The organism is Jiangella endophytica, from assembly GCF_003427025.1.
Taxonomy (GTDB): Bacteria; Actinomycetota; Actinomycetes; order Jiangellales; family Jiangellaceae; genus Jiangella; species Jiangella endophytica.
In genome coordinates, this window is sequence record NZ_QVAI01000011.1 from 1 (window position 1) to 111670 (window position 111670).

Annotated in this window: 115 protein-coding genes and 3 pseudogenes (1 of these 118 cut by a window edge); 48 read left to right on the plus strand and 70 right to left on the minus strand. The window is 73.4% G+C overall.

The window, feature by feature from the left end; translation table 11 throughout:
* Positions 1–12 precede the first annotated feature (12 nt).
* The 11 genes from DZA62_RS21015 to DZA62_RS21065 all read left to right on the plus strand — a co-directional run bounded on the left by DZA62_RS21015 (position 13) and on the right by DZA62_RS21065 (position 12468).
* A complete protein-coding gene (locus tag DZA62_RS21015) occupies positions 13–1632 on the plus strand; it encodes an ABC transporter substrate-binding protein (RefSeq protein ID WP_116950905.1) in 1620 nt (539 codons plus the stop codon).
* A gap of 3 nt (positions 1633–1635) precedes the next feature.
* Positions 1636–2592 carry an ABC transporter permease gene (locus DZA62_RS21020; protein WP_116950906.1) on the plus strand — a complete coding sequence of 319 codons (957 nt, stop codon included), beginning with the start codon at positions 1636–1638 and terminating at the stop codon, positions 2590–2592.
* Entirely contained in the window at positions 2589–3488 is a 900-nt protein-coding gene (locus DZA62_RS21025; protein ID WP_198664031.1) for an ABC transporter permease, read from the plus strand. The genes DZA62_RS21020 and DZA62_RS21025 overlap by 4 nt, the downstream gene beginning before the upstream one ends.
* Positions 3482–5101 carry a dipeptide ABC transporter ATP-binding protein gene (locus DZA62_RS21030; protein WP_116950907.1) on the plus strand — a complete coding sequence of 540 codons (1620 nt, stop codon included), beginning with the start codon at positions 3482–3484 and terminating at the stop codon, positions 5099–5101. The genes DZA62_RS21025 and DZA62_RS21030 overlap by 7 nt, the downstream gene beginning before the upstream one ends.
* Positions 5098–6246, plus strand: a complete 1149-nt coding sequence (locus tag DZA62_RS21035; protein ID WP_116950908.1) for an MsnO8 family LLM class oxidoreductase — start codon at positions 5098–5100, stop codon at positions 6244–6246. Before DZA62_RS21030 ends, DZA62_RS21035 begins: the two co-directional genes overlap by 4 nt.
* Positions 6243–7376 carry an LLM class flavin-dependent oxidoreductase gene (locus tag DZA62_RS21040; protein ID WP_116950909.1) on the plus strand — a complete coding sequence of 378 codons (1134 nt, stop codon included), beginning with the start codon at positions 6243–6245 and terminating at the stop codon, positions 7374–7376. Before DZA62_RS21035 ends, DZA62_RS21040 begins: the two co-directional genes overlap by 4 nt.
* A gap of 23 nt (positions 7377–7399) precedes the next feature.
* The gene (locus tag DZA62_RS21045) at positions 7400–8710 is read left to right on the plus strand and encodes an LLM class flavin-dependent oxidoreductase (RefSeq protein WP_116951125.1); all 1311 of its coding nucleotides are present in this window, start codon (positions 7400–7402) and stop codon (positions 8708–8710) included.
* Between the two features lie 14 nt (positions 8711–8724).
* Entirely contained in the window at positions 8725–9507 is a 783-nt protein-coding gene (locus DZA62_RS21050; RefSeq protein WP_116950910.1) for a DUF1684 domain-containing protein, read from the plus strand.
* Positions 9504–10556, plus strand: a complete 1053-nt coding sequence (locus DZA62_RS21055) for an LLM class flavin-dependent oxidoreductase (protein ID WP_116950911.1) — start codon at positions 9504–9506, stop codon at positions 10554–10556. Before DZA62_RS21050 ends, DZA62_RS21055 begins: the two co-directional genes overlap by 4 nt.
* Before the next feature lie 88 nt (positions 10557–10644).
* Entirely contained in the window at positions 10645–11217 is a 573-nt protein-coding gene (locus DZA62_RS21060; protein ID WP_157987806.1) for a hypothetical protein, read from the plus strand.
* Positions 11218–11688: 471 nt separating this feature from the next.
* Positions 11689–12468 (plus strand): GNAT family N-acetyltransferase, encoded by a 780-nt coding sequence (locus DZA62_RS21065; protein ID WP_198664032.1) that lies wholly within the window; start codon positions 11689–11691, stop codon positions 12466–12468.
* Between the two features lie 36 nt (positions 12469–12504).
* On the opposite strand, the gene DZA62_RS21070 is transcribed toward DZA62_RS21065, so the two are convergent.
* Entirely contained in the window at positions 12505–12780 is a 276-nt protein-coding gene (locus DZA62_RS21070) for a hypothetical protein (protein WP_157987807.1), read from the minus strand.
* 446 nt (positions 12781–13226) lie between these two features.
* On the opposite strand from DZA62_RS21070, the gene DZA62_RS21075 reads away from it, so the two are divergent.
* The 5 genes from DZA62_RS21075 (at position 13227) to DZA62_RS21095 (ending at position 17535) form a co-directional block, all read left to right on the plus strand.
* Positions 13227–13640, plus strand: coding sequence for a phage holin family protein (locus DZA62_RS21075; protein ID WP_116950914.1), 414 nt, complete (start codon positions 13227–13229; stop codon positions 13638–13640).
* 188 nt (positions 13641–13828) lie between these two features.
* The gene (locus DZA62_RS21080) at positions 13829–14110 is read left to right on the plus strand and encodes a hypothetical protein (RefSeq protein WP_116950915.1); all 282 of its coding nucleotides are present in this window, start codon (positions 13829–13831) and stop codon (positions 14108–14110) included.
* Positions 14111–14161: 51 nt separating this feature from the next.
* A complete protein-coding gene (locus tag DZA62_RS21085) occupies positions 14162–14647 on the plus strand; it encodes a DUF1269 domain-containing protein (protein ID WP_116950916.1) in 486 nt (161 codons plus the stop codon).
* A 54-nt stretch (positions 14648–14701) separates the two neighbouring features.
* Positions 14702–16630, plus strand: a complete 1929-nt coding sequence (locus DZA62_RS21090; protein ID WP_116950917.1) for a DUF7544 domain-containing protein — start codon at positions 14702–14704, stop codon at positions 16628–16630.
* The gene (locus DZA62_RS21095; RefSeq protein WP_116950918.1) at positions 16627–17535 is read left to right on the plus strand and encodes a hypothetical protein; all 909 of its coding nucleotides are present in this window, start codon (positions 16627–16629) and stop codon (positions 17533–17535) included. The genes DZA62_RS21090 and DZA62_RS21095 overlap by 4 nt, the downstream gene beginning before the upstream one ends.
* Positions 17536–17556: 21 nt before the next feature.
* Here the strand turns inward: DZA62_RS21095 and tcuA are convergent, their stop codons facing one another.
* From tcuA to DZA62_RS35845, 16 genes are all read right to left on the minus strand, one after another.
* Positions 17557–19032, minus strand: coding sequence for an FAD-dependent tricarballylate dehydrogenase TcuA (tcuA, locus tag DZA62_RS21100; protein WP_116951127.1), 1476 nt, complete (start codon positions 19030–19032; stop codon positions 17557–17559).
* 56 nt (positions 19033–19088) lie between these two features.
* Positions 19089–20507, minus strand: a complete 1419-nt coding sequence (locus tag DZA62_RS21105; protein WP_116950919.1) for an aldehyde dehydrogenase family protein — start codon at positions 20505–20507, stop codon at positions 19089–19091.
* Between the two features lie 14 nt (positions 20508–20521).
* Positions 20522–22096 carry a thiamine pyrophosphate-binding protein gene (locus tag DZA62_RS21110; protein ID WP_198664034.1) on the minus strand — a complete coding sequence of 525 codons (1575 nt, stop codon included), beginning with the start codon at positions 22094–22096 and terminating at the stop codon, positions 20522–20524.
* A 36-nt stretch (positions 22097–22132) separates the two neighbouring features.
* Positions 22133–23122, minus strand: coding sequence for a TIGR03557 family F420-dependent LLM class oxidoreductase (locus DZA62_RS21115; protein WP_116950921.1), 990 nt, complete (start codon positions 23120–23122; stop codon positions 22133–22135).
* 12 nt (positions 23123–23134) lie between these two features.
* Entirely contained in the window at positions 23135–23557 is a 423-nt protein-coding gene (locus tag DZA62_RS21120) for a DUF3830 family protein (protein WP_116950922.1), read from the minus strand.
* A 2-nt stretch (positions 23558–23559) separates the two neighbouring features.
* Positions 23560–23970, minus strand: a complete 411-nt coding sequence (locus DZA62_RS21125) for a DUF3830 family protein (RefSeq protein ID WP_157987808.1) — start codon at positions 23968–23970, stop codon at positions 23560–23562.
* Entirely contained in the window at positions 23967–24395 is a 429-nt protein-coding gene (locus tag DZA62_RS21130; protein WP_157987809.1) for a DUF3830 family protein, read from the minus strand. Before DZA62_RS21130 ends, DZA62_RS21125 begins: the two co-directional genes overlap by 4 nt.
* A gap of 39 nt (positions 24396–24434) precedes the next feature.
* Positions 24435–25418 carry an LLM class flavin-dependent oxidoreductase gene (locus DZA62_RS21135; protein WP_116950924.1) on the minus strand — a complete coding sequence of 328 codons (984 nt, stop codon included), beginning with the start codon at positions 25416–25418 and terminating at the stop codon, positions 24435–24437.
* A gap of 94 nt (positions 25419–25512) precedes the next feature.
* Entirely contained in the window at positions 25513–26184 is a 672-nt protein-coding gene (locus DZA62_RS21140) for a GntR family transcriptional regulator (protein WP_157987810.1), read from the minus strand.
* 122 nt (positions 26185–26306) lie between these two features.
* Entirely contained in the window at positions 26307–27911 is a 1605-nt protein-coding gene (locus DZA62_RS21145) for an ABC transporter substrate-binding protein (RefSeq protein ID WP_116950926.1), read from the minus strand.
* Positions 27908–28957, minus strand: coding sequence for an ABC transporter ATP-binding protein (locus DZA62_RS21150; protein WP_116950927.1), 1050 nt, complete (start codon positions 28955–28957; stop codon positions 27908–27910). The genes DZA62_RS21145 and DZA62_RS21150 overlap by 4 nt, the downstream gene beginning before the upstream one ends.
* Positions 28954–29931: an ABC transporter ATP-binding protein gene (locus DZA62_RS21155; RefSeq protein WP_116950928.1), complete on the minus strand. Its 978-nt coding sequence runs from the start codon at positions 29929–29931 to the stop codon at positions 28954–28956. The genes DZA62_RS21150 and DZA62_RS21155 overlap by 4 nt, the downstream gene beginning before the upstream one ends.
* A gap of 26 nt (positions 29932–29957) precedes the next feature.
* Positions 29958–30881 carry an ABC transporter permease gene (locus DZA62_RS21160; protein WP_116950929.1) on the minus strand — a complete coding sequence of 308 codons (924 nt, stop codon included), beginning with the start codon at positions 30879–30881 and terminating at the stop codon, positions 29958–29960.
* Positions 30878–31864 carry an ABC transporter permease gene (locus DZA62_RS21165; protein WP_157987811.1) on the minus strand — a complete coding sequence of 329 codons (987 nt, stop codon included), beginning with the start codon at positions 31862–31864 and terminating at the stop codon, positions 30878–30880. Before DZA62_RS21165 ends, DZA62_RS21160 begins: the two co-directional genes overlap by 4 nt.
* A gap of 118 nt (positions 31865–31982) precedes the next feature.
* Complete coding sequence (locus DZA62_RS21170) at positions 31983–32795, minus strand: DUF1932 domain-containing protein (protein ID WP_198664035.1); 813 nt, start codon at positions 32793–32795, stop codon at positions 31983–31985.
* A 369-nt stretch (positions 32796–33164) separates the two neighbouring features.
* Positions 33165–33416, minus strand: coding sequence for a hypothetical protein (locus DZA62_RS35845; RefSeq protein WP_157987812.1), 252 nt, complete (start codon positions 33414–33416; stop codon positions 33165–33167).
* On the opposite strand from DZA62_RS35845, the gene DZA62_RS37425 reads away from it, so the two are divergent.
* Positions 33322–33702 (plus strand): helix-turn-helix domain-containing protein, encoded by a 381-nt coding sequence (locus DZA62_RS37425; protein WP_332871890.1) that lies wholly within the window; start codon positions 33322–33324, stop codon positions 33700–33702. The two genes, DZA62_RS35845 and DZA62_RS37425, sit on opposite strands and share 95 nt — an antisense overlap.
* Positions 33703–33716: 14 nt before the next feature.
* Here DZA62_RS37425 and DZA62_RS21180 read toward each other — a convergent pair whose 3' ends face one another.
* From DZA62_RS21180 to DZA62_RS21190, 3 genes are all read right to left on the minus strand, one after another.
* A complete protein-coding gene (locus DZA62_RS21180; RefSeq protein WP_116950933.1) occupies positions 33717–34916 on the minus strand; it encodes a beta-1,3-glucanase family protein in 1200 nt (399 codons plus the stop codon).
* A 138-nt stretch (positions 34917–35054) separates the two neighbouring features.
* Positions 35055–35774 carry an ABC transporter permease gene (locus DZA62_RS21185; RefSeq protein ID WP_116950934.1) on the minus strand — a complete coding sequence of 240 codons (720 nt, stop codon included), beginning with the start codon at positions 35772–35774 and terminating at the stop codon, positions 35055–35057.
* Positions 35775–35812: 38 nt separating this feature from the next.
* Complete coding sequence (locus tag DZA62_RS21190) at positions 35813–36697, minus strand: ABC transporter ATP-binding protein (RefSeq protein WP_116950935.1); 885 nt, start codon at positions 36695–36697, stop codon at positions 35813–35815.
* 133 nt (positions 36698–36830) lie between these two features.
* On the opposite strand from DZA62_RS21190, the gene DZA62_RS21195 reads away from it, so the two are divergent.
* Positions 36831–37955, plus strand: coding sequence for a sensor histidine kinase (locus DZA62_RS21195; RefSeq protein ID WP_116950936.1), 1125 nt, complete (start codon positions 36831–36833; stop codon positions 37953–37955).
* Positions 37952–38554 carry a response regulator transcription factor gene (locus DZA62_RS21200; protein ID WP_116950937.1) on the plus strand — a complete coding sequence of 201 codons (603 nt, stop codon included), beginning with the start codon at positions 37952–37954 and terminating at the stop codon, positions 38552–38554. The genes DZA62_RS21195 and DZA62_RS21200 overlap by 4 nt, the downstream gene beginning before the upstream one ends.
* Positions 38555–38559: 5 nt before the next feature.
* On the opposite strand, the gene aroQ is transcribed toward DZA62_RS21200, so the two are convergent.
* Genes aroQ through DZA62_RS21235 form a run of 7 tightly spaced genes read right to left on the minus strand, consistent with a single transcriptional unit; the run spans position 38560 to position 45576 of the window.
* Positions 38560–39036 (minus strand): type II 3-dehydroquinate dehydratase, encoded by a 477-nt coding sequence (gene aroQ, locus DZA62_RS21205; protein ID WP_116950938.1) that lies wholly within the window; start codon positions 39034–39036, stop codon positions 38560–38562.
* The gene (locus tag DZA62_RS21210) at positions 39033–40868 is read right to left on the minus strand and encodes a bifunctional sugar phosphate isomerase/epimerase/4-hydroxyphenylpyruvate dioxygenase family protein (RefSeq protein WP_116950939.1); all 1836 of its coding nucleotides are present in this window, start codon (positions 40866–40868) and stop codon (positions 39033–39035) included. Before DZA62_RS21210 ends, aroQ begins: the two co-directional genes overlap by 4 nt.
* Before the next feature lie 2 nt (positions 40869–40870).
* Positions 40871–41881, minus strand: a complete 1011-nt coding sequence (locus DZA62_RS21215; RefSeq protein ID WP_116950940.1) for a phosphotriesterase family protein — start codon at positions 41879–41881, stop codon at positions 40871–40873.
* A complete protein-coding gene (locus DZA62_RS21220) occupies positions 41878–42906 on the minus strand; it encodes a DctP family TRAP transporter solute-binding subunit (RefSeq protein WP_116950941.1) in 1029 nt (342 codons plus the stop codon). The genes DZA62_RS21215 and DZA62_RS21220 overlap by 4 nt, the downstream gene beginning before the upstream one ends.
* A gap of 2 nt (positions 42907–42908) precedes the next feature.
* Positions 42909–43820 (minus strand): shikimate dehydrogenase, encoded by a 912-nt coding sequence (locus tag DZA62_RS21225; protein WP_116950942.1) that lies wholly within the window; start codon positions 43818–43820, stop codon positions 42909–42911.
* Entirely contained in the window at positions 43817–45091 is a 1275-nt protein-coding gene (locus tag DZA62_RS21230) for a TRAP transporter large permease (RefSeq protein WP_116950943.1), read from the minus strand. The genes DZA62_RS21225 and DZA62_RS21230 overlap by 4 nt, the downstream gene beginning before the upstream one ends.
* Entirely contained in the window at positions 45088–45576 is a 489-nt protein-coding gene (locus tag DZA62_RS21235; protein ID WP_157987814.1) for a TRAP transporter small permease, read from the minus strand. Before DZA62_RS21235 ends, DZA62_RS21230 begins: the two co-directional genes overlap by 4 nt.
* Before the next feature lie 162 nt (positions 45577–45738).
* Here DZA62_RS21235 and DZA62_RS21240 point away from each other — a divergent pair, with 162 nt between their 5' ends.
* Positions 45739–46728: a LacI family DNA-binding transcriptional regulator gene (locus tag DZA62_RS21240; RefSeq protein WP_116950945.1), complete on the plus strand. Its 990-nt coding sequence runs from the start codon at positions 45739–45741 to the stop codon at positions 46726–46728.
* Between the two features lie 44 nt (positions 46729–46772).
* Here the strand turns inward: DZA62_RS21240 and DZA62_RS21245 are convergent, their stop codons facing one another.
* Positions 46773–47675 (minus strand): LysR substrate-binding domain-containing protein, encoded by a 903-nt coding sequence (locus DZA62_RS21245; protein WP_116950946.1) that lies wholly within the window; start codon positions 47673–47675, stop codon positions 46773–46775.
* Positions 47676–47787: 112 nt separating this feature from the next.
* Here DZA62_RS21245 and DZA62_RS21250 point away from each other — a divergent pair, with 112 nt between their 5' ends.
* The 4 genes from DZA62_RS21250 (at position 47788) to DZA62_RS21265 (ending at position 52573) form a co-directional block, all read left to right on the plus strand.
* Positions 47788–49008, plus strand: a complete 1221-nt coding sequence (locus DZA62_RS21250) for an acetyl-CoA C-acetyltransferase (RefSeq protein WP_198664036.1) — start codon at positions 47788–47790, stop codon at positions 49006–49008.
* Entirely contained in the window at positions 49005–49808 is an 804-nt protein-coding gene (locus DZA62_RS21255) for a CoA transferase subunit A (protein WP_116950948.1), read from the plus strand. Before DZA62_RS21250 ends, DZA62_RS21255 begins: the two co-directional genes overlap by 4 nt.
* Positions 49792–50421, plus strand: a complete 630-nt coding sequence (locus tag DZA62_RS21260; protein WP_116950949.1) for a 3-oxoacid CoA-transferase subunit B — start codon at positions 49792–49794, stop codon at positions 50419–50421. Before DZA62_RS21255 ends, DZA62_RS21260 begins: the two co-directional genes overlap by 17 nt.
* A 220-nt stretch (positions 50422–50641) precedes the next feature.
* Complete coding sequence (locus tag DZA62_RS21265) at positions 50642–52573, plus strand: PHB depolymerase family esterase (RefSeq protein WP_116950950.1); 1932 nt, start codon at positions 50642–50644, stop codon at positions 52571–52573.
* 51 nt (positions 52574–52624) lie between these two features.
* Here the strand turns inward: DZA62_RS21265 and pcaC are convergent, their stop codons facing one another.
* From pcaC to pcaH, 5 genes are read right to left on the minus strand one after another with little or no spacing between them, the layout of a single operon-like run.
* On the minus strand, positions 52625–53011 hold the full coding sequence (pcaC, locus tag DZA62_RS21270) for a 4-carboxymuconolactone decarboxylase (protein ID WP_116950951.1): 387 nt from the start codon (positions 53009–53011) through the stop codon (positions 52625–52627).
* On the minus strand, positions 53008–53784 hold the full coding sequence (locus DZA62_RS21275; protein ID WP_116950952.1) for an alpha/beta fold hydrolase: 777 nt from the start codon (positions 53782–53784) through the stop codon (positions 53008–53010). Before DZA62_RS21275 ends, pcaC begins: the two co-directional genes overlap by 4 nt.
* The gene (locus tag DZA62_RS21280; protein WP_116950953.1) at positions 53774–54976 is read right to left on the minus strand and encodes a lyase family protein; all 1203 of its coding nucleotides are present in this window, start codon (positions 54974–54976) and stop codon (positions 53774–53776) included. Before DZA62_RS21280 ends, DZA62_RS21275 begins: the two co-directional genes overlap by 11 nt.
* A 1-nt stretch (position 54977) precedes the next feature.
* Entirely contained in the window at positions 54978–55544 is a 567-nt protein-coding gene (gene pcaG / locus DZA62_RS21285; protein ID WP_116950954.1) for a protocatechuate 3,4-dioxygenase subunit alpha, read from the minus strand.
* Positions 55537–56304: a protocatechuate 3,4-dioxygenase subunit beta gene (pcaH, locus tag DZA62_RS21290; RefSeq protein ID WP_198664037.1), complete on the minus strand. Its 768-nt coding sequence runs from the start codon at positions 56302–56304 to the stop codon at positions 55537–55539. The genes pcaG and pcaH overlap by 8 nt, the downstream gene beginning before the upstream one ends.
* 68 nt (positions 56305–56372) lie before the next feature.
* On the opposite strand from pcaH, the gene DZA62_RS21295 reads away from it, so the two are divergent.
* Both DZA62_RS21295 and DZA62_RS21300 read left to right on the plus strand, forming a co-directional pair.
* Positions 56373–57140 carry an IclR family transcriptional regulator gene (locus DZA62_RS21295; protein WP_116950955.1) on the plus strand — a complete coding sequence of 256 codons (768 nt, stop codon included), beginning with the start codon at positions 56373–56375 and terminating at the stop codon, positions 57138–57140.
* Entirely contained in the window at positions 57137–58123 is a 987-nt protein-coding gene (locus DZA62_RS21300; RefSeq protein ID WP_116950956.1) for a hypothetical protein, read from the plus strand. Before DZA62_RS21295 ends, DZA62_RS21300 begins: the two co-directional genes overlap by 4 nt.
* 13 nt (positions 58124–58136) lie before the next feature.
* On the opposite strand, the gene DZA62_RS21305 is transcribed toward DZA62_RS21300, so the two are convergent.
* Positions 58137–60746 carry an HtaA domain-containing protein gene (locus DZA62_RS21305; RefSeq protein WP_157987815.1) on the minus strand — a complete coding sequence of 870 codons (2610 nt, stop codon included), beginning with the start codon at positions 60744–60746 and terminating at the stop codon, positions 58137–58139.
* A 72-nt stretch (positions 60747–60818) separates the two neighbouring features.
* Complete coding sequence (locus DZA62_RS21310; RefSeq protein ID WP_116950958.1) at positions 60819–61307, minus strand: neocarzinostatin apoprotein domain-containing protein; 489 nt, start codon at positions 61305–61307, stop codon at positions 60819–60821.
* Between the two features lie 171 nt (positions 61308–61478).
* Between DZA62_RS21310 and DZA62_RS37645 the strand changes: the two are divergent.
* From DZA62_RS37645 to DZA62_RS21325, 3 genes and pseudogenes are all read left to right on the plus strand, one after another.
* Positions 61479–61577 (plus strand): annotated as a pseudogene (locus DZA62_RS37645) (ABC transporter ATP-binding protein); the annotation flags it as partial.
* A 38-nt stretch (positions 61578–61615) separates the two neighbouring features.
* Positions 61616–62458: a siderophore-interacting protein gene (locus tag DZA62_RS21320; protein ID WP_116950959.1), complete on the plus strand. Its 843-nt coding sequence runs from the start codon at positions 61616–61618 to the stop codon at positions 62456–62458.
* Between the two features lie 130 nt (positions 62459–62588).
* Positions 62589–63338, plus strand: a complete 750-nt coding sequence (locus tag DZA62_RS21325) for an SGNH/GDSL hydrolase family protein (RefSeq protein WP_116950960.1) — start codon at positions 62589–62591, stop codon at positions 63336–63338.
* Positions 63339–63343: 5 nt separating this feature from the next.
* Here DZA62_RS21325 and DZA62_RS21330 read toward each other — a convergent pair whose 3' ends face one another.
* From DZA62_RS21330 to metX, 3 genes are read right to left on the minus strand one after another with little or no spacing between them, the layout of a single operon-like run.
* Positions 63344–63826 carry a CoA-binding protein gene (locus DZA62_RS21330; RefSeq protein WP_116950961.1) on the minus strand — a complete coding sequence of 161 codons (483 nt, stop codon included), beginning with the start codon at positions 63824–63826 and terminating at the stop codon, positions 63344–63346.
* Positions 63823–65127 carry an O-acetylhomoserine aminocarboxypropyltransferase/cysteine synthase family protein gene (locus tag DZA62_RS21335; protein WP_116950962.1) on the minus strand — a complete coding sequence of 435 codons (1305 nt, stop codon included), beginning with the start codon at positions 65125–65127 and terminating at the stop codon, positions 63823–63825. Before DZA62_RS21335 ends, DZA62_RS21330 begins: the two co-directional genes overlap by 4 nt.
* The gene (gene metX / locus DZA62_RS21340; RefSeq protein ID WP_116950963.1) at positions 65124–66335 is read right to left on the minus strand and encodes a homoserine O-acetyltransferase MetX; all 1212 of its coding nucleotides are present in this window, start codon (positions 66333–66335) and stop codon (positions 65124–65126) included. The genes DZA62_RS21335 and metX overlap by 4 nt, the downstream gene beginning before the upstream one ends.
* An 81-nt stretch (positions 66336–66416) precedes the next feature.
* Between metX and DZA62_RS21345 the strand changes: the two genes are divergently transcribed.
* Together DZA62_RS21345 and DZA62_RS21350 are read left to right on the plus strand one after the other, a co-directional pair.
* Complete coding sequence (locus DZA62_RS21345; RefSeq protein ID WP_116950964.1) at positions 66417–66965, plus strand: OsmC family protein; 549 nt, start codon at positions 66417–66419, stop codon at positions 66963–66965.
* Positions 66966–66976: 11 nt separating this feature from the next.
* Positions 66977–68206 carry an NAD(P)-binding domain-containing protein gene (locus tag DZA62_RS21350; RefSeq protein WP_116951130.1) on the plus strand — a complete coding sequence of 410 codons (1230 nt, stop codon included), beginning with the start codon at positions 66977–66979 and terminating at the stop codon, positions 68204–68206.
* A 27-nt stretch (positions 68207–68233) separates the two neighbouring features.
* Here DZA62_RS21350 and DZA62_RS21355 read toward each other — a convergent pair whose 3' ends face one another.
* A complete protein-coding gene (locus tag DZA62_RS21355; RefSeq protein ID WP_116950965.1) occupies positions 68234–68995 on the minus strand; it encodes a class I SAM-dependent methyltransferase in 762 nt (253 codons plus the stop codon).
* Positions 68996–69056: 61 nt separating this feature from the next.
* Here DZA62_RS21355 and DZA62_RS21360 point away from each other — a divergent pair, with 61 nt between their 5' ends.
* From DZA62_RS21360 to DZA62_RS21370, 3 genes are all read left to right on the plus strand, one after another.
* The gene (locus tag DZA62_RS21360; protein WP_116950966.1) at positions 69057–69797 is read left to right on the plus strand and encodes a GTP pyrophosphokinase; all 741 of its coding nucleotides are present in this window, start codon (positions 69057–69059) and stop codon (positions 69795–69797) included.
* Positions 69798–69909: 112 nt separating this feature from the next.
* Complete coding sequence (locus DZA62_RS21365; RefSeq protein WP_116950967.1) at positions 69910–70407, plus strand: flavodoxin family protein; 498 nt, start codon at positions 69910–69912, stop codon at positions 70405–70407.
* Positions 70408–70571: 164 nt separating this feature from the next.
* The gene (locus DZA62_RS21370; RefSeq protein ID WP_116950968.1) at positions 70572–71120 is read left to right on the plus strand and encodes an AAA family ATPase; all 549 of its coding nucleotides are present in this window, start codon (positions 70572–70574) and stop codon (positions 71118–71120) included.
* A gap of 176 nt (positions 71121–71296) precedes the next feature.
* Here DZA62_RS21370 and DZA62_RS21375 read toward each other — a convergent pair whose 3' ends face one another.
* The 13 genes from DZA62_RS21375 to DZA62_RS21440 all read right to left on the minus strand — a co-directional run bounded on the left by DZA62_RS21375 (position 71297) and on the right by DZA62_RS21440 (position 85824).
* On the minus strand, positions 71297–71548 hold the full coding sequence (locus DZA62_RS21375) for a hypothetical protein (RefSeq protein ID WP_116950969.1): 252 nt from the start codon (positions 71546–71548) through the stop codon (positions 71297–71299).
* Positions 71548–72780 (minus strand): zinc metalloprotease, encoded by a 1233-nt coding sequence (locus tag DZA62_RS21380; RefSeq protein WP_116950970.1) that lies wholly within the window; start codon positions 72778–72780, stop codon positions 71548–71550. Before DZA62_RS21380 ends, DZA62_RS21375 begins: the two co-directional genes overlap by 1 nt.
* Complete coding sequence (locus DZA62_RS21385) at positions 72777–73802, minus strand: thiopeptide-type bacteriocin biosynthesis protein (protein WP_116950971.1); 1026 nt, start codon at positions 73800–73802, stop codon at positions 72777–72779. Before DZA62_RS21385 ends, DZA62_RS21380 begins: the two co-directional genes overlap by 4 nt.
* Positions 73792–76599: a lantibiotic dehydratase gene (locus DZA62_RS21390; protein ID WP_116950972.1), complete on the minus strand. Its 2808-nt coding sequence runs from the start codon at positions 76597–76599 to the stop codon at positions 73792–73794. The genes DZA62_RS21385 and DZA62_RS21390 overlap by 11 nt, the downstream gene beginning before the upstream one ends.
* Entirely contained in the window at positions 76596–78152 is a 1557-nt protein-coding gene (locus DZA62_RS21395; RefSeq protein WP_116950973.1) for a SagB family peptide dehydrogenase, read from the minus strand. Before DZA62_RS21395 ends, DZA62_RS21390 begins: the two co-directional genes overlap by 4 nt.
* A gap of 13 nt (positions 78153–78165) precedes the next feature.
* Positions 78166–80085, minus strand: a complete 1920-nt coding sequence (locus DZA62_RS21400; protein ID WP_232827567.1) for a TOMM precursor leader peptide-binding protein — start codon at positions 80083–80085, stop codon at positions 78166–78168.
* Positions 80086–80198: 113 nt separating this feature from the next.
* Positions 80199–80384 carry a hypothetical protein gene (locus DZA62_RS21405; RefSeq protein ID WP_116950975.1) on the minus strand — a complete coding sequence of 62 codons (186 nt, stop codon included), beginning with the start codon at positions 80382–80384 and terminating at the stop codon, positions 80199–80201.
* Between the two features lie 90 nt (positions 80385–80474).
* On the minus strand, positions 80475–80660 hold the full coding sequence (locus tag DZA62_RS21410) for a hypothetical protein (protein WP_116950976.1): 186 nt from the start codon (positions 80658–80660) through the stop codon (positions 80475–80477).
* A 35-nt stretch (positions 80661–80695) separates the two neighbouring features.
* Positions 80696–80824: a hypothetical protein gene (locus tag DZA62_RS37285; protein WP_269813912.1), complete on the minus strand. Its 129-nt coding sequence runs from the start codon at positions 80822–80824 to the stop codon at positions 80696–80698.
* A 340-nt stretch (positions 80825–81164) separates the two neighbouring features.
* The gene (locus DZA62_RS21425; RefSeq protein WP_157987816.1) at positions 81165–83201 is read right to left on the minus strand and encodes a hypothetical protein; all 2037 of its coding nucleotides are present in this window, start codon (positions 83199–83201) and stop codon (positions 81165–81167) included.
* 53 nt (positions 83202–83254) lie between these two features.
* Positions 83255–84094, minus strand: coding sequence for an ABC transporter permease subunit (locus DZA62_RS21430; protein ID WP_116950979.1), 840 nt, complete (start codon positions 84092–84094; stop codon positions 83255–83257).
* Positions 84091–85074, minus strand: coding sequence for an ABC transporter ATP-binding protein (locus DZA62_RS21435; RefSeq protein ID WP_116950980.1), 984 nt, complete (start codon positions 85072–85074; stop codon positions 84091–84093). The genes DZA62_RS21430 and DZA62_RS21435 overlap by 4 nt, the downstream gene beginning before the upstream one ends.
* 402 nt (positions 85075–85476) lie before the next feature.
* Positions 85477–85824, minus strand: a complete 348-nt coding sequence (locus DZA62_RS21440; protein ID WP_116950981.1) for a MerR family transcriptional regulator — start codon at positions 85822–85824, stop codon at positions 85477–85479.
* Positions 85825–85878: 54 nt separating this feature from the next.
* Here DZA62_RS21440 and DZA62_RS21445 point away from each other — a divergent pair, with 54 nt between their 5' ends.
* From DZA62_RS21445 to DZA62_RS21455, 3 genes are all read left to right on the plus strand, one after another.
* Positions 85879–86604, plus strand: coding sequence for an SDR family oxidoreductase (locus DZA62_RS21445; RefSeq protein ID WP_116950982.1), 726 nt, complete (start codon positions 85879–85881; stop codon positions 86602–86604).
* Between the two features lie 228 nt (positions 86605–86832).
* Positions 86833–87243: a DUF7144 family membrane protein gene (locus tag DZA62_RS21450; RefSeq protein WP_116950983.1), complete on the plus strand. Its 411-nt coding sequence runs from the start codon at positions 86833–86835 to the stop codon at positions 87241–87243.
* A gap of 188 nt (positions 87244–87431) precedes the next feature.
* Positions 87432–88607, plus strand: coding sequence for an MFS transporter (locus DZA62_RS21455; RefSeq protein WP_116950984.1), 1176 nt, complete (start codon positions 87432–87434; stop codon positions 88605–88607).
* A 3-nt stretch (positions 88608–88610) separates the two neighbouring features.
* Here the strand turns inward: DZA62_RS21455 and DZA62_RS21460 are convergent, their stop codons facing one another.
* The 7 genes from DZA62_RS21460 to DZA62_RS21490 are packed head-to-tail and all read right to left on the minus strand — an operon-like array spanning position 88611 to position 93733.
* Positions 88611–89597 (minus strand): ABC transporter substrate-binding protein, encoded by a 987-nt coding sequence (locus tag DZA62_RS21460; protein WP_116950985.1) that lies wholly within the window; start codon positions 89595–89597, stop codon positions 88611–88613.
* Complete coding sequence (locus DZA62_RS21465; protein ID WP_116950986.1) at positions 89594–90385, minus strand: ABC transporter ATP-binding protein; 792 nt, start codon at positions 90383–90385, stop codon at positions 89594–89596. Before DZA62_RS21465 ends, DZA62_RS21460 begins: the two co-directional genes overlap by 4 nt.
* Before the next feature lies 1 nt (position 90386).
* Positions 90387–91457 (minus strand): FecCD family ABC transporter permease, encoded by a 1071-nt coding sequence (locus tag DZA62_RS21470; protein WP_232827558.1) that lies wholly within the window; start codon positions 91455–91457, stop codon positions 90387–90389.
* Entirely contained in the window at positions 91454–92029 is a 576-nt protein-coding gene (locus tag DZA62_RS21475; protein ID WP_116950987.1) for a hypothetical protein, read from the minus strand. Before DZA62_RS21475 ends, DZA62_RS21470 begins: the two co-directional genes overlap by 4 nt.
* Before the next feature lie 8 nt (positions 92030–92037).
* A complete protein-coding gene (rpsN, locus tag DZA62_RS21480; protein ID WP_116950988.1) occupies positions 92038–92343 on the minus strand; it encodes a 30S ribosomal protein S14 in 306 nt (101 codons plus the stop codon).
* Positions 92344–92580 (minus strand): 50S ribosomal protein L28, encoded by a 237-nt coding sequence (gene rpmB, locus DZA62_RS21485; RefSeq protein ID WP_116950989.1) that lies wholly within the window; start codon positions 92578–92580, stop codon positions 92344–92346. It lies immediately after the preceding gene.
* Positions 92581–92611: 31 nt separating this feature from the next.
* Entirely contained in the window at positions 92612–93733 is a 1122-nt protein-coding gene (locus tag DZA62_RS21490) for a CobW family GTP-binding protein (protein WP_116950990.1), read from the minus strand.
* Positions 93734–93919: 186 nt separating this feature from the next.
* On the opposite strand from DZA62_RS21490, the pseudogene DZA62_RS37650 reads away from it, so the two are divergent.
* Positions 93920–94105: pseudogene (locus DZA62_RS37650) on the plus strand (GNAT family N-acetyltransferase); the annotation flags it as partial.
* Positions 94106–94128: 23 nt separating this feature from the next.
* On the opposite strand, the gene DZA62_RS21500 reads toward DZA62_RS37650, so the two are convergent.
* Together DZA62_RS21500 and DZA62_RS21505 are read right to left on the minus strand one after the other, a co-directional pair.
* Positions 94129–94500, minus strand: coding sequence for a hypothetical protein (locus DZA62_RS21500; protein ID WP_157987817.1), 372 nt, complete (start codon positions 94498–94500; stop codon positions 94129–94131).
* Between the two features lie 117 nt (positions 94501–94617).
* Positions 94618–95172 (minus strand): dihydrofolate reductase family protein, encoded by a 555-nt coding sequence (locus DZA62_RS21505; protein ID WP_116950992.1) that lies wholly within the window; start codon positions 95170–95172, stop codon positions 94618–94620.
* A 147-nt stretch (positions 95173–95319) separates the two neighbouring features.
* Here DZA62_RS21505 and DZA62_RS21510 point away from each other — a divergent pair, with 147 nt between their 5' ends.
* From DZA62_RS21510 to DZA62_RS21520, 3 genes are read left to right on the plus strand one after another with little or no spacing between them, the layout of a single operon-like run.
* Complete coding sequence (locus DZA62_RS21510; RefSeq protein WP_116950993.1) at positions 95320–96135, plus strand: endo alpha-1,4 polygalactosaminidase; 816 nt, start codon at positions 95320–95322, stop codon at positions 96133–96135.
* 53 nt (positions 96136–96188) lie between these two features.
* A complete protein-coding gene (locus DZA62_RS21515) occupies positions 96189–97409 on the plus strand; it encodes a mandelate racemase/muconate lactonizing enzyme family protein (protein WP_116950994.1) in 1221 nt (406 codons plus the stop codon).
* A gap of 1 nt (position 97410) precedes the next feature.
* Positions 97411–98424, plus strand: coding sequence for a D-2-hydroxyacid dehydrogenase (locus DZA62_RS21520; RefSeq protein ID WP_116950995.1), 1014 nt, complete (start codon positions 97411–97413; stop codon positions 98422–98424).
* On the opposite strand, the gene DZA62_RS21525 is transcribed toward DZA62_RS21520, so the two are convergent.
* Together DZA62_RS21525 and DZA62_RS21530 are read right to left on the minus strand one after the other, a co-directional pair.
* A complete protein-coding gene (locus tag DZA62_RS21525) occupies positions 98393–99457 on the minus strand; it encodes a zinc-dependent alcohol dehydrogenase (RefSeq protein WP_116950996.1) in 1065 nt (354 codons plus the stop codon). The genes DZA62_RS21520 and DZA62_RS21525 overlap by 32 nt on opposite strands.
* Positions 99454–100257 carry an IclR family transcriptional regulator gene (locus DZA62_RS21530; RefSeq protein ID WP_116950997.1) on the minus strand — a complete coding sequence of 268 codons (804 nt, stop codon included), beginning with the start codon at positions 100255–100257 and terminating at the stop codon, positions 99454–99456. Before DZA62_RS21530 ends, DZA62_RS21525 begins: the two co-directional genes overlap by 4 nt.
* Positions 100258–100433: 176 nt before the next feature.
* On the opposite strand from DZA62_RS21530, the pseudogene DZA62_RS37655 reads away from it, so the two are divergent.
* Positions 100434–100722 (plus strand): annotated as a pseudogene (locus tag DZA62_RS37655) (SDR family NAD(P)-dependent oxidoreductase); the annotation flags it as partial.
* A 20-nt stretch (positions 100723–100742) separates the two neighbouring features.
* Here DZA62_RS37655 and DZA62_RS21540 read toward each other — a convergent pair.
* The 5 genes from DZA62_RS21540 to DZA62_RS21555 all read right to left on the minus strand — a co-directional run bounded on the left by DZA62_RS21540 (position 100743) and on the right by DZA62_RS21555 (position 105347).
* Complete coding sequence (locus tag DZA62_RS21540) at positions 100743–101066, minus strand: DUF3817 domain-containing protein (RefSeq protein ID WP_116950998.1); 324 nt, start codon at positions 101064–101066, stop codon at positions 100743–100745.
* Between the two features lie 9 nt (positions 101067–101075).
* On the minus strand, positions 101076–102281 hold the full coding sequence (locus DZA62_RS21545; RefSeq protein WP_198664039.1) for a PrsW family intramembrane metalloprotease: 1206 nt from the start codon (positions 102279–102281) through the stop codon (positions 101076–101078).
* The gene (locus DZA62_RS36445; RefSeq protein ID WP_198664040.1) at positions 102278–102904 is read right to left on the minus strand and encodes a hypothetical protein; all 627 of its coding nucleotides are present in this window, start codon (positions 102902–102904) and stop codon (positions 102278–102280) included. The genes DZA62_RS21545 and DZA62_RS36445 overlap by 4 nt, the downstream gene beginning before the upstream one ends.
* Positions 102905–103012: 108 nt before the next feature.
* Positions 103013–104335, minus strand: coding sequence for a PQQ-dependent sugar dehydrogenase (locus tag DZA62_RS21550; protein ID WP_116951000.1), 1323 nt, complete (start codon positions 104333–104335; stop codon positions 103013–103015).
* An 82-nt stretch (positions 104336–104417) separates the two neighbouring features.
* Positions 104418–105347 (minus strand): GntR family transcriptional regulator, encoded by a 930-nt coding sequence (locus tag DZA62_RS21555; RefSeq protein ID WP_116951001.1) that lies wholly within the window; start codon positions 105345–105347, stop codon positions 104418–104420.
* A gap of 95 nt (positions 105348–105442) precedes the next feature.
* Between DZA62_RS21555 and DZA62_RS21560 the strand changes: the two genes are divergently transcribed.
* From DZA62_RS21560 to DZA62_RS21585, 6 genes are all read left to right on the plus strand, one after another.
* Positions 105443–106090, plus strand: coding sequence for a GNAT family N-acetyltransferase (locus DZA62_RS21560; RefSeq protein ID WP_116951002.1), 648 nt, complete (start codon positions 105443–105445; stop codon positions 106088–106090).
* Positions 106087–106977, plus strand: a complete 891-nt coding sequence (locus tag DZA62_RS21565; RefSeq protein ID WP_116951003.1) for an alpha/beta fold hydrolase — start codon at positions 106087–106089, stop codon at positions 106975–106977. The genes DZA62_RS21560 and DZA62_RS21565 overlap by 4 nt, the downstream gene beginning before the upstream one ends.
* Before the next feature lie 7 nt (positions 106978–106984).
* Positions 106985–107980 carry a Dyp-type peroxidase gene (locus tag DZA62_RS21570; protein ID WP_116951004.1) on the plus strand — a complete coding sequence of 332 codons (996 nt, stop codon included), beginning with the start codon at positions 106985–106987 and terminating at the stop codon, positions 107978–107980.
* Complete coding sequence (locus DZA62_RS21575; protein WP_116951005.1) at positions 107977–108777, plus strand: family 1 encapsulin nanocompartment shell protein; 801 nt, start codon at positions 107977–107979, stop codon at positions 108775–108777. Before DZA62_RS21570 ends, DZA62_RS21575 begins: the two co-directional genes overlap by 4 nt.
* Positions 108778–108790: 13 nt before the next feature.
* Positions 108791–108991 (plus strand): hypothetical protein, encoded by a 201-nt coding sequence (locus DZA62_RS21580; RefSeq protein ID WP_116951006.1) that lies wholly within the window; start codon positions 108791–108793, stop codon positions 108989–108991.
* 122 nt (positions 108992–109113) lie between these two features.
* A complete protein-coding gene (locus DZA62_RS21585; RefSeq protein WP_157987818.1) occupies positions 109114–110619 on the plus strand; it encodes a multicopper oxidase family protein in 1506 nt (501 codons plus the stop codon).
* Between the two features lie 30 nt (positions 110620–110649).
* Here DZA62_RS21585 and DZA62_RS21590 read toward each other — a convergent pair whose 3' ends face one another.
* Both DZA62_RS21590 and DZA62_RS21595 read right to left on the minus strand, forming a co-directional pair.
* Entirely contained in the window at positions 110650–111498 is an 849-nt protein-coding gene (locus tag DZA62_RS21590) for a metallophosphoesterase family protein (protein ID WP_157987819.1), read from the minus strand.
* 56 nt (positions 111499–111554) lie between these two features.
* Positions 111555–111670, minus strand: partial view of a winged helix-turn-helix transcriptional regulator gene (locus DZA62_RS21595; RefSeq protein ID WP_116951009.1) — the 3' portion only. The gene runs 382 nt beyond the window's last position; 116 of the gene's 498 nt are visible here — the last part of the coding sequence; the start codon falls outside the window, past its right edge; its stop codon occupies positions 111555–111557.

Below are 111670 nucleotides of genomic sequence, written 5' to 3' on the forward strand. Positions count from 1 at the left end.
GCGGGAGCTCTCATGAGACCGTTTCCCACCCGCACTCTGGCCGCCGCCGTCACGATCCTGCTGCTGAGCGCATGCGGCGGCACGGACGGCGGTGAGGTCACCGACCCGGCGGGCGCCGGCGACACGACGCCGCGATCCGGCGGCACGCTGCGCTACGCGCTCTCGTCAGCGCCGGTCTGCCCCGACCCGCACCAGGCCGGCCAGAACATGGCCATCTACATCGCCCGCCAGGTGGCCGACTCGCTCACCGACCAGGACCCGGAGACCGGGGAGATCGTGCCGTGGCTGGCCGAGAGCTGGGAGGCCGGCCCCGCGGCCACCGAGTTCACCTTCCACCTGCGCCACGGCGTCACCTTCAGCGACGGCACGCCCCTGACGGCGGAGTCGGTCCGGGCGAACTTCGACGCGATCGTCGGGCTGGGCGCGGCGGCACCGCTGGGCAACAGCTACCTGGCCGGCTACGTGGAGACCCGCGTGGCCGACGACCGCACGGCGACCGTGGTCTTCGAGCAGCCGAACGCCCAGTTCCTGCAGGCGACCGCCACCCACTCGCTGGCCCTCCTGAGCGACGCGACGCTGGCCACGCCGCCGGAGCAGCGCTGCCAGGGCGGCGTCGTCGGCAGCGGCCCGTTCGTGGTCGAGGACTACGTGCAGGACCAGAGCGCGACGCTGGTCCGGCGCGACGGATACGCGTGGGGCTCCGCCGTGTTCGGCCACGACGGCGAGGCGTACCTCGACGGCATCGAGTTCAGCATCGTCCCGGAGTCGGGCGTCCGCGCCGGTGGCCTGGCGTCGGACCAGCTGGACGCCATCAGTGACGTGCTCCCCCAGGACCAGCCGGCCATCGAGGGCGCCGGCGGGCAGGTGCTGACGACGGCGAACCCGGGCGTCGTCTTCGTGCTGCACGTCAACGTCTCGCGCGGGCCGCTCGCCGATCCGGCCGTGCGCCGCGCGCTGCTCCCGGCGATCGACCGGCAGCAGCTGGTCGACACCGTCCTGGGCGCGAACTTCCATCCCGCGACGAGCATCCTCGGCCACCGCACGCCGGGCTGGGTGGACCTGTCCGACCGGCTGGCGTTCGACCCTGACGCCGCCGCGGCCCAGCTCGACGCGGCCGGCTGGACGGCCGGCGCCGACGGCATCCGGGAGAAGGACGGGCAGCCGCTGAGCATCGACGTCGTGTACGGGCTGGCGTTCAACGGCAGCCAGGCGGTGCTCGAGCTCGTGCAGCAGCAGTTGCGCGCCGTCGGCGTCGACCTGCGGCTGCGTCAGACGACGCCGGCCGAGAGCGAGGCGGCGCTGTCGGCGGGCGACTACGACACCTTCTACTACAACACCACCCGGGCCGACCCGGACATCCTGCGCACGGCGTTCTCGTCCACCACGACCAACCGCAACCGGTTCCCGGGCCCGACCCCGCTGGACCCGGTCCTCGAGCGGCAGGCCGCCACCCTCGACGCGGCCGAGCGCGACCAGCTGGTGGCCACCGCACAGGAGTCGATCCTCGACGAGGCCTACGCCGTCCCGCTGTTCGAGCTGTCGCAGGCCATCGGGGTGACCGGGAGCGTCCGGGACCTGAGGTTCGAGGCGTCGGCCCGGCTGCAGTTCTTCGACACCTGGCTCGCGGAGTGACCGGTGGGACGGTATCTGGCCCGCCGGCTCGCCCAGGCCGTGTTCGTCCTGTGGGCGGCGTTCACCGTCGCGTTCGCCCTGCTGTACCTGCTGCCCAGCGACCCGGTGGCGATCATGCTGGACTCCGGCGGCGAGGGAACGTTCGTCGATCCCGAGCAGCGGGCCGAGCTGACCGCCCGGTACGGCCTGGACGAGCCGGTGCACGTGCAGTACCTCACGATGCTGGCCGACGCCGCCCGCGGCGACTTCGGCGTCTCGATCAGCACCGGCGCGCCGGTGCGCTCCATGATCGTCGAGGCCCTGCCGGAGACGCTGGAGCTGGCCGGCACGGCACTGGTGCTCGCGCTCGTCCTGGGCGCGGGCACCGCCCTCGCCGCCACCTACACGCGCCGTCCCTGGCTGCGGCAGCTGCTGCTCGCGCTGCCGCCGCTGGGCGTGTCGGTGCCGACGTTCTGGACCGGGCTGCTCCTGCTGCAGCTCGTGTCGTTCCGGTGGGGGCTGCTGCCGGCCATGGGCGACGACGGCGTCCGCGCTCTGGTGCTGCCGGCGATCACGCTGGCGTTGCCCACGGCCGCCGTCATCGCGCAGGTGCTGGCGAAGAGCCTGGCGCTCACCTGGTCCGAGCCGTACATCGGCACCGCGCGGGCGAAGGGCGTGAGCCGTTCGGGCATCCTGCTCGGCCACGCGGCCCGCAACGCGGCCATCCCGGTCCTGACGCTCGTCGGTGTCACCGTCGGCAATCTGGTCGCCGGCTCGGTGATCGTCGAGACGGTCTTCTCGCGGGCCGGGATCGGCCGGCTCACCCAGGCCGCGGTCGGAGCGCAGGACATCCCCGTCGTGCAGGGGCTGGTCGTGCTCGCCGCCGTGATCTTCGTGGTGGTGAACCTGGCCGTCGACCTCGTCTACCCGCTCGTCGATCCCCGGATCACCCGGGCCCGGACCCTGGCGGTGGCGTCGTGACCGAGCTGATCACCCCTGTCGCTCCGGCGCCGCCCGGCGGTCCGGCCGAGCCCGTCCCGGCGGCGGAGCGCCGCGACCGCGGCCTGGTGCGCCGGCTGCTGCGCCCCGGACTGGTCGTGGCGATCGCCGTCGTCTCCGTCGCGCTGCTCTGGGCGTTCGTGCCGGGGTGGTTCACGGGGCACGACCCGATCACCGGCGTGCCGGCGCAGAACCTCCGCCCGCCCGGCGCCGACCACTGGTTCGGCACCGACCACCTGGGCCGTGACCTGTTCGCCCGGGTCGTGCACGGCTCGGCGCTGTCGCTGCAGGCGGCGCTGATCGCGGTGCTCATCGGGCTGCTGGCCGGATCGACGATCGGGCTGCTGTCCGGGTTCGCCGGCGGCGCCGTCGACGACGTCCTGATGCGCGTCGTCGACGTGCTGCTCGCCATCCCCGGCCTGCTGCTCTCGCTCGCCGTGGTGACGGTGCTGGGGTTCGGCACCGTCAACGTGGCGGTCGCCGTCGGGGTCGCCTCGGTGGCCACGTTCGCCCGGGTGATGCGCGGCGAGGTGCTGCGGGTCCGGCAGGCCACCTACATCGAGGCCGCGTTCGCCTCGGGCGTGCGCTGGACCGGTGTCCTGCGCCGGCACGTCCTGCCGAACTCGGCCGGTCCGGTGGTCGTGCTGGCGGCGCTGGAGTTCGGCCAGGCGATCCTCGCGGTGTCGGCGCTGAGCTTCCTCGGCTTCGGCGCCGCTCCACCCGCGCCTGAGTGGGGCTCGCTGATCTCCGAGGGCCGCAACCACCTCGCGACGTCCTGGTGGCTGACCACACTGCCGGGACTGGTCGTCATCGCCGTGGTACTGGCCACCAGCCGGATCAGCCGGGCGCTGGGCGGCGACGGGAGCACGACGTGGTGAGCCTCGACGCGTCCCCGCCGGTGCTGGACGTGCGGGACCTGCGGGTCTCGTACCGCGGCCGTGGGCGCGTGGTCGAGGCGGTGCGCGGGGTCAGCCTTCGCGTCGACCCGGGCGAGGTGGTCGCGCTGGTCGGTGAGTCGGGCTCGGGCAAGTCGACGACGGCGCACGCCGTGCTCGGGCTGCTGCCGCCGGGCGGGACCGTCGACGGCGGACGCGTCCACATCGCCGGCCAGGACGTCACCGGCTGGCCGGACCGCCGGTTGCGGGCCGTGCGCGGGCTGCGGGCCGGTCTGGTGCCCCAGGATCCGACGGTCTCGCTCAACCCCGTCCGGCGGGTCGGCCACCAGGTCGCCGAGGCGCTGCGGGCGCACGGCCTCGCCGACCGGCGGACGGCGGCCGCCCGGTCCGTCGAGCTGCTCGACGAGGTGGGGCTGCCCGACCCGGCGACCCGCGCCCGGCAGTACCCGCACGAGTTGTCCGGCGGGATGCGCCAGCGCGTGCTCATCGCCATCGCGCTGGCCTGCCGGCCCGACCTGGTCATCGCCGACGAGCCGACCAGCGGCCTCGACGTCACCGTGCAGAAGCACGTGCTCGACCAGTTCGACCGGCTCACCGGCGAGCGCGGCGCCGCAGTCCTGTTCGTCACCCACGACCTCGGCGTCGCCGCCGACCGCGCCCGCCGCATCGTCGTGATGCGCCACGGCGTCATCGTCGAGGACGGGCCCGCGGCGCAGGTGCTCGGCACTCCACGGCACGACTACACCCGGCGGCTCATCGCGGCCGCGCCGAGCCTCACCAGCGCGCGACTCCGGCCGCGGGCCGCGCACGCGACGCCGTCGCCGCCGCTCGTCGTCGCCCGCGACCTGGTGAAGGAGTTCCGGCTGCCGGCCGGGCGGCGCCTGCGAGCCGTCGACGGGGTGAGCTTCGAGATCGCCCGTGGCACGACGTTCGCGCTGGTCGGCGAGTCCGGTTCCGGCAAGTCGACGACCGCGCGGCTGGTGGCCCGGCTGACAACGCCCGGCGCCGGGACGCTCGAGTTCGACGGGCAGGACCTCGGACGGCTGCGCGGGCCGGCCGTGCGCCGGCTGCGCGCCCGGCTCCAGCTGGTCTACCAGAATCCGTACGGCTCGCTGGACCCCCGGCTGGCGGTCGAGGACGTCGTCGCCGAGCCGCTGACGGCCTTCGGCGCCGGCAGCCGGGCCGAGCGGCGCGCTCGCGTCGCGGAGCTGCTCGACCTGGTGGCGCTGCCGGCCGGAACCGCGCGACGGCGGCCGCCGGAGCTCTCCGGCGGGCAGCGCCAGCGCGTCGCCATCGCGCGCGCCGTCGCCCTGCGGCCGGACCTGCTGATCCTCGACGAACCCGTCTCCGCGCTCGACGTGTCCGTCCAGGCGCAGATCCTCCAGCTGCTGGCCGGCCTGCAGTCCGATCTCGGCCTGACCTACCTGTTCATCTCGCACGACCTCGCCGTCGTGCGGCAGGTGTCGGACATCGTCGGCGTGATGCGCCACGGCCGGCTGGTCGAGACCGGCACCGCCGACCAGGTCTTCACCGCTCCTCGGCACGAGTACACCGCCGAACTGCTCGACGCGATCCCCGGAAGGACCCACCGATGAGCGTGACACCGCTGTCCGTCCTGGACCTCTCCCCCATCTCGTCCGGCTCCACCGCCGCGGCGGCACTGCGGAACACGCTGGACCTGGCGCGGCACACCGAGCGGCTCGGCTATCGGCGCTACTGGCTGGCCGAACACCACCTCGCGCCCGGTGTGGCGTCGTCGGCGCCCGCGGTGCTGGCCGGGCTCGTCGCCGCCGCGACGACGCGCATCCGCGTCGGGTCCGCGGCCGTCCAGCTGGGCCACGTCGCGCCGCTGGCGGTGGCCGAGCAGTTCGGCACCCTCGCCCAGCTGCACCCGGACCGCGTCGACGTCGGGTTGGGCCGGTCGCCACTGGCAGGGCTCGCCGCGGGCACGAGCCCGGCCCGGCCGCCGCGCAAGGGGCCGGCCGCCGACCGCGTGGCCGACGGCCTGCTGATCCCGGCGGTGCCGGCGTTCGACGTCGAGAAGGAGTCGTTCCAGCGGATCTTCCGGCTGATCGGCTCGAACAGCGCCACCCACCGCGACTACCACGCCGACGTCGGCGCCGTGCTCGACTTCCTGGACGGCGGGCACGTCGAGGCGGAGTCCGGGGTGACGACGCACAGCCCCGTCGCCGAGGGCGTCGACGCGCAGGTGTGGATCCTCGGCTCCAGCGGCGGCGAGAGCGCCCGTACGGCCGGCGCGCTCGGCCTGCCGTTCGGCGCGAACTACCACGTCAGCCCGTCGACCATCCTCGAGACCGTGCGCGCCTATCGCGAGGCGTTCCGTCCGTCGCGCCGGCTGGCCGAGCCGTACGTCGTCGTGTCCGTGGACGTCGTGGTCGGGCCCGACGACGACACCGCACGCGAGCTGGCGTCGCCGTTCGGCCAGTGGGTGCTGAGCATCCGGGCCGGCGAGGGCGCCATCCGGTACCCGAGCCCGAAGGAGGCCGCGCAGTTCCCCTGGACCGACGAGCAGCGGCGCATCGTGCGGGACCGGACCGCGACGCAGCTGGTCGGGAGTCCGGACACCGTCGCCCGAGGTCTCGCCGTCCTGCGCGACGCCACCGCCGCCGATGAGCTGCTCGTCACGACGATCACCCACGAGCACGCCGACCGCGTCCGCTCGTACGACCTGCTGGCCGCCGCCTGGGGGCTCGGAACGTCCGAAGGAGAGCACCGATGAGCACACTGCGCCTCGCCGTCGAGATCGGCGGCGCCGGCCACCACCCCGGCGCGTGGCGCCACGACGACGCGCACCCGGGCCGGCTCGTCGACGCGGGGTACCACGTCGAGCTGGCCCGCACCGCCGAGCGCGCGACACTCGACTTCGTCGCGATCCCCGACACCTTCGCACCGCCGCCGGCCGCGCTGCCCCCGTCGGCCCGTGGCCGCCTCGACGCCGTCGCGGTGGCCGCCAGGGTCGCGCCGGTCACCAGCGGCATCGGGCTGGTCCCCACGGCCACCACCACGCACACCGAGCCGTTCCATCTCTCCAAGGCGATCGCGACGCTCGACTACGTCAGCCACGGCCGGGCCGGGTGGGAGGCCGACGTCTCGCGCACCGAGGCCGAGGCCCGGCACTTCGGCCGCAAGCACGCCGCCCCGGCCGAGGATCTCTACGCCGAGGCCGGCGACGCGATCGAGGTGGTGACGCGGCTGTGGGACAGCTGGGAGGATGACGCGGTCATCCGTGACGTCGCCACCGGCCGCTATGTCGACCGCGACAGGCTCCACCCGATCGACTTCACCGGCGCGTTCTTCTCCGTCAGGGGCCCGTCGATCACCCCGCGGCCGCCGCAGGGGCGGCCGCTGGTCGTGGTGCGGGTCGACGACGACCCCGCCTGGGTGCCCGCGGCCCGCTACGCCGACGTCGTCCGCACCTCGGCGCCGGACCTGGAGACCGCGCGCTCGTTCCGGGCCCGGATCCGCGCCGCCGTCGAGGCCGCGGGCCGCGATCCGGACGCCGTCGCCGTCCTCGTCGACATCGCCACCCAGCTCGGCCGGTCCGCCGACGACGCGCAGCGCACCTGGAACGAGCTGGACCGGCTCGGCGGGCGGCCGTGGCGCCCGGAGTCGTCGCGGTTCGCCGGCACGCCGTCCGGCCTGGCCGACCTCGTCGAGGAGTGGTTCCACGAGGGCGCGGCCGACGGGTTCGTCGTCCGGCCGGCGCTGCTGCCGGCCGGGCTGACGGCGCTGGCCGACGGCCTCGTGCCGGTGCTGCGCGAGCGCGACCTGTTCCGCCACGCGTATCCCGGCCGCACGCTGCGCGACACCTTCGGCCTGGCCCGCCCCGCCAGCCGCTACGCCGCCTGATCCCCGCCCGTCCCCCGGAGATGATGACTGTGGAGCGACCCCTCAAGCAGATCCACCTCGCGGCGCACTTCCCCGGCGTCAACAACACGACCGTGTGGAGCGATCCGGCCGCAGGCAGCCAGATCGAGTTCGACTCGTTCGTGCACCTGGCCCGGACCGCCGAACGCGGCCTGTTCGACTTCTTCTTCCTCGCCGAAGGGCTGCGCCTGCGGGAGCACCGCGGCCGCATCCACGACCTCGACGTCGTCGGCCGGCCCGACACGCTCACCGTCCTGAACGCCCTGGCCGCCGTGACCACGCACCTCGGCCTGGCCGGGACCGTCAACACCACCTTCAACGAGCCGTACGAGCTGGCCCGCCAGTTCGCCTCGCTGGACCATCTGTCCGCCGGCCGCGCGGCCTGGAACATGGTCACCTCGTCCGACGCGTTCACCGGCGAGAACTTCCGCCGCGGCGGCTACCTCGACCACGCCGACCGGTACGGGCGCGCGGCGGAGACCATCGCCACCGCTCGCGAGCTCTGGGACGCGCCGAACGGCCGGTTCACCCACCACGGCCCGCAGTTCGACATCGCCGGCGTCTTCGACGTCCCGCGCAGCCCACAGGGGCACCCCGTCCTCATCCAGGCCGGCGACTCCGACGCCGGGCGCGATTTCGGGGCCGCGCACGCCGACGCGATCTTCACGATCCACTCCACCCTCGAGGCGGGGCAGGCGTTCCACGCCGACATGAGGGCCAGGCTCCTGCGGCACCGGCGCGGAGCGGACGAGCTGCGCATCCTGCCCGGCGCGACGTTCGTGCTCGGTGACACCGACGCCGACGCCCACGAGCGGGCCGACGTGATCCGCCACCAGCAGGTCGGGCCGCAGACCGCGATCGCGTTCCTCGAGCAGATCTGGGGCCGGGACCTGTCCGCCCACGACCCGGACGGCCCGCTTCCCGACGTCGACCCGGACCCCGACGCCGTCATCACCCGCGGCCGGGTGCGGCACGGCGACCCCGCCGCCGTCGCGAAACTGTGGCGCGAGACCGCGGAGGCGAAGAAGCTGTCGATCCGCGAGCTGGTCATCGAGCTGACCGGCCGGCAGTCGTTCGTCGGCAGCCCGGCGACGGTGGCCGCGCAGATCGACGAGTACGTGCAGAGCGACGCCTGTGACGGGTTCATCCTCGTGCCCCACCTCACGCCCGCGGGGCTGGACGAGTTCGTCGACACCGTCGTGCCGCTGCTGCAGGAGCGCGGCTCGTTCCGCACCTCGTACACCGGCACGACCCTCCGTGACCACCTGGGCCTGCGCCGCCCCGACCACGCCGCCGGCCGCGCCGCGGCGTCCTGATCGAAGGAGACCCGATGACGCAGACCACCCTGCTGGACGAGTGGACCACCTGGCATGCCGCCCGCGAGGACGACCTGCGCCAGCCGTACGGCTGGCTCAGCCTGGTCGCGTACCAGTGGCTGCCCGCGGAGCCGGTCCGGTTCCCCGGCCTGCCCGGTGAGTGGAGCGCGAGCGACGCGGCCGCCCGAGTGACGGCGTCGGCGGCGGACGCGCTCGTGGTCGACGGGACTCGGCTGGACGGCACCGCCGAGCTGTCCGTCGCCGAGTCGGCGTCGCACCTGTGGGCGGAGTTCGGCGCCGCGAAGGTCGAGGTCGGGCTGCGCGGCGGCCGGTACGCGCTGCGCGTGCGCGACCCGCAGGCGCCGGTCCGGGCCGCGTTCGTCGGCGTGCCGGCGTTCGACTTCGACGAGCGCTGGATCGTCACGGGGCGGTTCGTCCCGGCGGCCGAGCGGCACACCGTCGTCGTCGGGTCCGCTCGCACCGACCTGTCCCACACGCAACGCGTCGCCGGGACCGTGGTGTTCACCCTCGACGGCGCCGCGCACATGCTGACGGCGATCGACGGCGGCGACGGCGCCCTCGTGCTGCCGTTCCACGACCGCACCAACGGCCGCGAGACGTGGACCTGGCGGGTCCTGCACGCCGGCCCGGCCGGTCCGGACGGCGCCGTCACCCTGGATTTCAACCGGGCCGTCAACCCGCCGTCCTCGTTCACCGCCTACGGCACCTGCCCGCGGCCGCCGGCCGGCAGCACCCTCGCCGTCGCGGTGCGGGCCGGTGAGCGGGCACCGCGGTGAGGTTCCTCGCGGTCGACCTGATCGCGAACGCCCCGCACCTGCTGACCGGGCGGACGCCGAGCCAGCACGAGCGCTTCCGGCGGGTCGTCGACAACGCGCGCTACGCCGAGGAGCTGGGCTTCGACGCGATCGGGATCGGCGAACGGCACGCGCAGCCGTTCCTGTCGTCGTCGCCGCCGGTGGTGCTGGCGCACCTCGCCGCCGTCACGTCACGGGTGCGGCTGGTGACGACGGTGACGGTGCTCAGCCTGCTCGACCCGGTCCGGGTGGCCGAGGACTACGCCACGCTGGACCACCTCTCCGGCGGCCGGCTCGAGCTGATCATCGGCAAGGGCAACGACCCGCACCAGTCCGCGCTGTTCGGCTACGACGTGAGCGACCAGTGGGAGCGCAACCGGGAGAACCACGAGTTGCTGCGCCGGCTCTGGCGGGAGGAGCGGGTGACCTGGACCGGGACCTACCGGCCGCCGCTGGTGGGCGCGACGACGCAGCCGCGGCCACTGCAGCGGCCCACCATCCCGATCTGGCACGGCAGCGCGACCAGCGAGGAGTCGACCGAGCTGGCGGCGACGTGGGGCGAACCGCTGTTCTCCGCCAACGGCTTCCACCCGCTGGAGAAGTACGCCGCGCTGGTGCGCCACTACCGGCGCCGCTACGAGGAGCACGGCCACGGGCCGGCGTCGTCGGCCCTGGTGGGCGCCGGCGCCGGCGCGAGCGGGCTGCACCTCGAGCCCGACTCGCGCCGGGCGGTCGAGACGTTCCGGCCGTACTACGAGGCGTTCACCCGCACCGAGGGGTTCCGGCACAACGGGTCGCCGTTCGTCACGCTGGAGGACAACATCGCCGGAGGCCCGGCGCTCGTCGGCAGCCCGCAGCAGGTGCTGGAGAAGATCCACCTGCAGTACGAGGCGTTCGGCCACCAGGTGCTGGCCCTGGGCATCGAAGGCTTCGGGCTGCCCGAGGCGCAGCGACGCGCCAGCCTCGAGCTGTTCTTCGGCGAGGTGGCGCCGGTCCTGCGCAAGGAGCTGCCGAGCACGGTGTGGACCTGACCCGCACCCGCCCGAAACCCGAGGAGTGCCGCGGAGCGGCCGGGCCACGTGACAGGGTGGACCGATGCCGGTACGACAGGTGACCCTCGTGGCAGTCGCGGTCATCGCCCTCGCGATGACGGCCGGTTGCAGCATCCGCGTCGGCGGCGAGAGGGACGACGACGGAGCGCAGGTGTTCGGCGAGGACGCCGGCCTGCGGTGGGACCTCACCCGGCCGCTCGAGTCGGAGCCGCTCGGCCTCCCGTCGGACCAGCTGGCGATCGCCGACGTGCCCGAGGACGCCACCGTGGAGCTCACGCTCCCCAGCGGCACCTGGTCCGGGCGCGCCGAGCAGTTCACCGTGACCACCCGGCACGGCTACGTCGACCAGGTCAACGTCTACTGGACCGAAGCGGACGGGCAGGCCGCCGCCGACCGGATGGTGGCCGACGCGGACCTGCTCGGTGTCGACGCCGCTCAGGTCGCCGAATGGGCCGAGGTCGCGGAGTGGGCCGAGACCGCCGACATCAACGAGACCCGCACGGAGGACAACTACAACGGCTCGAACGGCGCGGTGTCCACCTCGATCAAACCCGGCATGGCCGTGGGCGAGGGCGCGGGGACACCGGTGCGGCTCTGGTACCACTTCTACGTCCGCGACGTGGTCGAGGCGGCGGACTGAGCAGGCAAGGCCGTGCAGATCGGATTCCGGACCCGCTCGGTGCCGCAGGCCGAGCCGTTCTCCGCGAGTGCGCCCAGGCAGCGGATCGGTCGCCAGCCCGCGGCGCCGTAGTTCGGGGACGACCAGCTTCCCGGCGATCTGGGGGGCCTTGCCCGGGCGTGGGTTCGCTCTGCGAGGCGTGCATGCCTGGTGGTGCGGGATGACGCCTGGTGAGGTAGCGGATCGTTGATGATCATCGCCGCCCACGCTCCGGCGAAACGGGGCACAACGGGAGCCAGGCGGGTGAAGCGTGCCCAGATCCTCCCCAGCCCACTGACGATCCAGCCCACTGACGACTCGGCGCACCCCGGTGTCCTGGCCACGACCGACTCGGCAACCAGCGGCGGCTGCGGGCATCGCCCCGCCTGAATACCCCCCCGGAGCGCCGTCGTGATCCGTGCGACGTCGCCCGGCCGATACGATCGGCGTTCGATGAGCATCTACGAGTTCCGCATCGACGGCCGGCTGAACGCCCGCGGAGGCGCCGCGCCGAGCGAGTTGCGCGTGGAGCACCACGGAGACGGCACGACCACGCTGACCGGCCCGGTGGGCGACCAGGCGGCGTTGCACGGCATGCTGGCTCGGCTGCGCGACGCCGACGCCACCCTGCTCTCGGTCCGCGCCCTCCCCGACCCGGTCCCCGGCGCGCTCGAGCGCGTCGACTGGCCGGTCCGTACCGAGCGCCTCACACTGCGCCCCGCCCGTGCGGACGACGCCGGCGCCGTCTGGCAGTACCGCCGCCTCGAGCCGGTGGCGCGCTGGCTCACCGAGCTGCCGGCCGACGCCGATGTCTTCCGTCGCCGGTTCGCGGCCCCCGAACGCCTGGCCACCACGCTGCTCGTCGAGCACCGAGGCACCGTGATCGGCGATCTCATGCTGCGCGTCGAGGACGCCTGGGCCCAGACCGAGGTGGCCGAGGCCGCCCGCGCCGTTCAGGCCGAGCTGGGCTGGGTCTTCGACCCGCACCACCACGGCCACGGCTACGCCACCGAGGCCGTGCGCGAACTGCTCCGGCTCTGCTTCGCCGACCTGGGCCTGCGCCGGGTCACCGCCCTCTGCTTCGCCGACAACGAGCCGTCCTGGCGGTTGATGGAACGCCTCGGCATGCGCCGCGAGTCGCACGAGGTCCGCGACTCCCTGCACCGCTCCGGCCAGTGGCTCGACGGCCTCGGCTACGCGCTCCTCGCCGAAGAGTGGAAGTCCCAGGCCTGAACTCGCTGGGGCCGGCCTGTATCGCGACGGCTCGTCTCAGCCCTCGGCATCCCCGGTGGACTGGCTGTCGGCCTCCGAGCACGTGCCGTTGGCGTACTCGAAGAAGGCCATGATGTCGGCGGCTTCGTCCTCGGTGATCCCGTAGATCTCCGCGAGACTGCTCTCGTCGGCGGCGGCCTGCTCCAACGACTCGAGATCGTCCCGATCGACCTCGGAGAGCGCGTCGACGAACACCTCGAAGCCGGCGCGCGCGGCGTCATCGACGTCCTCGGGCGTGCCGACCTCCTCGAGCCGCTCCGCGGACGCGTGCACCTCGTCGACCGTGCCACCTCGGCCATCGGTCCACGTGGCACAGAACTCCTCGGCGCCGGCATCGTCAGGAGCGCCGCCGCAAGCCGCTAGCGAGAGAGCGGCGAGAACCGCTGTCGACCCGATCCTGACCTGGCGGTTGAACGGCATCGCGTGTCCTTTCGGTCCTTCGCGGGTCGGGCTCATCGGGCGATACATCCTCGTCGCTCCCCATTCATTCACGCCAGCCCGCCGGACCGGCGAACGACGCGCGCTTCCCGCGGCCAGTCCGCACCGGCCCGACATCGACGCCCGCGCCCGCGTCCGCGTCCGCGTCCGCGCGCGAACGCTGAGATCCCCAACGATCAGGAGACGTCGGACGGACATCTCGCGCCGCCGCGTCGGCGCATACGCCGCCGGGGTGATCAGCTCTCCACTACAGTGATCTCCGCGAACGAAAGGGGTCCACGATGATCCGCTTCGCGATCCGCGCCGTGGTCTTCATCGGGTCGGCCGCCATCGGCCTGCTCGTCGCGAAGGCTCTCGTGGACGAGATGACCATCGACTGGGCCGACGTCTTCTGGGTCGTCGTGATCTTCGCGGTGCTGCAGTCGGTCCTCGCCCCGTTCATCGCGAACACGGCATCGCGCAACGCTCCAGCGCTGCTGGGCGCCGCGGGACTGATCAGCACCGTCGTCGCCCTGTTGATCACGTCCGTGGTCACCGGGCTGAGCATCAGCGGCGGCCCGGGGCCGTGGATCTACGCCAGCGTCGTCGTCTGGATCGTCACGATGCTCGCCACACTCCTGTTGCCGATCCTCCTGGTGAAGGCCGGCATCCGGCGCCGCCGCGATCGCGACCCGGACGCCACGTCACCACCCTGACGTCGGGCCGTGACGGGCCGCCGCGGGTGGCGTTGGGTCGATCTCCTCTGCGCAAGATGCCTGACATACGCCACACTCGGACATCGCTGTAGCAATTTGACAGGAACTACAGACAGTCGCTCACAGCATGCGCTAACGTCACCGACAGTGATCATCGGGGCGGTGGTCATGACAGGGGGTGGTGGGCAGTGGAGTCCGGCATCGACGAGCAGCCGTCGGCCGACAGCGCCCAACGCGTCACCGGACTCATGCCGAGCCTCGTCGAGGATCTGAAGCGCCTGGCCCGCGTCCCGCCCCTCGCCTCCCCCGGTCTTCCTTCCGAGCCGTGGTTCGAGGCGCACGACTTCGCCGCCGGCCCAGCGCCGGCGAAGGTGGGCAACGACGCCTACCCGCGCTTCGTCGCACCGTTGCTGGGCATCCTCGCGCTCTACGCCTGCCTCGTGCTGTTCGTCGCCGCCGGATTCGGCTGAGCCGGCGTTTCGACGTCCCACCCGACACCCGACCATCCGCAGGGAGACAGCATGTCCGAGCTCATCGTCATCGGGTACGACGACCACGACACCGCCAAGAACGCCTATGCAGAGGTCCAGCGGCTGCAGAGCGACTTCATCGTCGATCTCACCGGCCTGGCCGTGGTCACGGTCGACGACGACGGCAAGCAGCATGTCGACACCCCGGGACGCATCGTCAGCGCGTCGGCTGCCTCCGGCGCCCTGTGGGGCGCGCTGTTCGGCCTGCTGTTCCTCATCCCCGGCATGGGCCTGCTGCTCGGCGGCGCGATGGGCGCGCTCCTGGGCAAGCTGAACAAGTCCGGCATCGACGAGGCGTTCCGCAACCGCGTGCACGCCATGCTGCAGCCCGGCCGGGCCGCGGTCGTGATCATGGCCGCGAAGATCACCGAGGACAAGTTCGCCGCCGCGCTGCGGCCCTACGGCGGGGAGATCCTGCAGACGTCGCTGTCCAAGGAGCACGAGGAGGAACTGGCCTCCGAGCTCCGTGCGGGCTGACCGCCGCGGGCCGTTCCGCATCGACGGCTCGGGCCCGGCCGCCCGGCCGGCGCCATGACCGTCCGGTGGGCTCTGGCCGGCATCGTCGCGGCGACCGCGGCCACCGTCGGCGTGCTCGTCCCTGCCGCGCAGCCGGCCCGTGCGCAGGACGTCGCGGATCCAGCCGCCGAACTGGCCGAACGGTACGCACCCGTCCTGCGGATCCGCGCTCAGGCCGAACCGTGCGGCGAGGGCCAGCCGTACCTGCCGGTCGACATCGACACCGTCCTGGACAACCGCGACGTCGCCCTGCGCGGGCCGTGGTCCACCGACGACCTCGCCGGCATCGCGCCGTCGGCGACGGACATCGGCGACGGCCTGGGCCGCTACCACCTCGACTTCCCCGGCGACGCACTCGAGCCGGGCTGCGACTTCGAGGAGTGGTCGCGAGAGCTCAGCGCCGGCAGCCGGCCGACCGCCTACGCCCGCGTCGTCGGCGACCCGGACCGACCCGGCCGGGTCGCGCTGCAGTACTGGTTCTTCTACGTCTTCAACGACTGGAACAACAACCACGAGGGCGACTGGGAGATGATCCAGCTCGTCTTCGACGCCCCCGACGCGGCCGGCGCTCTGCGCACCGAGCCGACGATGGTCGGGTACAGCCAGCACTCCGGCGGCGAGGGCACCACCTGGGCGTCGGACGTCATGGAGATCATCGACGGCACCCACCCCGTCGTTCATCCGGCCGAGGGCTCGCACGCCAACTTCTTCGGCGCCGCGCTCTACCTCGGCCGCAGCGCCGACACAGGCGTCGGCTGCGACGACACCCGCGAACCGCACACCGACCTGCGCCCCGACATCGCGCTCATGCCGACGGACCAGGCCGCCTACCTCGACGCGTTTCCCTGGCTGGGGTTCCAGGGCCGGTGGGGTGAGCGGCACGAGGCCTTCTACAACGGTCCCACCGGCCCGAACATGAAGCACCAGTGGACCGAGCCGATCCAGTGGGCCGAAGAGACCTGGCGCGACGGCAGCGTCACCGTGCCCCTGTCGTCCGCCATCGGCCCGAACGTCACCAACGCCTTCTGCGGCGTCGTCGAGACCGGCTCCAACCTGCTGCGGGCCGTCGTCCGCAACCCCGGTGCCGCACTCGCCGTCCTGGCCGGACTGGTCGCCATCGTCATCGCCGCCGCCAGCCGTACCCGGTGGACCGGCGCCGCGCCGTACCCGGTCGTACGCCGCCGCGCCTGGGGTCAGGTGCTGAGCGCCGCATGGCAGATGTACGCCCGGCACTGGCCGCTGTTCACCGGCATCGGGCTGGTGTACCTGCCGGTCATGGCGCTGGCCACCGGCGCCCAGTGGATCGCCGTCACCGCCGCCGACCTCACCACGCTGGTCGGCCCGGACGGCGACCACAACGCCCTGACCGTCCTGGTGGTCGTGCTACTCGGCGACGCCATCTCCCTGCTGGCCTACCTGTGCGTCCTCGCCGCCGTGAGCCACTCGGTGGGCGCGCTCAGCGGCGGCCGGGTGCCCTCGCCCCTCGACGCCTACCGTGCCGTCGTCCAGCGACTACGTCCCCTGAGCAGTGTGGCGGTACGCATCGCCGTCGTCGTCGCACTGCTGCTCGTCGCGATCGTCACGGCCCCCTTCGCGCTGGTCTACGCGGTGCGCCGCGCCTTCGCCGTCCCGATCGTCATGATCGAGGACGAACCCGCGACCGGCGCGCTGCGACGCAGCCGCCAGCTGGTGCGCGGCCAGTGGTGGCGCACCGCGATGCTGCTCGTCCTCGTCGTCGGACTCGGCGCGGTCATCGGGCCGCTGGTCGGCATCGTCATCCTGCTGGTCTCGGGCGGCACGACCTTCTGGCTGATCAACCTCGTCGCCGGCCTCGTCTACGCGGCCACCATGCCCTACGTCGCCCTCGTCATCGCCTACCAGTACGCCGATCTCACCGACCGAAGCGTCGCCGAGGACGACCGGGAACCGGCGCTGGTCTCGTGACGCCGGTCGAGGACAGGGCCGGACGGCCACGATGGCGCTCCGTCGTCGCCGGCGTGCTGCTCTCGGTGGGCTGCCTGCTCGCGATCCCGGCCACGGCGGCGGTCTGGCTGGACGCCGTCGTCAACGACACCGACGGCTACGTCGACGCCGTCGGCCCGCTCGCGAACGACCCGGCCATCCAGAACGCCGTCGCCGCGCGCGTCACCGACCGCGTCATGACCGCCGTCGGCGGCTCCGGGCCCGCGACCGACCGCCTCCGCGGCCGGGTCGAGGAGCAGGTCGGCGCCGTCGTCGCCAGTGACCGCTTCGCGACCATCTGGACCGAGGCGAACCGCGCCGTCCACGGCCACGTCGTCGCCCTGCTCACCAGCGACGACGACAGCGGCGTGCTCGCGGTCCAGGACGACACCGTCACCGTCCGGCTCGGCGCCGTCGTCGCCGCCGTCCGGGAGCGCCTCGTCGCCGCCGGCATCCCCGCCGCCGACCGGCTCACGGCCGGCGACGCCGACCTCGTCGTGCTCCAGTCCGAGCACCTGCCCACCGCGCGGGACTGGCTCGCCCGCATCGACCGCCTCGGCACCTGGCTCCCGGTGGTCACCGCGGCTCTCCTCGTCGCCGGGCTGGCGGCCGCGCGGAACCGCCTCCGCGCCGCCGCGGCCGCCGGCGCCGGTCTGGCCCTGGGCATGCTCGCGCTGGTCGTCCTGCTGGCCGTCGTGCGCTCCCGCTACCTCGCCACGCGCGCGCCGACAGCCGACCGCGACGCCGTCGCAGCCGTCTACGACCAGCTCACCGACCCGCTGCGGACCATGTCGGCCGCCCTGATCATCGCCGGACTGGCACTGGCGCTGGCTGCCGTCGTGGTGCTCCGGCTCAGACGGCGCCCCGCCGACCGCGGGCCCGCCTGAGGCCGTGCTCCGTGCGACGGGTCAGGCGACGCTGCCGGCTCGGTGCCCGAAGACCGCACCGGCGGCCAGGCCCGTGCCGCCCGGGTAATTGCCGCTGAACAGCCCGCCCAGCATCTCGCCCGCGACCAGCAGGCCCGGAATCGGAGCGTCGTCGTCGGTGAGGACCCGCCCATGCGTGTCGGCTCGCAGGCCGCCGAACGTGAAGGTGATGCCGCACGTCACCGGGTAGGCGTAGTACGGCGGCGTCCGCAGCGGAGCGGCCCAGTTGCTCTTCGGCGGGCGGACGTCGGAGCGCCGGCCGTCCTTGACGGTCGGGTCGAACCGTGCCGTGGTGTCGATGGCGGCGTTGTACTCGGCCACCGTCTTGCGCAGTCCCGGCTCGTCGATGCCGGCCTGCCGCGCGAGCTCCTCGATCGTGTCGGCCACGACGACGGTGATGCCGGGCATGTCGTACTCCTCGGCCCGCAGCAGCGGCCGCAGCTCGGCGTCGAACAGCTGGAAGGCGACCGAGCCGGGCTGCTCGAGGATCTGGCTGCCGTACTTGGCGTAGGTGTAGTTGCGGAAGTCCTCGCCCTCGTCGACGAAGCGCTCGCCGTCGACGTTGACGACGATGCCGAGCGGATAGCTCTGCCGGGTCAGCCGGTTGGTCAGCTCGCGGTTGCTCTCGTTGTTCGGGTGGCCCGCGTCCCAGGCGACGGCGTGGCAGGTCGACCAGTCTCCGGACCGCCCGGCGCCGATCCGCAGCGCTTCGACCAACACCTCGCCGGTGTTGTTCTGCGTGCCGCGGACCCGGGCGTTGGCCCAGCCGCGGCCGAGGTGACGCTCGCGCAGCTGCGGGTCGGCCTCGAACCCGCCGGCGGCCAGGACCACCGACTCCGCCGCCAGCTCGCCGCGGGTGCCGTCGCTCGTCACGTAGGCGACCCCGGTGACGGTGCCGTCGTCGACCAGCAGCTCCTGGACGGCGTGGCCGAAGCGGAGGTCGACGCCGAGAGCGGCGGCGGCGCGGGCGTGGTCGGCCATGAGGCCCTGCCCGCCGTCGACGTTGCCGACGTGCAGCCCGCCCCAGAACAGGTAGGTGCCGTCGTCGCGCTGGTAGGCCTGCCGCTCGTACATCAGCCGGTACCGCAGCCCGTGCCCGTGCAGCCAGCGCAGGACCCGGCGGCTCTCGGCCACCAGCACCCGGGTGAGATCCGGGTCGTTGCGCCCGCCGGTCACCTTGGCGAGATCCGCGGCGTACTCGTCGGCGGAGTAGGGCGGCACCTCTGTGAGCCCGTGGCGGTCGTCGGGCTCGACGATGTCGAGCAGGTCGGACAGCCCGTCGTGCACGATGCGGGTCGCGCCCGCCGTGTAGTAGCTGTTGCCGCCCGCGTGCTCGCGGTCGCCCTTCTCCAGCAGGACGACCGAACGGCCGCGCTCGGCGGCGGCGAGCGCGGCGCAGAAGCCGGCGTTGCCGCCGCCCACGACGACGACGTCGGCGAACGGCCGGGCGGTTCCCAGTCGGTTCAAGATGTACTCCGCTTCTCCGGTGGACGGGCTGACGCGCGGACGCGGCGTCACGGGCCGAGCGTCAGCAACGTCTCCTCGGTCATCTCGCGGATGGCGTAGGCCGGACCCTCGTGGCCGAACCCGCTGGCCTTGACGCCACCGAAGGGCATGAGGTCGACGCGGGCGCTGGAGGTCTCGTTGACGTGCACGGTGCCGACGCGCAGCCGGCCGGCGACGTGCAGCGCCCGGCCGATGTCTGACGTGAACAGGCCGGCCGCGAGGCCGTAGGGGGTGTCGTTGGCCTCGTCGATCGCCTTGTCGACGTCGGTGAACGGCCGGATGGACACGACCGGGCCGAAGATCTCGCGGCACATGACGTTCATGTCCGGCGCGACGTCGGTGAGCACGGTGGGCTGGACGACGGCGCCCTTCCTCGTCCCGCCGGTGACGACCTCGGCGCCGCCGCCGGCCGCGGCCGACACCCAGCTCTCGACCCGCTCGGCCGCCTGCTCGTCGATGAGCGGGCCGATGAACGTGTCCGGTTCGCGCGGGTCACCGATCGCCCGGCCGTCCAGCGCGGCCTCCAGCGCCGCGGTGAAGTCGCCGGCGACGGCCTCGTGCACGTAGAGCCGCTGCACCGACGTGCACACCTGGCCGGCCTTGCGGAAGGCGGCGTTGACGCACAGCCGCACCGCGCGGGCGAGGTCGGCGTCCTCGCAGACGATGGTGCTGGCCAGGCTGCCCAGCTCGAGCTGGGCCCGGCGCACGCCGATGGTGCGCTGGATGTGCTCGCCGACGGCCGTGCTGCCGGTGAACGCGTAGTACGCGGGCACCTCGTCCTCGAGCAGCCACTGGCCCACCGTGGGACCGTCGCCGTACAGGACGCTGATCAGGTCCGGCGGCAGGCCGGCGTCGAGCAGCACCCGCAGCAGCAGGTCCGCCGTCAGCGGCGTCTGCACGGCCGGCTTCAGGACGACGCCGTTCCCGGCCGCCAGCGCCGGCGCGATCTTGTGGGCGACGGTGTTGAGCGGCGAGTTGAACGGGGTGATGGCGCACACGACGCCGACCGGGCGCCGCACCGTGAACGCGACCCGTGCCGGCCCGCTCGGGTCGGCGTCGATGGGCACCACCTCGCCCCGCAGCCGCTTGGCCTCCTCGCCGGACAACAGCAGCGTCTGCGCCGTCCGCTCCACCTCCCGCCGGGCGTCCACGGTGGTGAAGCCGGTGTCGGTGACGATCGACTCGACCAGTTCGCCGGCCCGCTCGAGCACCAGCTCGCCGGCACGGGCGAGGATCCGGTAACGGTCGTACGGCGAGAGGGCCTGCCCGGCCTGCGCGGCGGCGACGGCCCGGGTGGCCTCCGCGACCTGCGCGCGGCCGGGCGACTGGATGTCGGCCACCGGCTCGCGCGTGTAGGTGTCGCGGGCGACGGCGCTCTGCTCGCCGTCGACCCAGTCACCCGCCACGAACGGGCGCAGCTGCTTCATGCTTCTCCTCCGTGTCAGAACTGCGACGCGTACTGGGCCGGGTCGATGCGCGCCTCGACGACCAGTGGGCGGGTCAGGCCGGCGACGCCCTCGATGGCGCGGTCCAGCTCGGCCCGCGACTCCACCCTGATGCCGTCGCAGCCCATCGCCCCGGCCAGCTGGACGAGGTCGGTGTCCTCGATGCGGGTCGCGACGCTCGGGTAGCTGACCGCCATCTGCTTGAGCTCGATCCGGTTGAGGCTGCCGTCGACGAACACGACCACGACGATCGGCAGTCCGAGCGCCGCCGCCAGCCGCATCTCCGTCGCGACCATGGCGAAGCCGCCGTCGCCGACGAGGGCCGCGACCGGCCGGTCCGGGTGCAGCAGCTTCGCGGCGATGGCCGCCGGCACGCCGAAGCCCATCGCCGACAGGCCGTTGGTCATGAGCACGCTGCGCGGCCGGGTGGCCGGCCAGCCCTGCCCGACCAGCAGCTTGTGCGATCCGACGTCGGAGGTGACGATCGCGGTCGCGGCCAGCCGGCCGGCCACCACGTCCACCACGTCGGTGGGGTTGAGCCGATCGGCCACGCGGCCGTCGTAGTAGGCATCGCGCAGCCGGGCGCGGTGCTCCTTGACCTCCCGCTCGGTCCAGCGCGGCTCACCGGTCCAGCCGTCGGCCAGCCAGCCGAGCCCGGCCGCGACGTCGCCGACCACCTCGCTGGCGGCGGCGTAGATCTGGTCGGTGTTCGGTGTGGTGTCCACGTGCAGCACCGGGGTGGTGAGCCGCCACGGCTTGATCAGCTCGACCGGGTCGAAGCCGGCCGCCACGATGAGGTCGGCGGACCCCAGGAAGTCCCACACCACCTGGTTGCAGGCCATGTCGAGGACGCCGGCGAACATCGGCGAGTCCTCCGGGACGACACCCTTGGCCATCGGCGCCACGACCACCGGCAGGCCGGCGGTCTCGGCCAGCCGGAGCAGTTGCTCCGTGGCCTCGCAGCGCGCCGCGCCGATGCCGGCCAGCAGCACCGGGCGGCGCGCGGCCGCGAGCAGCCGCGCCGGGTCCGCGCCGCTGACTCCGACTCCCCCACGCACCGGCCCGAGCGGCGGGACCGCCACCTCGGCGTCGCGTGCGGTGGCCTTGAACGTGTCCGACCCGACGGTCAGGTGCACGGCACCGGGCCGCTCGGCGGTCGCGGTGCGCAGGGCCTTGCGCATGACGGTGGCGGCGGCGCCGGCGTCCATGCGTCCGGCCCACTTGGTGACCGGCGCGAACAACGCCTGGTGGTCGACGACCTGATGGGTGAAGAACGGCTCGCGGGCCGACTCGATCTGCCCCGACACCGCGAGCAGTGGCACGCGGTCCAGCGTGGCCGCCGCGACGCCGTTGACCAGCGCGGTCGACCCGGGGCCCAGGGTGGACAGGCAGACCCCGGGCCGGCCGGTGACCATGCCGTACGCCTCGGCCATGAACGCCGCCGTGCCCTCCCGCCGGGCCAGCACGACGTCGATGCCGCGCACCCGCGAACGCTCCATGAACTCGATGATCGGATCACCGGGATAGGCGAAGATCGCCTCGGTGCCCGCCTCCGCGAGGTAAGCCGCCATCACATCCGCGGTGCTCGCCGCCTCGGCCGCCATCGGTCAGCTCGCCAGCTCGCGCAGGCGCGGCAGCACGTTCTCGCCGATGAGCTTGATGGTGGCCACCGGGTCGTTGCTGGCCACCTGGATCGAGACCCACTCCGCGTCGATCTGCTCGACCAGCGGACGGTACGCCTCCACCAGCGCGTCGGCGTCGGATACCAGCGTGTAGCTGCCGAGCACCTCCGCGCGGTCCATCGCGTCGGCCCGCTCGCGCAGAACGGCGGGGTCGGCCGCTTCCAGCCGGCCCGGTGCGCGCAGGCCGCGCATCGGCCCGAGCGCCCGCCAGGCCTCCTCCTCGTCGCCGGCCAGGACGGTCCACCGGGTGGCCAGGATCCGCGGGTCGTGGTTGCCGCGCTCGGCGGCCGCGGCCCGGAACGGCTCGATGACCTTGGCGATGGTGTCCTGCGGGTTCTTGACGCTGGTGATGAGGCCGTCGGCGTTGGCACCTGCGAACGCGGCCGACTTCGGCCCGCCGGCCGCGAGCAGCGTCGGCACCTTGGACGTCGGCGGGCTGTAGAGCTTGGCGGTGGTCGTCTTGTAGTACTCGCCGGCGAAGTCCAGCTTCTCACCGTCATGCAGCCGGCGGATGATCTCCAGCGCCTCGCGCATGCGGCCCATCCGCTCGCCGTAGCCGGGGAACTCCCACCCGAGCGGCGTCTCGTTGATGGCCTCGCCGCTACCGACGCCCAGCAGCAGCCGGCCGCCGGACAGCCGCTGGACGGTGGCCGAGGCCTGGGCGACCAGGCCGGGGTGGTAGTGGAACAGCGGGCAGGTGACAGACGTACCGAGCTCGACCCGCTCGGTGCGGGCCGCCACCGTGCCCAGCCAGCTCCACACGAAGCCCGCGGCGGACGTGTCGTCGACCCACGGGTGGAAGTGGTCGGACCCCAGGACGGTGTCGAACCCGGCCTGCTCGGCCAGGACGGCCTGCTCGACCAGCTCCTCCGGCTGGTACGACTCGTGACTGCACAACCACGCGAACTTGACCATGCGCTCTTCCCTTCAGGCCCGGCCGACGACGATGGCCGACGGGCCCTGGTCGGCCGTACGGGCCACGACGGACAGGAACTCCGACCGGTTCGTGACGATCTTGGCCAGGCGGGTGGTGTAGTCGACGCCGACCGCCCAGCGGTACTCGCCGACGCCGTAGCCGATGAGGATCTCGCTGCCGCGAGGGCGCATCACGAGCGTGCCCGGGTAGATCGACGTGACCGGGTTCTCCAGCTCCGCGACCTCGCGCAGCGGCCCCTCGCCCGGGTGCAGCACGCCCACGTCGCCGGACCACTTGGCCGAGATGAGCTTGCGCTCGATCGGCTCGGCGAGCATCTCCCACAGCGCGGCGGTGGCCTTCGGCGCGTTCGCCTCCAGCAGCAGCGCCTCCGCGGCCACGCCGCCGGACTCCAGCCGGATCCGCTTCTCCGTCATCGTCACTCCCCCTGCTCGATCCGCACGTCAAGCGCTCCACGGTCGCGGGTGTCCTGGAGCTTCGCCGCCAGCTCGGCGGCGTTCTCGACCACGTCGCCCAGGTACGTCACCCAATGGGTGCCGGTGCTGCTGCGCGCCTGGCCCTGGCCGTAGGCGAACACCAGATAGCCGCGGACGGGGTCGTAGGCGACCATGCCCGGGTAGTACATGGAGACCTGGCCCTCGATGCCGGCCGACTCGTCACGCAACGCGGCGTCGTGCACGACGGCGCAGTTGCCGCTGCGGCTGGCGTGCACGACCCGGGTCTGCAGGGGCAGCGCGCCCAGGACCGCGGCCACGCCGTTGGGAGCGGCGGCGTCCTTCAGTTCGGCGACGGCGGTGACGCCGTCGACGGTGATCCGCAGCTTCGTCACGACTCGTCCTCCGCTCGGGTGATCGACACCTCGGTGGAACCGCCCTGCCAGGTGGCGCCGAAGGCGGCCAGCAGCTCGGCGCCGTCGCCGTCCAGCTCGGCCACCGGTGTGGCGTAGGTGCGTCCCACCGGTCCGCGCGACTCGGCCACGCCGTACGACAGGAACAGCTCGGCGACGCCGCGCGGGTTGGGCCGCACCACGATCGTGCCGGGGTAGATCGACGTCACCGGCAGTTCGATGTCGTCGAGGGCGGCGATCGGCTGGTTCGGTGTCTTGACCCACACCGCCGATCCGGCCCACCGGGCGTGCGTGATGGTGCCCTCGATCGGCAGCGACTCCCAGAAGGCGTCGGCCGTCTTCGGCGCGTCCTCGAGCAGGGTGTAACGCGCCGTGGCGTCGCCCACCCGGACTTCGATCCTCTTCATTCCCCATCCCATCGGTCGTCTCGATGTGTGCCGGCCGCGCTACGCGAACTGCGGGAGGACCTCCTTCCCGAGCAGCTGGATCTGCTCGAGCACCTGCTCCGGGGTGTTCCCGCTCGGGATGAGCCCGACGTGCTGCATGCCGGCCTGCTCGTACTCCCGCAGCCGGGCCGCGACGTCGGCCGGCGACCCGACGATGTAGGACGTCTCGGCCGACCGGCCGCGCGCCGCGCCCAGGCCTCGGGCCAGCGAGCTCTCCCACTGTTCCTGGGCCTGCGCGCGCGTCGGCGCGACGAGCACGTCGAACTGCAGACTGACGTCGATCTCGCCCGGGTCGCGGCCCACCTGGTCGCACGCCGCGCGCAGCGCCTGGATGCGCTCGGTCAGCTGCTCCGGCGTGATGTGCATGTGGATCCAGCCCGCGCCCCACCGGGCCGTGCGGCGCAGCATCTCGTCACCGGCACCGGTCATGTACAGCGGGAACGGTCGCTGCACCGGCTTGGGGAAGACCTCCGCGCCCTGGACGCTGAAGTACTCGCCGTCGTGGTCGACGACCTGCTCGGTGAGCAGTTTCTCCAGCAGCTCCAGCGACTCCTCGAGCCAGCGGCCGCGGTTGATCGTGCTGCTGAACCGGCCACGCAGGCGGTCCAGCTCGGTGCGCTTCCCGCCCAGCCCGAGGCCGAGCGCGTACCGCCCGCCGGACAGCACGTCGAGGGTGGCCACCTGCTTGGCCAGCAGGATCGGGTCGCGCAACGGCACCGTGATGGCCGACGTGACGAACCGGATCCGCTCGGTGCGGGCGGCCAGGAACGCCAGTGTCGTCTGGGCCTCGAAGAAGTTCGGCGTGGCGCGGGCCTGACCCGACAACGCCTCGTCGAAGGTGGACTGCAGGTCGTTGGCCCACAGCGAGTCGAACCCGCTCGCCTCCGCTGTCACCGCGATGTCGGTGAGCACCTGGGGCGTGGTGAACCCCGGTGGATAGACCTTGCCTTCGCGACAGTTCGGTATGGCTGCTCCGAAACGCATACGCGAGAACCTCCGTGTCTACGATTGCATCCCAATGTATACCGTCGCGCGCAATGCCGTCCAGACTCCGCCGGCATGCGCCCTCAGGCCTTGCTCAGTCGGTCTCCCAGAGCTTCAGCCGGATGTCGCGGGCCGCGGTGAAGTGCTGCCCGGCCAGCTCGGCGGCGAGCTCTCCGTTGCGTGCCTCGATGGCGTCGACCAACTGCTCGTGCTCGCGATTGGACGTCTCCCACCGGCCCGGATAGGCCAGCGTCGTCGCCGGGTAGCGGCCCAGGTGCATGCTCAGCCGGCCGAGCAGGTCGATGAGCGAGCCGTTGTGGCTGGCCCGCCAGACCAGCCGGTGGAACTCGGCGTTGACGGCCGCCTTCGTGGTGGCGTCGGCGTCGGCCAGCTTGGCCATGCGCGGGATCATCCGGCGCATCAGCAACAGGTCGTTCTGGTTACGCCGGTCGGCGGCGAACCGGGCCGCCGTGGCCTCCAGCACGATGCGGGTCTCGTAGATGTCGAGGATCTCCTCGGGGCTGCTCTCCCGCACCACCAGGCCGCGGTCGCCGCGTCGGATCAGGCCGTCCTGCTCGAGGCGGGTCAGGGCCTCGCGCACCGGCGTGCGGCTGACCTGACACCACTCGGCGAGCGTGGCCTCGACGAGCGCCTGCCCCGGCTCGAGTTCGCCGGAGAGGATCGCCTGCCGGATCTTCTCGTAGGGGTTCGGCCGGCGGTCCGGCGGCGGGAATCGTCGCTGATCGTCGCTAGGGGCCGTGACCATCGGTGCTGCCTTTCTCATGGACGTCGGCACCTGGCCCGTGATCCGCGCCCGATCCGCGACCGGTGCGGTGGCCAGGGCCGACACAGGATGAGCATTCGAGACTAGCCGATCTTGACCGATCGTCACGGCTCCAACGCGCTCCAGGTGAGGTCGCCCGAGAGCGCCCCTGACAGGAACTCGTCGATGCCGCCGAAGCTCGACCGGATGGCGTCCGGCTGGTCGGCCTGCAGGAGCGTGATCGCCGGCAGGTCCTCGGCGATGAGTGCCTGGGCCTGTGCGTAGATCCCGGCCCGCTGCCCCTGGTCCTGCGTGCGAGCGGCCTCGGCGAACAACCCGTCCAGCTCCTCGTTGCAGTAGCCGGTCGGGTTGTTGAACGCCAGCTTGTTCGGGTTGCACTTGTAGACCCGCCCGATGCCGAACTCCGGGTCCGGACGCGTGTCGAGGGAGAGCAGGTTGGTGCCGAAGTCCTGCTGGACGAAGAGCGCGTCGCTGTTGACCGTCGCCTCGTCCTGGGTGGGCTCGGCCTGCACCCCGATCGCTCGCCAGTTGTCGGCGATGATCGCGGCCAGCGCCTGTGTGTACGGCTGGGTGGCCACGTAGCGGAGCCGGACGCTGAACCGGGTGCCGTCGCTCTGCTCCGGGTACCCCGCCTGGTCCAGCAGCGCGGCGGCCGCGTCGGGGTCGTAGCCGTAGGTGTCCAGGTAGTCGACCCCGGTGTCGGTGGCCCAGAGCCCCGTCGGGAACGACCCCGCCGCCGGATCGGTGAAGTCCGGGTCCGCCGACTTCGACATCAGGTCGCGGTCCAGCGCCATGAACAGCGCCTTGCGCACGTCCGGGTCGCCCAGCGGCTCCTCGTTCTGGTTGAGCCACATGGTCATGAACGTCGCCGAGACCCGGCCGTTCTGCAGGGTGATCTCGTCGTTGCCGTCCAGTGCCTTGACGATGGTGTCGTCGACGTCGAACTTGTTGATGTAGTCGATCTCACCGCTGACCAGGGCGTTGGCGCGCGAGTTGCTGTCCGGGATCACCTTGTAGATCAGCCGGTCGATGGCCGGCGCGCCGTCCCAGTAGTCCGGGTTGGCCGTCAGGGTGATGGTGTCGCCGCTCCAGCTGTCGAACACGTAGGGGCCGGTGCCCACCGGGGCGCGGTTGTTCGGGTTCGTCAGCAGGTCGGTGCCCGCGTAGATGTGCTCGGGCTGGATGCTGAAGTCCTGCGGTCCCAGCGCCAGCAGCAGCGGCGCCAGCGGCTGCTTCAGGGTGACGACGACGGTCGCGTCGTCCGGCGCCGCGACGGAGGCGATGGTGCTGGTCAGCACGGCGCCGGTCGGCGACAGCGGCAGCACCTCCTGGAAGCTGAAGACGACGTCGGCCGACGTGAACGGCTCACCGTCGTGCCAGGTGACGCCCTGGCGCAGGTGGAAGGTGTAGGTCAGGCCGTCGTCGGAGATGTCCCACGACTCCGCCAACGCCGGCACGACGTCCTTGTCCTTCGTGGTGCGCACCAGGCCCTCGGCGACGGCCAGGCCGACGGTGGCCGTGAGGGCGTCGGAGGTGAAGCTGCGCACCAGCATCTCCGGCTGGCTGGCCAGGCCGGTGACGAACGTGGTCTCCTCGCCGCTGCCGCCACCGGTGGAATCGGTGCCGGTGCCGCCGCAGGCGGCCAGTAGCAGCGCCGTGGCCGCGATGGCCGGCACGATGCCGGCCCGCCGCGCGAACGTGATGGTCATGATCTGTCACTCTCTGCCGCACCGACGGTGCGGCGGTCATGGGCCGGCGGCGAAGCCGGCGACTCGGACAGCAGATGACATGCCGCCAGTCCGTGGTTCGGGACGGGCAGCAACGGGGGGTCGACCCTCGCGCAGATCTCCATGGCGGACGGGCAGCGCGGGTGGAACCGGCAGCCGCTCGGCGGGGCGAGGGCTGACGGCGGGTCGCCGGCGAGGGTGCGCCGGGACGGTGCGGAGCCACCCCGCCGGATCCGCGGCGTCGCGGCCAGCAGGGCCTGGGTGTAGGGGTGCCGGGGCGACCGGAAGATCCGTTCCGTCGGCCCCTGCTCGACGATGCGGCCGAGGTACATGACCGCGACGTCCTGGGCGGTCGAGGCGACGACCGACAGGTCGTGCGTGATGAGGAGCACGCTGATGCCGCGCTCGGCGCGGATGTCGGCGAGCAGGTTGAGGATCTGGCCCCGGATGGACACGTCCAGTGCGGAGACCGGCTCGTCGGCGATGATGACGTCGGGCTCGACGGCCAGCGCGCGGGCGATGCCGACCCGTTGCAGCTGCCCGCCGCTGAGCTCGTGCGGGCGCCGGGCCAGGAACTGGCGCCCCGGCTGCAACCCCACCTGGTCGAGCAGCCGGGCCACGTCGTCCTGGGCGGACCCGCGCGACGTGCGGCCGTACAGCGCCATCGCGCTGTGCAGCGTCTCGAAGACGCTCTTGCGGGGGTTCAGCGCGGAGCCGGGATCCTGGAAGACGGCTTGCACCTTGGGCCGGAAGCTGCGCTGGTACTCGCGTCGGCTCAGCTGGTCGATCGGCCGGCCGTGCAGCGCGACCGTGCCGGTGTCGGGCCGCAGCAGGCCGAGCGCCATCCGTGCGGTGGTGCTCTTCCCGCACCCGCTCTCCCCCACCAGCCCGAGCATCCGGGAGCGGTGCAGCTGCAGGTCGACGCCGTCGACGGCGAGCGCCTGGCCGGGTCCGCGGGACAGGACGCCGCGGCGGATGCCGTAGCGCTTGCTCACCCCGGACAGGCTGAGCACGGGTTCGCCGGTCACTGCGCCTCCCCGTCGGTGTCGGCCCGCAGCCAGCAGCGGGCGGTGCGGTCCCCGCCGAGCCGCACGACCGGCGGGTCGGTGGCGCAGCGGTCGTGGGCGTCCGGACAGCGGGACCGGAACCGGCAGCCGGTGGTGATGCTGCCCGGCGGTGGGACCACGCCCGGGATGGTGCGCACCCGTTGCTCGACCGGCTCGTCGACGTCCAGGACGCACGCGAGCAACCCCTGGGTGTAGGGGTGACCAGGTGCGTCGAAGACGGCGTCGACCGGGCCGGACTCCACGATCTGCCCGGCGTACATCACGTAGACGTACTCGCAGGTCTCGGAGACCACGCCGAGGTCGTGCGTCACCACCAGCAGCGCCATGCCACGGGCGCGGACGACGTCGGTGATGGTGTCGAGGATCTGAGCCTGCACGGTGACATCGAGCGCCGTCGTCGGCTCGTCGGCCACCAGCAGCTCGGGGTCACCGGCCAGCGCGATCGCGATGAGTACCCGCTGGCGCATGCCGCCGCTGAGCTCGTGCGGGTAGCGCCGGCGGAACGCTCGCGAGCTGTCCAGCCCGACGGAGCGGAACAGCGCCGTCACCTGCACCTCTCGCTCGCGCCGGCCCCGGGTGGCCAGCACCTCCTCGACCTGCTCGCCGACGGTCATCGTCGGATTGAGCCGGGCCAACGCGTCCTGGAACACCATCGCGATGCGACGACCGCGGTAGTCGCGCAGCTGCCGGTCGTCCAGCGCGGCGAGGTTCACGCCGTCGTAGCTCGCCTCACCGCTGACACCGTCCAGCGCCGACGGCGGGATGAACCGCAGGATGCCGCGCAGCGTCATCGACTTGCCGCATCCGCTCTCACCGACCAACGCGACGCGCTGAGCCGGCCGTACCTCGATGCTCACCTCGTCGACAGGCCTGATCACCCCGGCCGGCGTCTTCAGCGCGACCGAGAAGTCGCGAACCGCGAGTCCTGTGCTCATCGCTAACTCCGTCTCGTCGGGTGCGGTCAGAGGTGGCTGCTCGTCGGCCGCAGCGCGCGGTTGAGACCGTCGCCGACGAAATTGGCGGCGAGGACGACGAGGAAGATCACGAGGCCCGCCGGAACGCTCATCCACCACGCGGACAGGTCGCGCTGAGCCTGCTGGAGGATGTCGCCCCAGCTGAGGTTCGTCGGGTCGCCGAGGCCGAGAAACGCCAGGCCGGCCTGGAGCAGGATCGCGCTGCCCAGGTCGATGGTCGCCTGCACGATCAGCGGCGGCAGCGCGTTGGGCAGGACGTCGGAGACGATGATCCGCCGGTTGGAGTGGCCCACCGTCCGGGCCGCGGCCACCATGTCGGTCGTCATGATCCGCAGGACCTCGCCGCGCACCAGCCTGGCCATCTGCGGCCACAACGCCATCACCAGGGCCGCGCAGATGTAGGCGAGGTTGGCTCCGAGCACCGCGACGATGATCAGCGCCAGCGCGAAGCTCGGGATGACCTGGAAGACCTCGGCGATCCGCATGAGCACGGCGTCGACCCGGCCGCCGTAGAAGCCGGCGACCGCACCCACCAGCGAGCCGATCACGAGTGTGCCGAGCCCCGTGGCGAGGGCGACGATCAGCGAGACGCGGCCGCCGTGGATGAGCTGGGAGAGGATGTCCCGGCCGACGGTGTCGGTGCCCAGCAGGTGCTCGCCGCTGGGCGGCTCCAGCAGCGACTGCGAGACCGCCTGCGGATCGTAGGGCGCGATCCAGTCGGCGGCGACGGCGACCACCACGACGACGACCAGGACGACCAGCCCGGCGACGGCGGGCGGATGACCGAGGAAGCGACGCAGGGCCTGCCGGCCGCCGGGGACCGGCGGGCGGCGCCGGCCCGGCCTCCACCGCGGGCCGGACGGTGCGGGCGCGGCGTCGAGGGTGTCCGTGACGTCACGGTCGAGGCTCATGCGCGACCTCCCGCACCGGCGCCGACCCGGATCCGCGGGTCGACGAGGCCGTAGACGAGATCGGTGAGGAGGTTCACCAGCACGACCGCGACGGCGATGAGCAGGACCACCCCGATGGTCACCGCGTTGTCGCGGTTGCGGATCGACTCGTAGAGCAGCTGGCCCATGCCCGGCCAGCCGAACACCGTCTCGACCAGCACCGACCCGGCCAGGACGAAGCCGAAGCTGTACCCGATGACGGTGACGGCCGGAAGCAGCGAGTTGCGCACCACGTGCCGGCGGATGATCGTCGCCCGGCTGAACCCCTTGGCCCGCGCGGTCTCGACGTACGGCAGCGTCAGCACGTCGTGCACGCTCGTGCGCACGATGCGCGCCACCACGCCGATCTCCCGCATCGCCAGCACCAGCGCCGGCAGCAGCAGGTGCGCGAGCAGGTCGGGCAGCCGGTCGAGCCCTTCGGCGGTCGAGCGGGTGGAGTACATGCCCTGGGACGGCAGCACCGACAGCTTGATCGCGAAGACCAGCACCAGCATCTGGCCGAGCCAGAACATCGGGATCGAGAGCGAGCCGACGGCGACACCGGTGACCAGGTGATCCAGGAGCCGGGAGCGCGACACCCCGGCCCACACGCCCACGGCCACGCCGACGATCGCGGCGAACGTCATCGCGGTGACGGTCAGGATGAGCGTGTTGCCGAGCCGGTCGGCGATGAGGTCGGCCACCGGGACCCGGCCGGCCAGCGACTCGCCGAGGTTCAGCGTGAAGATCTGCTGCAGGTACTCCCAGTAGCGCACCAGCAGCGGCTGGTCGAGTCCGTAGGCCTCGGTGACCTGGGCGATGTACTCCGGCGTGGCCGGGTAGTCGCCGATGAGCGCCTGGATGGGATCTCCGGGCGCGAGCTGGAGCAGGAAGAACATCAGCGTCACCACGCCGAAGAGCAGCGGTACCGCATGAAGGAGCCGGCGTGCGGTGAAGCGGAGCATGAACACCTCGCTCTCGCCTGACGGGGGATCTCGGCTGCCGAGCGCACCCGCGTCCTGATGCGCCGTAGACCATTGCATACCGAAGTATGCGGCAGCGTACGACCGTGTCGGCGGAGCGTCAAGAGGTCTCTGCGGCCCAGCGCATCCGGCGCGCCGCCGCTTCGGCGAGCCACGGCTCGACCCCGGCGGCGGACAACGTCTTCGCGACCTCGTCGAGTTCGGCCGCCCGGCGTCGTCCGTGCTCGCGCACGCGGGACCGCAGGTAGGCCGACAGCGCCTGCCAGTCCGACGTGTCCGGAGTCCCGTCGAGGGAACTCAGCACCTCGCCGGTGACGCCGTAGTGCTCGGCGGCCGTCACGCATTCGACCACCAGCGACTCCAGGCCTTTGACCACCAGGCTGCGCAGCATCTTGACGGCCGCCGCCTGGCCGGGCTCGGCGCCGATGACCCGCAGGTTCATGCCCAGCCGCTCACCGTGGCGACGCAGATCGCCGGCGCCGCCGCCGCTGAGCAGCACCGGCACCCGATGGCCATGCGCGGGCACGGCCGCCATCACGGCGCCGTCGGCGAACCGGGCGCCGGTGGGCTCGACCACGGCGGCCACCCGCCGTTTGGTGTCCGGGCCGGCGGAGTTCCAGTCGGCGTAGAGGTGCCCGGGCCGCAGCTCACCGGTGATCTCCTCCGCCACCGCGACAGCGGACGAGCCGCTGGTGAGGGCGATGAGGATGTCGCATCGCGCGGCAAGCTCCGCCATAGTGCCGACCAGCGTGACGTCGCCGGCCGCGGCGCGCCGGCGTACTGCGGCGTCGCCGGACCGGACGTCGAACGCATACAGCCCCACGGCGGACGCGGACAGGCCGGCGGCGATGGCACCGGCGGCCTCGCCCAGACCGACGAAACCCCACCGGACGACGTCATGCGCGAACTCCATGGAAGTCCCTCCCACCGGCCACACCTGGTCGGACACCATGGCATACCGACGTACACCTGGAAAGGCCCCTTCGTGCCCGGCTGTGACGGGAGGACCGCACTGCCGCGGCGCCCCGGTGCAGCCCTCTCAGCCCACCGGGACGCCGACGGCAGCAGTCCAGGACGTCAACGGGCCGCCGCCCGGGCCGTCGTCGAGAGGACATGGTCTGCCTTGCCAAGGCAGGCCACCGACGCACACCTCGAGGACCAGCGCGCCGAACACGCGCTCCTTCATCGCTCACGACCACGAGAGATCATTCGGACGCACTCATCGAGGAGGCGCCTCCCGAGGCCGGCGGAAAGTGCTCGTCAGCACGCACTTCCGTGATCATCAACGATCCAACCACCCATAGGGGGTCGAATCCTGGATGATCATGAGACCTAGACGGTCACCCGTCGCAGCGGGCCGGAACACACCCACGAGCAGGCGGAACTGGTCTGGGACGTCACCGGCACGGTGGTCGCGGTCGCCTTCGACTTCGTCACGGATGCCGCCGGTCCCGGTCATCTCCCGCTCCCCACCGACCACCGCGCCCTCGTCGTCGCCCAGGCGCTGGTCGACGATCCCGCCGACGATCGCCACCTCACCGACTGGGCCCGGCTCGCCCACGCCAGCGTGCGGACGCTCAGCCGGCTGTTCGTGCACCAGACCGGGCTCACCTTCGCCCGCGTGGCGCTCGGAGCTGCGGTTGCGCCACTCGCTGGCGCTGCTGGCCGACGGCCACCCGATCGCGGCCGTCGCCGAACGCGTCGGCCACGACTCCACCAGCGCCTGCTCCGCGGCGTTCCGGCGCCCCCTCGGCCGATCCCCCGGCGCCTGCGCCCAGCCGCGCATCTCCGTCACCCCGGGACGGCCGTCCGCGCGTTGACGGACGCGGCCCGGTCAGCGCCGCCCGGTGCCGCCGATCGGGGTGGCCGCACCGGCGAACGGATCCAGCTGGATGTACGCGGCCGTGGGGTTCGCGTCGTGCACGAGGGACTCGTGGTTGCCGACGTCGTCGAAGGCGAACGCGTAGGCCCGGCCGTCGGCCATCTGCGCGTGGATGTGCTTGGCGTAGTGGTTGGTCACGGCGTCCTGGTAGAACGCGCCACCGTCAGGGTCGGGCTGCTGCGAGTTGACCAGCAGCGTGGACCGGTTGAACCCGGCGCACAGGGTCCGCGCGATCGCCCCGACGTCGTCGTTGGGGGCGGCGAGGTCGCGGTGGCACCCCAGGATCGAGTCGCTCGAGGGCCGGTTGAACGTGGTGACGACAGCACCGGCCGCGTCGGTGATCGTCATGACGTCGCCCGAGACTCGTCCGGAGAACACCCGGCCCGGCTCGTGGGCGTAGGGCCGGACGGTCAGGGTCTCGGCGCCGTACCGGGCCCAGACCTGATCGACGTAGGAGGCGAGCACGTCCGGGTCGAGCTGCCCGTTCCCCACCGCGTGCCCGGGCGACAGGACGCGCAGCACGGAGCCGTCCGCCGCGTTCTGCGCCAGGCCGCCCCACCCGGGGGTCGCCGCCAGGGCGGAGACCACGGCGGCGAAACCGTCCGGCTCGAGCATGCCGGTCCCGGCCACCGAGCCGTCCGGGCGACGCAGGCCGGTCTGGTACGGCGCGGAGAAGAAGTCGACCTGCGTGCTGTTGATCCACAGCCCGGAGTCGTTGAGGGTGTACTCGGTCCAGTTGAACAGGATGTCGCGATTCGGGTCGGTCGGGTTCTGCACCGCCGGCTGGACGAGCCGGCCGTCATCGACCACCTTGAAGACGAGCTTCCGGCCGTAGGAGAAGTAGACGCGTCCGGACAGCGGCGGCAGCGCGATGGTGATCGACTGCCCGTCGGCCGGCCCCGGGATCGACGCGTCCGGAGCATCGACCGGGACCTCGCCGACAGCGGGCCACGGGTGGAACGTGCCGGCGGCGTCGGCGTACCCGAGCCGGCCGTCCCGCTCCCCGAGGACGTAGACGTAGACGGGATCGCCACGGCCGGAGTCGTTGGTGATCGTGAGCGGGACGGCCTCGGCGGCGGCCGCGGGTGCCGCGGCGATCGATCCGGACGCGACGACGGCGAATGCGGCGAGAGCGCTGGCGAGCTTCCTCATGGCGGACGACGAGCCTCCTCCGGGCTTCCAGAGGTCCCGGCGGCCGTCCGCCGGACACCTCACCCGGCCGTGACAATATTGGAAAGCTTCCTTTCTGTAAACCCTCTTGTCATATCCGACGCTGCGAGTGCCCCGGGTTCAGCGACGCGGTTCCCACCGGAACATCCGGCCGGCCAGGGCGACGGCGACGACGACCCAGCTCAGCGTCGGCGCCAGGAGCAGCAGCGAGTCGCCGAGCGCCACCCCGCCGTTCCAGGCGTTGACGACCAGCTCGGTCGCGGCGCCGCCCGGCAGCAGCCGCTTGAGGGTCGCGAGGTCCTCGGTGCCGGCGATACCGACCCAGCTGGCGACGGCGATGACGCCGAGGCTGACCGGCAGCGTGGTCACCTGGGCGTGCTCGGGTGAGTTCGTCAGACCGGCGGTGGCCAGGCCGAGGCCCAGCATCATCGCCACCATCGCCAGTACCGCAACGGCCAGCAGGAGCACGTTGTCCGGCGATCCGGCGACGGCGGACAGGACGATCAGGATGACGACCACCTGGATCAGCGAGATCACGGTGATCGGCAGGAGCAGCCCGGAGATGATGCCGGTGTCGCTCTCCGCGGTCGAGCGCAGGCGCTTGAGGAAGAGGTTCTGCCGCCGCGACGCCAGGGTCGTGACGGTGGTGGCGTAGAGACCGAACGCCCCGACGGTGAACATCACGATCGCCGCGATGTAGCCGAGGCTCGCCAGGTCGGCGAAGACCTCGTGCTGGTAGACGAAGTACGTGCTCACGGCGACGGGCATGACGAGACTGGTGACCAGAACCAGCCGGTTCCGGAAGATCTGGATCAGCTCGCTGAGAGCGATCGAGAGCATGACTGTGGTGTCCTTTCGTCCTGACGGGTGCGGTGTGGTCAGTTCTCGCCGATGGCGCGGAAGACGTCGTCGAGCCGGGTCGGGCCGGCCTGCAGCTCCCGCAGTTCCACGTCGTGGTCGTGGGCCCAGTCGAGCAGGACCCGCAGGTCCTGTTGCAGGCTGAACGTCTCGACGACGAGGGCGCCGCCCGCCGCCCGGGTGGTTCGCACCGGCGGTGCCGGCGCGAAGTCAGGCAGCGCGAAGCGGATCACCGCAGGAAGCGTCTGGGTCAGCTCCACGACGGTGCCCTCGCGGTGAAAGGTCCCCTCGTGCATGAGCCCGATGCGGTCGGCCCGCTGCTGGGCCTCCTCCAGGTAGTGCGTGGTGAGCACGATGGTGGAGCCCTCCTCGCGCAGCTTGTCCACCGACGCCCACAACGCATCCCTGGACTGGATGTCCAGGCCCGTCGTCGGCTCGTCCAGGAACACCAGCTCAGGTGCGCCGTAGATGGCGGTGGCGAAGTCCAGCCGCCGCTTCTCGCCGCCGGACAGCTGCGACACCTTGGTGCCCGCCTTGCGGGTCAGGCCCGCGACGTCGAGCACGCGCCCGACGTCGTCCGCGCGCCGGGTGAGCCGGCCGATGAGCCGGACCGACTCACGGACCGTCAGGTCCGGGCTGAACCCGCTCTCCTGCAGCATGATGCCCATCCGCGGGCGTACGGCGCCGCGGTCGTCCGGGCTCTGCCCGAAGACGCGGACCGTGCCCGACGACGCCGGCCGGTGCCCCTCGACGACCTCCAGCGTCGACGTCTTGCCGGCGCCGTTGGTGCCGAGCAGCGCGTAGAGCTCGCCGCGTCGCACCTGGAAGGACAGGTCCTTCACGGCGTGGAAGTCGCCGTAGCGGACGTTGAGGTTCTCGACCTCGATGACAGGTGTAGTGGACATGCTTCGATCCCACCGGCCGGGGCGAGCTTCCGGTAGTGCGCGGCGTCACGAGCGCGCCATGACATTCCTGGCCCGGGCGTATGACGCAGTGTCACTGGTGAACCAGGGGCTCGGCACGAATACTGGACGAACGATGTCCGAAGTCACCGAGGCCACGCAGGGACGGCTGCGCAGGCTCAACCTGCTCATGGTCCTCCCGGCGGTCACCGTCGGCGGCGTGCTCGCGGTGGCGCTGGACGTCGAGACCTGGCGCGACGGCGTCGTCCTGGGCCTGGGCGTCGTCGCCGCTCTGGTGGCGTTCGTGTTCTGGACGAGGGGTGAACTCGCCCGGGTCGCCGTGCCGTGCCTGGTCGTCGTCGCCGGTGTCTGGCTGTTCGGCGTGCTGGTGGCCGGCAGCGGCAAGGCGATCTTCGGCCTGTCCATCGTGGGGCCCATGGTGGTGCCCCAGCTGCGTCGTCACCGCGGCGCGGCCGCCGTCGTCCTGATCGTCTTCGTCGCGCTCGTCGGAGCGGCCCGGTTCCTGGTGACGCAGGACGACCCGCGTGACGTGCTGATCGAGTACGTCATCCTCCCCACCGGCGTCACCGCCATCGTGACCGGGCTGATGTTCCCCAACAAGCGGTTCTACGACGTCGTCGAGGAGCTCGAGGAGTCGCGCCGGCGCGATGCGGAGCTCGCCGTCGTGCGTGAGCGCATGCGCTTCGCCAGCGACCTGCACGACATCCAGGGCCACACGCTGCACGTCGTGAAGCTCAAGGTCGCACTCGCGCAGAAGCTGGTCCATCGCGACGCCGGCCGCGCCGAGCAGGAGCTGCGCGAGATCCACGCCCTGGTCAGCGACACCATCACGCAGACCAAGGAGCTCGTCTACGCCCAACGCCGCCTCAACCTCAGCGCGGAGATGGAGAACGCGAAGAACCTCTTCGAGGCCGCCGGCATCGACGTGCGGATCGACCGCGACGGCGACGTCGATCCACGCGCGAACGAGCTGCTCGGTCAGGTGCTGCGCGAGACGACGACCAACATCCTGCGGCACGCGCAGGCCCGGCAGGTCCGGATCACGCTCACCCCGTCCGGCATCGCCATCGCCAACGACGGCGCGCCGGAGTCGCCGCTGCCGGAGCTCAGCGGGCTCGCCGCGCTCAGGGAACGCGTGGCCGACGGCGGCGGCGAACTGACCGTGGAGCAGCGCGACGGACGTTTCCTGACCGCCGCGGCGTTCCCCCGACAGGCGCCCGAGACACAGGAGGTTCGATGACGACCGTCGTGCTGGCCGACGACGAGGCGCTCCTGCGCAAGGCGCTGGCCGCGCTGCTGCCGCTGGAGGGCGACGTCACCGTCGTCGCCGAGGCCGAGAACGGCGAGGACGCCGTCAGCGCGACGCTGCGGCACCAGCCCGACGTGCTCGTCATCGACCTGGAGATGCCCGGCGTCGACGGACTCGGCGCCGTCTCGGCGATCCGCCGGGTCCGGCCCGGCCAGGTGATCCTCATGCTGACCCGGCACGCCCGGCCCGGGGTGCTGCGCAAGGCGCTGAAACTGGGCGTCCAGGGATTCGTCAGCAAGTCCGCGGAGCCGGCGCACATCACGTCCGTCATCGCGACCCTCGACGCGGGCCGGCGCTGGATCGACCCGGACGTCTCCGCGCTGGCCCTCGTCGACGACTGCCCGCTCACCGACCGCGAGATCGACGTCCTGCGCGCCACGGCCGACGGCTACTCCGCCGCCGACATCGCCGGTCAGCTGCACCTCGCCGAGGGCACCGTCCGCAACTACCTCTCCAACGCGATGCAGAAGACCCAGACGCAGACCCGGCACGAGGCGGCGCGTTACGCCCGCGAGCACGACTGGCTCTGACCCGGTCACGTCCCGGGCTGCTGGGCGCGGCGGCGCGCGAGGGCGTCGATGGCGTAGGCGTACCCGTCGGGCCCCATGCCGGCGATGACGCCGATGGCCACGGGCGCCAGGTAGGAACGGCCGCGGAACGCCTCCCGCGCGTGCACGTTGGACAGGTGCACCTCGATCACGGGCAGCGACACCCCGCTGACCGCGTCACGCAGCGCGATCGAGGTGTGGGTGTAGGCGCCGAGGTTCAGCACGGCGCCCAGGCTCACGCCCGCGGCGGTCTCCCGGCCGGCCTCGTGCACCCAGTCGATCAGCTCGCCCTCGTGGTTGGACTGCCGGACGTCCGCCTCGACGCCCAGGGCCGCGGCGGCCGCCTCGCACCGCCGGCGGAGGTCGTCGAGCGTGCCGGTGCCGTAGAGGCCGGGTTCCCGGGTGCCGAGCAGGTTGAGGTTCGGCCCGTTGAGGACGTGGACCTTCGTGGCGGCCGCGGTCATCGCCGACCCAATCGCTGGTCGTGCACGTGCTGCGCGGCCAGCCGGACGGCCGCGTTGGGGGCGCCGTACCCGTCGTAGCCGCCGCGTCGCTGCGTCACCTCGAAGAACACGCCTCCGATCGTCTCGGTGTAGAAGTGCAGGAAGTCGCCGTTCTCGTCGCGGTCGTAGAGCACTCCGAGTTCGCGCATCTCCTCCACCAGGCCGGCCGGCAGGTCGAACCGCGCGGCGAGGTCGTCGTAGTAGTTGCCGGGGATCGGCAGCGAGCGCAGGCCGCGGGCCCGGGCCGTGCGCGCCGCGAGCATGACGTCGGAGCTGGCGAAGGCCACGTGCTGCGGGAACCCGCGCGGGTGGTCGTACGCGAGCGGCGCGACGTTCAGGGCCAGCCGGACGGCTCCGTTCTCGCCGCGGATCACCTGGCTGCGCACCAGGCCCGTCGGCGCGGCGACGTCCTGGGAGCTGCCGGAGCGCAGGGCGAGCACGCTGCTGTAGAAGAGGACGGCTTCGTCGAAGGACTGCCACGGCTCGGCGAGGTTCACGTGGTCGATGCCGGTCAGCAGCGGTTCCTCGGCGCCGACGCCGGCGTCGTCGCTCTCGAACTCCGCGACCCACGCCGGCTCGCCGTCGCCCGCTCCGGAGAGGAACACCTCGGTGCCGTCGGGCGCGCGGAACGCCGGCAGCGGCTGCTCGCCGGCGTAGGTGCGGCGGAAGACGGGCGGCGCCTCGAGCTCGCCGGCCCGCTGCGTGGCGGCCTTCGGGTCGGTCACCTCGAAGCCGACCGCGGCCAGCGTCGGCGGCCACTCCCGCGCGAGGTTCTCGTTGCACACGACCCGGGCCGGACCGTGCGCCCACAGCCGGACGGGTTTGCTGCGGTGCCGGCCGCGGAACGTGAAGCCCAGCTGCCGCAACAGGGTGTCGACCTCGCCGGCGTCCTCCGCCTTCACCTCGACGAAGTCGAAGCCGGTGGGCTGGTCCACGTCAGGCAGCCGCTCGGGCCCGCCCGGCCGGGACAGCCGGCCGGACCTCCGGGCCACCTGGTCCTCGAGCCAGCGCAGCGACCGTTTGGCCTGCTGGGCGGTCCGCAGCACGTCGGTCTGGCGGAAGGTGTCGTTGAACACCTCCAGCGACAGCGGACCCCGGTAGCCGGCCGCGAGCACGTGCCCGACGAACCGGGAGAGGTCGAAGGCGCCCTCGCCGGGGAACAACCGGTGGTGCCGGCTCCACGAGAGGACGTCCATGGTGAGCGCCGGCGCGTCGGCGAGCTGGAGGAAGAAGATCTTCTCGCCGGGGATGTCCTCGATGGCGGCGGGGTCGTGGCCCCGCGACAGGATGTGGAAGCTGTCCAGGCAGACGCCCACGTTGGGGTGATCGGCCAGCTCCGTGATCCGCCAGGCGCGCCGGTAGTCGTCGACGTAGCGGCCCCAGGCCAGGGCCTCGAACGCCAGCCGGACGCCGTACGGCGCTGCCTCATCGCCGAGCCGGCGCAGCTGCGCCGCCGAGTGCTCGTCGTCGTCGACGGTGGCGGTCGCGACGTTGCTGCACACCAGCATCGTGTCGATGCCGAGCCGGCGCATCAGGCGGAACTTGGACCGCGCGCGGTGCAGCACCGCCGCGAACGACTCGTCGCTGACGCCCTCGGCGTCGCGGAACGGCTGGTAGAGGTCGAGGGAGAGCCCGAGCCGGTGGGCCAGGGCGGCGATCTCCTCCGGGCTCTCCGGAGCCGCGACGAGATCGGGTTCGAAGATCTCCACGCCGTCGAAGCCGGCCTCGGCGCAGGCGTGCAGCTTCTGCGTCAGGGTCCCGCTCAGGCAGACGGTGGCGATGGACGTGCGCACGGTCAGCTCTCCTCGTCGTCGGGCCGGCCGCCACCGAGGCCCGGCGCCAGCAGGCGCGCGGGATTGGTCACGAGCAGCTGGTGGATGTCGGCCTCCGTGGCGCCGGCGGCGAGCAGCCGCGGCACGATCCGGCGCGGGATGTTCTCCATGTGCCAGTTCGGTGCGTGGACGGCGCGCCACGACGGCGGCGTCACCTGGCTGAAGAACGCGGCGTCGTGCGAGAGCACCATCCGGTCGGCGTAGCCGAGCCGCAGCAGGTCGAGCACGACGCCGATCCGCCGCTCGTCCGGCAGCACGTGCTCCATGCCGAAGCGGTCCATGCCGATCGTCGCGCCGGCGTCCATCAGCGCGCGGAGGTAGTCGAGGTCCTCGCTGTCCCCGCTGTGACCGACGACGATCCGCTCGGGCGCCACTCCCCTGGCGGTGAGGAAGCGCAACTGGTCCAGGCCGCCCCGCGAGGCCGCGTGCGTGTGCGTCGTGATGGGGACGCCGGTCTGCCGGTGCGCGATCGCGGCCGCCGTCAGCACCCGCCGCACATCCGGCGTGAGACCGGGCCGGTCGGTGACGACCTTCAGCATGCCGGCCCGGACCCCGGTGTCCGCGACCCCGTGCTCGATGTCGCGGACGAAGAACTCGACCAGCGGGTCCGGGCCGTCGATCAGCAGGCCCGGGCCGTGGGTGTGGAAGTAGGCGGGCAGCACGTCGGCCGTGTAGTAGCCGGTCGACACCACGATCCGCACCGGGCTGCGTTCCGCCACGCGGGCCACCCGGGCGACGTCGCGGCCCAGGCCGAGGACCGTGAGGTCGACGACGGTCCGGACGCCGAGGTCCCAGAGTCGCTGGAGGCCGTCGGCCGCCCGCTCCTCCGCGGCCCGCTCGTCCCATTCGGGGTGGGGGAAGTTCAGCTGCAACTCCGGGTGCTGGACGAACACGTGCTCGTGGATCAGCGTGGTGCCGAGGTCGCCGGCACCGACCACACCCCGGACCGTCTGGACCTCCCCCGCTCCGCTCACTCCGCCGTGCTCCTGATGCCCTCGTAGACGGCCAGCTGCTCGTCGTTGAAGTTCTCGCGCAGGTAGGTGTCGGCCCGGGTGCGGAACGCCTCGACGTCGACGTCGTCGACGACCTCGATGGCGCCGGCGTCCTGCCAGTCGGTGAGCGTCGTCTGCTCGTCCTCGTCGACGCAGCCGGGCACCTGCGCGACCGCGGAGTCGACCGCCGCCTGCAGCGCCTCCTGCTGCTCCGCGGAGAGCTCGTCCCACACCCCGCCGATGATCACCAGGTTCGAGTTGGCCTGGTGCGAGGAGAGGCTGAGGTAGTCCTGGACCTCCTGGATGCTGTTCGCCGCGATGTTGACGATCGGGTTCTCCTGGCCGTCCGCGGTGCCCTGCTGCAGGGCGAGGAACAGCTCCTCGTAGGCGATCTCGACGGCCTGGGCGCCCAGCGCCTTGGCGTTCATGAGGAACTGCGGCGAGGCCGGGAACCGCATGCGCAGGCCGTCGAGGTCGTCCGGGGTCCGGATCGGCTCGTTCGCGGTGAAGTGGCGCATCCCGGCCGACCAGGCGCCGAGCGTCCGCACGCCGGTCTCCTCTGCGAAGCTCTCGATCAGGTCGTCGGAGGCCTCGCTCTCGAAGTACCGCGCCAGGTGGTCGGCGTCGTCGATGGCGTAGGCCGCGTCGAGGACGCTGACCGGCTCGTAGATCGCGCCGAGCGCCGAGGCGCCCTGGATGTCGATGTCGATGTCGCCCGAGACCACCGAGCTGATCCGGTCGGCGTCTCCGCCGAGCTGGCTGGACGGGAAGACCTCGACCCGCAGGCCGACGCCGGCCTGCTCGACCTCGTCGGCGATCACCTGGGCGCCGCAGCGGTGCTGCGGCTGCGTGTCGGTGTAGCTGTGCGCCAGGGTCAGCTCGACGTCGCCGCCCTCGCCGGCCGAGCCGGCCTCGGTGTCGTCGTCTCCGCAGGCCGCGAGTGCGAACAGGGGGACGGCGGCACAGAGCGCGAGCAGTGTGCGGGTGCGGTTGCTGGAATCGGGCATCTCTACGGCTTCCTCTCGTGACTGAGCTCCTGATGAGGGGGCACGTTCTCGACCTCGGCGGCGATCAGGTCGTCGAGGTCGCCGAACATCGCCTCACGATGCGCCGGCTGTCCGGTGATCAGCTCGAACGCGTCCGCGGCTTGGTGGACGGCCATGCCTGCCCCGGTCAGGGTCCGGCAGCCGGTCCGCTGGGCGTGCTGGAGTAGCGGAGTCATGACCGGGCGGTAGACGATGTCGGCCACCCACAGACCCGGGTGCAGCAGGCCGGGTTCGACGGGGCTGCCCGGGTGGCCGGCCATGCCGACCGGCGAGGCGTTCACCAGGCCGTCGGCGCCGGCCAGCGCCTCCGTCAGGTCGGCGGCGGCCAGTACCTCCAGCCTGACGTCCTCGCCCGAGCCCGCGAGCGTCCCGGCCAGGGCCGCGACCCGGGACACGTCGGGGTCGGTGACGGCGAGCCGGCGGACGCCCAGACGGACGAGGGCGTGCGCCACCGCGGTGCCGGCGCCGCCGGCGCCCAGCAGCACCACGTGGTCGAGGCCGGCGTCGGGCAGCCCTTGGCCGAACGCGCTGGCGAACCCCGTGACGTCGGTGTTGTGGCCGATGGTGGCGCCGTCGGCGATGAGGATCGTGTTGAGCGCGCCGATCGCCGCGACGTCCGGCGCGACCTCGTCGACCAGCGGCACCATCACCTGCTTGAGCGGGTGGGTGACGTTGAGCCCGTCGAAGCCCAGGGCGATGGCGTGGTCGAGCAATTGCTCGAGGTGTTCCACCGGCAGTTGCGCGTCGGCGAGATCGACGACCTTGTAGACGTAGCGCAGCCCGTGCCGCTGTGCTTCGCGCTCGTGCAGCTCCGGAGTCAGCGACGGCTTCACGCCCTGGCCGAACAGACCGGCCAGCACCGACCGCCCCGTCACAGCCCGAGCTCCCGCGGCAGGTACAGGATCGCGTCCGGCCAGAAGATGATCGCGAGGCACAGCAGGACGAACGGGACGAGGAACGGCAGCGATCCCCAGAAGACCTCCGACATCCGCGCCTTGGTGATGGCCTGGAGCACGAAGATCACCGTGCCGACCGGCGGGGTCAGCAGGCCGATCATCTGCGACAGGATCATGAGGACGCCCAGGGCGATCGGGTCGACGCCGTAGACCTCGCTCAGCGGCAGCAGGATCGGGACCGTCAGGGTCAGGACCGCCACGGCGTCCAGGGCGGTGCCGAGCACGAACGACAGCAGCAGCACCAGCAGCATGAAGACGGTGGGGTCGGTCGTCAGGCCGAGCACCCACTCGGAGATGTGCTGCGGGACCTGCTCGCGGGCGAAGATGTAGCCGAGCAGGTTCGCCGACGCGACGATGAGCATGACGGCGCCGGTCGTCAGCACCGCCTCGGTGAGCACCTTCGGCAGATCGCGCAGCCGCAGCGTCCGGTAGGCGAAGCCCAGCACGGCCATGTACGCGGCGCCGACCGCGGCCGCCTCCGTCGGCGTGAACACGCCGCCGAGGATGCCGCCGATGATGACCACCGGAGCGCCGAGCGGGGCGATGACCCGCACGCCCGTCTGGCGCACCCGGGCCCAGCTGAACTCCGACCGCTGGATGTTCGGGTCGCGGCGCACCAGCAGGAAGACGACGACGCACAGGCCCAGGGCCATCAGCAGGGCGGGCACGACGGAGGCCGCGAACAGGGCGCCGGTCGACACCGCCGCGAGCCCCGCGTAGATGACGGCCGGGATGCTCGGCGGCATGACCGGAGCGATCAGCGACGCCGATCCGGTGACGCCGAGCGCGAACCGCTTGGAGTAGCCGCTGCGCAGCATGGCGGGGATCTGCACCTTGCCGAGCGCCGCCGCGTCGGCGACGGCCGATCCGCTCATCCAGGAGAACCCCAGGGAGGTTCCGACGCTGACGTAGCCGAGGCTCCCCCGCACCCGGCTGAGCAGCGCCAGCGCGAAGTCGAACAGCCGGGTGGCGATGCCCGCGTGGTTGGCCAGGCAGCCGAGCAGGATGAACAGCGGCACGGCGAGCAATGGGAAGCTCGCGGTCGACTGGGCGACCAGCCGCAGAGCGTGCCCCGTCGAGTGGTCCGAGGTGACCATGTAGAGCAGCGCCGGGCCGATGAAGGCGAACGCGACCGGTACCCGGATGACCAGCAGCAGCGTGATCAGCAGGCAGAGGACGAGGATGCTCATTCCGCCGCCACCTCGAGGTCGTCGTACTGCGGGGCGGGGACGCCGTTGAGCCCGTAGTCGACGGCCGCCACGGCGGCGCGAAGCGTGGTGCTGACGAAGCCGATCAGCGAGATGCCGTAGAGCCACGACATCGGCATCCCCATGGCCGGCGACTTCAGGATGGCCTGGTCGTCGATCAGCGCCCACGCCTCGGCCGACAGCCCGACGCCGATGGCGGCGACGATCACGCACGACACGACCCGCACGATCCGCCGCATCACGGGGCTGTCGATGCCGTCGATCATCTCGATGGAGATGTGCGAGTCCCGCGTCACCAGCACGCCGGCGACCACGAACGTCAGCCAGACCAGGCAGAACCGGGCGAGCTCACCGGTCCACGGCCAGCCGTCGATCGGCAGATAGCGCTGCAGCGTCTGGACCAGGAGCAGGACGAAGATGGTCACCAGTGCGAGCGCGCCGATCCCCAGCTCGATGGCGGTGAGCACGCGAACGGGCCGCGCTGCCCAGGCCGGCAGGTCAAAGCGTCTCGACGTCGAGGTCGTGGGCCCCGATTCCCGTGTGGCGGCTGTCACAGGACGCAACGTAGGGAGGGCACAGAACGGACAGCAAGGGGTTGCCATCAGGTTGCCAAATGGTTACGTTGCCTCATGCCCCGGCCGACGATCTACGACGTGGCCGCCGCCGCCGGCGTCGCCACGTCGACCGTGTCCCGCGCCTTCTCCAGCCCGAACCGGGTCAACGCCCGCACCCGCGAGCACATCTTCGCGGTGGCCGCCGACCTGGGCTATCGGCCCAATCCGCATGCCCGCGCGCTGTTGTCGGGCCGCCATCACACCGTGGCGATGGTGGTGTCCGACATCACCAACCCGCACTACTTCGAGCTCATCCGCGGCGCCGAGCTGCGGGCCAAGGCCTCCGAGTACACCCTCGTCCTGGTCAACGCCGAGGAGTCGCCGCGGGTCGAGTACGACCAGATCCAGCGCCTGGTCCCGTCCGTCGACGGCTTCGTCCTGGGGGCCAGCCGGTTACCGGACGAGAACCTGGTGCAGATCGCCGGGCAGCGCCCGGTGGTGCTCATGAGCCGGGAACTGCCGGGCCTGCCCAGCGTCGTGCTCGAGCACACGCAGGGCTGCCACCAGATCGTCGAGCACCTGGCCTCGCTCGGCCACCGGCACCTGATCTACCTGGCCGGACCACGCAACTCGTGGATGGCCGCCACCCGCTGGTCCGCGCTGAGGACGGCCGCCGAGGAACTGGGCCTGCGCGCCGAGCGCATCGGCCCGTTCACGCCCAAGGCCTCGCACGGCGCGGCCGCGGCGGACAGCGCGATCCGCGCCGGGGCGACGGCGATCGTCGCGCACAACGACCTGCTGGCCATCGGCGTGATGCGGCGCCTGAAGCAACGCTCGGTCCAGGTGCCGCAGGAGGTCAGCGTGGTCGGCTTCGACAACATCTTCGCGGCCGACCTGTGCACGCCGGGCCTGACCACACTCGGCGGCGCCCATGCCGACGTCGGCCGGGTGGCGATCGAGATCCTGCTCCAGGCGACCGGCCCGCAACAGCCGACCGGCACGTCACCCCAGGTGGCGTTGCCCACGGAGCTCGTGATGCGGGAGTCGACCGGCCCCTGCGCCTGACCCGCGGTTCGACAACCCGGCGGCAACCCGTTGCCAGGCGGAGGTCATCGGGCGCCGTCGGCCCTCGGGGCGAGGACGGACGGGAGGACCTCGAGCACGCGCCGGACGTGCGGCGACCGCTCACCGGCCCGGGTGGCCACCGCGAGCTCCACCTCCTCGTCCTGGAGCAGGGGCCGATAGGCCGCGCCGGCGATCTCGAGCGACCGGACGGCGTCAGGCACCAGCGCCACGCCCAGGCCGGCCGCCACGGTGACGACGAGCGTCGAGGTCTCGGCGATCTCCTGGACCCGACGAGGCCGGAAGCCCGCGCGATGGCAGGCGTCGAGCACCAGCTCGTACATGACCGACCGATGATGCGACGGATAGCAGAGGAATCGCTCGGCCTCGAGAGCGGCGAGGTCGACGTGGTCCGCCGCGGCGAGCGGATGAGTCTCGGGCAGCACCGCGACGAGTCGTTCCCGGCGCAGGACCCGTACGTCGAGGTCGGGGTCGCCGACCGGCGGGCGGATGATCGCCACGTCGAGCGAGCGGTCGTGGAGGCCGCCGATCAGGGCCGGCGTCAGCTGTTCGCCGCGCAGGTCGAGGTCCAGGCCGGGCGCGGCGGCGCGGACCGCGCTCGCGAGTGCCGGCAGCACGGCGTAGGTGGCGGTGCCGACGAAGCCGACGGCGACACGTCCCACCTCACCGGCCGCGACCCGGGCGGCTTCCGCGGCCGCCGACTCCGCGCTGGCCAGGATGGCGCGGGCCCGGTCGAGGAAGCGGCCCCCGGCCGGCGTCAGGTCCACCCGCCGGGTGGACCGGCTCAGCAGCGCGACGCCCAGCTCGGCTTCGAGGCGCTGGATCTGCTGGGACAACGGCGGTTGGGCCATGTGCAGGCGGGCCGCGGCCCGGCCGAAGTGGCGTTCCTCGGCGACGGCGACGAAGTACCTCAGGTGCCTCAGTTCCATGCCCGGACGCCCTTTGAGATGTCGCGGATATCAATCATGCTTCGATCAATATTTCACGCAGCCGAATGAGCCGTCTAGCGTCGTCCGCACCGGAAGGACGATCGGAGGCACCGTGCCGGACGTGGTCATCTGCAATCCCGTACGAACGCCGGTCGGGCGCATGGGCGGCGCACTCGCCTCGCTCGACGCGGCGGCGCTGGCCGTCTCGGCGTTGACGACGCTGGTCGAGCGCACCGGCCTGGACGGCGACGCGGTCGACGACGTCGTCCTCGGGCACTGCTCCCCGAACGCGGAGGCGCCGGCCATCGGCCGCGTGGCCGCTCTCGACGCCGGCCTCGGCGACGGCGTGCCGGGAGCTCAGGTCGACCGGCGCTGCGGATCGGGCCTGCAGGCGGTGCTGAACGCCGCGATGCAGGTGGCCACCGGTTCCGCCCGGCTGATCGTCGCGGGCGGCGTGGAGTCCATGTCGTCCACGGAGCACTACGCGATCGGGCTGCGGCAGGGTGTGCGGGCGGGCGGCATCGAGTTGATGGACCGGCTCGACCGCGCCCGGGTGACCGCGGGCGGGCGCCTCCGGCCGCTCGCGGGCGGGATGGTGGAGACCGCCGAGAACGTGCGGCGGGTCTACGGCATCGGCCGCGAGGAGCAGGACGGCTGGGCACTGCGCTCGCAGCAGCGCGCCGCGCAGGCCGCCCGTGCCGGCCGGTTCGACGCCGAGACGGTCCCCGTCGAGGTGCCCGGCCGCGGCCGCGCCGCCGCCACGACCGTCACCGAGGACGAGCACCCTCGCCCCGGCACGACCCTCGACGCCCTCGCGGCGCTGCGCCCGGTCCGCGCGGGCATCGATCCGGACGCCACCGTCACGGCCGGCAACGCCAGTGGTCAGAACGACGGCGCCGCGCTGTGCGTCGTCACCACCGCCGAGGAGGCCGAACGACGCGGCCTGGACCCGATGCTCAGGCTCCGGTCCTGGGCGGTGGCCGGCGTCGACCCGGCGCTCATGGGCATCGGCCCGGTCCCGGCGACCGCGGCCGCGCTGGCCCGGGCCGGACTGACCATGGACGATCTCGACCTCATCGAGCTCAACGAGGCGTTCGCCGTGCAGGTGATCGCGTGCCTGCGGGACTGGGGGCTCGAGCCGGGCGACGTCGAGGAGCGGGTGAACGTGAACGGTTCCGGCATCGCCCTCGGCCATCCGCTGGGCGCCACGGGAGCACGCATCCTCGCGACCCTGGCCCACGAGCTGCGCCGCCGCGGCGGCCGCTACGCGCTGGAGACCATGTGCATCGGCGGCGGCCAGGGGCTCGCCGCCGTCGTCGAGGGGGTCCGGTGAGCGCCGGCAAGGTGGTACCGAGCGCGGCCGAGGCGGTGGCCGACATCCCGGACGGCGCCAGCCTGGCGGTGGGCGGCTTCGGGCTGGCGGGCATCCCCTGGATCCTGATCGAGGCGCTGCTCGACCAGGGCGCGGCGGACCTCACGATCGTGTCGAACAACTGCGGCGTCGACGGTGCGGGCCTGGGCCTGCTGCTGGAGCGGCGCCGGGTCCGCCGGGTCATCGCGTCCTACGTCGGCGACAACAAGGAGTTCGCCCGCCAGTACCTCGCCGGTGAGCTGGAGGTGGAGCTGACGCCGCAGGGCACGCTCGCCGAACGCCTGCGCGCCGGCGGCGCCGGCCTGGGCGCGTTCTTCACCCCCACCGGCGTCGGCACGCTGGTCGCCGACGGCGGGCTGCCGTGGCGCCATCGCCCCGACGGCTCCGTAGCGGTGGCCTCGCCCGCGAAGGAGGTGCGGACCTTCCGCGGCCGGGAGATGGTGCTCGAGGAGGCGATCGTCACCGACGTCGCGCTGGTGCGCGCCGCGGTGGCCGACCGGCAGGGCAACGCGCTCTTCCACGCCTCGGCACGCAACTTCAACCCGCCGGCCGCGATGGCCGGCCGGCTCACGATCCTCGAGGCCGAGCGCGTGGTCGAGGTGGGCGAGATCGACCCGGGCGCCGTCCACCTGCCGGGCGTCTTCGTCCAGCGGGTGGTCGCGCTGACGCCGGAGCAGGCGGCCCGCAAGGGCGTGGAGAAGCGCACGGTGCGGCCGCGTCCGGACCGGACGGAGGAGGACGGCCATGCCGTGGACCGCTGACCGGATGGCGGCCCGTGCGGCGGCCGAGCTCGCCGACGGGCAGTACGTGAACCTCGGCATCGGCCTGCCGACGCTGGTGCCCGGCCACCTGCGGCCCGGCGCCCAAGTCGTCGTCCACTCCGAGAACGGCATCCTCGGTGTCGGCCCGTATCCGTTCGACGACGAGGTCGACCCCGATCTGATCAACGCTGGCAAGGAGACGGTCACCGTCCGGCCGGGCGGGTCGTTCTTCGACTCGGCCACCAGTTTCGCCATGATCCGCGGCGGGCACATCGACGTCGCCGTCCTGGGCGGCCTGCAGGTCTCCGCCGAGGGCGATCTCGCCAACTGGCTCGTCCCCGGGGCGATGGTCAAGGGCATGGGCGGCGCGATGGACCTGCTGTCCGGCGCGGACCGGGTGATCGTGCTCATGACGCACGTCACGAAGAAGGGCGAGCCCAAGCTGCTCGACCGGTGCACGCTGCCGCTGACCGGCCGCCGGCGGGTGCACCGGGTCATCACCGACCTCGCCGTCCTGGACGTCGCCGGTGGCCGTTTCGACGTCGTGGAACTGGCCGACGGCGTCACCGCCGCCGACCTGGAGAGGGCGACGGCGGCGCAGCTGTCGTTCTGAGCCGCGCCCGCAGGCGCGGCCATGGTCGCCGGTTGCCGCCCGTTGCCACAAGCTGTTGCCAGAGGGTTGCCACCGCGGATGTCATGCCCGGACGACAAGTGCGGATCCGAGCCGGACGAGGCGCGTGGCAACGGATGGCAACGCATTGACCATGGTTGCCACACGCCCGCATGCTCACGGCGACCAGGCAGGTACGTGGGTAGGCAAGGAGGCCACCTTCATGACCACCATCGACCGACGTCAGCTCCTTCGTGGCGCCGCCGTGACCGCCGTCGCCGCCACGGTGGCCAAGGGCACGCTCGCAGCGCCGGCCGGCGCGGCCGCCGCGCCGCCGAGCGCCGGACGCGGGACCCCGCTCGGTGCGCCCCGGCCGCTGGACGGCCGGCCCTTCCCGGAGTACGACTACACCCGCGCCAACAAGCTCCCGCGGGAGATGACCGGCTACTGGGAGAAGACCTTCGACGTGGGCGGCGTGACCCGCACGGCGAAGGCCTACATCTCGCCGGAGACGCCGATCCGCTCCTACTACACGGTGATCGCCGTCCCCGGCGGCGTCGACACCACGGACTTCCTGCGCCGGTCGGGCTGGCGCGAGGTCGCCGACGAACGCGAGGAGGGCCTGTTCGTCCTCGAGCCCGGCGACGGCGGCTGGGGCGACGCCGGCGCCGAACTGGCCTACGTCGAGGCCGCGATGAGCTTCTACGAGTCCAACCGCTACTTCTCGATCTTCGGCGAGCACTATCTCGCCGGCTACGGCGACGGCGCGCCGGCGCTGGAGGCGTGGGCCGTCGCCCACCCGCTGCGGGTCATCGGCCAGGTGTACCTCGACTCCCCCGGGCTGCCCGAGGACTACCTCGGCGCCCACGCCGGCGTCGAGTTCGACGGCACGACGGCGCCGACCTACACCACCGTCGTCTTCCCCGAGGGCTTCGAGCTCATCCGGCACGACGAGGTCGTGCTGCCGACCTGGTACGTCAACCCCGCGGCGTCCGCCGGCGCGAGCCTGGCCTACTGGAAGCGCGCGAACGACACCGCCGGCGACGGCGAGCGCGACGGCACGCTCGGCACGGTGTTCCGGCAGCGGCACGACTCCGGCCGCTGGATGACGTCACACGCGGGCCCGATCGCCCAGGTCGCGGTGCGGCCACGGCCGCTGGAGCACGCCAAGCCGCACACCACCGACCGCGTCGTCGCCTTCCTCACCCGGTACACCCGGTACGAGAACTTCTTCGCCTACGGCAACCAGCTCTACGAACGCGCCGACTACAAGCGCCTCGGGGTCGAGGTCCGCACGATGACCGTCGAGGGGCACGTCCGCGAGTACCTCGTGCACGTGCCCCGCAGCGCCCGCCGGATCTGGCGCGGCCAGGCCCCGGTGGTCGTCGTCTGGCCCGGCAACAGCCAGACCGACAAGGTGTTCATGGACGCCGCTCAGTGGTGGGACGTGGCCGAGCGCGAGGGGTGCGTCGTCGTCATCGTGTGCGAGCAGTACAGCAACACGTCGATCTCGGTGAGCCATCGCGACTCCCACGCGTTCTTCCGCCAGCTGCGTGACGTCCTGACCCGCGAGTACGCGGTCGATCCGGCCCGGTTCTACTCCACCGGGCAGTCCGCCGGCAGCGGCGTGACCCAGAACTTCGCCATCGCCTTCCCCGAGTACTTCGCCGCCGTCGCCTCGACGTCGTTCACGGTGGCGCCCAACGCGGCGGGGACGGTGAGCCTGGACGGCGTCGCCCACCCCGCCAGCCACCGGCCCATCCCCAACTACCAGATCTACGGCTACGGCGACCTCGGGTTCCTCGAGGGCGGGCTCTGGGACGACCTCGACAACCAGCTCGACGGGTGGGCGCGATACCACCTGGCGGCCAACGGCCTCACGCTGGCCGACGTCGACACCGCCGACGGCGTGGCCGGCGGCTGGCAGGACCGGTACCAGACCTGGACCTGGCACGCCGCCGGCACCGCGGTCCCGATGCTGAAGCTGACCAGGAACAACTACCGCTCGCACAACACCATCCCGGAGGAGACGCCGCTGCTGTGGGACTTCCTGCGCCACTACAGCCACGAGGTCCGCGCTGACGGCGACGTGGTCCGCTATTACAGCCCGTCGGGCTTCCGCCGCGGCGGGGACCGGATCCGGATCGCGTCCTGACACCGGGCCGCGATGACGGGGTCCGCCGGAGCGCGCCGGCGGACCCCGTCGTCACGAGTCCGGCTCGTCGCCGAGGACGGCCTTCGCGATCGAGAACGCGTGGTTGGCGGCCGGTACACCGCAGTACACGGCGCCCTGCAGGATCACCTCGCCGATCTCGTGGGCCGTCAGCCCGTTGCGGCGGGCCGCCGCGATGTGCATCGCCAACTCCTCCCAGTGGCCGTTCGCCATCAGCGCCGTCACCGTGATCGCGCTGCGCATGCGCCGGTCGAGACCGGGCCGGGTCCAGATCTCGCCCCAGGCGTAGCGGGTGATCAGCGACTGGAAGTCCTCGGTGAAGGCGGTCGTGGCGGCGACCGCGCGGTCGACGTGCGCGTCGCCCAGGACCTCGCGCCGGACCGTCATCCCCGCGGCGTGGCGATCGTCGTCGTCGGTCATGGTGCCGCTTCCTCACTGGTCAGGAGGCCGGTCAGGAGGCCGGCCATCGCTTCGGGGACCTCGGCGGGCGGCAGGTGGCCGCAGCCCGGGAGCACCCGGACGTCCGTCGCCGGGACGCGCTCGGCCGCCGCGGGCGGCACGACGGGGTCGTGCTCGCCGGCCACCACGTACAGCGGCACGGTGCCCGCTCCCCCGGCCCCGGTGAGATCGAACCCGGCGAGCGCCTCGCAGGCCCACGCGTAGGACCACCGGTCCGCCTCCGCGAGCGACGTCAGCAGCGCCGCGGCCGTTGCGGGGTCCCGGTCGGTGAAGCCCGGCGCGAACCAGCGCCGCGCCGACGGACCGACCATCACGGGTGTCCCGGCCCGCCGCACCAGTGCGGCGCGTTCACGCCAGCCGGCCGGCTCGCCGATGCGCGGTGCCGACGCGACCGCGACCAGCAGGCCGAACGGCCCCGGCCGGGACGCGAGGTCGAACGCCACCGCGCCACCCAGCGAGACACCGGCGTAGGCGACGTCCCGGCCGGCGGCCAGCTCGGTCGCGGCCTCGCGAACCGCGCCGGCGAGCTCGGCCACCGTGAACGGGCCGGCCGCGGGCCGGCTCGACCCGTGCCCGGGGAGGTCCCAGCCGACGACGTCGAAGCGGTCCGCGAGCAGCCGTGCGCAGCCGCTCCAGAGCGCGGCCACCGAGGTCCCCAGCGAGGGGCCGACGACGAGCAGCGGGCGATCGTCGCCGGCTCCGCCGACCTGCGTCAGCGTCAGGTCAGGTGTCATCCGTCCGCTCCTCGTCGTAGCGCCGGAGCACCGCGTCGACGAAGGCCTCGCTCGCGCCGAGGTAGGTCGCGGGGTCGCCGCCGGTCCCACCCGGCCGCTCGGCGAGCAGGTGGGCCGCGGCGTCGTCGGCGCGCCGGCGCATCACGTCGGCGTGCACCCGCAGGCCGCGCACCAGCTCGGCGGACTGCGCCGCGGCCACGACGGTCACCTCCAGGAGCCGCAGCAGCGCGGGCCACTCGGCCTGCCAGGCGCCGTCGGGGCGCTGGTCGACGCTGCGGGCCGCGGCCAGGTGCAGCTGGGCGGCCAGTTGTGGGGCCTGCAGCGCGGTGCCGTTCACCAGCACCGCCAGCACCGGATTCCGCTTGTGCGGCATCGTCGAGGAGCCGCCCCGCCCGGCGACGGCGCCCTCGGCGACCTCGCCGATCTCCGGGCGGCCGAGGGTGAGCACGTCCGCGGCGAGGACCCCGAGGGCGTCGCAGGTCTCGGCCAGCGCGTCGCCCAGCCGGGTCACCGGCGTTCGGCGCACGTGCCACGGCAGGGCGGGCGCGCGCAGCCCCAGGTGCCGCGCGAAGGCGGCCGCCGTCGCAGCCGGGTCGGGGACGACGGCGCTCACGCGGGCCAGCGTCCCGGCGGCGCCTCCGCACTGGACCGGCAGCGAGCGGCGGACGTCGCCGAGCCGCTCGGCGGCGTCGAGGATCGCGGCCAGCCACTGGGCCGCGGTCAGCCCGAAGGTCACGGGGACGGCGTACTGGGTGAGCGTGCGACCGGCCATCACCGTGGACCGGTGCTCCCGCGCGAGCCGGGCCAGCGCCGCGGCGCCCTGCCCCAGCTCCGTGCGGATCCGGCCGAGCGCCTCCCCGGCCAGCAGCTGCAGCGCGGAGTCGAGGACGTCCTGGCTGGTCAAGCCGGCGTGAACGAGTGCCGCCACCTCGGGGTCGGCGACGCGTTCGCGCAGCGCGGTCACGAGCGGCAGGACCGGATTGCCGGCGTCCTCGACGTCGCCCGGGTCGAGCAGCGGTGACCACCCGGCGGCGGCCCGTTCCACCGCCGCGGCCTGGGCGGCCGTGGCCCCGCCGGTCTCGCTCAACGCCCGCGACCACGCCACCTCGACGCTCAGCATCGCCCGGACCAGTGCCGCGTCGTCGAGCAGGCCGCGGGCGCGATGCGCGCCAGGGACGAGCAGGTCCGCCATGTCAGCTCCGGTGACCCGGAAAAGTGAGGAAGACGGTCTCGGCGTCACCCTGCAGGTGGATGTCGAAGCGCAGGCCGCCGTCCGGCTCGCGCCGGGCGACGAGACCGGCCCGCCGGCCGGGGTCCAGGCCGGCGAGCAGCGGGTCGGCGGCCAGGGCCGCCTCGTGCTCCGGCAGGTAGCAACGGGTGAACACGCGGTTCAGCAACCCACGGGCGAAGACGGTGACCGCGAAGAACGCGGCGGCGCCCGGGCGGACCGGGCCGGGGTCGACGGTGCTGAACCAGTAGTGGCCGGTGCGGTCGGTGCTGCCGCGTCCCCAGCCCGTGAACGCGGCCCCGAGGCGGCAGAGCGATCCCTCCGTCGTGGGGACGACGCCGGCCGCGTCCGCCTGCCGGATCTCCACCAGGGCGTCCGGCGCCCCTGCGCCCGCGCCGTCGTACACGTACCCGTGCAGCCGGATCGCGCCGGCACCGCCCGGCGGGACGAGCTCGCGGTCGTGGTCGTAGGGCAGCGCCTCGTGGAAGAACGGGCCGATGGTCTGTCCCGGCGTGGCGATCAACTCAGCCATCGTGGTCCTCCGGCTCCAGATAGGTGGCATGGCTGCCGGTGAGCACGATGTCCCAGCGGTAGCCCAGCAGCCACTCGTGCTCGGAGAGGTCGTGGTCGTACCCGGCCACCAGCCGCTCGCGCGCCGCCGGGTCGGTGACGGACTGGTAGATCGGGTCCAGCGCGAACAGCGGATCGCCCGGGAAGTACATCTGGGTGATCAGCCGCTGGGTGAAGTCGGTGCCGAAGAGCGAGAAGTGGATGTGCGCCGGCCGCCAGGCGTTGCGGTGGTTCCGCCAGGGATAGGCGCCGGGCTTGATCGTCGTGAAGGCGTAGCCCCCGTCGTCGTCGGTGAGGCACCGGCCGAGGCCGGTGAAGTGGGGGTCGACCGGCGCCGGGTGCTGATCGCGCTGGTGGACGTAGCGTCCCGCCGCGTTGGCCTGCCAGATCTCGACCAGCTGCCGGCGGACGGGCCGACCGTCGCCGTCGACCACACGGCCGCGCACCAGCATCCGCTCACCGATCGGCTCCCCACCGCTCTGAACGGTCAGGTCGGCCTCCAGCGGGTCGACGTCGGAATGCCCGAACACCGGTGCCACCAGCTCCGCGCCCTCCGGGTCCGCGGGCCGCGGGTTCTTGGTGGGATGGCGCAGCAGCGAGCTGCGGTAGGGCGGGAAGTGCAGCCGTGGCTGGGTCTCCCCCACTTCGGCGGCGTCGTGCAGCGCCACGATCTCCGCGCTGATGTCGCGCTGGCTGGGCAGCGCCTCGGTCCGCTCCGTCACGCCGCCGACGCTAGGGAGCCGAGGATCGGCCGGTCAATCGTAGACTTCCGCTGAGTGGAAGGAGCGCGATGGCCGGCAACACGTCTCCACCGGGCGCGACGGTGACCTCGCGCACCGTCGCGCTGCTCACCGCGTTCGACGAGCAGCACCGCCGCCTGACGCTCACCGAGCTCGCCCGCCGCGCCGGCCTCGCCGTGCCGACGGCGCATCGGCTGTTGCGCGAGCTGACCTCGCTGGGAGCGCTCGCGCGCACACCGTCCGGCGAGTACGTCGTCGGACGCCGATTGTGGGACGTCGGGCTGCTGGCGCCGACCCCGACCGACCTGCGCGAGGTGGCGTCGCCGTTCCTCCACGATCTCTACGCCGCCACGCTGGCCACGGTGCACCTCGCCGTGCGCGACGGCACCCGGGTGCTGTACGTCGAGCGGCTGGCCGGGCGCCGCAGCGTCCCGGTGGTCAGCACCGTCGGCTCGCGGCTGCCGCTGCACGCCACGGGCGTCGGCAAGGTGCTGCTCGCTCATGCGCCGGCCGACGTCCAGGCGGAGGTGGCCGGGTCGCTCACCCCGGTCACCGTGCACACCATCACCCAGCCCGGTCTGCTGCGGTCGCAGCTCCAGGCCGTCGTCGCCGACGGCTACGCCACCACGGTGGAGGAGATGACGCTCGGCGCCTGCTCCGTCGCCGTGCCGGTCCACCGGGACGCCGACGTCGTCGCCGCGCTGGGGATCGTCGTGCGCAGCCTGCGGCGCGACAAGCAACGGCTCGTCTCCGCCCTCAAGGTCGCCGCCCATGGCATCGGCCGGAGCCTCGGCGCCGGCGACAGGAGGAGCCGATGACGGCGCCGAGCATGCGCGGCGTCTCGTACGCGGTCAGCCACCCGCCCGCCGTCGTCAGGCGCGTGATGACCACGATCCGCGACGACCTGCACGCCACGGCCGTGATGGTCCTCGACACCGACCCCCGCGCGCTCGTCGCCGCCTGCCGCATCGCCCTCGAGGAGGGCCTCGACGTCCTCGTGCGCCCGAGCCTGGAGAACGCGCGGCTGCCCGAGCTCACCCGCCATCTCCGCCAGGTGGCCGAAGGCGCCGAACAGCTGCGGCGCCAGCATCCCGGGCAGGTCACGCTGCTCCTGGGCAGCGAGTTCTCGCTGACGTCGCGGACCGTGCTCCCTGGACGGCACACGTTCGTCCGCCTGCAGTTGCTGCTGCGCTCGGGGCCGCTGCTCAGGCGTCGCATCCGCACCCGCCTCGCGCCCGTGCTCGCCGCCCTGCTCGCCACCGCGCGGGCGGAGTTCCGCGGCCCGGTCACCTACGCAGCCGGCGCCTGGGAACAGCTCGACTGGTCCGGTTTCGACGTCGTCGGCGTCAATCTCTACCGGTCCGGGCGCAACACCGCCCGCTACGCGGACCTCCTGCACACCCGCGTCTCGGCCGCGAGAGCGGCCGGCAAGCCGTTCATCGTCACCGAGTTCGGCTGCGGCGCGTTCACCGGCGCTGACGTCCAGGGCCCCGGATCGTTCCGCATCGTCAACTGGTTCACCGACCCGCCGGCCATCCGCGGCGACCACCCCCGCGACGAGCACACCCAGGCGGCCTACCTCAGCGGCCTCATCGAGCTCTACGGCGCCGCGGGCGTCGACGGCTGCTTCGCGTTCACCTTCGTCATGCCCGAGTTCCCCCGCGGCGACGACCCGCGGCACGATCTCGACCGCGCCGGCTTCGGACTCGTCTCGGTCCGCCCCGGCGAGCCGGACGCCTGGGCGCCGAAGGAGGCCTTCCACGCCGTGGCCCGCGCGTTCGACCCGTCCGCGGGTCGGTGAGCGGCCGGGCGGCTCACGAGCGCATCCGGACCAGCGCGCCGCCGAGGCCGGCGAGCACCAGGACGGCGGCGATGACGGCCAGCGTGCCGAGCGACAGCCCGGTGTCGGGGAGCTGCCCGCCGCCCGGGCCGGGTGTGGTGTCGCCGGTCGGGGCAGGCGCCGGCGGCTCGGTCGTCGGCGCCGGGGACGCGGTTGGCGTGGGTGTCTGCGTGGGTGACGGTGACGGCGTGGGTGACGGCGTCGGCGGGCTGCTGACGGTGAGGGTCGCCGCGTCGGAATGGACGGTCGCGACGTCGTTGGTGAGACGGGCGCGGACCCGCAGGCCGTCGTCGGCGGGGCCGGCCGACGGGACGGTGAGCGTGCCGGTGCCGACGTCGTAGCCGTCGGCGGAGGTGACGTCGGCCCAGGCGCCGTCGTGCTCGTGCTGCCAGGTCACCTCGGGTGCGGGGTCGCCACCGGGGATGACGGTGAAGGTGGCCGGTTCGCCCGCCGCGACGGCGACGTCGCGCGGGCCGACGACGACCGACGGCGCGGTGTGGACGGTGAGCGTGGCGGCCTCGGTGGCGAGCGCGCCCGCGGCGTTGCCGAACACGGCCCGGTACCGCGTGCCGGTCTCCCCCGCCCCGGCCTCGAGCCGGAGCTCCGGCGTGGTCGCGCCGGGGAGGTCGGCGAACGTGAGCGAGCCGGGGTCGCTGCGCTGCCAGCGCACCTGCGGCTCCGGGGTGCCGGTCGCCGCGGCGGTGAGGACCGCCGGGGTGGTGGACACGCCGGGGGCGAGGGCGACGGTGACGTCGGCGGGCTGCGTGGTGACCGACGGCGAGACGGCCGCGACGGCGAGCCGGGCGAGGCCGGCCAGCCGGTCGGCGGTGCGGACGGCGGTGAGCAGGGCGCCGTCCGCCGCGGTGGCGACCCGCGGGTACGGCGCGGCGTCGGCCGGCACGAAGGACGTGAGCACGGCGCCGCCGGCGACGGCCCAGTGGCGGCCCGACGCGGCGTCCTTCGCCCAGAACGTCGCGCCAGCCGGATCGAACGCGCCGGACACCGTCAGCCCGGCGGCCTCGTCCAGGACGACCGGCTCGTCCGCGACGCCGACGCCGTCGTCGCCGGCCGTGGCGGTGAGGACCCGCGTCGACGCCACGGTGGTGAAGTCGGAACCGGCGAACGCGAGCCGTCCGCCCGGCCCGGCGTAGACCTGCGACCACGCTCGCGTCGGGTCGCCGAGCGGCACCGCGCGGCTCGGCCCGGTGCCGGCGATCTCCGCGGTCTCGACGCCGTCGCCGCGCACGGTGAGGAGCAGCGCCGCCGGCTCGTCGAGGACGTGCTCGAAGGTGTCGTCGATGACCAGGCCGTTCGCGCGGGCCAGCACCAGGTCGCCGCCGGGCGTGACGGCGAGCGAGTCGTTCACGCTGCCCGGGCTGTACCAGTAGGCCAGCCAGCCCTCACGCGGCGGCAGCGGCCGCACGGCGGTCGTCCAGCCGTCGCCGGAACGGGTCCAGGAGACCAGCGTCGCGGCCTGGGCGGCGTCGGCCGTCAGCGCGTGCAGGGTGTCGCCGGCCGGGTCCCAGACGGGGTTCGCCTGGAGGGTGTGCGCCGTCGGCAGCTCGCCCACGACCTCGTCGGCGAACGCGCCGGCGGCGGCGTCCCAGCGCACCGCGCGCACGGTGGTCGACGTCCCCGACCGCTCCGGCAGGAACAGCGCGCCGCCGGCAGCGTCGAACGCGCCGGCGAACTGGGCCGGCCCGAGACCGTCCGGCGCGTACGAGCCCAGCGGCTCCAGCGATGTGGCGTCCAGCGCCTGGACGTACGGCGCCAGCTGCGGCGTCGCCGGGTTCGCCACGACGTACGCGACGTCGCCGGTCAGGTCGGCGTGCACGCCGTTGACGACGGAGCCGGCGGTCGGGTTGAGCCACCGGGCGTCCTCCTCGTGGACCGGCGTGCCGGGCGGCGTCCACTGCTCGTCGAGGACCGGCCGGCCGCCGGGGCCGTCGTAGGTCACGTCCACCGGCGCGAACGGCGCGCCGGCCGGGTAGTTCCCGAACGCCGGCACCGCCTGCGCGGCCAGCCCGGTGGCGATGTCCGTCCACGCCGTCGCGCCGCCCGACACGTCCAGATCGGCGCCGGCGACGTCCAGCCGGACCAGCGGGATGACGCCGTGGTCGACGACGGCCGGGATCTCGGCGCCACCGCTGAGCGGGCGGCTGGTCACCCGGGCGTAGAGCGTCTGCTCGGCGGGGTCGATGACCAGCCGCAGCTCGCTCAGCGACAGGTCGAGCGCGCACTCGTCGCCGGCCCAGCCGGGGAAGAATCCGCAGTAGGTGGCGTAGCGGACCGAGCCGTCCAGGTGCAGCTCGGTCGCGCCCGCCGCGGGGTCGAACGTGCCCTCGCGGACGGGGAACGCGAACCGCCCGTCCGGCTCGCGCGTGGCGCCGTCAGTCGCGGTGATGTTCCCGGCGCCGACGTAGTCGTTGAACGAACGGCGCACCTCCCAGAGCAGCGTGCCGTCGCCGATGCCGGCGGGCGGCTCGGTGCCGGAGCTCGCGGTCGCCGCGGGCAGCAGCGCGGTGGTCACCAGCACGAGGAGCGCGACCAGGACGCGGCCGGGCGTACGGAGCGGACGGGGCATCGGGAGACCGTTCTGTGAGTCGGCGGACGGGGCGGGCGGCCCGGCACACGCGCCGGGCCGCCCGAACACGGATCAGAAGACGATGTTCACGCCGTCGACGCCGACCGGGCCGCCGGTGGGCGGCCAGCTCGTGTACTCCGACGTCTGGAGCTGGCACTGCACGCCGCCGGTCGAGCACACCGTCGTGCCCGAGCTGGCGCCACCGGACAGGTTCACGTTCGTGAAGGTCCGGTGGACGGTGATCGTGGTGCTCCAGGTGCCGGACGCCGAGACCACGATCGGCGCGACGTAGTTGGTGCCGTCGCAGTGCGTGCCGTTCAACCCGCCCACGGTCGAGTTGCAGACCGCGAGGGTGACGACGTTGCCCGGCGTCCCGGTGCCGCTGACGGCGACGGTCTGGTTGTTGGTCACCGAGATCGGGCCGCTCGGCGTGGTGATGGTCGATGCGGACGCCGATCCGGCTCCGGCGAGCAGGACGGCGGGAAGGGCGAGCACGGAGACGAGCGCGGCGGCCCAGCCTCTGCGCGGGGACCGGCGTGCTGTCGTGCGGGCTGTACGCATGCTGAAGACCTCTCTGACGGGGTCGGACAGTGCTGATACCCGGCGAATGCGGCCGCAGCGCCTTGATCAGTGCTATCAGGTAAGGCTAACCTAAGTCAACGCAACCATCGACGGACCGGACAGGAGGGACGGATGACGCGGACGGCCGCGCATCGGGCGGATCACCCCCGGTTCGCCCACGTCAGCCACCGGGTGGAGGTGCTCGGCCCGCTCACCGGCGACAACCGGGACCGCGGGACTACCATCGTCATGGTGTTGCACGATCTCGATCCCACCTCCGGCCGCCACCACACCCGGGTGCCGACGCCGTGAGCGCGCCCGCTCCCCGCCGCCGCATCGGCGCCCAGACCGTGCTGACGGTCGAGGACGGCTGGTGGCTCGGTCCTCGGTTGCGCCGCGTCATCGCCGGCGGGCCCGAGTACGCCACGATCGTCGGCAACGACTTCACCGACGCGTACACGAAGCTGTTCTTCGCACACCCGGACACCGGCCTCACACCGCCCTACGACCTCGCCGAGCTGCGCCAGACGCTCCCGCCCGAGCTGTTGCCCAGCATGCGCACGTACACCGTCCGGCGCCTCGACGACACCAGCGGCCAGCTCACCATCGACTTCGTCGTCCACGGCGACGACGGCATCGCCGGGCCATGGGCGGCGACGGCGCGCAAGGGCGATCTGCTGGTGATGTCCGGCATCGGCGGTGGCTACGCCCCCGACCCGGCGGCCGACTGGCACCTGCTCGCCGGCGACGACGCCGCCCTCCCGGCGATCGCCCGAGCCCTGGAGGCCATGCCGCCCGACGCCCGCGGCGTCGCCCTCATCGAGGTCGACGGCGACGACGACCACGTCCCGCTGACCGCCCCGTCCGGCGTGGGCGTCGAGTGGCTGCACCGCGACGGCGCCCACCCGGGCACCACGACGCTGCTGCCCGACGCCGTTCGCGGCCTCCCCTGGCGCGACGGCCACGTGCAGGTCTTCGCCCACGGCGAGCGCGGCGCGATGAAGACCCTGCGTCCGTACCTGACGACCGAGCGCGGCCTCGACCGCTCGCAGCTCTCGCTGTCGGCGTACTGGGCGTACGGCCGCGCCGAGGACACCTTCCAGGCCGAGAAACGCCGGCCCGTCGGCCAGCTCTTCGACCCGGCCGGCTGACGGCCGACGCGCGACGGATCGGCGTGGTTGAGCGTTTGGTGTCGCCCTGGCAGCACCGAACCCTCACCCATCGAAGCGAACCGCCGAGGCGGCCGGAGATCCGTCCGCGCCATGGCAGATACTGAGGGCCATGCGGTTGGTCTCCATCGGCGACAGCTTCACCGAAGGCGTGGGCGACGAACTCCCCGACGGGACGTCGCGGGGCTGGGCCGACCTGCTGGCGAGTGGGCTCGCCCGCGACAGCGGCGTGCCGGTCGAGTACGCGAACCTCGCCATCCGCGGCCGGCTGGCCGGTCAGATCGTGGCCGAGCAGCTCGAGCCGGCGCTGGCGCTGGCGCCGACCGTCCTCACCTTCAACGGCGGCGGCAACGACCTCATGCGCCCGCGCGCCGACCTCGGCCGACTCCGCACCCTCACCGAGCACGTCATCCTGCGCTGCCTCGAGACCGGCGTCCGGCCGGTCGTCCTCAGCGGCGGCAACCCCAGCGGCGGCCTGCCCATGGGCCGGCGCATTCAGCGGCTCGGCGACCTGCTGACGGCGGTGGCCGAGGAGCTCACGGCGAAGTACGACGTGCCGTTCGCGGACAACTGGAGCGACGCCGAGCTCGCGCGGGCCGACTACTGGTCGGAGGACCGGCTGCACCTGAACAGCGCCGGCCACCACCGCGTCGCGGCCCGCGTGCTGGCGACGCTGGGCGCCTCTTCACCGCCGGAGTGGACGGCCCCGATCGCGTCGGGCCGGCCGGCGCCGACCGTGCGCGAGAACGTCGTCTTCTACCGCCAGTACGTGGCGCCGTGGGTCCGCCGGCGCCTCACCGGGCGCTCGTCCGGCGACGACCGCACCGCGAAGTACCTCGACTGGACCGTCGTCGGACCCTGAGGCGGCTACTGCAGACCGGCGCGGACCGAGGTGATGCGCCGGGTGTTGAACCCGAGCCAGTGCATGCGGCCGACGTAGCGGGCGTGCTCGACCTTGAGGCAGCGGTCCATGACGACCGTGACGCCGCCGTCCTCGGCGATGCGCGCGCCCTCGTCGTTGACGACACCGAACTGGGCCCACAGCGCCTTCGCCCCGATCGCGACGGCGTCGCGGGCGATGGCGGGCAGCGCGTCGGGCGCGCGGAAGACGTTGACGATGTCGACCGGCTCGGGGACGTCGAGCAGGCTCGGGTGGCTGACCTCGCCGAGGATCGACGTCTCACGCGGGTTGACCGGGATGACGCGGTAGCCGTGGCGCCGCAGGTAGTAGCCGACGAAATGACTGGCCCGCAGCTCGTTGCCGGACAGGCCGACGATCGCGATGGTCGTCGCGCCGTGCAGCACGCGCTGGATCGTCAGCGGGTCCTGGTATCGGGTGAGATCGCTCATCTCGTCGCCACCTTCGCGAAGCCCTGCTCGAGGTCCCAGATCAGGTCGGCCACCGACTCGGTGCCGACGGACAGCCGCACGGTCCCGGGCGACACGCCGGCCGCCGCCAGTTCGTCGTCGCCGAGCTGGCGGTGGGTGGTGCTGGCCGGGTGGATGATGAGGCTCTTCGCGTCGCCCACGTTGGCCAGGTGCGACCACAGCGACACCCCGCGGATGAGCGTCTGCCCGCCCTCGCGGCCGCCGGCGCAGTCGAACGAGAACACCGCGCCCGCGCCGCCGGGCAGGTACTTCTGCGCCAGCGGACGGTAGCGGCTGCCCGGCAGCCCGGCGTAGCTGACGTTCGACGCCAGCTCGTGCGCGTCGAGGAACTCCGCGACCGCCCGCGCGTTGGCGACGTGCCGCTCCATCCGCAACGACAGCGTCTCCAGCCCTTGCAGGAACAGGAACGCGTTGAACGGGGACAGTGCCCCGCCGAGGTCGCGCAGCGTCTCGGTGCGCAGTTTCATCAGGTAGCCGTACATGCCGAACGTCTCGTGGAAGCGCAGCCCGTGGTAGGCGGGCGACGGATCGGCGACCACCGGGAACCGGCCGTTCGACCAGTCGAACGTGCCGGCCTCGACGACCACCCCGCCGATGCTGGTGCCGTGGCCGCCGATGAACTTGGTGGCCGAGTGGACGACGATGTCGGCGCCCCACTCGATCGGGCGGCACAGGTACGGCGTCGCGAACGTGTTGTCGACGACCAGCGGCAGTTCGTGCTCGTGCGCGACCGCCGCGACGGCCTCGATGTCGAGCACGTTGCCGGCCGGGTTGCCGATGGTCTCGGCGAAGAACGCCTTCGTCGTGGGCCGGACGGCGCGCCGCCACGCGTCGACGTCGTCCGGGTCGACCCAGGTCAGCTCGACGTTCATCTTGCGCAGCAGGTGCTTGAGCTGGTTGACCGTCCCGCCGTAGAGCGCCGACGACGAGACGACGTGGTCGCCGGGCTGCAGCAGCGTGAACAGCGCGGCCGCCTGCGCGGCGATGCCGCTGGCGAAGGCCACCGCGCCGGCGCCGCCCTCGAGGTTGGCGACGCGCTCCTCGAACACCGCGACCGTCGGATTCATGATGCGTGAGTACGTGTTCCCGTACTCCTGCAGGTTGAAGTACGCCGCCGCGGACTCCGGGTCCTCGAACACGTAGCTGGTGGTCTGGAAGATCGGCACCGCGCGGGCGCCGGTGTTCGGGTCGGGCCGCTGCCCCGCGTGCAGCTGCCGGGTCTCGAACCCGAAGGCTCGATCCTGTTCGACGCGGTCGGTCACGACGTCCTCCGAGAGTCCAGGAACCGGTGGATGATGGGCGTCTGCCGGGCCTCCTCGAGCAGGAAGCAGTCGTGGCCGTACGGCGCGTCGATGACGTGCAGCTCGACCGGCTTGCCCAGCTCGCGCAGTGCCGCGTCCACCTCACGCGACGCGACCGGCGGGTACAGCCAGTCGGAGCTGAACGCGATCAGCAGCGTACGCGCCTCGACGCCCGCGAGCGCGCGGGCCAGCGACCCGCCGCCGTGCTCGCGGGCGAGGTCGAAGTAGGTCAGCGCCCGCGACAGCGTCAGGTAGGTGTTGGCGTCGAACCGGCGCACGAACGACGCGGCCTGGTGGCGCAGGTAGTTCTCGACCTCGAACTCCGGCTCGGTGAGCGTGTACCGGACGTCGTCGGCGAACTGCAGCCGCCGGCCGAACTTCTCCTCCAGCGCCGGCGCGGACAGGTAGGTGACGTGGCCGACCATGCGCGCGACGCCCATGCCGGCGTCGGGCGCGCGGCCGCTGCCGTAGTAGCGCCCGCCCTGCCAGTCAGGGTCGCGCAGGATCGCCTCACGCGCGATCGCGTTCCACGCGACGCCCTGCGGGTGCAGCGCGTGCGTGGTGGCGATCGCCACGACGGCGTCGACCTGGTCCGGGTAGCGGACGGCCCACTCCAGCGCCTGCATGCCGCCGAGCGAGCCGCCGGCGACCGCCGCGAGCCGCTCGATGCCCAGTTCGTCGAGGAACGAGCGCTGGGTCCGCACCAGGTCGGCGACGGTGAGCACCGGGAAGTCCGGCCCGTACGGGCGGCCGGTCGCCGGATCCGCCGACGACGGCCCGGTGGTCCCCCGGCAGCCGCCGAGCAGGTTCGTGGACACGACGAACCACCGGTCGGTGTCGAACGCCTTGCCCGGGCCGATCATCCCGTCCCACCAGCCCAGGTTCCGGCCGGTGGCGCCGTCGCGGTCCTCGGCGCCGAACCCGTCGCGGGCGCTCGCCGCGGACGCCGTCGCCGAGACGCCGGCCGCGTGCGCGTCGCCGCTGAGCGCATGGCAGACCAGCACGACGTTGTCGCGGCCGGGCGCGAGCGTGCCGTAGGTCTCGTACGCGACGCGGACCCCGTGCAGCTCGCCGCCGGAGTCCAGGCGGACCGGGCCGGGCAGGTCGAGGTGACGCGTCTCGACGACGCCGGCCGACCCGGCCGCGGCCGATGCCGCGTGTGTGCTCATGACCACCCCCGGCCGCCCTCACTTTGTGTATTGTCCACTAATACCATAGGGAATACCGGTAACTGCGAGAGAGGCGACGGCATGACGGCGATCGACAACGGGGTGAACGTCCAGGCACTGCTGGACGCGCGGGACGTGCTGAAGGGCACGCCCGAGGCGGCCCAGTTCACCTGGCGGGCGTCCTCGACGTGGCAGAACGGCGTGCACAGCACGACCCGGATCCAGAATTTCTACGGCCTCGGCGCCGAGCAGAACCACAAGAGCGAGACGGTGTTCGAGGCCGACCACCCGGAGGTGTTCGCGGCCCAGGACAACGGCATCACCCCGATCGAGTACCTGCTCGTCGGCCTGGCCAGCTGCCTGACCGCCGGCGTGGCGTCGGTCGCGCAGAACCGCGGCATCCAGCTGCGCTCCGTCGAGGCGACGGTCGAGGGCAACCACGACATCCGCGGGATCCTCGGCGCCGACAGCGACGTCCGCAACGGCTACAACGACATCCGGGTGGCCTTCCGGATCGACGCCGACGCCTCCCAGGAGGAGATCGAGGCGCTGGTGGCGCAGTCGCAGAAGCGCTCGGCCGTCTTCGACGCGCTCACCAACCCCACGGACGTGTCCGTCTCGGTCTCCTGACGGGACGCGCCATCGTCACCGCGGTCGTCGTCGGGGCCGGCCACGCCGGCCTCGCCGCGAGTCACGTGCTCACCGAGCGCTCGATCGACCACGTCGTGCTCGAGCGCGGTGAGGTGGCCAACTCCTGGCGGCGCGAGCGCTGGGACTCGCTGCGGCTGCTCACGCCCAACTGGCAGACCGGGCTGCCGGGCCTGCGCTACGACGGCCCGGACCCGGACGGCTACCTGACGGCGATCGAACTGGCGGGCTTCCTCGACCGGTACGCCGCGTTCTCCGGCGCCCCCGTCCGGACCGGCACGACGGTGACCTCGGTGCGCCGCACCGGCGACGGCTACCGCGTGGCGACGGACCGGGGCGAGCTGGACTGCCGGGCCGTCGTCATCGCCAGCGGCGCCTGCAACCGGCCCTCGCTGCCGCCGTTCGCCGCCGCGGTGCCGCCGGAGATCGTGCAGGTCACGACGTTCGACTACCGGCGCCCCGACGACCTCCCGGACGGCGGCGTGCTGGTCGTGGGCGCGTCGGCCACCGGCGTGCAACTGGCCGCCGAGCTGCGGCGGTCCGGCCGGCCGGTGACGCTGTCCGTCGGCGAGCACGTGCGGCTCCCCCGCACCTACCGCGGCCGCGACGTGCTCTGGTGGATGGACGCCTCAGGCGTCTGGGACCAGCGCCACGACGAGATCGACGACCTCGAGCGCGCCCGGCGGCTGCCGTCGCCGCAGCTCGTCGGCACCCCCGAACGGGCGACACTCGACCTCGGCACACTGGCCGCGATGGACGTGGAGCTGGTCGGCCGTTGGGCCGCGGTGCGCGACGGCCGGGCGTTGTTCTCCGGCGGTCTGCGCAACGTGGTCGCGCTCGCCGACCTCAAGCTGGACCGGCTGCTCGGCACGTTCGACGACTGGGCGCGTTCCAGCGGCCAGGAGTCCGCCACCCCGCCGCAGCGGCCCGCGCCGACCGCGGTGCCGCCGTCGCCGCGGCTGCGGCTGGACCTGTGCGGCGGCGAGATCCGCTCGATCGTCTGGGCGACCGGGTACCGCCCCGACTACTCCTGGCTCGACGTGCCCGTCGTCGATCCGAAGGGCCGGCTGCGCCACACCGCCGGCGTCGTCGACGGCCCCGGCCTGTACGCGCTCGGCCTGCCCGTCCTGCGGCGGCGCAGGTCCAGTTACATCCACGGCATAGAGGACGACGCCCGCGCGGTCGTCGCGCACCTCGCGGGCCACCTGGCCGCCGCGGCCTGACGCCGCCCCGCTGCCGGGCCGGCCGGCTCAGCGGTGGGCGCGGACGACCCAGGCGCGGGCGTCGAACAGCACGCCGTCCGGGGTCACGTGAGCGGCGAGGTGCGCACGGAGGCGTTCCCTGGCGCGGATCAGCGCGGCCCCGGCGAACCGGCCCAGGGCGTCGCGCGGCTCCCTCAGCCGCAGCACCGCCTCCAATGCGGCGTCGGCGTCGGTGCCGTACCAGACCGGCCGGGACACGTCGGAGAACTCGACGTCGCGGTAGCCGGCCGTCTCGAGCAGCTCCCTCGTCGGTTCCCGGCCGGCCAGCGAGAACGGGCCGTCGTCGCCGGCCACCCGTACGGCACCGCCCCCGACGGCGTCGATCAGCGGACCGGCCCACGCGTTGCCCGCCCGGCTCTGCCAGACGATCATCGCCCGGCGGCCGCCGGGCCGGGTCGCCCGCGCGAGGTTCGCGAACGCCGCCGCCGGGTCGGCGAAGAACATCGTCCCGAACCGGCTCATCACCAGGTCGAACCCCGCGTCGGGGAACGGGTGCGTCTGCGCGTCGGCGAGGTCGAACGCGACGTTGCTCAGCCCCTCGGCGGAGGCGCGTTCGCGCGCCCGGTCCAGTCGCGCCGCCGCGACGTCCACGCCGAGGACGTGTCCCTCGGCCGCGATGCCCGCCGCGTCGCACGTGGTGCGGCCCGCACCGCACCCGACGTCGAGCACGCGGTCGCCGCGGCGGATGCCGAGCGAGGCCCGGAACGGCGGGTCGATGTAGCGCAGCTCGGCGTCGTAGTCGAAGGCCACGTCGCCGACGCTAGCGCGCCCGCCCCGGGACGGGCACCCGGCTCACATACGATCGAGAGCGATGACTGAGGTCCCCGAGTTCCTGGCCGAGTTCCGGCAGCTGCGCGACGAGTTCTCGCGGTTCATGCTCTCGTACAAGTTCGGCATGGACGAGATCACCACGAAGGTGCGCATCCTGCAGGAGGAGTTCCGCACCGTCCACGTCTACAACCCGATCGAGCACGTCTCGGCGCGGTTGAAGTCGCCCGAGGGCGTGCTGGAGAAGGTGCGGCGCAAGGGCTGCGAGCCGACCTTCGACCGCATCCGCGAGCAGATCACCGACATCGCCGGCGTGCGCGTCACCTGCTCGTTCGTCTCCGACGCCTACCGCGTGTTCGACCTGCTGACCGGCCAGCGCGACATCGACGTCGTGACGGTGAAGGACTACATCCGCCACCCCAAGCCCAACGGCTACCGCAGCCTGCACGCGATCGTCGAGGTGCCGGTGTTCCTCTCCGACGGCCCGACGGCGGTGCCCGTCGAGGTGCAGTTCCGCACCATCGCGATGGACTTCTGGGCCAGTCTGGAACACAAGATCTACTACAAGTACGACAAGCAGGTGCCCGACGCGCTGCTGCTCAGCCTGCACGAAGCCGCCACCACGGCGGCCAAGCTGGACGAGGACATGGAGCGCTTGCACAGCGAGGTCCACGGCGACGACCGGGAGCAGCCCCCGCTCGAGCCGTCGCCGGGTGGGCTGGAGCTGTCCGAACGCGTGGTGGCGCAGCTGATCCAGCAGCGCGCCGCGGTCCGCGGCCAGTAGGGCGGGCACGGGAGGGCCGAAAGTCCCTCGGGACACGGACCGAACGCGGGTGGTGCCGCCATGCCCTTCGGCGGAGGCTCGAAGCAGGTAGAGAGCGCGGAAGGAGTCCATCATGCGCGCACTCGTCGTCTTCGAGTCCATGTTCGGCAACACCCAGAAGGTCGCCGAGGCGATCGCGGACGGCCTGTCCATCACCATGACCGCCGACATCGTCGAGGTCGGCTCCGCGGGCACGTCCCTCGAGGGCATCGACCTGCTGGTGGCCGGCGGACCGACCCACGCGTTCGGCATGAGCCGGGTGTCGACCCGCGAGAGCGCGGCCGGGCAGGCCGCCGGCGGAGTGGTCTCCAAGAGCACCGGCCTGCGCGAGTGGCTGTCCGAGGTGCGGGCCGACGGCGCCGTCGTGGCGACGTTCGACACCAAGGCGATCAAGCCGCGGCTGCCCGGATCGGCGGCGCACGCCGCCCGCCGCATGCTGCGTCGCCGGGGCTTCCGGCCGGTGGCCGCGCCGGCCAGCTTCTACGTCACCGGCACGACGGGACCCCTGGCCGAGGGCGAGGAGGACCGTGCCCGCGCCTGGGGCGAACAGCTCGGCCTCGCCGTCACATGAGGCGTTCTGGTGCTCTACTAGGCATGCATGCCTGGTAGAGCGGGAGAACGCCTGGTGATGTACGCGATCATTGATGATCTTCGCTGTCCACAAGCACACTTCCGCCCCACCACCGACAATCGGCCTCACCGTCACCTGGCGGCGAGGCGGGCAAGGGTCCGGGCATGCGCATCGTGATCTCGGGCACGCACGGGAGCGGCAAGAGCACGCTGGTGTCCGACTTCGCCACCGCGCACCCCGGCTTCGAGGTGTTCGCCGACCCGTTCGAGCTGATCGACGCCGCGGGCGACGAGCCCGACGCGGAGACGTTCTTCGCGCAGTTGCTGCTCGCCGCCGAACGGCTGGGCGAGCTCTCGCCGGGCACGCGCGTGATCGCCGAGCGCGGGCCGCTGGACTTCCTCGCCTACCTCGACGCACTCGAGGCGCTGGGACGCCCGACCCGGTCGCCCGGCCTGTTCCGGCGCGGCCTGGCGCGCACCGCCGAGGCCATGGCGCACGTCGACCTGCTGGTCCTGCTGCCCCTCGCGCCGCGCGACGGCATCGAGGTGCCCGCCGACGAGGACCTCGAACTGCGCGACGCGATGAACGACGCGCTCCTGGAGCTCGCCGACGACACCCAGCTCACCGGGGCCGCGGAGATCGTCGAGATCACCGGCGACCGGTCCGCCCGCCTCGCGCACCTCGACGACGCGGCCGACCGGCTCGGCCCGTGACGGCGAGCGCTGGCGACGGGTGGGACCAGCCGCGATCTGCTTGACGCCTACCCCCCAGCAGAGGGCCGCCTGAAACCCGGTCTCCCGCTCTTACCTCGCGACTCGGCCAGCGCTCGCTGACACCCCCACGACCGGACGCGGGCGCGATCCGTGGCAAGCACCGGTCGATCCGGGCATCAGCCCAGCTCGCGCGGCGGCTCCTGGTCGGTGTGCCGCCGGACGGAGTCGAGGTAGATGCGGTCGGCCCGTTCCTGCAGACGGTCCTCGGCCTCGAGTCGCAGCCGCAGGCGTTCAGTCTCCTCCCGCTCGCGCGCGATGGCCAGCTCCCGGGCGCGCTGCCTGGTCTGGACGACGCCCCAGACGATCCAGCCGCCGCTGCTGAGCAGCACCACGAAGAGGATGCCGAGGATCATGCTCAGTGCGTCCATCAGGTCTGCTCCGCCTTCCGCCGCCGCCAGACCACGGCCCACCGCAGCAGCGCGGCGACCACCAGGGCCTCACCGGCCAGGAACAGCACCGCCCACAGCGGGCCCCAGAAGCCGGCCAGGGTGAGATACCAGTACCGCACCGCGAGCACCAGGGCCGTCCCGAGGATGCCGACCGCGACCACCAGGTACGCCCCGTAGACGACCCGCAGCCGGGCCGGGTACTCCCCCGCTCCGCCGCGCACCGCCGCACCGGCGAACCGGAACGACTCCGACTGCAGGTGAAGGGTCGACGTCGCGTGCTCGAGCATGTGGTAGCCGTCGAGCTTGAGGACGGGGATCAGGTTGGCGATCGTGCTGACGGCCCCGAGCAGCAGCAGCCCGCCGGCCAGCCCGTGCCACCAGCCCGACGACGGGCCCCACCACCACAGCGCGGCGAACGGCAGCAACGCCAGCAGGTTGACGTACACGCCGGCGAACGACGTCATGACGCGCTGGGAGCGGCGCGGGAACGTGACGACGTCGTCGACCTTGCAGTAGGGCGCGATCAGCGGGAACCGCCACATCAGGCCGATCTCGGTGGGCACGCCGCCGTAGCGGTGGCACGCGACGCCGTGGCCGAACTCGTGCGCGCAGATCACCAGCCAGGTGACGACGGCGGCGGCGACGGTGACCGTCCAGTCGCCGGTGAACGCCGCGTAGAGCTCACCCCACGACAGCAGCGAGGCGGCGACGACGGCGAAGCCGGCGAGGGTGAGCGGCGCCGCGGCCAGCGGATGCAGCAGCCGGCTGAACCACCGCGCCGCCGACGGGACCAGTGCGGCGGCGCCGCGCACCGGCAGCCGCCACAGCAGCGGCGACCGGCCCTCCGTGCGCCGGGCGACGGCGGCACGCTCGCGGACCTCGGCCAGCCGGGTGTCGTCGGCGGGCTCCATGAGGCCGCGACCGGCGAGCAGACCGAGCAGCTGCTGCCAGTGCGCGACGGCGAGCCGGCGGCCGAACGCGTCGGCATAGTCCTCGCCGATCTCGGCCAGGGTGCGGTGGCCGTCGAGACGGCTCATCAGGAACGCCTCGCGCGCGCCGACCCGGACGTACGCGCCGGTGGCACGGTCGCCGACGATGTGCACGTCGGCGCTGCCCTGCGCCAGCGCGGGGCCGACCCGGACGTCGTCGCGCAGGCGAGGGCGGGCCTGGCGCAGCCAGCCCGCGGCCGGGTCGCTCTCGACGGTGGTCATGCCGGCACCTGGTCGCGGTCGGGTGCCAGAGCCCGCTCGATCAGGTAGGACAGGTAGATCTCGTCGAGGATCGCCACGCCCAGCCGGTTGTTGGTCATGTGCACGTACGAGCTGAGCAGCACGGTCGCGAGCGCGTCGGGGTCGTCGATCGGCGCCCGCCGTTCCAGCCGCTGCGACGGGAACACCAGCTCGCCGCGCCCGGCCGCGTCGGTCACACGGGCGTGCAGCTCACGGCAGTGGGTCAGCCAGGTCCGCTCGATGCCGGACAGCGCGGCGTCGTCCTCGGCGCCGGCGATGGCCCGGATGCGGCCGATCCGCTCGGTGAGGGTCGTCCGGGTCAGCTCGAAGCTCTTGTCGAACGAGCCGTGGTAGTCGTCCGACGGCTCCTGGTACGACGACTCCCAGAAGCCGCGGTAGCGCTGGAAGAACGTCCGGACCCGGTCGTCGTCGCGCAGGAACGTGTACGCCGTCATCAGCGACAGCTGGGTGGCCAGGCCGAGCAGCACCGGGCGGACGTGCGTGTTCGACGTCGCCAGCAGCGTCGCCACCAGGTCGCTGGACTGCTCGAAGTGCCACTCGGCGATCTCGATGCCGGCGGGGCCGCCGTAGCGGTCGTACTCGCGCTCGTACGGCAGCTCGGCGACGCTGTTGTTCGGCCGGAACGGCATCGCGCCGTCGCCGTACTCCGCGTCCCAACGCTCCTGCCCGTACTCGGCGAGGTACATCTTCTTGTAGAGGTCGCCGAGGCCGTCGATGTCGGTGTCGTAGAGCGCGGGGCGCCGGGCGAGGAACGCCTGCAGCGCGTCCGTCGCCCGGCGGCGGACGGTCTCCTCCAGCTCCGGGCGGGCGGGACGGAACCGCACCCGGACGTGCGGGCCCTCCATCCAGTACTTGATGAAGAACCAGCCGTCGATCAGCTCCTCGCGGCGCAGCTCCTCGACCAGCGGCCGCACCGCCTCGGCGATGACCGGGTTGGCGTCGCTGGCGTAGAAGACGTGCAGTGCGATCCAGTCACCGGACACGGGTGCTCCCTTCGTCGTAGCGTTCCGGCTGGTCGTAGAGCTCGACCAGGAACTCGCTCACGTACCGGCGGCCGTCCGGATCGGCCAGCCACAGCTCGTCGGTGCCGGGCAGCGCCTCGGTGAGCACGATCCGCGCCGACGCGCCCTGGGCGAGCTGGTCGAGCAGCTGCAGCGAGAGCCAGCTGTCGAAGTCGACGGGCAGCGGTTTGCGGCCCGCCTTCCGGCCGCCGCCTCCGTCGTCGCCGGACCCGGTCTCGGTGTCGACGGCGCTCCGGACGCCGGCCGCGTCGGTCTGCGCGAACAGCCGCCGCGGCAAGCCGTGCTCGCGCCGCCAGCGCCGCACGCGCAGCAGGTGTTCGGCGTCGGTGTGCGCAGGGTCGCGGACGGGGAACGCGGCGACGTCGAGCTTCCACATCCGCCGTTGCAGCACGAGGTCGCCGAGCACCAGGCGCGGGTAGCAGGTGATCCCCGTCTCCGGCACCGGGTCGCCGGTGCCCGCCCAGAGGTCGATCTGCGCCATCCCGCTGGGCGAGAAGCACAGCAGCACCTGCTGGACCTCCGGCAGCGCCATCGGCATGAGGAAGCCGAGGTAGACGGGGACGACCTCACGGCCGAGCCGGGCGGACACCAGCCGGACGCGGTCGGTGGCCTCGTCGTGCACCAGGGACAGCTCCTCCAGCCGGATCTGCTCCGACGGCGGCCGGGTGCTGGCGTCGCCCGGGCAGACGATCTCGTAGTCGGTGACGACCGGGTGGACGTTGAGGTTGGTGGTCTCGTAGCCGCCGCGCAGTTCGGCCAGCACCGCGTCGCCGGCGGCGTAGGACCGCAGCGTCCGCCGGATCAGCCCGGTCGCGTCCGCGCCGCCGGCGTCGAGGCTGTGCGCGAACCGCGAGAACATCAGCGTCATGCCGGCGTAGGCCTGGTTGAGCACCAGCCGGCCCGGCTCCTCGCCGGCCCCGGCGGCCAGCTGCAGGAAGAACGACCACGGCTGGCGCAGCCGCGCGGCGTCGGGCAGGTGCCGGCGGACGGCGTCGGCGAAGTCCGGGCCGAGCCGCAGCTCCTCCGTCTCCGCCGACGACGCCGCCATCACCTCGCGCAGGTGCGCCGACGCCGCAGCCCGGGCGTCGTCGAGCGCCTCGAGGTCGGCCAGCTTGAACCAGTTCTCCTGCCGGACCAGCGCGTTGTCGTCGTCGAACGAGCGCCGCCGCATCGAGCGCTGCAGGTACGGCCCGAAGAAGTCGCGCTGGAACTCGTGGCAGAACCGCACGACGTCGTCGCAGCGGCCGCCGGCGCCGTAGCGGGCCCGGAAGAAGCCGGTGGCGGTCAGCCGCCTGGACAGGTTGAGGTCGAACGCCGGCAGCACGTCGGCGAGCGCGGCGAGGTCGGGGCGGAACCCGTCGTCCCACGCGCTGCGCGCCGCCGCCAGACCGTCGCTGCCGACGGTGGTGTCCTCGTAGACCAGGGTCCGCGGCACCAGCGACTCAGGCGCGCCGACGACGTCGAAGGCGGCCCGCACGTGCCCGCGCACCCCGGCCAGCACCCGGGCCCGTTCGCGGGCGGGCGTCGCCGGGTAGCGGCCGACCAGCTCGCCGGCCGCCGCCAGTTCCGCGGCCACGGCGCCCAGCACCGGGTGCGCGTGCCCGGCGAGTGCCGCGGTGAACACCGCCGCCGGGTCGGCCGCCCGCAGGTCGACCTGCAGCTCCGGAGCGAGCAGGAACCCCAGCCGCAGCAGGTGCCCGGCCAGTTGGTCCGCCTCGGCCCGGCCGGCGACGTCGTGGCCCTGCGCCAGCGCGTCGACCAGCTCGCGCAGCACCAGCCGCTGGTCGCGGGTGAGCTCGGCCACCCGCGCCAGGGCCGGTCCGCTGGGCAGCAGGAACAGGTCCTCGTGCACGTTGTCGATGGCGACGACGGCGTCCGGATCGGCGCTCGTGGCGGTGCGGCGGCGCACGTAGCGGACGGAGTCGCCGTCGAGGCTCGCGCCCGGCGCCAGCGTGACCCGCACGCCGTCGCGCAGCTCCGGCACCGCGAGGATCACCGCCGCCAGCCGGGACAGGACGGCGACGTTCAGCCGCGCGGACGGGAGCTGGGACAGCGACGACGGCTCCGGCAGCGGATCCGCGCCGTCGAACCGCCCCAGGCCGACCGCCGTCAGCGTGCTGAACGGGCTGGTCTTCAGCGCCGCGCGGTAGAGCAGCTCGAGCAGCGTCCGCTCGATCTGCCGGGCGGTCTTGTCCAGCTTGCGTGCCGGATCGAGGTAGCGGTCCATGGTCCGCTCCAGCACCTCGGACTGCAGCAGGACGGCGCTGCGCAGGTCGTCGTCGGCGAGCAGCCGGCGAGCACGGCCGCGGGCGGCGGCGAGGTCGTCGGCCAGGACGGCGGCGCCCCGGTCCAGCTCGGCGGCGACGGCGCCGACGGCGTCCCGCCAGCGCTGCAGTGTCTCCCGGCCGGACGCGGTGAGGCCCGGCGCGGCCCGGTCCAGGGTCGCGGGACGCGGCCGGCGGGCGTTGAACACGTCGCGGCGCAGGTTGATCAACGCGATCCGGTGCGCCGCGCCGTCCGGTGCGGCCGCGACCGCCGCTTCCAGGACGGCGCGCAGTTCCTCGCCGGCGGCGTCGCGGGCGGCCTCCAGGTCGAGGACGCGGTCGGCCCAGGCGGCTGCGGCCGGCGTGCGCAGCTCGGCGACGGCGGCGGCGGGCTGGCCCGCGACGCGGAGCAGGAAGCCGTCACCGAAGCGCCAGCCGGCCCGTCCCGTGGCCGGGGCGGCGTGGGCGGGTGCGTGGTCGACGAGGTCGGTCATCGTGGCGTCCCCTCCTGGTGCGGTGCGCGCGGCGGCCGGCGCAGCGCGTGGTCGTAGCCGGGGCGCCCGGCGCGTTCGTGCCCGAGAAGGACGAAGAGCATGCTGCGCTCGTCGGTCTCCTCGATGCCGAGCAGTTCGTCGGCGGCGAGGTTGTCGATGCCCAGCACCGCGCCGACGCCGAGACCGCGTGCCGTCGCCGCGAGGTATGCCGCCTGCGCCGCCTGGCCGACCTCGATGGACAGCATCCGGTAGCCGCGCGCGCCGTAGGCGTCCACCAGCGCCGGCAGCCGCCCGGTGAACACGAGGACCGCGGCCACCTCGCGCAGGTTGTAGTTGGTCAGCGCGTAGTACCGCTGCAGCGCGCCGACGTCGAGCGGCGCCCCGGCGACCAGCCGGTGCCGCTCGTAGGCGTAGGCGCGCGGTTCCAGCCCGTCGACGGCGTTCGCGAGCACCCACTGCCGGATCCACGCCGGCCGCGGCGACGGCGCCACATCGGTGCCGGTGAGCGCGGCGTCGTCGACGGCGGCCAGGACCCGGCCGAGATCGGCGGTGGTCAGCGCCGGGTGGGCGGCGAACTCGCCGAAGCTGGAGCGCCGGCGCAGCAGGCTCGTGGTCAGGTCGAGATCGCCGGGCCGCGCTTGCGGCGCGGGCAGCTCGACGACGTCGCCGGTCACCGGCTCGAGTGCGACGACGGCGTCCGGCCGCGGCTCGTCGCCCACCAGCGCGGCGGCGTGCACGCGTTCGACCAGGTCGAACGTCCGCGCGCGCTCGGAGCGCTCCCAGACCGGGTGCCGCTGCACCGGCGCGGCCGGTGCCACGTCGACGGCCACCTCCCCGGCGGGACCGAGCGGGACGACCGCGAACGGCGCCTCCGTGTGCCCGTCGAGGTCGAGGGCTGCGGCGACCGCGGCGTCGTCGAACCACAGCACCGGCCGGACGTCGACGCCGGCCGCGGCCAGCACGGACCGCCAGGAGCCCAGCAGCGCGCCGGTGTCCTGCGTGACGACGTGGTAGCAGAACGAGTTGTACTTGAACGCGTTCTTCCAGAACCGCACGGCCGCCACCAGGTAGAGGCCGGTGGCCGTGCCGGTGGCGCCCCCGAGCGCGGCCGTCCGGTCGGCCACCGACAGCCGGTCCAGCGCGTGGTGGGCGGTGTCGTAGTGGTAGACGCCGGGCGGCAGCGGCGCCCCCGCACCCGCCACGACGTAGCTCTCGACCGGGTACATGCCGCCGCCCGACGCGGTCGGGCGGGACCACACGGCCTGGTGCGCGCGCACCTTGCGGGAGCTGTCCTCGTTCCAGTTGGGCGTCACCCGCCGGTCGGCCAGGCCGTAGCAGGCCAGCACACTGGCGAGCAGCGCGAGATCGAGGTCCGGGCCGGGCGGTGCGAACGGCTCCGGCAGCGCCACCTTGACGGTGTCGAGGTACAGCTTGTGCCGCGACGGCTGGTCCGCCCAGTCGACCCGGAAGCCCAGCGGCGGCAGCGGCACCCGCTGCCGCTCGAACATGCGGCGGGCGTAGTCCAGTGCGACGGCGTCGGTCGTGGTGGTCACGGTGCGGCCCTCCTCACGGGAACGGGTGCGGGACGAGGTGCAGCTGGTCCGGGCGCAGGGGCCGCGCGACGTGTCCGGCGCGGTAGGGCGCCCAGAGCGTGCGCGGCATCGTCAGCACCCGCTGCCGGTGCCAGCCGAAGTCGATCGGGATCAGGCCCGGCACGATCGTCGCCACGGTGGACAGCCCCAGGGCCCGCTGCTCGGGCGTCGTCTGGTCGACGACGACGGTGTCCATGCCGCGGTCGGCGAACATCGCCGTGAGCTCCGCGACGGGGTCGCGCAGGTCGGTGACCGGCGGCCGGCCGGTGGTCCAGTCGGCGTAGACGTCGGCCAGCGGCGTCCGCTCGCTCTGGCGCAGCCAGTGGTCGGCGTGCGGGGCCATCTGCGGCATCCCGAACAGCAGGGCGTGGTGCTCCAACTCGGTGACGTGCCGGTAGTCGGACACCATCAGCTCGGTGTGCTCGATCGACGCCTGGACCCGCTCGTCGAAACCGGTGACGTAGGACGCGACCTCGCAGACGGCGGCGCGGACGGCGTCGGCCGGGTCCAGCGAGGCGCCGCCGGCGAAGCACAGCGTGCCGAGCCCGCCGTCGCGCCGCACCGCCACCGCGCCGACCGCGGGCACCGCCAGGTCGGTGCGGATGTCGAAGCAGCGCAGGTCGTAGCCGAGCAGGTCGACGTGCGCCCGCATCTGCTGCACCAGCGGATGGGCGACGGTGTCGAGGTCGATCTCCACCGGCGTCCGCCCGGTGTACCAGCTGAGGAGGAACGCGTCGCGCTCGATCAGCTCGAGCAGGCCGTGCAGCACGGCCTCGGTGACCGAGCTGCCGGAGGCGCAGCCGTTGGAGCACTCCTGGACGGTGTTGCGGTGGTCCTCGCGGTGGTCGAGGTAGTAGACGATCTGCTCCGGGACCAGCAGCGCGCGGTCGTCGCGCAGGGACCAGCCCCACACCCACGGAATCCGCGGGTTCTGCTCCCACGGCACGTACTTCTCGGTGTGCCGCTCGTAGAACTCCGGCTCGTACAGCCCGCACTGCTCCATCTCGACGTAGGGCTCGTCGAGCTCGGTGACCCGGGCGCGACGCGCGACGTCGAGGCGCCGCGGCCGCTGGCCGGCGTCGCGCTCCAGGCCCTCCAGCGCGCCGAGCAGTTCGCTGCGCTGGTAGCTCTCGGCGTGCCCGCTCCACCACATCTCGTGCAGGCCGTACTTGCTGCGCACCTCGAAGTGGCCGCTGACCGGCGCCGTCGCCGTCGCGTGGTAAGCGCGCAGGGCCGGCCCGCCGAGCATCCCGCAGACCGGGTTGGCCAGCGCGTCCATGGGCAGGCCGAGGTCCTCCGGCGCCAGCGACCGGGTGCCGCCGGGCCTGGCCGGCGGGGTCGGCGCCGGCGTGACGCGGGCGCCCTCGGCGGTGTCCGGCGCCGGCGCCGAGCACTGGCAGCCGGAGTCGCGCAGCAGCCCGTACCGGCGTACCGCCGTCGTCGTGAGGTCGAGCTCCCAGACCGGGTGACCCGGGCCGCTCACCGAAGCCGACGCCGCGGCGACGAGCATCGCGGCGACGGTGACGGCGTGCGCGGGCAGCGGCGCGGCCGGGGTGACGAGCACGCCGTGCGGCTCGTCGAGGATGCGCCGCTCGGTGACCGGGCGGCAGACGGTCCAGCGCCGGTCGAGGCACTGGGGGCACGGGCCGGGGGCGCCGGGCGTCGCGGCGACGACGAGCGTGTGCGCGTAGCGGCGCACCGCCACCCGCGCAGCGCCGTCGCCGACCCGCGCCGTGTGCCGCTGTTCCGCTCCGGGTATCCCCAGGACGGCGACGTCGATGGCCGCGACCCGGGCGGCGGCGCCGGGTGGCAGGGCGCCGGCCAGCTGCCGGGCCAGCGCCGCGGCGGCCGGCTCGGCGTCACCCGGCGGTGCGGCCTGACGGTTCTCCTGCATGGTGGTCACGAGGGCGGCACCTTCCTGGGTCGTCGGACGCAGACGCGGACGTAGGCTCGGGGTGGGGCGCTGCGGGCCAGTGCGAGTGGCCCGCAGCACCCCGTCTCAGGGCGTCAGCCGCAGCTGGACGTGCTGGTGCTCGTCGAGCAGCAGCTCGACGTGCTGCACGAGCTGCAGCTGGAACAGCTGCAGGACGAGCTGGTGGCGGCCATCTCCAGCGACGGGTCGCTGATCTCGCCGATCTCGAAGGTCACGGCCTCGAGCTCGAGCAGCTCCAGGCCCAGGGTCTCGTTCGACATGGATCTCTCCTTCGCGGTGGACGCGGACGTACGCTCGGGTGAGGTGCTGCGGGCCAGTGCGAGTGGCCCGCAGCACCCCGTCTCAGGGCGTCAGCCGCAGCTGGACGTGCTGGTGCTGCACGAGCAGCAGCTCGACGTGCTGCACGAGCTGCAGCTGGAACAGCTGCAGGACGAGCTGGTGGCGGCCAACTCGACCGACGGGTCGGTGAGCTCGTCGATCTCGAAGGTCACGGCCTCGAGCTCGAGCAGCTCCAGGCCCAGGGTGGCGTTCGACATGGTTCTCTCCTTCGCGGTTGTCGATGCGGTGGTCGTCACGTGGACGCGGACCTGGCGTGTGGGCAGCGGATCAGCCGCCGCCGCAGCCCGTGCTGGTGCTCGTCGAGCAGCAGCTCGACGTGCTGCAGGAGGAGCAGCTCGAGCAGGAGCAGCTCGAGCTGCACCAGCCGGCGGCGTCCTGCCCGACGTCGGTGATGTCCTCGACCTCGAAGGTGGCCGTCTCGAGCACGAGGAGCTCGTCACGCAGAGCCATCTGTGTCACCCCCTTCCCCTGTGTGAGCGGTCCGCCGCCCGGGTCCGGGGGCGGAGACCGGGGTCCGAGTCAGCTCGTGCTGCTGCAGCTGCAGCTGGAGCAGCCGCAGCAGCTGGACGTGCTGCACGACGAGCAGCTCGACGTGCTGGTGCTGGAGCTGCACCAGCCGGCGGCGTCCTGAGCGACGTCGGAGATCTCCTCCACCTCGAAGGTGGCGGTCTCCAGGGCGAGCAGTTCGGTGGTGAGTGCGGTCACGGCGTCTCCTCCGGTGTGCGAGCGGTGAACAGCAGAACGCGAGCGACGGTGGTCACGCCGGCGAGGTCCGGCGGCGTGAGGTCGACGGCGGCTGCTCGGTGCCCGGTCGAGGCGAGCGCGGCGAGGACGTCCTCGGTGCCGACCTCGCGGTGCAGCCGGTCCGCGTCGGTGACGGCGGCGCCGGGAGCGGTGGCGGCGAGGTCGGCCTCGACGCCGTGCGGCACGGCCGGACGCTCCAGCGGCGTGCCGCTGACCTGTCGCTCCCCCAGCACCTCGAGCAGCGCGTCGCGGACTGCGTCGCCCCAGGAGGCGCCGGCCCGGGCGACGACGCGGCCCGCGCCACCGCGGACGTGGACGACGGCGACCGGGACCGCCCCGGCCTCGGCCACGTAGAGGTCGGCCCGGGCGCCGGCGGCGGCCAGCTCGCCCAGCAGCATCGCGACGTGGCCGCGCCGGTCGGCGTCGGGGTCGGCCGCCGCGAGCGTGGCCGGCACCGGGTGCAGCGTGAGCCCACCCCGGGCCACCGAGGTGAGGCACAGTGCCCCGGCGGCGTCGAGCAGCGCACGCCATCGGGCCTCGCCGGCGTCCGGCGCGGCGGCGAGGCCGGTGAGCGCCGGCTCGAACACGGCCGCCGTGCGGTCCCACGGCCCGGCGAGGACGGCCGACCGCTCGATCGCGAGGGCCGCGCCGCCGTCCAGGTCGGCCGCGGCGACCGAGCGGGGGGCGGGTACCGGGGCGCCGAGCCAGCCGGCCAGCCGCTCGGCGGGCACCGCCTCGGCGCCGGGCGCGGGGTCCGGCAGGTGCCCGGTCCGGCGGTGCAGGTGCAGCGCATAGCGAGCGGCGGTCGTCTCCAGCGCGATCAGCCGGGCCTGCAGAGTGGACTGGGCGCCGAAGGCGACGACCGGCTCCGGGTCGACGGCCGGGGCCACGAGGCCGGCCACCTTGACCGGGATCTGCACCGCGGCGTCGTCGTCGAACCGGCGGGCCAGGCCGACGGTGTCGGCGACGACCGGCTCGAACCGCCGGTACGCCCGCTCGTCGGCCGGCTGGTCCGCGTCGTCGCCGTCGTCCGCCGCGGCCGGGGCCGCCGGGACCGCCAGCGGTGAGCCCGGGTGCGGCACCAGCCGCTCGCGGGTGACGGTGAGCCGGTGCGGGTCGACGATCACGACGGCGTCGTCCAGGTCGCTGGGCACCGTGCCGGAGAGCGCCTTGAACACCTCGAAGCCGGCCAGGCCGACGGCCATCGGCACCGCGGTGCCGGGCAGCGGCGGCCAGGCCGGCGCACCGGCCGGACCGGCGATCGCGGCCTGCCAGAGCGCCGCGGCGCTGTCGACGCCGTTGTCGCTCATCCGCAGCGCGGCGGAGTGCAGGTCGGCGCCGCCGGCGTCCTGCCATGGGCCGAGGACGAGCCGCTCGCCCACCCGCAGCAGCGGCAGGAACGCGACGCCACGGGCCCGGCAGGCCGCGGCCAGCGCGAACAACCGGTGATGCGGCCGGCCGAGGGCGACCAGGCAGAGCGCGTCGGCGCCGTCGAGATCCGTGTCGGCGACGTCGCCGACGACGCGTACCGAGCCGCCGGCGCTGCCGGCGCCATTGGCCGTCAGCGCGTCGGCCAGCCCGGCCGGGTCGTCACCGGTCACGACGATCCGCGCGGCCGCCACCCGGGCGAAGCCGGTGCCGTCGTCGCCGAGGTGGTCCAGCAGCGCGAGCTGGCCGCCGAACCGCGCGACGGTGCCGGCGTCGTGGCCGGCCAGCGGATCCGGGCCGTCGACGACCACCCCGCGGCCGGCCAGCGTGCCCAGCAGCGACCGCACCGCGTCGGCGTGCGCCGGCGGCAGCCCGGCGACCAGGTCGGCGAGCGGCGTGCTGCCGTTCAGGTGCGGCAGCAGCGCCGACAGGTACCGGTAGGCGCCCGCGCCGCGGATGAGGAACGCGTCGTCGTGCCCGCGCACGTAGACTCCGTCGAGCGTCTCGAGGAACGCGACGTCGCGGCGCATACGGGGCCGGACGAGCTCAGGCGTGTCGGTGGTCAAGGTCACTCCTGTCGTCTGCGGTCGGCTGGAGCAGGCTGGGAGGGCCGCTCGGGTCAGGTGACGTCGCGGCGCCGCGTCAGAACCACCGCGACGGTGGCGCTGACGGCGATGTAGGCGGCGAGGACGAGGCAGGCGGCCGGCACGCCGAGGTGGTCGACGACGCCCGGAGTGCCGCCGGCGCCTTGAGTGGGCGCGCCGAGACCGGCGACGAGGGACCCGCTGGCCGAGCTGAGCAGGACCGCCCGGACCGGCTCGAGCGCACCGATCACCGAGGCCAGCCCGGCGACGGCGTTCTCGAGGCCCAGGGTCCACACCAGGCCCACCGCCAGGGCCACGCTGGTGCCGCGGAACACGACGGCCAGCGCGGCGCCGAGGCTCAGGAACGCGGTCGAGATCAGCAGTGCGGCGCCGAGCGACGCGAGCAGGTCAGGCACCGGCGGCAGGCCGCCGGACTGCCCCTCGACCGCGGCGATGACCAGCGACGCGAGCACCGACGCGACGGCGGCGGCCAGCGCGATCGCCGCGACCGCGAGCACACCGGCGCCGAGCTTGGCCAGCACCACCGTGGACCGGCTCGGCCCCTGCGACAGCCGCGCGCCCCAGGTCCCCCAGCGGTACTCCGAGCCGGTGATCAGCACGCCGAGGATCAGCATGATCGCGCCGCCGAACAGCGGGTAGCTGCTCACCGACGTGCTGTCGACGGCGGACGGCACGAGGACGGCCAGCAGATCGGCACGGTCGCCGGCGCCGTCGGCGGGGTCGAGGGTGCTGTAGACGATGTAGGGCACGCCGAAGGCGAAGATCAGCACCAGCAGCACCCAGGTGCCCCCGATGACGGCCGGGGCGAGCCGCTTGCGCAGCAGCAGGGTCTCGGCGGCGAAGGCGTCGCTCATGCGGACTCCCCCTCGGCGTCGCGGGTCAGGGCGAAGAACACGTCCTCGAGCGATCGGCGCTCGCGGCGCAGCTCGTGCACGTCGACGCCGGCCTCGACCAGCGCGCGGACCAGGCGCGGCACGTCCTCGGGCTCGACCGGCAGCTGCCAGCCCGGCCCGCCGCCGCCGTCGTCGTCGTCCACGGGCGTCACCGCATCGGCGCCGGCGAACTCGGCGAGGACGGCCCGGGCGCGATCGGCGGGCCCGGCGTCGACCCGCAGGACGGTGCCGCCGGCGCGCAGCCGCAGCTCGTCGACCGCGTCCTCGGCGATGACCCGGCCGCGGTCGAGGACGACGACCCGTTCGCAGACCTGCTGCACCTCGCTGAGCAGGTGCGACGAGAGCAGCACCGTGGTGCCGTCGGAGCCGAGCCGGCGAACCAGCGCCCGCATGGACGCCACGCCCTCGGGGTCCAGGCCGTTCGTCGGCTCGTCGAGGATGAGCAGCCGCGGGTCGCCCAGCAGCGCCGCCGCCACGCCGAGCCGCTGGCCCATGCCCAGCGAGTACCCGCTGTAGCGGTCGTCGGCGCGACCGGTGAGCTCGACGACGCCGAGCACCCGATCGGCCTCGTCGTCCCGCAGCCCGCGGGCCCGGCTGAGCACGCGCAGGTTGGTGCGCCCGGACAGGTGCGGCACGAACGCGGGCCGCTCGATGAGCGCGCCGATCGAGCGCAGCGCGGCGGGCGCGCCCGGAGGCCGGCCCAGCACGGTGACCGCGCCGTCGTCGGGGCGGACCAGGCCGAGCAGCACCCGCATCAGCGTCGTCTTCCCCGCGCCGTTCGGGCCGAGCAGCCCGTACACCTCGCCGCCGCCGACCTCCAGATCAACGCCGGCGAGCGCCGTGACGGCGTCGTACGCCTTCGTGACACCCCGGACGCGCACGACCGGGACACTGGAGACGGTGCGGTCGGACCGGGCGCCGGCGTCGGCATCGAGGGTCATGGCGGTGCCTCTCGCGTCGATGTTTCGCAAGGCGCGCTACGCCGTCACATCACCCACGGCACTGACGTCGGACACACCCCTTGCCCAATGTCACCCGGCTGGTCGTGCCCGACCAAGAACCCCCACGACCTTTCATGACAAAGAGGTCATCTGGGACCAGCGGGAGATTGTGAACTGAACGTAACGGACCGCAACGGGGCAGACAACCCCTGGAATGAGAATTCTTCGTAGCCGGGGTGACTCGCACGGAGGATCTGTTCTTCACCTGCCATTTCCTCGCAATTTCCACCCCAGACCCCGAGCGCGGATACAGAGCCGACGACATCATGTTCACTATAAGGAGAGTTAACAGTAAGGATGGATGCCGGGAATTCAACCGACAATATCGGTCGATTTAGACGGTCAAGCGCGGCGGGCGTCGGCGGCGGTGATGATCTCGTCGAGGCGGCCGAGGGCGGCGTGCAGTTCGGCGATGCGGCCGGCGATGCGGGCGCGCTCGTCGTCGAGCATGGCGCGCTGTTCGGCGGTGGTGGTGCCGGTGTCGACGCACGGCAGCAGCTCGGCGATGCGGCGGCTGGACAACCCGGCCGCGTAAAGCTGCTGGAAGAACCGGACCCGCCCGACGGCGTCGTCGTCGTAGTCGCGCTGACCGCCGGACGTCCGGCCGGAGGCGAGCAGGCCCTGCTGCTCGTAGTAGCGCAGCGCACGCACACTCACCCCGGACCGCCTCGCGACCTCACCGATGCGCACGCGCCCTCCTCAGGACTTGACTCTCACGTCAGCGTCAGGTTCTAGCTTCCACACATGACGCAGACCTTCCCCCTCCACGGTGCGGTCGCGCTGGTCACCGGCGCCAACCGCGGCCTGGGCCGGCACTTCGCCGGCCAGCTCCTCCGGCGCGGCGCGGCCCGCGTGTACGCCGCCGCCCGCCGCCCCGAGACCATCGATCTCCCGGGCGTCGTCCCGCTGCCGCTCGACATCACCGACGACACGGCGGTGCGGGCCGCGGCGGCGCGGGCCGGCGATGTGACGCTGCTGGTGAACAACGCCGGCATCAGCCGCTGGACCAGCCTGCTGACCAGCGACGTCGCCGACATCCGCGCGGAGCTGGAGACCAACTTCTGGGGCACGCTCGCCATGGTCAGGGCGTTCGCCCCGGCGCTCGCCGCGAACGGTGGCGGCGCGGTCCTCAACGTCCTGTCGGCGCAGTCCTGGTTCGCCTACCCCAGCACGAACGGCTACCACGCGGCGAAGGCGGCGCAGTGGGCGCTCACCAACGGTGTCCGGCTGGAGCTGGCCGATCAGGGCACGCTGGTGACAGGGCTGCACCTCGGCGCCGTCGACACCGAGTTCAGCGCCGGCTACGACGGCCCCAAGGGCGACCCCGCCGACGCCGTCCGAGCCGGCTTGGACGGTCTCGAGGCCGGCGCTGCCGAGGTGCTGGCCGACGATTGGAGCGCCCACGTCAAGCGGTCGCTCGCCGGCGATCCCGCCGTCCTGTACGACGAGATCCGCGCGGGCGTCGTCTGAGCGCCCCCGCAGTATCCGCATGCTCAGAGTGGGCCCAGGTCGTGCGTGTCATTCCTGACGTCCGCGCCGCGGGCGGCGCTGGTCACGCGGAGCCGTCACCGGTAGCTCGAAGGTCGCCGCCGCCCGGCCGGACCCTCGCAGCCGGACCGGCCTTCACCCGGTTGGGGTGAGGGCACGACCGGCCGCGGCCGCCACGATGGCCGGCGTCGGGGACTCCGAGGAGGCGTCATGGCATCGCAGGAGGCGGACCGCCAGACCGTGACCGGATGGGTGGGCTGGGTCTGGTTCGGCGGCATCATGCTCGTCACCCTGGGACTGTTCCAGGGGTTCCAGGGCCTGGTGGCACTGATCGACGACGAGTTCACCACCGCCATCGGCGATCGGCTGATCGTCGTCGACCTCACCACCTGGGGCTGGGTCCACGTGGCCATGGGCGCGCTGCTGGTGATCGCCGGCGCCGGCGTGCTCGCCGGAGCGCTCTGGGGCCGGATACTCGGCTCTGCGATCGCCGCCCTGAGCATCCTGGCCCAGCTGCCGATCCTGCCGGTGTACCCGATCTGGGCGCTGGTCGTGATCGCGCTGGACGCCATCGTGATCTACGCCCTGATCGTGCACGGTGCGGAGGCGAGCGCCGTCTAGTCGAGTGAGTCCGATCGTCCGTGGCGGGGCGGCAGTGTGCTCGGAATCGCATACAACACCAGGCGTTCTCCCGCTCCACCAGGCATGCATGCCTCGTGAGGCACCAGAAGGCCTCACGATGGCCCGCCTCCCTGAGGGTATCGATATAGTAATCGTTATCATTCGTCTGGCGCCGGAGGAGGCGACCGGTGCTGCGCGACCGCGCGTTCGTCCGGCTATGGGTCGGCGCCACCGCATCAGGCCTGGCCACGTGGGCGCTGCCGTTCGTGCTCGCGCTGGCCGTCCTCGACCGCGCGCTGACCGGCACCGAGCTCGGCCTGGCCCTCGGCGCCCGGACCGTGGGATTCCTCGCCGCGGTGCCGGCCGGCGGTGTGCTGGCCGACCGGCACTCGCGCCGCGGCGTCGTGCTCTGGTCCGGGCTGGCCGCCGCGGCAGCGGGCCCCGTGATGGCGGCGGGGCTGGGCCGGTCGCTCGTCCTGCTGCTGGCCGGGGCGGCCGTCGCCGGCGCCGGGCAGGGTGCCTGCCGGCCGGCCTTCCAGGCGCTCACCGCCGAGGTCGTGGCGCCCGAGCGGCGGCAGCGGGCGAACGCGGCGATGAGCCTCGCGGTGCGGGTCACGACGTTGGTGGCGCCCGGGCTGACGGCGCTCGCGGCGGTCGTCACCGGGACGAGCGGGCTGCTGCTGGTCGTCGGCGGGCTCTGGCTGGTGGCTGCGCTGCTGCCGCCCCGCGGTGCCGGCGCGCCCGTTCGCGGCCCGCGGCACACCTCGGTGCTGTACGAGTTCGCCGACGGCGTCCGCGAGGCGCGGCGGCACCCCTGGTTCGTCGCCGGACTGGCCGCGCTGACCATCGTCATCGCCACCGGATACTCGGCGACGGCGGTCGCGTTACCGCTGGTCAGCCGGGACCGCTACGACACCGAAGCGGTGCTGGCCGCGGCGCTGACGGCATACACCGCCGGGGCGCTGGCCGGTGCGGTGCTGATCGCGCGCTGGCGGCCGCGGGCACCCGGCTGGACCGCGCTGGCGGCGCTGGCCTGCTACGGCTTCGCTCCCCTGTGCCTGCTCGGGCCGGTCCCGGCGGCCGGGGTCGTCGCGGCGTACGTCCTCGCCGGCCTGGGCATCGAGGTGTTCAACGTGCTGTGGTTCACCGCGACCCAGCGCGAGGTCGAGCCGTCACGGCTGGCCCGGGTGTCGTCGCTGGACTTCCTCGCCTCGTACGGCCTGGCGCCGATGGGACTGGCGCTGTTCGCCCCGGCCATGGACGCGGCCGGGGCGACGGTCGTGCTGGCGGTCTGCGCCGCCGCCTGCTTCATGGCGCCGGCGCTCGCGGCCCTGGTCCCGACGACGCGGAACCTGGCCCGCTGACCCTCAGAGCCGCAGCGTCCGCAGATACGCGGCGAAGCCCTCCAGGCCGTCGATGTTGCGCGGCCCGCTGATGCCCTCGTTGTAGTCGAGCACGTAGAAGCGGTCGGCGACGACGGCCGGCAGCCCGCTGGTGATCGGCGACGTCTTCAGGAAGTCGATCTTCTCCTGGGCCGGCTGGTCGCCGTAGTCGAGGATGATGACGACCTCGGGCGCGGCCTGGACGACGGCCTCCCAGCTCACCTGGGTCCAGCGGGCCTCGAGGTCGGCGAAGACGTTGCGGCCGCCGGCGTACTCGATGATCTGGTTCGGCGGCACCTGGCTGCCCGCGGTGAACGGCTGGTCGGTGCCGGAGTCGTAGAGGAACACCGGCACCGGCCCGCCCTCGGGGGCGTTCGCTCGCACCGCGTCGACCCGGCCGCGGTACTCGGTGACGAGCTCGGTGGCGCGGTCCTGCACGCCGAAGATCGCGCCGAGCCGCTCGAGGTCGGCGTAGAGCGCGTCGAACGGCTCGACGCGCTCCGGGAAGCCCGGGTAGTTGAAGCAGGACTCGGTGTGCATGAAGCTCTGGATGCCCAGGCCGTCGAGGATTTCCGGGGTGATGCCCCGCTGGTCGCTGAAGCCGGAGTTCCAGCCGGCCACGACGAAGTCCGCCTCGGCGTCGACGACCAGCTCGCGGTTGAGCAGGTCGTCGCTGAGGAACTCGACCGCGGCGTAGTCCGACGCCCACGGCGACTCCTCGACCGGTGGGTTCGCCGGCGGCATGACGTAGCCGTGCACGTGGTCGGCCAGCCCGAGCGCGAACAGCTTGTCGGCGCTGCCGGCCTCGTAGACGACGGCGCGCTCCGGCGTCGTGTACTCGACCGGCTCACCACAGCGGTCGACGGTCACCGTCCGGTCGCCGGAGGACGTCTCCACCTCGGCGCCGCACGCGGCGAGGGTCAGGGCGCCGGCGGCGAGCGCGATCAGGGGGCGTCGGTGCGGGGTCGTCATGTCGGGGTTCCCTCCGAAGTGGTGGCGGTGACGGTGTAGAGCAGTTGCGGCGCGCCGGTCAGCGGGTGCGGGACGACGGTCGCGGCGACACCGAACACGTCGCGGACCAGCGCCTCGGTGAGCACTCCGGCCGGGTCGCCCGCGGCGACCAGCCGGCCGCCGTCGAGCACGCCGATGCGGTCGCACACGGCGGCGGCGAGGTTGAGGTCGTGCAGGACGACGAGCACGGTCAGGCCGGCGCCGCGGAGCATGCCCAGCAGCTCGATCTGGTGCCGGACGTCCAGGTGGTTGGTCGGCTCGTCCAGCACCAGCACCCGGGGCTCCTGGACCAGTGCCCGCGCGACGAGCACGCGCTGGCGCTCGCCGCCGGAGAGCGAGAGGACGCCACGTCCGGCGAGGTGCAGCAGGTCCAGCCGACGCATCGCCGTCCGGCACAGCTCCCGCTCGCGGGCGGTGAGCGGCTGGTTGCCGCGCTGATGCGGGGCCCGCCCGAGCGCCACGACCTCCTCGACGGTGAAGTCGAGGTCGCTGCCGCCCTGCTGGGTGAGCGCGGCGATGCGGCGGGCGCCGTCGCGGCGGCCCAGCCCGGCGAGGTCGTCGCCGCCGATCCAGACGGTGCCCCGGGTCGGCCGGAGCGCGCGGTACACGCAGCGCAGCGCCGTCGACTTGCCGCTGCCGTTCGGGCCGATCAGCCCGACGACCGTGCCGTCGGCGACGTCGAGGCTGAGGTCGCGCACCAGGTCGGCGCCGTCGATGGTGACGGTGAGGCGGTCCAGCCGCAGGTCCATGTCAGCGTCCCCCGAACAGGTAGCCGCGGCGGCGCAGCAGCGCCACGAACACGGGCACGCCGACCAGCGCGGTGATGGCGCCCAGCGGCAGCTCGCGCGGCGCGACGACCGTTCGCGCGGCGACGTCGACCCACACCATGAAGATCGCCCCGCCCAGCGGCGCGACCGCGAACACCCGGGTGTGCCCGGCGCCGACGACCATGCGCACCAGGTGCGGCAGGATCAGGCCGACGAAGCCGATCGCGCCGCTGACCGCGACCATCGCCCCGGTCACGACCGACGACAGCAGGAACAGCCCGCGCCGCACCCGGCCCGCGTCGACGCCCAGGCTGGCGGCGGTCTCGTCGCCGAGAGCGAGCACGTCGAGCAGCCGCCCGGACCGGCGCAGCGCGACGACCGCGACGGCCACCGCCGCGGCGACCACCGGCAGCGAGCCCCAGGTGGCCGCGCCGAAGCTGCCCATCGTCCAGAACAGCACCGTGCTGGTGGCCTCGCCGTCCGGAGCGAAGTAGACGATCACGCTCATCACGGCCTGGAAGCCGAACGACATCGCGACGCCGGTGAGCACCAGCCGCAGCGGGCTCATCCCCGCCCGCCCGGTGGCCGCGGCGTAGACGAGGACCGACGCCAGCAGCGCGCCGGCGAACGCGCCGGCCGACACCGCGTAGATGCCGAGGGCGGCCAGCCCGCCGGTGACGATCACGGCGACCGCGCCGACCGACGCGCCGGAGGAGACGCCGAGCACGAACGGGTCGGCCAGCGCGTTGCGGACCATCGCCTGCACGGCGACGCCGACCAGGGCGAGTCCGGCCCCGACGACGGCCGCCAGCAGCACGCGCGGGGTCCGGATCTGCCAGACGATCTGGTACGCCGTGGCCTCGTCCGCTCCGATCGAGCCGCCGGTCACCGCCGCCCACAGATACCGGGCGGTGTCCGCCGGCGCGATGCTCGCCGCCCCGATGCCGATCGCGACCAGCACCGAGACCAGCAGCACCGCCGTCAGCCCGGCGGCCGCGAGCAGCAGCCCGCGGTCCGCGGCGACGCGGCCGGACGGCGGCGCCTCGGCCGTCACGCGGCGGCCCGCCGGACCAGCGCCACACCGTCGCCGGCCGGCTCCAGTGCGAGCGTGGCCGGCAGGTCGGCGGCGATGTCCTGGGCGGTGAGGACGCGCCAGTCGCCGGTGAACCGGTACGAGCGGACCAGCCGGTCGCCCTGCCGGACCTCGTACAGGCTGGTGTACTCGTGCCGGGCGCCGGCGGCCAGGTGGTGCGCCCGGTACTCGTAGTCGCCGAGCCGCCGGGTCTCGACCACCTCCGCCCGCCCGGTCTCCGGGCGCTGCGTCGTGACCAGGCCGGCGCCGCCGGCGCACAGCCGCGACCCGAGCCACGCGAACAGCCCGCGCCGGTCGGCCCGGCCGAGATGGCCCAGCACGTGCGCGCAGACGAAGCCGTCGACGCGCTCGGGCAGCAGGCCGAGATCGGCCGGCGCCGCACCGGCGACGACCTCGACGACCTCGACGACGACCGCGCCGTCGCCGAATTGGGCGAAGGCGGCGCGGACGTGCGGGCCCAGCCGCTCCCACGGCTCGGTCATGAACAGGTCGTGGAACTCGGCGAGCCGCTCGTAGCTCGTCTCCGTCGACATCGGCGGGGCTACCAGCTGGACTTCGTGACGCCGGGCAGCTCGCCTCGGTGCGCCAGCTCGCGCAGGCGGATCCGGGACAGGCCGAACGCGCGGTAGACGGCGCGCGGCCGGCCGTCGATCTGGTCGCGGTTGCGCAGCCGGGTGGGGCTGGCGTCGCGCGGCTGCCGCGACAGCGCCCGGCGCGCGGCCGCCCGCTCGTCGTCCGTGCTGGCGGGGTCGGCGAGGACGCGCTTCAGCGCGGCCCGGCGCTCGGCGTAGCGGGCGACGATCTCGCGACGGCGGGCATCCTTGGCGATCTTGCTGCGCTTGGCCATCTAGATCCGCTCCCCGCGGGCACGGAGACCGGCGACGACGGCCTCGATGCCGCGCTTGTCGATGGTCTTGATGCCACGCGCGCTGACGGTGAGCGTGACGGTGCGGCCCAGCGACGGCACCCAGTAGCGCTTGCGCTGGATGTTGGGGTCGAACCGGCGCTTGGTGCGCCGGTGGGAGTGCGAGATCGAGTGGCCGAAGCCCGGCTGGGCGCCGGTGACCTGGCAGCGTGCGGACATGGTGGTGCCTTCCTGTGCGGAGCTGACGGGGTCAGAGCGGGCTGTGGATGTCGCCCAGCCAGGCCTCGAAGCCGTCACCGGCGGCCTCCCAGCAGGAGCCGCGCCGGCGCACCTCGGCGTCGTCGAGGAGACAGCGATCGAACGCTGCGGCCAGCTCGTCGCGGCCGTCGTCCATGCCGGTGACGACGATGCGCGTGAACGGCCGGCGACGGCCCCACGGCTCGGCGACGCCGATGCTCAGCTGGCCTCCGGCGCCGTCCCACGCACAGGCGACCGCCGACCGCGTCGGCAGCCAGAAGCAGCCGCGCGAGCGCCGCAACCCACCCCCGAGGGCGGCGATGTCCGCGTACAGGCGGTCCGGGTGGAAGGGCCGGTCCGAGTGCAGGTCCAGCCGCCAGGGCCAGCCGGCCGCGCCTGCCGTCGGACCCTGCGGCCGGCCACCACCGTCCGCTCCGGCGTGGGCCGGCAGCGGTCCCGGCCGCACCTGCGCGGCCCAGGCCTCGGCGGCCGCGTGGTCGTGGATGCCGGCCAGCAGCCGGGCGGTGTCGAGCCCGCCGTCGCCCTCCGGGACGACCGCGCCCGGGCGGGCCAGCGTGCGAACCAGCTCCAGCTCCGCCGCACCGGCCGCCCCGACGACGGTGACGGCGTCGGCGTACTCCACCTGCGCCGCGCCGACCTCGGCCACGCCGCGGCGGTCGTCGGCGGACGTGTGCACGCCGCGTTCGCACAGCAGCTCGTCACCGAGTAGGTCGTCGACCAGCCGGTCGCCGTCGACGGCGCACAGCACACCGGCGATGCGCACGCGCCGCAGCCGTGGGTCGCCGGCGGCGACCCGGCACACCTGCTGCCCCTCGGCACCGGCCGGCAACTGCGCGACGACGGCGCCCCAGCGGCCGCCCTCGGCCAGCCGCGCCAGCGTCGGCGCGACGTCCTCGCGGACGGCACAGCTGACGCAGGCGTGCTCGAGGTCGATCTCCTCGCTCTCGAGCACGCCGGTGACGTCGCTGACCGTCCGCAGCAGCACGCCGCGGCCCACGTCGATGCGGTGGTGCGCGACGACCGCGTCCGGGAGGTCCCACTGCAGCGCGATGGTCGCCGACGCCATCGCGTCGGGCGCGACACCGGTCACCAGGACGACGGGAGTGGTGTGCATGGGCGGCTCTTCCTAACGAGAATCAAACTCATTAGGGCCAGACCCTAGCACCCCGCCGTCCCGGGGGCGCGTCACGTGGGCGGCGATTGGGTCACGGCATGACCGTGCTCACCGGTGCGCAGGTGACGTTGCGGCCGGCCGGGCCCGCCGACGCCGGCCGGCTGGCAGACATCCGCGCAACTCCACGACCACGGGCACCACCGGCTGGTCATCGACCCCGCGGCGGACAACGCGGCGGCCATCGCCTGCTACGCCAAGGCCGGCTTCCGCCCGGTCGGCGTGATGCGCCAGTACGAGCGCGGCCCGGACGGCTCCTGGCACGACGGCCTGCTCATGGACCTCCTGGCGGCCGAGCTCGTCGACCGGCCCTGACGGCGCCGGCCGCCGTCGAGAGGTCACGGCGTCACCGTCACCTCCGCGGCGGTGCCGCGTCCGACCGTGATGGTCGCGGCACCGGGCGCGGCGTCCGCGGGCACGCTGACCGCGACCTCGACCCGGCCGCTCGGGGGCTCCGCGTCGACGACGGCGAGCTCGATCTCGGCGGCGCCCTGCCGCCAGATGACGGCCTGGTCGTCCAGCGGCTCCGCCACGAGCCCTTCGCCCAGGTCGTAGCACGCGTCAACGAGGTGGTCGGCCGTCACCCGCAGGACGTCAGCCGGCCGGACGGTCGGCTCGGCGACCTGCGTCAACGGTGCCGCGCAGACCGGTTCGGCGGCACCGCCCGGCGTGCGGCCCCCGCCGCCACATCCGGCGGCGAGCATCGCCATGGCGAGAAGGCTCGGCACGATCCGTCCGGCCACCATGTGCCCCCTCGCCCGGCGACTCCCCGTCCTGCGTCCGACGCCGTGAGCGCGGCGGCGGTTCCCTCGTCCGCTACCGGGCGCTCATGCGCTCTCAGGGCGGTACCGCAGCCACACGACGCCGGAGCGGTATGGCGTCGCCGAGACGAGACGCAACCGGACCGGGCCGACGCCGTCGAAGATGCGGGGGCCGGTGGGCCAGAGGTGCGGCTGCACCCAGAACCAGAACTCGTCGACGAGGCCGAGCCGGGTCAGCGTGTGGGCGAACTCGCCGCACCCGGTGACCATGAGCCGCCCCGAGTGCCGCTCCTTCAGCTCCGGCACGGCCTGTTCCAGCTCGCCCTCGATCAGCGTCGCGTTCCACTCCAGCGGCCCGGTGAGCGTCCGCGACGCGACGTACTTCGGCATCGCGTTGATCCGGCCCGCGGACCTGCCCATGGCGGGGTCGTCGCCCAGGTGCGGCCAGACGGCCGCCAGGCCTTCGTAGACCGGCCGGCCCATGAGCAGCGCGTCGGCGAGGACGAGCTGGTCGAGGCCGTCGTCAGAGCTGTCGTTGTCCAGCTCCAGCCAGGCCTCCGGCGCCGGAGACTCGAAGGCGCCGTTCACGGTGAGCATGTTGTGCACGATGAGTTTTCCCACGCCTGCGACGCTAGGAAGCGCGGCCGACCGGCCGCATCTGTCGAACGACCGGCGTCGCGATGCGCACCGACGCCGCATTGCAGCTGAAGGAGACCACCATGGCCAGGTCGCCGGGCCTCCCCGACTCCCCTCCGCCGGCCCGCTGACGTGCTCAGACTCCGTGCGGCAGTGGTCCTGCTCGCGCTGCTCGCCGGGTGCGGGAGCGACGACGACGGCGACGGCGACCACGACGGCGTGCGGCTCCCGCCGGCCGGCGCCCGGGTCGACTACCAGCTCGGCGGGGCCTATCCCCCGTCCGGCGACGCCGAGGTCGTGATCCGCGACGTCACCGCGGAACCGGCGCCGGACCGTTACGGCGTCTGCTACGTCAACGCGTTCCAGACCCAGCCCGGCACGCTGCGGTGGTGGCAGGACGAGAACGACGACCTGCTGCTGAGCGACGACGGCGAGCTGGTCACCGACCCCGACTGGCCGGACGAGGCGCTGCTGGACACCTCGACCGAGGCGAACCGGGCCGCGCTCGCCGAGATCGTCGGCACCGACCTCGAACGCTGCGCAGAGGCCGGCTTCGCCGCCGTCGAGCCGGACAACCTCGACTCGTGGACCCGCTCGCACGACCTGCTGAACGACGCGGACAACCTCGCGTTCGCCGCGCTGCTGGCCGAGCGGGCGCACGAGCTGGGCCTGGCGATCGCCCAGAAGAACGCCCCGGAACTGGGCGACGCCGGCCGCGACACCGCCCACCTGGACTTCGCGATCGCCGAGGAGTGCGAGGTCCACGACGAGTGCGCCGCCTACACCGACGTGTACGGGCGCCACGTCATCGAGATCGAGTACACCGACAACGGCCGCGACGCGTTCGCCGCGGCCTGCGCCGCACGCGGCGACCGCGTCTCGGTGCTGCTGCGCGACCGCGACGTCGTCCCCGCCGGCGCCACCGGCTACGTCTCGGAGTGGTGCTAGGAAGCGCACCCGGAGACCTTGACGTGGAACGGCGTTTCACAAACGATGACGTCATGCGGATCACCGACGTCACGGCCGTGCTGCTGACCGGCCCGTCCAGCAACGACCCGTACATCACCTTCGCCAAGAAGCTGCGTACGGCGGCCTTCGTCGAGGTGCGGACCGACGCCGGGCTGGTCGGGGTCGGCGAGACCTACCTGGGCTACTTCTTCCCCGAGATGGTCCCCCACGTCGTCGACTACGTGCGGCCGATCCTCGTCGACGGCGGCACCACCGACCCCGCCGTGCTGAGCACGCGGATGCGCCGCTGCCTCGGCTTCTGGGCCCGGGTCGGCGCCGGGTCGGCAGTGCTGTCCGGCGTCGAGGCCGCGCTGTGGGACCTGGCCGGGAAGGCGGCCGGCGTTCCGGTGCACCAGCTGCTCGGCGGCCGCAGGCACGACCGGCTGCGGGCGTACGCGACCGGCGGTCCGTCGCCCTGGCCGCCGGACGAGCTGAAGCGCAAGCTGGACCGGTACGCGGAGCTGGGCTTCACCGCGCTCAAGGTGGCCACCGGCTACCTGGAGACGTCCGGCCGCAGAGAGATCCTCCCGGCGCCGGGCCCGCAGGCCGCGGCCGAGTTCGAGGCGGAGAAGCTGGCGCTGATGCGTGGCCATCTGGGGCGGGACTTCGCGATCATGCTCGACGGCCACATGGGACACCGCGACGGCGTGCACCGCTGGGACCTCGACACCGCGCGGGCGGTCATGACGGCAGCGGCGCCGTACCGGCCGGCCTTCTTCGAGGAGCCGCTGGCGTACGAGGATCCGGACGAGTACGCGGCGCTGACCCGCGAGTCCCCGGTGCCGATCGCCGGCGGCGAGCAGTTGTTCTCCTACGACGAGTTCCGGCTCTGGATGAGCCGTGGCGCGTTCGCCATCGCCCAGCCCGACGCCGCGCTGCTGAGCATGACCGACTTCGTGAAGGTGGGCGAGCTGGCCGCGGCGCAGGGCCGGAACGTCGTGTCGCACGCCTGGAGTGCCGGCGGCGGCTTCCTGCAGAACGTCCACGCCGCCTTCGCGTCGCCGTCGACGCTGATGGTCGAGATGGCGCCCGACCCGGGCGAACTGCACACCGCGCTGTGGGGCGAGAACCTGGTCATCGAGGACGGCTACGTGCTGCCACCGGCCGCGCCGGGACTCGGCGTCACGCTGACCGACGAGGTCAAGCGGCGGTTCCCGTTCCGGCCGGGCATGGAGGAGTTCGCCGGCGTCCCCGGCAAGGAACTGCGCAGCTGACATGGCCGAGCGCATCCTGGTGGCCCAGCCCGTGCACGAGGCCGGCCTGGACCGTGTCCGCCGGCTCGCGCCGGACGCCGTCGTCGAGGTGATCGAGCCGTTCGGGCCGGGCGCCATCCTGCCCGAGCCGCTCGTCCGCGACGTGACCGTGCTGTTCTCCGACCTGTGCCCGGCCAACCTCGACGCGATGCCGCGGCTGCGCTGGGTGCAGCTCGGCTCGCACGGCTACTCGCAGCTCAACGGCCTGAGCCTGCCTCCTGCGACGACGGTGGCCAACGCGAGCGGCGTCAACGACATCCCGATCGCGGAGTGGTGCCTGTTGATGATGCTGGCGCTCGGCCGCGACCTGCCCGGCATGCTGGCCGCGCAGCGTGAGCACCGGTGGGACCGCGACGCCCGGTTCCAGGCGGAGCTGCGCGGGCGCCGGGTGGGCATCTTCGGCTACGGCAACATCGGGCGCGAGCTGGCCCGGTCGTGTCGTGCGCTGGGACTGGAGGTCTGGGCGCTGTCCCGGTTCCGTCCCGGCGGGCGGGAGCTGCGCTACGACCCGCTGGACCGGCCCACGCGGACCGTGCCGGTGCCGGACCGCCGCTTCGCTCCGGAGCAGCGCGACGAGTTCCTCGCCGGGCTGGACCACCTGGTCGTCACGACGCCGGTGACCAGTGCCACCCGCGGCTGGGTCGACGCCGCGGCGCTGCGCCTGCTGCCGCCGCACGCCGTGCTGCTCAACCCCGCCCGCGCGGGCGTGGTCGACGAGGCCGCGCTCCTGGCCGCACTGCGGGACGGCACCATCGCCGGCGCCGCGCTCGACGACCACTACCGCCAGCCGATGCCGCCGGACGACCCGTTCTTCGACCTGCCCAACGTCATCGTGACGTCGCACATCTCCGGTTCCAGCTCCAGCACCTGGTTCACCGAGCGCGTCTGGGACCTGTTCGCCCGCAACCTCGAGCGCCACCTCGCCGGTGACCGGCTGCTGAACGTCATCGCCCGCGACGACCTCGAGCTGGCCTGACCCGGGCCGCGGAGCGCCGCGGGTCGACGTGGACCTTGGGCGCGGGCCCGGCCGGGTACGTCCCGGCCAGCACGGCGGCGACGTCGTCGAGGCCGACGGTGGCGCCGACCAGCGGCCGCGGGTCGACCGTCCCGGCGGCGTACGCCTCGATGGTCGCGGCCAGGCCGGGCGACGCGGACAGGATGCCGACCGCCGTCACGTCGTCGAGCACCAGCGTCCGGGTGTCGAGGGTGCTCGGCGTGGCGGACAGCCCGATGTAGACGACCCGCCCGCCGGGCTCGACCAGCTCGACGGCCCGGGACGGCAGGTGGGCGGCGTTGGTGGCGTCGACGACGGCGTCGAACGGCAGGTCGGGCGGCTCGTCCTCGGTCCAGGTGTGCGGGAAGCCGAGCTCGCGGGCGAAGTGCAGCGACTCCTCGGTGCGGCCCAGGAGGTGCACCTCGGCGCCGTCGGCGCGGGCGAACATCGCCGCCATCAACCCGATGGTGCCCGGCCCGAACACGAGCAGCCGGTCGCCGTCGCCCACCGCCGCGGCCCGGGCCGCGCGCAGCGCGTTGCCGCCCGGCTCGACCAGCGCCCCCAGCACGGCGTCGACGGAATCGGGCAGCGCGTGCAGCGACGACACCGGGACGGCCAGCTGCTCGGCCAGCGCGCCGGGCCGGCCGTCGCGCACGCCGACCTCCTGCCGCGCCTCGCACACGTGCTGACGGCCCCGGCGGCAGCGACGGCAGACACCGTCGCCGATCATGGTGTCGCCCATGACCCGCCGGCCCAGCCAGGCGCGGTCGACGCCGGCGCCGATCGCGCTGACGACGCCGGCCCACTCGTGCCCGGGCCGCAGCGGGTAGGTCGTGTGGCCGGAGCGCAGGTAGGCCATGTCGCCGCTGTAGAACTCCGCGTCGGTGCCGCAGACACCGGCCCGCTCGACGTCGACCACGACCTCGCCCGGCACGGCGACCGGACGCGGCACGTCCAGCACCGCTCCCGCCCCGGGGCCGGTGAGTACGAACGCGCGCATGGTGGCGCCGCTCATCCGCTCTCCCCCAGCCGGCCGAGCACGCCCCGGATCTCGTCGACGGCCTCGACGAGCGTGGCCAGCGGGGTGCGGTAGGTGAGCGCGCTGACGCTGAGCGCGCCCGACGGCGTGCCCGGCGCCAGCGCGTACACCGGCAGCGCCAGGCAGGCGACGCCGGCCTCGTTCTCCTCGTCGTCGAGCGCGTAGCCGCGCCGCCAGACCGCCGCCAGCTCCGCCTGCAGCTCCGCGAGGGTGCTGCGGGTGCGCTCGGTGCGACGCTCCAGTGACCGGCCGCCGACCCAGGCGGCGACGGCGTCGGGTGTGGTCAGGCGGTGCGCGAGCAGCAACTTGCCGACACCGGTCGAGTGCGCCGGGTTGCGCCTGCCGATGGTCGACGTGAGCACCGCGGCGCCGCTGGGCGGATCGACCTTGGCGCGATAGACGACCTCGCGGCCGTCGAGCACCGCGTAGTGCGTGGTCTCGCCGAACCGGGCCGCCAGCGCCTCCAGCACCGGCTGCAGACGGACGTGCTCGGGCCGGGCCTCGTGGTGCGCGAACGCCAGCCGCAGGAACTCGTCGCCCAGCAGGTAGTGCCCGCGCGCGTCCTGAGCGGCCAAGCGGGCCCGGCGCAGCGACCGCAGCGCGCGGTGCACCGTCGGCTTCGGGCTGCCCACGAGGCGGGTCAGCTCGTCCAGTCCGACGCCGCCGGGGTGGCCGGCCAACTCCTTGAGCACGACCAGCACGCGATCGGATCCGACGACCCGGTCGCCCTCTTGACCGGGACGGTCGTCGCCCGCCACGATGCCTGGGTCCCGCATGTTCCAGATAGTAGATTGCCGTGTCGATTATCGGAAGGCACGTCGTGGTGTAGGCCGACCTGGACGTCCTGATCGGCTCCAGCGGATCGGAGGTCAGTCGTGCATCGCACTGAAAGCAGGACCGCGCTCGTCACCGGCGGCGGCAGCGGGCTCGGCGCCGCCGCGGCGGACCGGCTGCGTTCGTCCCCGCCATGCGCGAACGCGGCTGGGGCCGGGTCGTCAACATCGCCAGCATGGCAGGCAAGGACGGCAACCCGAACCTGTCCGCCCATCGCGCCGGCCGTCATCGCCACTCCCATGAACGACGACACCGCGCCCGACGTGCTCGCCCACATCGCCGGCCTCATCCCGATGAAGCGGGTCGGCCGGCCGGGGGAGGTGGCCGAGCTGATCGCGTTCCTCTGCTCCGACCGGGTCAGCTTCTCGACCGGCGCCGTCTACGGCATCAGCGGCGGCCGCGCCACCTCCTGGACGCCGCCCCGGCGTCAGCCCGTGACGAGCGAGGCCTCCGCCTCGGCGGCGGCGCGCTCGCGCAGGACGCGGCGCTCGAACCAGACCGTCATGAACGGCGGGATCGCGGACGCGAGGCCGAGGATCGTGGTCGTGAAGGACCAGCGCTCGGCGCGCCAGGCGGCGATCACGGTGACGAGGTAGACCAGGAAGATGCCGCCGTGGATCGGGCCGAAGATCTGCACGCCGATCTCGTTCTCGACGACGACGTACTTGAAGAACATCCCTAGCAGCAGGCCGGCCCAGGAGATGCCCTCGGCGACGGCCGCGATGCGGAACCAGCGAAGCGCAGCACTCACGCGGTCACCCTACGGGCCGCCCGGCGGCGCCGGTGCGGCGGCCCCACGCAGCCGGACGATCTCCGCGCGCGAGTGCGCCACCGCGGCGGACGTCTCGCCGCCCGCGGCGGCGAGGTCGTGGCCGAGGTCGCGAGCCGCCCGGACGACGTGCTTCTCCGCGCGCCGGCCGGTGCCCCGGGGCCGCTGCCGCAGGGCTGCTCGGCGCTGCCTGCGGTAGCCGGTCGCGGCGGCGAACTCGGCCTCGGTGAGCACACCGTCGCTGACCTCGGGTCGCAGGATGGCCGCCAGGTAGACCCGCTCGCGCCGTCCGGCCCACCGGATCGCGACGGCCAGCGCGACCAGGCTGAAGATCACCGTGGCGGCCATGATGACCAGCGAGAGCACCGTGCCACCGCCGAGCGCGAACGCGGAGTCCCAGACGCCGTGCACCACCAGCGCCGCGAGTACGAGCAGGACGCCCCGCCCGGCCCGCAGCGGCTGCGCCACCGTCCCGATGAGATAGACCAGGCCGGCCGAGAACAGCGCCGTGTACAGCGCGTGCGACGAGACGCCGGTGGCCATGCGGGCGGCGTAGGTGCTCAGCACGCTGCCGACCTGGTCGGCGCCGAAGTGCTCGGCCGCCGCGTTGCCGCCGTAGAGCACGTCCTCGAGCACCTGGAAGCCGAGCCCGACGTAGGCGCCGACGATCAGGCCGTCGGCCACCGTCCGGATGACGACCGGCGCGAGGCCGAGCAGCAGCAGGAACCCGATGCCCTTGGCGGTCTCCTCGACGAACGGCGCGGTCAGGCCCGCCTTCCAGTCCTCCGCCCAGCCCTGCCCGAAGATCTTCGCGTACAGCGACATCATCGCCGCGTTGGCCGGCAGCGCGATGGCGTACGTCGCCGCGAAGCCACCGAACACGAACGCCGCGGCGGCCAGTCCGGCGGGTGTGCGCTCCCATCGGTCGGCCCAGCGCAGGAACAGTACGAAGACCCCGGTGAACGCGGCCGCGCCCAGCAGAGCCGCGGTGTAGGCGTCGCCGTAGGCCGGCACCGAGCCGGCCGCCAGCCGCCAGGTGTGCCACAGGCCGCTGGCGACCAGCGCGACGTACACCCACCAGCAGGCGTTGTGCGGTTGCCAGAACACGAACCGCGCACCCCAGCCGGACTCCTCGATGGCGACCCGGCGCTGGTCGAGCACCTCACCGCGGGAGGCGCCGGCCGCCGTCGCCGTCACGAGGCGCTCCCGGCCGCGGAGAGGCTCTCGATCATGCCGGTGATCTCGTCGGAGCGCTGCGAGACCTGGTCCAGCGGACCGGCCACCTGGACCTCGACGCCGTCGCCGCCGAACACGAACGCGGCCAGCAGGCCGGTGACCCGCGGCGAGGTGAAGCCCTCCGTGGCCCCGGTGACGCCCTGGTCGGTGCGGATGGTGCCGGCCGGACCGGTGACGTGGAAGGCGTCGCCGCCCTCGGTCGTGGTGGTGATCGCGGTGATCTGCCGCAACAGCTCGCGCGGCGTGCCGTCCCATGGCCCGGCCCGCACGACCAGCGTGACGGAGCCGTCGGTGAGCACGACGTCGGGCGGCGACTGGTCGCCGGTGACGGAGTCGTCGCCGACCCGGATGCCGCTGGTGACGTCCCAGCCGACGGCCGGTGTGAACGTGACGTCGGGCGTCACCAGCATGACGTCGCCGGCCTCGATGCGGTCGTCCCACGCCACCTGGTCGTCGATCCACGGGATCAGGACGACCCAGAAGGCCCAGACGGCCAGCGCCACCAGAGCGAACGGGAACGTGCGGCGGTCGAGGCCGAGGAGCCGGTGCTCCGCCGGGACCCTGACCGCGGGTGTCTCGATCATCAGGACCTCCACCCAGAGTCACTGCTGATCAGAGCCATCAAACACCCTGCGGTCAGGGCCGGCAAGCGGTTCCGTCCGGCGGGCGGGCCGGACGGAACCGGTCCGGGGTCAGGACCCGGCGGCCGCCGCGAACGTGAGGCGGTGGATCTCACCGGCGCCCGGAGCGACGGCGTCGGTGACGAAGTAGACCTCGCCCTCGTCGTCCGTGCCGAACGAGGTGATCCGCGGCGGCAGCATGCCGACCGCGTCGTTCGCGACGTGCCCGCCGCGGCGCTGTTCCTGGATGGCGAACGCCTGCCCGGTGCAGTAGTCGGCCGCGACGTAGATGCCGTCGGCGACGTCCTCGAACTCCTCGCCGCGGTAGACGACGCCGCCCATCACGGCGCACCGGTCGTTGCCGGACAGGCCGTAGGAGAAGACCGGGTCGGTGTAGTCGGCGCGCGGGTTGCAGCGGATGTCGAGGAACGGGTCGGGGGCCTCGCCGGCCGACTCCGGAACGCGGTGCAGGTCCGTGCCCTCGCGGCAGGACCAGCCGAAGTTCCAGCCGTCGCGCGGCAGGTCGCCCTTGTCGATGGAGACGTGGTTGATCTCCTCCCAGCGGTTCTGCCCGACGTCGCCGATCCAGATCGAGTCGCTCTGCGCGTCGATGGAGAACCGCCACGGGTTGCGCAGGCCCCAGGCCCAGATCTCCGGCCGCGCGATCAAGCTGCGGGCGAACGGGTTGTCCTTCGGGATGCAGTAGAGGTGGCCGTCGCACCCGCGCATGACGTCGATCCGGACGATCTTGCCGAGCAGCGTGCTGAGGTTCTGCGCGCCGTAGAGCGGGTCGTCCGCGCTGCCGCCGTCGCCGGTGCTCCAGTACAGGTAGCCGTCGGGACCGAACATCAGGTCGCCGCCGTTGTGGTTGCCGTTGAGGTTGTGCTGCTGACGCAGTACGCGCTCCTCGGTGGCCGGGTCGACGACGGCCTGGGCGGCGCTGTCGAGCACGAACCGCGAGACGGTCAGCGCGCCGTTCTCGACGCCGGTCCCCAGGGCGGTGTACGAGACGAACAGCGTGTGGGTGCGGTCGAAGTCCGGCGACGGCGCGACGCCGAGCAGTCCGCGCTCGTTTCCGGCGGTGCTGACCCGGCTGGTGAGGTCGAGCAGCGGCTGGGGGTCGACGGTGCCGGTGTCCGGGTGGAAGACGAGGATTCGGCCGCCCTTGTCGACGACGAACAGCCGGCCGCTGCCGTCGTCGGGCGTGCCGATCGCGGAGAGCCGGAGCCCGGTCGTCGCGACGACCTCACTGCCGACCTGGAGCTCGGAGACGGGAAGGGGGCGGTCGCGGTCGGCCTGCGCCGCGGCCGTCGTCGCCACGGTGGCGACGAGGAGGAGCGGAAGCACGAGGGCGACCCGCAGTTTCCGGGCGAGGGGGACGGGTGTAGCGGACATGACATCTCCTCATGGACGATGAGTGTTCGCGCGCGGTGATACGTGACACGGCGCCGAATGGATTGCGCCGCGGGCGCGACTCTCAGGTCCGCGCGTCCTCGAGCAGCACGGCGAAGCCGTCGAGATGCCGGGCGAGACCGTATTCGAACAAGCCGTCCAGGTCGGCCGCGACGTCGCCGGGCGCGGCCGCCAGCAGCGGGAACCGGCCGTCGAGCAGCTCGCCGGTGCGCTCGCGCTGCGTCTGGCGCCACCGGTCCAGGGTCACGCCGGTCTCCTGCTCGGCCTCGACCTCGTCGGCGAGCGACAGCGCCACGGTGACGACCAGCGCGTGCAGCGTCAGCGCCTCGCGCATGCGGGTCCTCGGGGACAGCCCGAGCCCGTCGAGCGCCCGCAGCGTCCACTCGGTGTAGGCGGCCAGCCCGGGCACCAGCAACGGCCGGGTGAACGAGATCGCCCGCGCCAGCCACAGGTGCCGGCGCGACAGCGCCCACTGCCGTCGCGCCACCAGCTCGAGCTTGGCCCGCCAGCCGTCCGGCCCTGGGTCGGGCAGCTCGGCGGCGCGGACGACGTCGTCGACCATCTGCCGCACGAGATCGTCCTTCGTGGCCACGTGCCGGTACAGCGACATCGGCCCGGTGCCCAGCTCGGCGGCCAGCCGGCGCATGGTGACGGCGTCGAGGCCCTCGCGGTCGGCGATGGCGACGGCGGCGCGCAGGACGTCGGCACGGGTCAGCGACGGCGGCAGCGGACCGGTCGGCCGAGCGGACCGCCGCGCCGTGACCACGGGCCGGACGGCACGAGCGACGACGGCGCCGGAGCCGACCCGGGTCTCGGCCAGGCCCTCGTCGCGCAGGGTCGCCATGACCCGGGTCGCGGTGGCCAGGGCGACGCCCCACCGCTGCGCGATCTGCCGCACCGACGGCAGCCGCTCCCCCGGCCGCAGCTCACCGGCCAGGATGCCGGCGCGCAGCTCGGCGGCGATGCGCCGGTACGGCGGCTCGGCCGGTGTCATGGTCGCCAAGTGTACTAGTTCGCTGACTCGGGCGTCAGGACACTTCACCGTCGCTAACTGCACGTTTGTTGCTGTGGCGTTCCTACGCTGGAGGCATGCGAACCGATACACCGTACGCACCGATTCGCCGGATCGGTGCCGAAGAGCACGAGACCGTCGTGGGCGTCCTCGTCGAGGCGTTCCGCGACGATCCGTTCGTCGAGTGGCTGTTCCCGGAGCCGGCGGGACGGTCCGAGCGGCAGGCGGGGTACTACCACTCGCTGCTCGCCCACCCCGCCGCCGAGGCCTACCTGTCCGGCCGCGACGGCGTCGCCGTCTGGATCGGGTCGGCCGGCGGCCCCGAGCCGTCCGGTGCGCCGTCCGGTGCGCCGGACGCCGAGGTGGACGCCGGGCCCGAGCCCGCCGACCGGCTGCGGGCCGTCGGTGCCGCCCTGGCCGGGCGGCACCCCGCCGACCGGCCACACCTGTACCTCGCGGTCATGGGCGTCGTCGCCCGGCGGCGCGGCGGCGGGCTCGGCTCGGAACTGTTGCGACACCGGCTGCGGCGGGCCGGCTACGACGCCGTCGGCGCCTACCTGGAGGCCGCCTCGCCACGCAGCCGTGCCCTCTACCTGCGGCATGGCTTCGAGGACTTCGGCCCGCCGGTCCAGCTCCGCCGGGGCCCGGCGCTGTTCCCGATGTGGCGCCCGCCGACCGCCCGCACGACGTCCGTCCCCACCCTGCAGAGGAGCACCCGGCCATGACCACGCCCACCCTGATCTTCGTCCACGGCACGCACTCGGCGGCGCACAGCTGGTCCGGGCTCGTCGGCGAGCTCGCGTTGCGCGGCCACCGCGCGATGGCCGTCGACCTGCCCGGCCACGGCATCGACGGGTTCTTCCCGCTCGCGTACCAGGCGCCGCAGGATCTCGCCGCGCTGGCGGCGGAGAAGTCGCCGCTGGCCGGCTACACGCTGGTCGACTATGCCGCGCGCGTCGTCGACGTGGTGCGCCGGGCCCGCGAGCACGGCCCGGTGATCCTGACCGGCGCCAGCCAGGGCGGCGTCACCGTCAGCCGGGTCGGCGAGGCCGTCCCGGAGCTGCTCGACCGCGTCGTCTACGTCTCCGCCTACTGCCCGGTCGAGCTGCCCAGCATGGCCGCGTACTTCGCGACGCCGGAGAACGCGGACAGCCTGGTCGGCCTCGTCACCGCGGCCGTCGTCGGCGACCCGGCGCAGCTGGGCGTGGCCCGGGTCAACTGGCGCACGGCCGACCCGGAGCTGATCCGCGGCATCCGCGAGTGCCTGGCCGGCGGCTTCACCGACGAGGAGACGACCCGCCTGCTGAGCCAGTTCCAGCCGGACGAGCCGGTCGCGATCCCACCGGCCGAGACCCGCGTCGGCGCGCAACGCTGGGGCCGGATCCCGCGGACCTACGTCCGGTTCACCGAGGACCGGCTGATCCCGCCGGCGCTGCAGGACCGGTTCATCGCCGAGGCCGACCGTCTCACCCCGGACAACCCCACCGACGTCCGCAGCGTCGCCGCCCCGCACGTCGGCCCACCGCACCGTCCCGAGCTGGTGGAGATCTTCGCCGGACTCGCCGGCGGGTCGGCCGTGCCGCCTGCGCGGCCGGCCGGCGGAGGGCGATAATGCGACGGTGACCGATCCCGCGACGCCGCAGGCCGTGCTGGGGCCGCTGACCGAGGCAGCGATCTTCCTCGTGGTCACGGTCGACGACGGCGGCGAGCAGGCCGCGCGCGACCTGCTCGCCGACCTGTCCGGGCTGACCAGGGCGGTCGGCTTCCGCAGCGTCGACGACGGCCTGACCTGCGTCGCGGGCATCGGCGCCGGCGCCTGGCCGCGGCTCGTCGGCGGCGACCCGCCGTCCGGGCTGCACCCGTTCCGGGCCATCGCGGGCAGCCGGCACACCGCCGTCGCCACCCCTGGCGACCTGCTGTTCCACCTCCGGGCCCGGCGCATGGACCTGTGCTTCGAGCTGGCGACGCTCATCACCGGGCGGCTGGCCGGCGCCGCCACCGTCGTCGACGAGGTGCAGGGCTTCCGCTACTTCGACCAGCGCGACCTGCTGGGCTTCGTCGACGGCACGGAGAACCCGACCGGCGCCGCCGCGGCCGCCGCCGTCCTCTCCGACGAGCCGGGCTTCGTGGGCGGCAGCTACGTCGTCGTGCAGAAGTACCTGCACGACATGGACGCCTGGAACGCGCTGCCGGTCGAGGAGCAGGAACGGGTCATCGGCCGCCGCAAGCTCTCCGACGTCGAGCTGTCCGACACCGAGCAGCCGAGCAACTCGCACGTCGCGCTGACCACCATCGTCGACGACGACGGCGAGGAGCGCGAGATCCTGCGCGACAACATGCCGTTCGGGCGGCCGGGCGCCGCCGAGTTCGGCACCTACTTCATCGGCTACGCCGCCCACCCCGACGTCATCGAGCAGATGCTGGACAACATGTTCGTCGGCCGGCCGCCGGGTCACCACGACCGCATCCTCGACTTCTCCGTCGCGGTCACCGGCGGACTGTTCGCCGTGCCCACCGTCGACGCCCTCGACGACCTCGCCGACCCCCCGAGCCCGACGCCCGCGTCCGACGGCAGCCTGAACGTCGGCAGTCTCAAGAGGAGCGACGCCTCATGAACAACCTGCACCGGGAACTGGCACCCATCTCGGCCGCCGCCTGGACCGACATCGAGGCGGAGGCGCGGCGCACGTTCGTCCAATACGTCGCCGCCCGCCGTGTCGTCGACGTCATCGGCCCCGGCGACGGCGTCCTGCACGGGGTCGGCACGGGTCACCTGCGCACGCTCGACGCGCCCGGCGACGGCGTGCTGGCGCGCAGCCGCGAGGTGAAGCCGGTGGTCGAGCTGCGCGTCCCGTTCACCGTCGACCGCCAGGCCGTCGACGACGTCGAGCGCGGCGCCAAGGACGCCGACTGGCAGCCGGTGAAGGACGCCGCGAAGCGCATCGCGTACGCCGAGGACCGCGCCATCGTGGCCGGCTTCGCGGCGGCCGGCATCGAGGGCATCGTCGCCGGCACCACCAACGCGCCGATCGCCCTCCCCGACGACGTCCGCGACCTCCCCGACGTCGCCGCCCGGGCCCTCACCACCCTCCGCCTGGCCGGCGTCGGCGGCCCGTACAGCCTGCTGCTGTCCGCCGAGGTCTACACCGCGGTCGAGGAGACCACCGACCACGGCTACCCGATCCGCGGGCACGTCGCCCGCGTCCTTCACGACGGCGACATCGTCTTCGCCCCCGCCATCGACGGCGGCCTGCTGCTGTCCGCCCGCGGCGGCGACTACGAACTGCACCTCGCCCAGGACCTCTCGATCGGCTACCTCTCCCACGACGCCGACACCGTCGAGCTGTACTTCGAGGAGGCCTTCACCTTCCTCGTCCAGACCGGCGAATCCGGCGTCGCCCTCGGTTCCTGACGAGGCGGCGGCGGTGCGTATCGAGGACGCGGCCACGGGCGCGAGCATCGCGGCGGCCGGGCTGGAGCTCACTCCGGACGAGGCCAGGGAGCTGGTGGACAGCCTCGCGGCGCTGCTCGCCGGGCCGGCCGGGCGGCACGAGCACGTCGCCGACGCCGACTTCCGCACCGAGCTGACCGTCTGGATCGCCGCCTCCTCGCCACCGGGCGAGTGAACCCGGGGCACCGGCGGTAGCGGCCGGCCGAGCACCCAGGAATCGGGCCGGGAGTACCAGGATTCCGGCCGGTGGGCAGGCCAGTGCTCGGCAACCGGCGCGGGGTGGTGCATCGTCGGTTCATGGAGCACTCCGGCCACCACCACGAGCACACCGGCGCACCCGCCGCCCCGCCGTTCCCGGCCGATCCGGCCGGCCTGCCCGAGGCGACCGCCCCGGCGACGCTCGAACCCGGCGACGGAGGCACGGTCGCGCTGACGGTCGCGCCGGTCGCGAAGCGGATCGGCGGCACCACCGTGCGCATGCTCGCCTACAACGGCTCCGTCCCCGGCCCGGCGTTGGTCGTGCGGCAAGGCACCGAGCTGACCGTCGACGTCACGAACCGCGGCGACCTGGACACCACGGTGCACTGGCACGGCCTGCGGCTGGACAACAGCAGCGACGGCGTCCCGCACGACACCCAGGCGCCGATCGCCGTCGGCGGCGAGCACACGTACCGGCTGCGCTTCCCCGACCCCGGCCTGTACTGGTACCACCCGCATCTGCGCGAGGACTACACCCAGGAGCTCGGCCTCTACGGCACCATCCTGGTCCTCCCCGCCGACGACGACTACTGGCCGCGGGCCCACCGCGACGTCGTCATGACGCTGGACGACCTGCTGATCGAGGACGGCCGCATCGCGCCGTTCAGCCCGGCCGAGACGACGCACGCGGCGATGGGCCGGTTCGGCAACGTCTTCCTCACCGGCGGTGACCCGGCGCCGGAGCTGACGGCGGACGCCGGCGAGGTGGTGCGGTTCTGGCTGGTCGACACCGCCAACACGCGGGTGTTCAACGTCCGGATCCCGGGCGCGCGGCTGAAGCGGGTCGGCGGCGACTCCGGCCGCGTCGAGCACGACGAGTTCGTCGACGAGGTGCTGATCGCGCCGTCAGAGCGGGCCGTCGTCGACGTGCTGTTCCCGGCGCCGGGCGAGTACGCGCTGGAGCACCACACCCCCGCCGGCACGCACCGGCTGGCGACCGTGACCGTGGCCGTCACACCGGCCGCGCCCGCTCTCACGGAGGCGTTCGAGACGCTCGGCGGCGCGCCCGACCTCGCCGCCGAGCGCGCCGGGCTGGACGCCTGGCTCGCGGCCGCGCCGGACGAGGTCATCTCGCTGGTCGCCGAGATGACCATGGACCACGGCGACCACCATCACGGGCACCACGAGCACCACGGCCACGCGACCGCCGACGGCATCGAGTGGGAGGACGAGATGGCGGAGATGAACCGCGTCTCGACCCCCGCCACGATCCGGTGGCGCTTCGTCGACCCGGCGACCGGCGACGAGCCGGACTGGCGCTTCAGCGTCGGCCAGCGGGTGAAGATCCGGCTGGTCAACGAGCTGGAGTCGGACCACCCGATGCACCACCCGTTCCATCTGCACGGCGCCGGCCGGTTCCTCGTCCTCGCGCGCGACGGCGCCGCCGAGCCGAACCTGGTGTGGAAGGACACCGTGCTCATCCGCACCGGCGAGACCGTCGACATCCTGTTCGACGTCACCAACCCGGGCCGCTGGATGGCGCACTGCCACATCGCCGAGCACCTCGAGAGCGGCATGATGTTCGGCTTCACCGTCACCGCCTGAGCCCGCCGGCACCGCGATCGCGGCGGGTCGCTAGCGCGGCACCGTGAAGGCGTCGACCAGATCGCCGGACTGGTCGATCGCCCGGCCGACCAGGCGGTCGGCGTAGACCAGCAGGTCGACGTAGTGCAGCGTGGAGCTGCTGACGGCGGTGAAGTCCGCCTGGCCGGTGGGCCGCAGCTTCGCGCCCGCGCCGGACACCACGTAGACCACGCCGTCGAGCACCTTCGACCGCTGGTAGTCGTGGTCGTGCCCGGCCAGCACCAGCGGCACGTCGTACTCCTCGAACAACGGCACCCAGCGGGCCTGGACCTGCGGGTCGGAGCCGTGCTGGCCGGCCGAGTAGGGCGGCTTGTGCAGTGCGACGACGGTCCAGGTGCCGGCCGGCTGCCGTGCGGCCAGCCGCTCCTCCAGCCACGCTGTCTGCGCCGCGTCGCCGGTGCGCTCGGTGTCCAGCACGATCACCCGCACCGGGCCGACGCGCTGCTCGTACCAGGTGTCGTCGCGGCCGAGCGCGGCCATGATGCGGTCCTGCTCACCGCTCCCGTAGTCGTGGTTGCCGAGCACCGGCAGCAACGGCACCCCATTGTCCAGCAACGGCGCGAACGGCTCCGTGACCGCGTCGTCGACCCGCTCGGCGTCTCCGTCCTCGTAGACGAGGTCGCCGAGCAGCAGCACCGCGTCGTACGTGCCGCCACCGTCGCCGGACCGGCCGGCCATCTCGGCGACGGTGGCTCGCTCGGCCGCGTCTGCCGTCCCGGTGTCGCCGGCGACGGCGATCCGCGCGAGCGGGTCGTCGGTCACCGGCGGCGCCGGCTCCCCCGCGACGGCGGCCGGCGCCGGATCGTCGGGCGGACCCAGCGCCAGGCGCGCCCCGGCCACACCCGCCGCCACGATCAGCGTCGCGGCGACGGCGTAGCTCAGCAGCCTGCGGCCGTTCAGGTGGACGTCGCCTCCGCCCGCGCGACGGCGTCGGCGAACCGCTCGGCGACCGTCGGGCCGTCCGAGGGCGGCCGCGGGGCGCCCAGGTGGACCGCACGCAGCTCGTCCATGA

Coding starts and splice junctions, on each gene's coding strand:
- DZA62_RS21190 (WP_116950935.1), bottom strand. CDS start 36,697: ATGTCCACTACACCTGTCATCGAGGTCGAGAACCTCAACGTCCGCTAC.
- DZA62_RS21310 (WP_116950958.1), bottom strand. CDS start 61,307: ATGCGTACAGCCCGCACGACAGCACGCCGGTCCCCGCGCAGAGGCTGG.
- DZA62_RS21275 (WP_116950952.1), bottom strand. CDS start 53,784: ATGACACCTGACCTGACGCTGACGCAGGTCGGCGGAGCCGGCGACGAT.
- DZA62_RS21105 (WP_116950919.1), bottom strand. CDS start 20,507: ATGAAGCAGCTGCGCCCGTTCGTGGCGGGTGACTGGGTCGACGGCGAG.
- DZA62_RS21565 (WP_116951003.1), top strand. CDS start 106,087: ATGACCACGCCCACCCTGATCTTCGTCCACGGCACGCACTCGGCGGCG.
- DZA62_RS21515 (WP_116950994.1), top strand. CDS start 96,189: ATGCGGATCACCGACGTCACGGCCGTGCTGCTGACCGGCCCGTCCAGC.
- DZA62_RS21140 (WP_157987810.1), bottom strand. CDS start 26,184: ATGGTCACGGCCCCTAGCGACGATCAGCGACGATTCCCGCCGCCGGAC.
- DZA62_RS21240 (WP_116950945.1), top strand. CDS start 45,739: ATGCCCCGGCCGACGATCTACGACGTGGCCGCCGCCGCCGGCGTCGCC.
- DZA62_RS21555 (WP_116951001.1), bottom strand. CDS start 105,347: ATGACACCGGCCGAGCCGCCGTACCGGCGCATCGCCGCCGAGCTGCGC.
- DZA62_RS21345 (WP_116950964.1), top strand. CDS start 66,417: ATGACGGCGATCGACAACGGGGTGAACGTCCAGGCACTGCTGGACGCG.
- rpmB (WP_116950989.1), bottom strand. CDS start 92,580: ATGTCCGCACGCTGCCAGGTCACCGGCGCCCAGCCGGGCTTCGGCCAC.
- DZA62_RS21450 (WP_116950983.1), top strand. CDS start 86,833: ATGGCATCGCAGGAGGCGGACCGCCAGACCGTGACCGGATGGGTGGGC.
- DZA62_RS21365 (WP_116950967.1), top strand. CDS start 69,910: ATGCGCGCACTCGTCGTCTTCGAGTCCATGTTCGGCAACACCCAGAAG.
- DZA62_RS21165 (WP_157987811.1), bottom strand. CDS start 31,864: ATGCTCCGCTTCACCGCACGCCGGCTCCTTCATGCGGTACCGCTGCTC.
- DZA62_RS21445 (WP_116950982.1), top strand. CDS start 85,879: ATGACGCAGACCTTCCCCCTCCACGGTGCGGTCGCGCTGGTCACCGGC.
- DZA62_RS21295 (WP_116950955.1), top strand. CDS start 56,373: ATGGCCGGCAACACGTCTCCACCGGGCGCGACGGTGACCTCGCGCACC.
- DZA62_RS21085 (WP_116950916.1), top strand. CDS start 14,162: ATGTCCGAGCTCATCGTCATCGGGTACGACGACCACGACACCGCCAAG.
- DZA62_RS21090 (WP_116950917.1), top strand. CDS start 14,702: ATGACCGTCCGGTGGGCTCTGGCCGGCATCGTCGCGGCGACCGCGGCC.
- DZA62_RS36445 (WP_198664040.1), bottom strand. CDS start 102,904: ATGATCGAGACACCCGCGGTCAGGGTCCCGGCGGAGCACCGGCTCCTC.
- DZA62_RS21180 (WP_116950933.1), bottom strand. CDS start 34,916: ATGAGGAAGCTCGCCAGCGCTCTCGCCGCATTCGCCGTCGTCGCGTCC.
- DZA62_RS21045 (WP_116951125.1), top strand. CDS start 7,400: ATGACTGTGGAGCGACCCCTCAAGCAGATCCACCTCGCGGCGCACTTC.
- DZA62_RS21170 (WP_198664035.1), bottom strand. CDS start 32,795: ATGGAGTTCGCGCATGACGTCGTCCGGTGGGGTTTCGTCGGTCTGGGC.
- DZA62_RS21195 (WP_116950936.1), top strand. CDS start 36,831: ATGTCCGAAGTCACCGAGGCCACGCAGGGACGGCTGCGCAGGCTCAAC.
- DZA62_RS21160 (WP_116950929.1), bottom strand. CDS start 30,881: ATGAGCCTCGACCGTGACGTCACGGACACCCTCGACGCCGCGCCCGCA.
- DZA62_RS21410 (WP_116950976.1), bottom strand. CDS start 80,660: ATGTCGAACGCCACCCTGGGCCTGGAGCTGCTCGAGCTCGAGGCCGTG.
- DZA62_RS21585 (WP_157987818.1), top strand. CDS start 109,114: ATGGAGCACTCCGGCCACCACCACGAGCACACCGGCGCACCCGCCGCC.
- DZA62_RS21575 (WP_116951005.1), top strand. CDS start 107,977: ATGAACAACCTGCACCGGGAACTGGCACCCATCTCGGCCGCCGCCTGG.
- DZA62_RS21110 (WP_198664034.1), bottom strand. CDS start 22,096: ATGGCGGCTTACCTCGCGGAGGCGGGCACCGAGGCGATCTTCGCCTAT.
- aroQ (WP_116950938.1), bottom strand. CDS start 39,036: ATGACCGCGGCCGCCACGAAGGTCCACGTCCTCAACGGGCCGAACCTC.
- DZA62_RS21405 (WP_116950975.1), bottom strand. CDS start 80,384: ATGTCGAACGAGACCCTGGGCCTGGAGCTGCTCGAGCTCGAGGCCGTG.
- DZA62_RS21380 (WP_116950970.1), bottom strand. CDS start 72,780: ATGACCACCGTCGAGAGCGACCCGGCCGCGGGCTGGCTGCGCCAGGCC.
- DZA62_RS21050 (WP_116950910.1), top strand. CDS start 8,725: ATGACGCAGACCACCCTGCTGGACGAGTGGACCACCTGGCATGCCGCC.
- DZA62_RS21465 (WP_116950986.1), bottom strand. CDS start 90,385: ATGGACCTGCGGCTGGACCGCCTCACCGTCACCATCGACGGCGCCGAC.
- DZA62_RS21300 (WP_116950956.1), top strand. CDS start 57,137: ATGACGGCGCCGAGCATGCGCGGCGTCTCGTACGCGGTCAGCCACCCG.
- DZA62_RS21035 (WP_116950908.1), top strand. CDS start 5,098: ATGAGCGTGACACCGCTGTCCGTCCTGGACCTCTCCCCCATCTCGTCC.
- DZA62_RS21400 (WP_232827567.1), bottom strand. CDS start 80,085: ATGCAGGAGAACCGTCAGGCCGCACCGCCGGGTGACGCCGAGCCGGCC.
- DZA62_RS21525 (WP_116950996.1), bottom strand. CDS start 99,457: ATGAGCGGCGCCACCATGCGCGCGTTCGTACTCACCGGCCCCGGGGCG.
- metX (WP_116950963.1), bottom strand. CDS start 66,335: ATGAGCACACACGCGGCATCGGCCGCGGCCGGGTCGGCCGGCGTCGTC.
- DZA62_RS21040 (WP_116950909.1), top strand. CDS start 6,243: ATGAGCACACTGCGCCTCGCCGTCGAGATCGGCGGCGCCGGCCACCAC.
- DZA62_RS21460 (WP_116950985.1), bottom strand. CDS start 89,597: ATGACGACCCCGCACCGACGCCCCCTGATCGCGCTCGCCGCCGGCGCC.
- DZA62_RS21145 (WP_116950926.1), bottom strand. CDS start 27,911: ATGACCATCACGTTCGCGCGGCGGGCCGGCATCGTGCCGGCCATCGCG.
- DZA62_RS37425 (WP_332871890.1), top strand. CDS start 33,322: ATGCCGCCGGTCCCGGTCATCTCCCGCTCCCCACCGACCACCGCGCCC.
- DZA62_RS21390 (WP_116950972.1), bottom strand. CDS start 76,599: ATGACCGACCTCGTCGACCACGCACCCGCCCACGCCGCCCCGGCCACG.
- DZA62_RS21360 (WP_116950966.1), top strand. CDS start 69,057: ATGACTGAGGTCCCCGAGTTCCTGGCCGAGTTCCGGCAGCTGCGCGAC.
- DZA62_RS21325 (WP_116950960.1), top strand. CDS start 62,589: ATGCGGTTGGTCTCCATCGGCGACAGCTTCACCGAAGGCGTGGGCGAC.
- DZA62_RS21155 (WP_116950928.1), bottom strand. CDS start 29,931: ATGAGCACAGGACTCGCGGTTCGCGACTTCTCGGTCGCGCTGAAGACG.
- DZA62_RS21220 (WP_116950941.1), bottom strand. CDS start 42,906: ATGCCCGATTCCAGCAACCGCACCCGCACACTGCTCGCGCTCTGTGCC.
- DZA62_RS21075 (WP_116950914.1), top strand. CDS start 13,227: ATGATCCGCTTCGCGATCCGCGCCGTGGTCTTCATCGGGTCGGCCGCC.
- DZA62_RS21305 (WP_157987815.1), bottom strand. CDS start 60,746: ATGCCCCGTCCGCTCCGTACGCCCGGCCGCGTCCTGGTCGCGCTCCTC.
- pcaC (WP_116950951.1), bottom strand. CDS start 53,011: ATGACCGACGACGACGATCGCCACGCCGCGGGGATGACGGTCCGGCGC.
- DZA62_RS21265 (WP_116950950.1), top strand. CDS start 50,642: ATGACCACCATCGACCGACGTCAGCTCCTTCGTGGCGCCGCCGTGACC.
- DZA62_RS21500 (WP_157987817.1), bottom strand. CDS start 94,500: ATGGCGATGCTCGCCGCCGGATGTGGCGGCGGGGGCCGCACGCCGGGC.
- DZA62_RS21015 (WP_116950905.1), top strand. CDS start 13: ATGAGACCGTTTCCCACCCGCACTCTGGCCGCCGCCGTCACGATCCTG.
- DZA62_RS21435 (WP_116950980.1), bottom strand. CDS start 85,074: ATGACCCTCGATGCCGACGCCGGCGCCCGGTCCGACCGCACCGTCTCC.
- DZA62_RS21280 (WP_116950953.1), bottom strand. CDS start 54,976: ATGGCGGACCTGCTCGTCCCTGGCGCGCATCGCGCCCGCGGCCTGCTC.
- DZA62_RS21120 (WP_116950922.1), bottom strand. CDS start 23,557: ATGACGGAGAAGCGGATCCGGCTGGAGTCCGGCGGCGTGGCCGCGGAG.
- DZA62_RS21200 (WP_116950937.1), top strand. CDS start 37,952: ATGACGACCGTCGTGCTGGCCGACGACGAGGCGCTCCTGCGCAAGGCG.
- pcaG (WP_116950954.1), bottom strand. CDS start 55,544: ATGGCTGAGTTGATCGCCACGCCGGGACAGACCATCGGCCCGTTCTTC.
- DZA62_RS21130 (WP_157987809.1), bottom strand. CDS start 24,395: ATGAAGAGGATCGAAGTCCGGGTGGGCGACGCCACGGCGCGTTACACC.
- DZA62_RS21185 (WP_116950934.1), bottom strand. CDS start 35,774: ATGCTCTCGATCGCTCTCAGCGAGCTGATCCAGATCTTCCGGAACCGG.
- DZA62_RS21490 (WP_116950990.1), bottom strand. CDS start 93,733: ATGCACACCACTCCCGTCGTCCTGGTGACCGGTGTCGCGCCCGACGCG.
- DZA62_RS21375 (WP_116950969.1), bottom strand. CDS start 71,548: ATGGACGCACTGAGCATGATCCTCGGCATCCTCTTCGTGGTGCTGCTC.
- DZA62_RS21550 (WP_116951000.1), bottom strand. CDS start 104,335: ATGTCCGCTACACCCGTCCCCCTCGCCCGGAAACTGCGGGTCGCCCTC.
- DZA62_RS21245 (WP_116950946.1), bottom strand. CDS start 47,675: ATGGAACTGAGGCACCTGAGGTACTTCGTCGCCGTCGCCGAGGAACGC.
- DZA62_RS21135 (WP_116950924.1), bottom strand. CDS start 25,418: ATGCGTTTCGGAGCAGCCATACCGAACTGTCGCGAAGGCAAGGTCTAT.
- DZA62_RS21230 (WP_116950943.1), bottom strand. CDS start 45,091: ATGAGCATCCTCGTCCTCTGCCTGCTGATCACGCTGCTGCTGGTCATC.
- DZA62_RS21430 (WP_116950979.1), bottom strand. CDS start 84,094: ATGAGCGACGCCTTCGCCGCCGAGACCCTGCTGCTGCGCAAGCGGCTC.
- DZA62_RS21520 (WP_116950995.1), top strand. CDS start 97,411: ATGGCCGAGCGCATCCTGGTGGCCCAGCCCGTGCACGAGGCCGGCCTG.
- DZA62_RS21560 (WP_116951002.1), top strand. CDS start 105,443: ATGCGAACCGATACACCGTACGCACCGATTCGCCGGATCGGTGCCGAA.
- DZA62_RS21475 (WP_116950987.1), bottom strand. CDS start 92,029: ATGTCGACGGAGACGAGCTACGAGCGGCTCGCCGAGTTCCACGACCTG.
- DZA62_RS21530 (WP_116950997.1), bottom strand. CDS start 100,257: ATGCGGGACCCAGGCATCGTGGCGGGCGACGACCGTCCCGGTCAAGAG.
- rpsN (WP_116950988.1), bottom strand. CDS start 92,343: ATGGCCAAGCGCAGCAAGATCGCCAAGGATGCCCGCCGTCGCGAGATC.
- DZA62_RS21370 (WP_116950968.1), top strand. CDS start 70,572: ATGCGCATCGTGATCTCGGGCACGCACGGGAGCGGCAAGAGCACGCTG.
- DZA62_RS21260 (WP_116950949.1), top strand. CDS start 49,792: ATGCCGTGGACCGCTGACCGGATGGCGGCCCGTGCGGCGGCCGAGCTC.
- DZA62_RS21065 (WP_198664032.1), top strand. CDS start 11,689: ATGAGCATCTACGAGTTCCGCATCGACGGCCGGCTGAACGCCCGCGGA.
- DZA62_RS21115 (WP_116950921.1), bottom strand. CDS start 23,122: ATGGTCAAGTTCGCGTGGTTGTGCAGTCACGAGTCGTACCAGCCGGAG.
- DZA62_RS21330 (WP_116950961.1), bottom strand. CDS start 63,826: ATGAGCGATCTCACCCGATACCAGGACCCGCTGACGATCCAGCGCGTG.